107 protein-coding genes (2 of these 107 only partly in view) are annotated in these 113,368 nt (G+C 65.9%); 49 read left to right on the plus strand and 58 right to left on the minus strand.

Annotated features, from left to right (window positions below; all coding sequences use genetic code 11):
• The 5 genes from SLG_RS16595 to SLG_RS16615 form a co-directional block, all read right to left on the minus strand.
• Positions 1-383: the 5' portion of a molybdopterin-dependent oxidoreductase gene (locus SLG_RS16595; RefSeq protein ID WP_014077662.1), read on the minus strand. Its footprint begins 382 nt before the window's first position; only the first 383 of its 765 coding nucleotides appear in the window; its start codon is at positions 381-383; its stop codon lies off the left edge, out of view.
• Positions 380-1,162, minus strand: a complete 783-nt coding sequence (locus SLG_RS16600; protein ID WP_014077663.1) for a cytochrome b/b6 domain-containing protein — start codon at positions 1,160-1,162, stop codon at positions 380-382. Before SLG_RS16600 ends, SLG_RS16595 begins: the two co-directional genes overlap by 4 nt.
• Positions 1,163-1,375: 213 nt before the next feature.
• The gene (locus SLG_RS16605; RefSeq protein WP_014077664.1) at positions 1,376-2,053 is read right to left on the minus strand and encodes a fumarylacetoacetate hydrolase family protein; all 678 of its coding nucleotides are present in this window, start codon (positions 2,051-2,053) and stop codon (positions 1,376-1,378) included.
• 111 nt (positions 2,054-2,164) lie between these two features.
• On the minus strand, positions 2,165-3,940 hold the full coding sequence (locus tag SLG_RS16610; protein WP_014077665.1) for a DUF885 domain-containing protein: 1,776 nt from the start codon (positions 3,938-3,940) through the stop codon (positions 2,165-2,167).
• 81 nt (positions 3,941-4,021) lie between these two features.
• Positions 4,022-4,516: a nuclear transport factor 2 family protein gene (locus SLG_RS16615; protein WP_014077666.1), complete on the minus strand. Its 495-nt coding sequence runs from the start codon at positions 4,514-4,516 to the stop codon at positions 4,022-4,024.
• Between the two features lie 132 nt (positions 4,517-4,648).
• On the opposite strand from SLG_RS16615, the gene SLG_RS21960 reads away from it, so the two are divergent.
• Positions 4,649-4,789, plus strand: a complete 141-nt coding sequence (locus SLG_RS21960) for a hypothetical protein (RefSeq protein WP_173385006.1) — start codon at positions 4,649-4,651, stop codon at positions 4,787-4,789.
• A gap of 49 nt (positions 4,790-4,838) precedes the next feature.
• Here SLG_RS21960 and SLG_RS21525 read toward each other — a convergent pair whose 3' ends face one another.
• The gene (locus SLG_RS21525) at positions 4,839-4,982 is read right to left on the minus strand and encodes a Flp family type IVb pilin (RefSeq protein WP_014077667.1); all 144 of its coding nucleotides are present in this window, start codon (positions 4,980-4,982) and stop codon (positions 4,839-4,841) included.
• A 212-nt stretch (positions 4,983-5,194) separates the two neighbouring features.
• On the opposite strand from SLG_RS21525, the gene SLG_RS16620 reads away from it, so the two are divergent.
• Positions 5,195-5,803 carry a superoxide dismutase family protein gene (locus SLG_RS16620; protein ID WP_014077668.1) on the plus strand — a complete coding sequence of 203 codons (609 nt, stop codon included), beginning with the start codon at positions 5,195-5,197 and terminating at the stop codon, positions 5,801-5,803.
• 53 nt (positions 5,804-5,856) lie between these two features.
• Here SLG_RS16620 and rlmN read toward each other — a convergent pair whose 3' ends face one another.
• Together rlmN and SLG_RS16630 are read right to left on the minus strand one after the other, a co-directional pair.
• Positions 5,857-7,128, minus strand: a complete 1,272-nt coding sequence (rlmN, locus tag SLG_RS16625) for a 23S rRNA (adenine(2503)-C(2))-methyltransferase RlmN (protein ID WP_014077669.1) — start codon at positions 7,126-7,128, stop codon at positions 5,857-5,859.
• 80 nt (positions 7,129-7,208) lie between these two features.
• Positions 7,209-7,724, minus strand: coding sequence for a hypothetical protein (locus SLG_RS16630; RefSeq protein ID WP_014077670.1), 516 nt, complete (start codon positions 7,722-7,724; stop codon positions 7,209-7,211).
• 174 nt (positions 7,725-7,898) lie between these two features.
• On the opposite strand from SLG_RS16630, the gene dnaN reads away from it, so the two are divergent.
• The 6 genes from dnaN to SLG_RS16660 all read left to right on the plus strand — a co-directional run bounded on the left by dnaN (position 7,899) and on the right by SLG_RS16660 (position 18,505).
• Positions 7,899-9,011 carry a DNA polymerase III subunit beta gene (gene dnaN / locus SLG_RS16635; protein ID WP_014077671.1) on the plus strand — a complete coding sequence of 371 codons (1,113 nt, stop codon included), beginning with the start codon at positions 7,899-7,901 and terminating at the stop codon, positions 9,009-9,011.
• A 531-nt stretch (positions 9,012-9,542) separates the two neighbouring features.
• Entirely contained in the window at positions 9,543-12,209 is a 2,667-nt protein-coding gene (locus SLG_RS16640; protein WP_014077672.1) for an EAL domain-containing protein, read from the plus strand.
• Between the two features lie 333 nt (positions 12,210-12,542).
• Complete coding sequence (gene pnuC / locus SLG_RS16645; RefSeq protein ID WP_014077673.1) at positions 12,543-13,103, plus strand: nicotinamide riboside transporter PnuC; 561 nt, start codon at positions 12,543-12,545, stop codon at positions 13,101-13,103.
• Positions 13,100-13,627, plus strand: coding sequence for an AAA family ATPase (locus SLG_RS16650; protein ID WP_014077674.1), 528 nt, complete (start codon positions 13,100-13,102; stop codon positions 13,625-13,627). The genes pnuC and SLG_RS16650 overlap by 4 nt, the downstream gene beginning before the upstream one ends.
• Before the next feature lie 96 nt (positions 13,628-13,723).
• Positions 13,724-15,658, plus strand: a complete 1,935-nt coding sequence (locus tag SLG_RS16655) for an NAD(P)-binding protein (protein ID WP_014077675.1) — start codon at positions 13,724-13,726, stop codon at positions 15,656-15,658.
• Between the two features lie 276 nt (positions 15,659-15,934).
• On the plus strand, positions 15,935-18,505 hold the full coding sequence (locus SLG_RS16660) for a toll/interleukin-1 receptor domain-containing protein (protein WP_014077676.1): 2,571 nt from the start codon (positions 15,935-15,937) through the stop codon (positions 18,503-18,505).
• Between the two features lie 154 nt (positions 18,506-18,659).
• On the opposite strand, the gene SLG_RS16665 is transcribed toward SLG_RS16660, so the two are convergent.
• Complete coding sequence (locus tag SLG_RS16665; protein ID WP_014077677.1) at positions 18,660-19,436, minus strand: CsgG/HfaB family protein; 777 nt, start codon at positions 19,434-19,436, stop codon at positions 18,660-18,662.
• Between the two features lie 216 nt (positions 19,437-19,652).
• On the opposite strand from SLG_RS16665, the gene lepA reads away from it, so the two are divergent.
• Positions 19,653-21,458: a translation elongation factor 4 gene (gene lepA / locus SLG_RS16670; protein ID WP_014077678.1), complete on the plus strand. Its 1,806-nt coding sequence runs from the start codon at positions 19,653-19,655 to the stop codon at positions 21,456-21,458.
• Between the two features lie 93 nt (positions 21,459-21,551).
• Here the strand turns inward: lepA and SLG_RS16675 are convergent, their stop codons facing one another.
• The 4 genes from SLG_RS16675 to SLG_RS16690 form a co-directional block, all read right to left on the minus strand.
• Complete coding sequence (locus SLG_RS16675; protein ID WP_014077679.1) at positions 21,552-22,775, minus strand: threonine synthase; 1,224 nt, start codon at positions 22,773-22,775, stop codon at positions 21,552-21,554.
• A 57-nt stretch (positions 22,776-22,832) separates the two neighbouring features.
• Positions 22,833-23,702, minus strand: coding sequence for an SDR family NAD(P)-dependent oxidoreductase (locus SLG_RS16680; RefSeq protein WP_014077680.1), 870 nt, complete (start codon positions 23,700-23,702; stop codon positions 22,833-22,835).
• Between the two features lie 112 nt (positions 23,703-23,814).
• The gene (locus tag SLG_RS16685; protein WP_014077681.1) at positions 23,815-24,360 is read right to left on the minus strand and encodes a thermonuclease family protein; all 546 of its coding nucleotides are present in this window, start codon (positions 24,358-24,360) and stop codon (positions 23,815-23,817) included.
• 66 nt (positions 24,361-24,426) lie between these two features.
• On the minus strand, positions 24,427-24,981 hold the full coding sequence (locus SLG_RS16690) for a peroxiredoxin (RefSeq protein ID WP_014077682.1): 555 nt from the start codon (positions 24,979-24,981) through the stop codon (positions 24,427-24,429).
• An 82-nt stretch (positions 24,982-25,063) separates the two neighbouring features.
• Between SLG_RS16690 and recF the strand changes: the two genes are divergently transcribed.
• A complete protein-coding gene (gene recF, locus SLG_RS16695) occupies positions 25,064-26,164 on the plus strand; it encodes a DNA replication/repair protein RecF (RefSeq protein WP_014077683.1) in 1,101 nt (366 codons plus the stop codon).
• 30 nt (positions 26,165-26,194) lie between these two features.
• Here recF and SLG_RS16700 read toward each other — a convergent pair whose 3' ends face one another.
• Positions 26,195-26,485, minus strand: a complete 291-nt coding sequence (locus tag SLG_RS16700; protein ID WP_014077684.1) for a DUF3297 family protein — start codon at positions 26,483-26,485, stop codon at positions 26,195-26,197.
• A 60-nt stretch (positions 26,486-26,545) separates the two neighbouring features.
• Complete coding sequence (locus tag SLG_RS16705; protein ID WP_014077685.1) at positions 26,546-26,869, minus strand: hypothetical protein; 324 nt, start codon at positions 26,867-26,869, stop codon at positions 26,546-26,548.
• A gap of 199 nt (positions 26,870-27,068) precedes the next feature.
• Between SLG_RS16705 and SLG_RS16710 the strand changes: the two genes are divergently transcribed.
• Positions 27,069-27,638, plus strand: a complete 570-nt coding sequence (locus SLG_RS16710; RefSeq protein ID WP_014077686.1) for an eCIS core domain-containing protein — start codon at positions 27,069-27,071, stop codon at positions 27,636-27,638.
• Between the two features lie 38 nt (positions 27,639-27,676).
• Here SLG_RS16710 and SLG_RS16715 read toward each other — a convergent pair whose 3' ends face one another.
• Positions 27,677-29,194 carry a M20/M25/M40 family metallo-hydrolase gene (locus SLG_RS16715; protein ID WP_014077687.1) on the minus strand — a complete coding sequence of 506 codons (1,518 nt, stop codon included), beginning with the start codon at positions 29,192-29,194 and terminating at the stop codon, positions 27,677-27,679.
• A 173-nt stretch (positions 29,195-29,367) separates the two neighbouring features.
• Positions 29,368-31,200 carry a translational GTPase TypA gene (typA, locus tag SLG_RS16720; protein WP_014077688.1) on the minus strand — a complete coding sequence of 611 codons (1,833 nt, stop codon included), beginning with the start codon at positions 31,198-31,200 and terminating at the stop codon, positions 29,368-29,370.
• A gap of 256 nt (positions 31,201-31,456) precedes the next feature.
• On the opposite strand from typA, the gene SLG_RS16725 reads away from it, so the two are divergent.
• From SLG_RS16725 to SLG_RS21540, 7 genes are all read left to right on the plus strand, one after another.
• Positions 31,457-31,852: a hypothetical protein gene (locus SLG_RS16725; protein ID WP_041392150.1), complete on the plus strand. Its 396-nt coding sequence runs from the start codon at positions 31,457-31,459 to the stop codon at positions 31,850-31,852.
• A 212-nt stretch (positions 31,853-32,064) separates the two neighbouring features.
• Positions 32,065-33,744 (plus strand): YbaL family putative K(+) efflux transporter, encoded by a 1,680-nt coding sequence (gene ybaL, locus SLG_RS16730; protein ID WP_014077690.1) that lies wholly within the window; start codon positions 32,065-32,067, stop codon positions 33,742-33,744.
• 475 nt (positions 33,745-34,219) lie between these two features.
• Positions 34,220-35,080: a class I SAM-dependent methyltransferase gene (locus SLG_RS16735; protein WP_014077691.1), complete on the plus strand. Its 861-nt coding sequence runs from the start codon at positions 34,220-34,222 to the stop codon at positions 35,078-35,080.
• Positions 35,081-35,240: 160 nt separating this feature from the next.
• Entirely contained in the window at positions 35,241-35,942 is a 702-nt protein-coding gene (locus SLG_RS20580; RefSeq protein WP_014077692.1) for a DUF4893 domain-containing protein, read from the plus strand.
• A 573-nt stretch (positions 35,943-36,515) separates the two neighbouring features.
• On the plus strand, positions 36,516-36,767 hold the full coding sequence (locus SLG_RS21530) for a hypothetical protein (RefSeq protein WP_148276628.1): 252 nt from the start codon (positions 36,516-36,518) through the stop codon (positions 36,765-36,767).
• Complete coding sequence (locus tag SLG_RS21535; protein WP_148276629.1) at positions 36,760-36,975, plus strand: hypothetical protein; 216 nt, start codon at positions 36,760-36,762, stop codon at positions 36,973-36,975. The genes SLG_RS21530 and SLG_RS21535 overlap by 8 nt, the downstream gene beginning before the upstream one ends.
• The gene (locus SLG_RS21540; RefSeq protein WP_148276630.1) at positions 36,975-37,250 is read left to right on the plus strand and encodes a hypothetical protein; all 276 of its coding nucleotides are present in this window, start codon (positions 36,975-36,977) and stop codon (positions 37,248-37,250) included. The genes SLG_RS21535 and SLG_RS21540 overlap by 1 nt, the downstream gene beginning before the upstream one ends.
• A gap of 343 nt (positions 37,251-37,593) precedes the next feature.
• Here SLG_RS21540 and sthA read toward each other — a convergent pair whose 3' ends face one another.
• Positions 37,594-39,003, minus strand: coding sequence for a Si-specific NAD(P)(+) transhydrogenase (gene sthA / locus SLG_RS16745; protein WP_014077693.1), 1,410 nt, complete (start codon positions 39,001-39,003; stop codon positions 37,594-37,596).
• Between the two features lie 371 nt (positions 39,004-39,374).
• Here sthA and SLG_RS16750 point away from each other — a divergent pair, with 371 nt between their 5' ends.
• The 4 genes from SLG_RS16750 to SLG_RS21090 all read left to right on the plus strand — a co-directional run bounded on the left by SLG_RS16750 (position 39,375) and on the right by SLG_RS21090 (position 43,468).
• Positions 39,375-40,928, plus strand: coding sequence for a S10 family peptidase (locus SLG_RS16750; protein ID WP_014077695.1), 1,554 nt, complete (start codon positions 39,375-39,377; stop codon positions 40,926-40,928).
• 146 nt (positions 40,929-41,074) lie between these two features.
• A complete protein-coding gene (locus SLG_RS16755) occupies positions 41,075-42,283 on the plus strand; it encodes a toxic anion resistance protein (protein WP_041392153.1) in 1,209 nt (402 codons plus the stop codon).
• A gap of 10 nt (positions 42,284-42,293) precedes the next feature.
• Entirely contained in the window at positions 42,294-43,007 is a 714-nt protein-coding gene (locus SLG_RS16760) for a hypothetical protein (protein WP_014077697.1), read from the plus strand.
• 284 nt (positions 43,008-43,291) lie between these two features.
• Positions 43,292-43,468 (plus strand): DUF465 domain-containing protein, encoded by a 177-nt coding sequence (locus SLG_RS21090; RefSeq protein ID WP_014077698.1) that lies wholly within the window; start codon positions 43,292-43,294, stop codon positions 43,466-43,468.
• Between the two features lie 49 nt (positions 43,469-43,517).
• Here SLG_RS21090 and SLG_RS16765 read toward each other — a convergent pair whose 3' ends face one another.
• Positions 43,518-44,486 carry an ArsR/SmtB family transcription factor gene (locus SLG_RS16765; protein ID WP_014077699.1) on the minus strand — a complete coding sequence of 323 codons (969 nt, stop codon included), beginning with the start codon at positions 44,484-44,486 and terminating at the stop codon, positions 43,518-43,520.
• Between the two features lie 184 nt (positions 44,487-44,670).
• Between SLG_RS16765 and SLG_RS16770 the strand changes: the two genes are divergently transcribed.
• Positions 44,671-44,877, plus strand: coding sequence for a hypothetical protein (locus SLG_RS16770; RefSeq protein ID WP_014077700.1), 207 nt, complete (start codon positions 44,671-44,673; stop codon positions 44,875-44,877).
• 88 nt (positions 44,878-44,965) lie between these two features.
• Here SLG_RS16770 and SLG_RS16775 read toward each other — a convergent pair whose 3' ends face one another.
• On the minus strand, positions 44,966-45,373 hold the full coding sequence (locus SLG_RS16775) for a GtrA family protein (RefSeq protein WP_014077701.1): 408 nt from the start codon (positions 45,371-45,373) through the stop codon (positions 44,966-44,968).
• A 65-nt stretch (positions 45,374-45,438) separates the two neighbouring features.
• Here SLG_RS16775 and SLG_RS16780 point away from each other — a divergent pair, with 65 nt between their 5' ends.
• Positions 45,439-47,487 (plus strand): hypothetical protein, encoded by a 2,049-nt coding sequence (locus tag SLG_RS16780; RefSeq protein WP_014077702.1) that lies wholly within the window; start codon positions 45,439-45,441, stop codon positions 47,485-47,487.
• On the opposite strand, the gene SLG_RS16785 is transcribed toward SLG_RS16780, so the two are convergent.
• Positions 47,446-47,904 carry a nucleoside deaminase gene (locus tag SLG_RS16785; RefSeq protein ID WP_014077703.1) on the minus strand — a complete coding sequence of 153 codons (459 nt, stop codon included), beginning with the start codon at positions 47,902-47,904 and terminating at the stop codon, positions 47,446-47,448. The two genes, SLG_RS16780 and SLG_RS16785, sit on opposite strands and share 42 nt — an antisense overlap.
• A gap of 108 nt (positions 47,905-48,012) precedes the next feature.
• Between SLG_RS16785 and rpmB the strand changes: the two genes are divergently transcribed.
• Positions 48,013-48,306 (plus strand): 50S ribosomal protein L28, encoded by a 294-nt coding sequence (gene rpmB, locus SLG_RS16790; RefSeq protein ID WP_014077704.1) that lies wholly within the window; start codon positions 48,013-48,015, stop codon positions 48,304-48,306.
• Between the two features lie 97 nt (positions 48,307-48,403).
• On the opposite strand, the gene SLG_RS16795 is transcribed toward rpmB, so the two are convergent.
• Entirely contained in the window at positions 48,404-49,405 is a 1,002-nt protein-coding gene (locus tag SLG_RS16795; protein ID WP_014077705.1) for an esterase-like activity of phytase family protein, read from the minus strand.
• A 200-nt stretch (positions 49,406-49,605) separates the two neighbouring features.
• On the opposite strand from SLG_RS16795, the gene SLG_RS16800 reads away from it, so the two are divergent.
• Positions 49,606-49,998: a glycine zipper 2TM domain-containing protein gene (locus SLG_RS16800; protein WP_014077706.1), complete on the plus strand. Its 393-nt coding sequence runs from the start codon at positions 49,606-49,608 to the stop codon at positions 49,996-49,998.
• A gap of 197 nt (positions 49,999-50,195) precedes the next feature.
• Complete coding sequence (locus SLG_RS16805; RefSeq protein WP_014077707.1) at positions 50,196-51,227, plus strand: SDR family oxidoreductase; 1,032 nt, start codon at positions 50,196-50,198, stop codon at positions 51,225-51,227.
• 273 nt (positions 51,228-51,500) lie between these two features.
• On the opposite strand, the gene SLG_RS16810 is transcribed toward SLG_RS16805, so the two are convergent.
• From SLG_RS16810 to SLG_RS16820, 3 genes are read right to left on the minus strand one after another with little or no spacing between them, the layout of a single operon-like run.
• Complete coding sequence (locus SLG_RS16810) at positions 51,501-52,301, minus strand: LytR/AlgR family response regulator transcription factor (RefSeq protein ID WP_014077708.1); 801 nt, start codon at positions 52,299-52,301, stop codon at positions 51,501-51,503.
• Positions 52,298-53,416: a sensor histidine kinase gene (locus SLG_RS16815; RefSeq protein WP_041392154.1), complete on the minus strand. Its 1,119-nt coding sequence runs from the start codon at positions 53,414-53,416 to the stop codon at positions 52,298-52,300. The genes SLG_RS16810 and SLG_RS16815 overlap by 4 nt, the downstream gene beginning before the upstream one ends.
• Complete coding sequence (locus SLG_RS16820; RefSeq protein WP_014077710.1) at positions 53,403-53,903, minus strand: winged helix-turn-helix transcriptional regulator; 501 nt, start codon at positions 53,901-53,903, stop codon at positions 53,403-53,405. Before SLG_RS16820 ends, SLG_RS16815 begins: the two co-directional genes overlap by 14 nt.
• A gap of 218 nt (positions 53,904-54,121) precedes the next feature.
• Here SLG_RS16820 and SLG_RS16825 point away from each other — a divergent pair, with 218 nt between their 5' ends.
• The gene (locus SLG_RS16825; protein WP_014077711.1) at positions 54,122-56,215 is read left to right on the plus strand and encodes a RelA/SpoT family protein; all 2,094 of its coding nucleotides are present in this window, start codon (positions 54,122-54,124) and stop codon (positions 56,213-56,215) included.
• Positions 56,216-56,527: 312 nt separating this feature from the next.
• The gene (locus SLG_RS22060) at positions 56,528-57,118 is read left to right on the plus strand and encodes a PEPxxWA-CTERM sorting domain-containing protein (RefSeq protein ID WP_014077712.1); all 591 of its coding nucleotides are present in this window, start codon (positions 56,528-56,530) and stop codon (positions 57,116-57,118) included.
• A 77-nt stretch (positions 57,119-57,195) separates the two neighbouring features.
• On the opposite strand, the gene SLG_RS16835 is transcribed toward SLG_RS22060, so the two are convergent.
• The 6 genes from SLG_RS16835 to SLG_RS16860 form a co-directional block, all read right to left on the minus strand.
• Positions 57,196-57,963, minus strand: coding sequence for a head GIN domain-containing protein (locus tag SLG_RS16835; protein WP_014077713.1), 768 nt, complete (start codon positions 57,961-57,963; stop codon positions 57,196-57,198).
• Positions 57,960-58,736, minus strand: coding sequence for a head GIN domain-containing protein (locus SLG_RS16840; RefSeq protein WP_014077714.1), 777 nt, complete (start codon positions 58,734-58,736; stop codon positions 57,960-57,962). The genes SLG_RS16835 and SLG_RS16840 overlap by 4 nt, the downstream gene beginning before the upstream one ends.
• Before the next feature lie 170 nt (positions 58,737-58,906).
• Positions 58,907-59,437 (minus strand): CarD family transcriptional regulator, encoded by a 531-nt coding sequence (locus tag SLG_RS16845; RefSeq protein ID WP_014077715.1) that lies wholly within the window; start codon positions 59,435-59,437, stop codon positions 58,907-58,909.
• 394 nt (positions 59,438-59,831) lie between these two features.
• On the minus strand, positions 59,832-60,170 hold the full coding sequence (gene fdxA, locus SLG_RS16850; RefSeq protein ID WP_014077716.1) for a ferredoxin FdxA: 339 nt from the start codon (positions 60,168-60,170) through the stop codon (positions 59,832-59,834).
• A gap of 88 nt (positions 60,171-60,258) precedes the next feature.
• The gene (locus tag SLG_RS16855) at positions 60,259-60,567 is read right to left on the minus strand and encodes an RNA-binding S4 domain-containing protein (RefSeq protein ID WP_014077717.1); all 309 of its coding nucleotides are present in this window, start codon (positions 60,565-60,567) and stop codon (positions 60,259-60,261) included.
• A 22-nt stretch (positions 60,568-60,589) separates the two neighbouring features.
• Positions 60,590-63,340: a helicase-related protein gene (locus tag SLG_RS16860; RefSeq protein WP_014077718.1), complete on the minus strand. Its 2,751-nt coding sequence runs from the start codon at positions 63,338-63,340 to the stop codon at positions 60,590-60,592.
• 235 nt (positions 63,341-63,575) lie between these two features.
• Here SLG_RS16860 and SLG_RS16865 point away from each other — a divergent pair, with 235 nt between their 5' ends.
• From SLG_RS16865 to SLG_RS16875, 3 genes are all read left to right on the plus strand, one after another.
• On the plus strand, positions 63,576-65,132 hold the full coding sequence (locus tag SLG_RS16865; protein ID WP_014077719.1) for a M23 family metallopeptidase: 1,557 nt from the start codon (positions 63,576-63,578) through the stop codon (positions 65,130-65,132).
• 246 nt (positions 65,133-65,378) lie between these two features.
• Complete coding sequence (locus SLG_RS16870) at positions 65,379-67,103, plus strand: ATP-dependent nuclease (protein ID WP_158512735.1); 1,725 nt, start codon at positions 65,379-65,381, stop codon at positions 67,101-67,103.
• A gap of 241 nt (positions 67,104-67,344) precedes the next feature.
• Positions 67,345-69,564, plus strand: coding sequence for a TonB-dependent receptor (locus tag SLG_RS16875; protein WP_014077721.1), 2,220 nt, complete (start codon positions 67,345-67,347; stop codon positions 69,562-69,564).
• A gap of 151 nt (positions 69,565-69,715) precedes the next feature.
• Here SLG_RS16875 and SLG_RS16880 read toward each other — a convergent pair whose 3' ends face one another.
• From SLG_RS16880 to SLG_RS16895, 4 genes are all read right to left on the minus strand, one after another.
• Positions 69,716-71,266: a hypothetical protein gene (locus SLG_RS16880; protein WP_051003797.1), complete on the minus strand. Its 1,551-nt coding sequence runs from the start codon at positions 71,264-71,266 to the stop codon at positions 69,716-69,718.
• A 584-nt stretch (positions 71,267-71,850) separates the two neighbouring features.
• Positions 71,851-73,257, minus strand: coding sequence for an O-antigen ligase family protein (locus tag SLG_RS16885; protein ID WP_051003798.1), 1,407 nt, complete (start codon positions 73,255-73,257; stop codon positions 71,851-71,853).
• A 141-nt stretch (positions 73,258-73,398) separates the two neighbouring features.
• Positions 73,399-74,847, minus strand: a complete 1,449-nt coding sequence (locus tag SLG_RS16890; RefSeq protein ID WP_014077724.1) for an undecaprenyl-phosphate glucose phosphotransferase — start codon at positions 74,845-74,847, stop codon at positions 73,399-73,401.
• A 27-nt stretch (positions 74,848-74,874) separates the two neighbouring features.
• Positions 74,875-76,503 carry a tetratricopeptide repeat protein gene (locus SLG_RS16895; protein WP_041392156.1) on the minus strand — a complete coding sequence of 543 codons (1,629 nt, stop codon included), beginning with the start codon at positions 76,501-76,503 and terminating at the stop codon, positions 74,875-74,877.
• Between the two features lie 171 nt (positions 76,504-76,674).
• Between SLG_RS16895 and SLG_RS16900 the strand changes: the two genes are divergently transcribed.
• The 4 genes from SLG_RS16900 to SLG_RS16915 are packed head-to-tail and all read left to right on the plus strand — an operon-like array spanning position 76,675 to position 80,820.
• Complete coding sequence (locus SLG_RS16900; protein WP_231848695.1) at positions 76,675-77,301, plus strand: polysaccharide biosynthesis/export family protein; 627 nt, start codon at positions 76,675-76,677, stop codon at positions 77,299-77,301.
• On the plus strand, positions 77,298-78,497 hold the full coding sequence (locus SLG_RS16905) for a hypothetical protein (RefSeq protein ID WP_014077727.1): 1,200 nt from the start codon (positions 77,298-77,300) through the stop codon (positions 78,495-78,497). The genes SLG_RS16900 and SLG_RS16905 overlap by 4 nt, the downstream gene beginning before the upstream one ends.
• Positions 78,494-79,990, plus strand: coding sequence for a GumC family protein (locus tag SLG_RS16910; RefSeq protein ID WP_014077728.1), 1,497 nt, complete (start codon positions 78,494-78,496; stop codon positions 79,988-79,990). Before SLG_RS16905 ends, SLG_RS16910 begins: the two co-directional genes overlap by 4 nt.
• Before the next feature lie 26 nt (positions 79,991-80,016).
• Positions 80,017-80,820: a CpsD/CapB family tyrosine-protein kinase gene (locus SLG_RS16915; protein WP_014077729.1), complete on the plus strand. Its 804-nt coding sequence runs from the start codon at positions 80,017-80,019 to the stop codon at positions 80,818-80,820.
• A 115-nt stretch (positions 80,821-80,935) separates the two neighbouring features.
• Here SLG_RS16915 and rfbB read toward each other — a convergent pair whose 3' ends face one another.
• Genes rfbB through rfbA form a run of 4 tightly spaced genes read right to left on the minus strand, consistent with a single transcriptional unit; the run spans position 80,936 to position 84,282 of the window.
• Positions 80,936-82,006: a dTDP-glucose 4,6-dehydratase gene (gene rfbB / locus SLG_RS16920; protein ID WP_014077730.1), complete on the minus strand. Its 1,071-nt coding sequence runs from the start codon at positions 82,004-82,006 to the stop codon at positions 80,936-80,938.
• Entirely contained in the window at positions 81,999-82,865 is an 867-nt protein-coding gene (rfbD, locus tag SLG_RS16925) for a dTDP-4-dehydrorhamnose reductase (RefSeq protein ID WP_014077731.1), read from the minus strand. Before rfbD ends, rfbB begins: the two co-directional genes overlap by 8 nt.
• Entirely contained in the window at positions 82,862-83,407 is a 546-nt protein-coding gene (gene rfbC / locus SLG_RS16930) for a dTDP-4-dehydrorhamnose 3,5-epimerase (protein ID WP_014077732.1), read from the minus strand. Before rfbC ends, rfbD begins: the two co-directional genes overlap by 4 nt.
• Entirely contained in the window at positions 83,404-84,282 is an 879-nt protein-coding gene (gene rfbA, locus SLG_RS16935; protein ID WP_014077733.1) for a glucose-1-phosphate thymidylyltransferase RfbA, read from the minus strand. The genes rfbC and rfbA overlap by 4 nt, the downstream gene beginning before the upstream one ends.
• 233 nt (positions 84,283-84,515) lie before the next feature.
• On the opposite strand from rfbA, the gene SLG_RS16940 reads away from it, so the two are divergent.
• The 6 genes from SLG_RS16940 (at position 84,516) to SLG_RS22375 (ending at position 89,829) form a co-directional block, all read left to right on the plus strand.
• On the plus strand, positions 84,516-84,776 hold the full coding sequence (locus SLG_RS16940; protein ID WP_014077734.1) for an XrtV sorting system accessory protein: 261 nt from the start codon (positions 84,516-84,518) through the stop codon (positions 84,774-84,776).
• 115 nt (positions 84,777-84,891) lie between these two features.
• On the plus strand, positions 84,892-86,193 hold the full coding sequence (locus tag SLG_RS16945; RefSeq protein ID WP_014077735.1) for a UDP-glucose dehydrogenase family protein: 1,302 nt from the start codon (positions 84,892-84,894) through the stop codon (positions 86,191-86,193).
• Positions 86,190-87,179 carry an NAD-dependent epimerase/dehydratase family protein gene (locus SLG_RS16950; protein ID WP_014077736.1) on the plus strand — a complete coding sequence of 330 codons (990 nt, stop codon included), beginning with the start codon at positions 86,190-86,192 and terminating at the stop codon, positions 87,177-87,179. The genes SLG_RS16945 and SLG_RS16950 overlap by 4 nt, the downstream gene beginning before the upstream one ends.
• A gap of 18 nt (positions 87,180-87,197) precedes the next feature.
• Positions 87,198-88,091, plus strand: coding sequence for a UTP--glucose-1-phosphate uridylyltransferase (locus tag SLG_RS16955; RefSeq protein ID WP_041392159.1), 894 nt, complete (start codon positions 87,198-87,200; stop codon positions 88,089-88,091).
• Positions 88,092-88,186: 95 nt separating this feature from the next.
• Positions 88,187-89,218 (plus strand): glycosyltransferase family 2 protein, encoded by a 1,032-nt coding sequence (locus SLG_RS16960; protein ID WP_014077738.1) that lies wholly within the window; start codon positions 88,187-88,189, stop codon positions 89,216-89,218.
• Positions 89,215-89,829: a serine O-acetyltransferase gene (locus tag SLG_RS22375; protein WP_014077739.1), complete on the plus strand. Its 615-nt coding sequence runs from the start codon at positions 89,215-89,217 to the stop codon at positions 89,827-89,829. The genes SLG_RS16960 and SLG_RS22375 overlap by 4 nt, the downstream gene beginning before the upstream one ends.
• Before the next feature lie 256 nt (positions 89,830-90,085).
• Here the strand turns inward: SLG_RS22375 and SLG_RS16970 are convergent, their stop codons facing one another.
• From SLG_RS16970 to petA, 3 genes are read right to left on the minus strand one after another with little or no spacing between them, the layout of a single operon-like run.
• Positions 90,086-90,925 carry a cytochrome c1 gene (locus tag SLG_RS16970; RefSeq protein WP_014077740.1) on the minus strand — a complete coding sequence of 280 codons (840 nt, stop codon included), beginning with the start codon at positions 90,923-90,925 and terminating at the stop codon, positions 90,086-90,088.
• 17 nt (positions 90,926-90,942) lie between these two features.
• Positions 90,943-92,283: a cytochrome b gene (locus SLG_RS16975; protein WP_014077741.1), complete on the minus strand. Its 1,341-nt coding sequence runs from the start codon at positions 92,281-92,283 to the stop codon at positions 90,943-90,945.
• A gap of 11 nt (positions 92,284-92,294) precedes the next feature.
• Complete coding sequence (gene petA / locus SLG_RS16980; RefSeq protein WP_014077742.1) at positions 92,295-92,861, minus strand: ubiquinol-cytochrome c reductase iron-sulfur subunit; 567 nt, start codon at positions 92,859-92,861, stop codon at positions 92,295-92,297.
• A 312-nt stretch (positions 92,862-93,173) separates the two neighbouring features.
• On the opposite strand from petA, the gene SLG_RS16985 reads away from it, so the two are divergent.
• Complete coding sequence (locus SLG_RS16985; protein ID WP_014077743.1) at positions 93,174-93,632, plus strand: tRNA (cytidine(34)-2'-O)-methyltransferase; 459 nt, start codon at positions 93,174-93,176, stop codon at positions 93,630-93,632.
• Positions 93,633-93,676: 44 nt separating this feature from the next.
• Complete coding sequence (gene hemF, locus SLG_RS16990; protein WP_014077744.1) at positions 93,677-94,537, plus strand: oxygen-dependent coproporphyrinogen oxidase; 861 nt, start codon at positions 93,677-93,679, stop codon at positions 94,535-94,537.
• Between the two features lie 36 nt (positions 94,538-94,573).
• Here the strand turns inward: hemF and SLG_RS16995 are convergent, their stop codons facing one another.
• Positions 94,574-95,326: a hypothetical protein gene (locus SLG_RS16995; protein ID WP_041392161.1), complete on the minus strand. Its 753-nt coding sequence runs from the start codon at positions 95,324-95,326 to the stop codon at positions 94,574-94,576.
• Positions 95,327-95,430: 104 nt separating this feature from the next.
• Between SLG_RS16995 and lipB the strand changes: the two genes are divergently transcribed.
• Entirely contained in the window at positions 95,431-96,147 is a 717-nt protein-coding gene (gene lipB, locus SLG_RS17000; protein ID WP_014077746.1) for a lipoyl(octanoyl) transferase LipB, read from the plus strand.
• A 97-nt stretch (positions 96,148-96,244) separates the two neighbouring features.
• Entirely contained in the window at positions 96,245-96,523 is a 279-nt protein-coding gene (locus SLG_RS17005) for a hypothetical protein (protein ID WP_051003801.1), read from the plus strand.
• Positions 96,524-96,581: 58 nt separating this feature from the next.
• Here SLG_RS17005 and queE read toward each other — a convergent pair whose 3' ends face one another.
• From queE to SLG_RS17070, 13 genes are all read right to left on the minus strand, one after another.
• Entirely contained in the window at positions 96,582-97,223 is a 642-nt protein-coding gene (queE, locus tag SLG_RS17010) for a 7-carboxy-7-deazaguanine synthase (RefSeq protein ID WP_014077748.1), read from the minus strand.
• A gap of 8 nt (positions 97,224-97,231) precedes the next feature.
• Complete coding sequence (gene queC, locus SLG_RS17015) at positions 97,232-97,921, minus strand: 7-cyano-7-deazaguanine synthase QueC (protein ID WP_014077749.1); 690 nt, start codon at positions 97,919-97,921, stop codon at positions 97,232-97,234.
• A gap of 73 nt (positions 97,922-97,994) precedes the next feature.
• Positions 97,995-98,333, minus strand: coding sequence for a DUF3617 domain-containing protein (locus tag SLG_RS17020; RefSeq protein WP_158512736.1), 339 nt, complete (start codon positions 98,331-98,333; stop codon positions 97,995-97,997).
• A 238-nt stretch (positions 98,334-98,571) separates the two neighbouring features.
• On the minus strand, positions 98,572-99,501 hold the full coding sequence (gene hslO / locus SLG_RS17025) for an Hsp33 family molecular chaperone HslO (RefSeq protein WP_014077751.1): 930 nt from the start codon (positions 99,499-99,501) through the stop codon (positions 98,572-98,574).
• A 91-nt stretch (positions 99,502-99,592) separates the two neighbouring features.
• Positions 99,593-100,528, minus strand: coding sequence for an ornithine carbamoyltransferase (gene argF / locus SLG_RS17030; protein WP_014077752.1), 936 nt, complete (start codon positions 100,526-100,528; stop codon positions 99,593-99,595).
• Positions 100,525-101,727 carry an aspartate aminotransferase family protein gene (locus SLG_RS17035; protein ID WP_014077753.1) on the minus strand — a complete coding sequence of 401 codons (1,203 nt, stop codon included), beginning with the start codon at positions 101,725-101,727 and terminating at the stop codon, positions 100,525-100,527. The genes argF and SLG_RS17035 overlap by 4 nt, the downstream gene beginning before the upstream one ends.
• Before the next feature lie 125 nt (positions 101,728-101,852).
• Entirely contained in the window at positions 101,853-102,866 is a 1,014-nt protein-coding gene (locus SLG_RS17040) for a glycosyltransferase family 2 protein (RefSeq protein ID WP_014077754.1), read from the minus strand.
• Between the two features lie 87 nt (positions 102,867-102,953).
• Positions 102,954-104,075 (minus strand): class A beta-lactamase, encoded by a 1,122-nt coding sequence (gene bla / locus SLG_RS17045; RefSeq protein WP_014077755.1) that lies wholly within the window; start codon positions 104,073-104,075, stop codon positions 102,954-102,956.
• 421 nt (positions 104,076-104,496) lie between these two features.
• Complete coding sequence (gene nadB, locus SLG_RS17050; RefSeq protein ID WP_014077756.1) at positions 104,497-106,101, minus strand: L-aspartate oxidase; 1,605 nt, start codon at positions 106,099-106,101, stop codon at positions 104,497-104,499.
• Positions 106,102-106,163: 62 nt separating this feature from the next.
• On the minus strand, positions 106,164-107,087 hold the full coding sequence (locus tag SLG_RS17055) for an ABC transporter ATP-binding protein (RefSeq protein ID WP_014077757.1): 924 nt from the start codon (positions 107,085-107,087) through the stop codon (positions 106,164-106,166).
• Between the two features lie 63 nt (positions 107,088-107,150).
• The gene (locus tag SLG_RS17060; RefSeq protein ID WP_014077758.1) at positions 107,151-107,849 is read right to left on the minus strand and encodes an ATP12 family chaperone protein; all 699 of its coding nucleotides are present in this window, start codon (positions 107,847-107,849) and stop codon (positions 107,151-107,153) included.
• Positions 107,846-108,148 (minus strand): hypothetical protein, encoded by a 303-nt coding sequence (locus tag SLG_RS17065; protein WP_014077759.1) that lies wholly within the window; start codon positions 108,146-108,148, stop codon positions 107,846-107,848. The genes SLG_RS17060 and SLG_RS17065 overlap by 4 nt, the downstream gene beginning before the upstream one ends.
• Positions 108,145-108,819 carry an HAD-IA family hydrolase gene (locus SLG_RS17070; RefSeq protein ID WP_014077760.1) on the minus strand — a complete coding sequence of 225 codons (675 nt, stop codon included), beginning with the start codon at positions 108,817-108,819 and terminating at the stop codon, positions 108,145-108,147. Before SLG_RS17070 ends, SLG_RS17065 begins: the two co-directional genes overlap by 4 nt.
• Positions 108,820-108,966: 147 nt before the next feature.
• Between SLG_RS17070 and SLG_RS17075 the strand changes: the two genes are divergently transcribed.
• The 3 genes from SLG_RS17075 (at position 108,967) to SLG_RS17085 (ending at position 112,204) form a co-directional block, all read left to right on the plus strand.
• Positions 108,967-110,805, plus strand: coding sequence for a DUF885 domain-containing protein (locus tag SLG_RS17075; RefSeq protein ID WP_014077761.1), 1,839 nt, complete (start codon positions 108,967-108,969; stop codon positions 110,803-110,805).
• Positions 110,806-110,987: 182 nt separating this feature from the next.
• Complete coding sequence (locus tag SLG_RS17080) at positions 110,988-111,977, plus strand: glutathione S-transferase family protein (RefSeq protein ID WP_014077762.1); 990 nt, start codon at positions 110,988-110,990, stop codon at positions 111,975-111,977.
• A 17-nt stretch (positions 111,978-111,994) separates the two neighbouring features.
• On the plus strand, positions 111,995-112,204 hold the full coding sequence (locus tag SLG_RS17085) for a hypothetical protein (protein WP_014077763.1): 210 nt from the start codon (positions 111,995-111,997) through the stop codon (positions 112,202-112,204).
• 29 nt (positions 112,205-112,233) lie between these two features.
• Here the strand turns inward: SLG_RS17085 and SLG_RS17090 are convergent, their stop codons facing one another.
• Entirely contained in the window at positions 112,234-113,118 is an 885-nt protein-coding gene (locus tag SLG_RS17090; RefSeq protein ID WP_014077764.1) for an FAD:protein FMN transferase, read from the minus strand.
• Positions 113,119-113,225: 107 nt separating this feature from the next.
• Positions 113,226-113,368 carry the 3' end of a DUF4198 domain-containing protein gene (locus SLG_RS17095; RefSeq protein WP_014077765.1) on the minus strand. 751 nt of this gene lie beyond the right edge of the window, so only the last 143 of its 894 coding nucleotides appear in the window; its start codon lies beyond the right edge, outside the window; its stop codon occupies positions 113,226-113,228.

A 113,368-nucleotide genomic window follows, 5' to 3' on the forward strand; every position in this document is an offset into this window, starting at 1 on the left:
CAGTCGTGCCGGGTGGTCTGCACCCGCTGCGGCATCGCCTGGAGCTGCGCGAGGCTGAGCGTGAGCGGACGGCCGACCAGCCCGTCCACCCGCAGCCGCCAGTCCGCAAAGTCGTTGCGCCACAGCGCCGCATAAGCGGGCGTCCCGGGATTGAGCGTGCCATTGCCCCGGAAGAAGGGCGAGCGCTGGTCGGGCCGGAATTCCCGCGCCAGCGCGTCCCGGTCCTGCAGCGATCGCTGGAGCCATTTGTGCATGTTCTCGGCGGAGAACAGCGCCTTGCGGAAATCCTCGTCGCGGCCGAGCCGGTCGCAGCCGGCGAGCATCCCCGCGGCGCCGGCGGTCAGGCCGGAGAGCAGGGCGCGGCGTGAGAGGCGCGACGTCATGGCCTGCCCTCCCCTGCGCTCTCCCGCGCGCCTTCACCTTCGCGATCGCCCGCGCGCGCACCCGGCACGCGATACCATCCCGTGATCATCCCGCGCAGACCATTGCCCGCGCCGGCCAGCAGCACCATCACGATGTGGACGAGGAAGAAGGCGAAGAGCAGCCATGCCGCGATGAAATGGATCGACCGGGCGGATTGCCGCCCGCCGGAAAGCTGGGTGAGCCACGGCCAGGCCGCGTCCATCCCGGGGGACATCGCAAGGCCCGTGAAGATAAGGACAGGCAGCAGGATGAAGATCACCGCGATATAGCTCGCTTTCTGCAGCACATTGTAGCGCAGCGCCGCCGCGCCCCGGGGAAAGCGCAGTCGGGCATGATCGGCGATCTCGCGCCGGATGGTCGCCCAGCGCAGGTCCGCCTTCCGCAAGGCAAGGTCGCGCGTCACATGCCGGTTGGCGAGGCTCCAGAGCATGTAGGCGAGCAGCGCGAAGGCGAGCACGAGGGCGAACGCCAGATGCCAGCGGCGCGACAAGGCGAGGTCATAGGTCGAGGGCAGCGTCCACGCGCTGCCGAAGCGCGCCAGCTCCAGCCATGCCCTGTCGAAATTCGCGCCATAGTCGCCCCAGTAGAGCCGGGGATGCGCATTGAAGATGCCGAGCCCGCTGGTGAAGAGGACATAGACGCAGAGCGCCGTCGTCCAGTGCCACAGCCGCGTCGAGAGGCGATGGCGCTTCACCGGGGCGGAAGGCGCCGTGGCGGCCGGATCATCCTCTTCCCTCATGGCCCGCTGCTGATCTCCATGGCCGGACGGGCCGCACCCGCACCGGAGAGGCCCGCCCCCATGCTAGCGCGCCAGACACGAGCCGGCCAGCCCGTTGATCCCCCGGCGAGCCCGGTGGCGCTGCCCCCCCGGGGCAGGGCGCGCGCACCCAAGGCTATCCCGCCTCCGCCATTCCGGCAAACCCGGGCATCTAGTAGGTCTCAAGGCTCCGCCTCAGGGCAGGAAGCTCACAATCAACGGCGCCAGGCCCTCGATCTCTGCCTGGAGGCTCTGCCCGGGCAGGATGGGCCCGACGCCGGAGGGCGTGCCCGTGAAGATGAGGTCGCCCGGCGCCAGCGCTACATAGGTCGAGAGATTGGCGATGATTTCCGGCACGCTCCAGATCATCGCGGCGAGGTCCCCGCGCTGGCGGATCTCGCCGTCTACGCTGAGGCTGATGGCCCCGGCGCTCGGCGGTGCGCCGCGTCGCAGGGCGCCGAGTGGCGCGGACTGGTCGAAGCCCTTGGCCATGTCCCAGGGGCGGCCGGCCTTCTTGGCCTCGGCCTGCAGGTCGCGGCGAGTGAGGTCGATACCGACCGTCCAGCCGTAGATGGCGTCGGTGGCCGCTTGCGGCGCGAGGTCGGCGCCCCCGCTTCCCAGCGCGATCACCAGTTCCACTTCATGGTGCAGGCTGGCGGTACGGGAAGGGAACGGAAGCGTCGCGCCATGTTCCACCACGGCATCGGCGGGCTTGGTGAAGAAGAAGGGCGGCGCGCGATCCGGGTCCGCCCCCATTTCCCGGGCATGATCGGCATAATTCTGGCCCACGCAGAAGATGCGGCGGACGGGAAAGCGGGCTTGCGTGCCTTCGATGGCGATGGTGGGCGTGGCGATGTCGAAGATGGTCGTCATGGTTGCTTTCGCGGCAAGGATGAGTGGCGCCGTCGGGGTTGAGCGGCAGGAGCATGCATGCCGCCCGCTTCCCTTCGACACGGAGGATGCGCGCCGGGAGGCGCTCCCGCTTCAGTTCGCGGCCTTGGCTTTTTCCGCGGCGATCCAGTCATCCACTTGCCGCTCCAGCACGTCGAGCGGCACCGAGCCCTGACCGATCACCGTGTCGTGGAATCCCCGCAGGTCGAAGCGGTCGCCAAGCGCCTTTTCCGCCCGGGCCCGCAGTTCGCGGATGCGAATCTCGCCGATCTTGTAGCCTAGCGCCTGCCCCGGCCAGCTGATGTAGCGATTGACCTCGGCATCGATGTTCGCGGCGCTGAGGGCCGTGTGTTCCAGCATGAAATCGACGGCCTGCTGCTTGGTCCATCCCTTGGCATGGATGCCGGTATCCACGACCAGCCGGCAGGCGCGCCACATCTCGTAGGAGAGGCGGCCATAATGCTTCTCGGGCGTGTCATAGAGGCCCATGTCGAACCCCAGCACTTCGGTATAGAGCGCCCAGCCCTCCACGAAGGCGGTGAAATGAGAGAGATACTTGCGCAACGGCGGCAGGTCGAGTTCCTGCTGCAAAGCGATCTGGTTGTGATGGCCCGGCACGGCCTCGTGCAGCGTCAGCGCGGGCAGCTCGTAGAGCGGGCGCTGGTCGAGCTTGGACGTGTTCACATAATAGAAGCCGGCGATGCCGGTGTCCGGGCTGCCCGGATTATAATAAGCCGTGGTGGTCCCCTCCGCGATCTCGGCAGGGATTTCGCGGATGCCATAAGGCAGGCGCGGCAGCTTGTGGAAGTAGCCGGGCATCTTGCCGTCGATGGTCTTGGCGATCCGCGCGGCGGCGGACATCAGTTCCTCGGGCGTCTTGGCATAATAAGCCGGGTCGGTGCGCAGCTTCCGCACGAAGGCGGCCTTGTCCGCAAAGCCCGCGCTCTTGGCGACCTCCACCATCTCCGCATCGATGCGCGCGACCTCGTCGAGGCCGATCTTGTGGATCTGCTCGGGCGTGAGATCCGTCGTCGTCTCGGCGCGCACCCGGTAGGCATAGTATTTCGCCCCGTCCGGCTGGCTCGACACGCTCACCGATTGCGCGCACCGCGGCATATAGTCCTTCGCCACATAGTCCGCCGCTCGGGCGAAGGCCGGGGCGAGCGTCTGGCTGAGCAGGGTCTTCGCTTCGGCCTGCAGCGCGCTCCAGTCCGCTTCGCTCACGGTGCCGGGGCGCGGGCCGGCAAAGGGCACGTAGAGCCGTGACCGGGTGGGGTCGGCGGGAACGACGCCCCGGATCGAGCCTTCCAGGCCGCCCAGCGTCACGCAGGCCTGCACATAGCCGCCAGCCACCGCCTTGCGGGTGATGGCGATCAGCGTCTCGTTGATGGCGGGGAAGCTGGCGAGGCGCTTGAGATAGTTGCGATAATCCTGCGCGTTGCGAAAGCTGGTCATCTCGCCCAGCCCGGCAAGGCTCTGCCAGGGCGAATAGAAGCTGCTGAACAGCATCATGCGCTGGCCGAAGCCATTGCCCTCGATCGCTTCGACGAGGTTGCGCCGCAGGATGAGCCGATTGACCTTGTCCGCCTCGCTCAGGCCCGCATCGGGGATGGCGTCGAGCCGGGCGAGGAAGCGCTTGTTGTCCGCCGTCTGCCGATCCGCCGCTTCGAGCGAATAATCCCCCAGCCTGTCATCATAGCGGCGATCGCCCACCATCGTCGCGAGCGTCGGGTTCTGCGTCAGCGACCATTGCCAATGCTCATCGAGCAGCGCGGCCAGGTCGCCTGAAGGCGAGGCGAACGTCGGCGCGGCGAGCGCCAGAGAGATGGCGAATGCGATCGATTTGATGCCGCGCGGCAGAACAGGCACGGATGATCTCCCCCTTTGGCGCCACCCCGGCGCGCTCGTTCGCGGACTATTGCCGTTCCTTTGCCGCTTGTCGACTGTTGCTCAGACCATTTGGGCCTGCCCTGCGCCCCAGGCCCGGCTTTCGCCTTTCCACGGCACCTGGCCGTTGATCCACAGATCGACGAAGACGCTCCGGAAGCGCCATTCGCCATCGTCGCACAGCACGGCCAGCGTGTCCCATGTGCCCATGCCGAACACGCGATTCTCGAAAGTGACGACATCATGCTGCAGGATCGACCAGAAGCATTTGATGCGGATGCCCCGCTCCTCCTCGGTGTCCTCCGGGCTCATCAGAACCTGGCTCATCCGGTGCTGCCGGCCGAGATAATGATTGGGCGTATCGTACCAGAGGGAATCGGTCGCGCGCCTGAGGCCTTCGCGCCCGTGGCAGCGGCCCTGCGGCCAGTGTTCCAGCCACCCGTCCTCGCAGAAGCAGGCGGCATAGCCCTCGAAATCCCCAGTATCGAGCGCCCATGCATAGCGCGCCATGAGGTCCTCGATTTCGGCCCGGTGTTCGAGCGATACGCGCAGCGCCATCTATTTCCCCTCCGCAACCTCTCCTGCGGGCCATTGTCGATGCAGTCGGGGGGCGGGTCAAGGCATCGCAGATGAAGGCAGGACAACGGGCGATTAAGGTCCCGCTAAGGTGGTGCATGCTATGGAGGCGGCATGTTCTGGAAGGAGCCTGCCTTGATGTCCCGGATGCTGGGTGACGATCGTCGAGCGAAAGCCGTCGAGTTCGGGCTAACAGCCGCACTTGTCGCGGTGGCCGGCGGGGTCGCGACCCTGTCGATGATCTTCGCGGGCTGACGCTTCCCCCATTCCCCCGAAATATCCGGCGCGAATAGCGGCTGACAGGTCAGCCGAGCGCGTTGGATATCGTCATGAAGATGTCGCTCAGATTGAGCCCCAGCGTCGTGAACGCGATGATGCAGGCCAGCGAGATCAAGGCCGCGATGAGCCCATATTCGATGCTGGTCGCTGCGCGTTGATCCGCCCCCATGCCCGCTCGCATCCCGTTCCTCCCAGATGTGGCCAGCGAGCCTGGCATCGATTTCCTCACCGAACCGGCACCGAGCAGGATGAATGCGCCATGCACGCTTTCCCGGGCGCCGCCCATGCGCAAAGCCGGGAAAATGGCATAACCTCGGAACGATCCGGCCGGGGCCGGGGTTAAGCCAGAACAGCGCAAGCAATGGATGAGGGAGCGCAGACATGCACCGAGCGAAATTGATATGCCTCGCCACGACCATCGGCCTCGCGGCCTGCGGTGGCCCCGCGACCACGGAGCAGGCCCGGAACGACGGGACCCCGCCGGGAGAGCTGCCGGCCGGGACAGCATCGAACATGGTGCCGGAAGTCTCGCCGCCCGGCGCGACGGCCCAACTGCGAACGGCTGAGGGTGCCATGGCGGGCACGGCCCGGGTCTCCCAGATGGGCGACGGGCTCGAAATCAGGCTTGCGGTGGAAAATCTGCCCTCCGGCGAGCATGGCGTCCATGTCCATATGGTCGGCAAATGCGATGCGCCCACTTTCGAAACCGCGGGCGGCCACTGGAATCCGGCCGATACCCGTCACGGACTGGAAAATCCGCAGGGACAGCATGCGGGCGATATGCCCAATCTCGCAGTGGGCGAGGATGGGCGTGGCTCGCTCACCTACAGCCTGAAGGGCGGAACGCTCGCGCAACTGATGGATTCGGACGGCGCGGCATTTGTGGTCCATGCCGGCCGCGACGATCAGAAGACCGATCCCGCGGGAGACAGCGGCGCGCGGATCGCGTGCGGCGTCTTCGAAACAGGCCCGCAGGACATGGCGCGCTAAACGCGGCATGGCTCGTCGGAGGCAGGCCTCGCGCCGCCTCCTGACGAAGCGGATCAGCCCAGAGCGGCCTGCTTGGCTTCCACCATCCGGTCGAGCTCGGCGCGGCTCTTCTTCTCGCTGGCCGACTTGAGCTGGCCGCAGGCCGCCATGATGTCGCGCCCGCGCGGCGTGCGGACGGGCGCGGAAATGCCGGCTTCGAAGACGATGTCGGAAAAGCGCCTGATCCGCTCGGGCGTGGAGCATTCATAAGGCGCGCCCGGCCAGGGATTGAACGGAATGAGGTTCACCTTCGCGGGCAGCTTGTACTGGCGCAGCAGCCGCACCAGTTCGCGCGCGTCCTCGTCACTGTCGTTCATGTCCCTGAGCATCACATATTCGAACGTGATCCGCCGGGCATTGTTGGCGCCGGGATAATCGGCGCAGGCCTGCAGCAGCGCCTCCAGCCCATATTTGCGATTGAGCGGCACGATCTCGTCCCGCACGTCCTTGGTGACGGCATGGAGCGACACGGCCAGGTTGACGCCGATCTCGTCGCCGGCGCGCGCCATCATCGGCACGACGCCGCTGGTGGACAATGTGATCCGGCGCTTGGAGAGCGCGAGGCCGTCCCCATCCATCACCACCTTGAGCGCGTCCCGGACATTGTCGAAATTGTAGAGCGGCTCGCCCATGCCCATCAGCACGATGTTGGTGAGCAGGCGGCCGTCCGTCGTGTAGCGCGGCGCGTCGTCCTCATCCTCATCCTCGTCCACCTCGCCGAAGCCGGCCATGGTGCCGCGCGGCCACTCGCCCAGTGCATCGCGCGCCAGCATGACCTGGCCGACGATCTCGCCCGGCGTGAGATTGCGCACGAGCCGCATGGTCCCGGTGTGGCAGAAGCGGCAATTGAGCGTGCAGCCGACCTGGGAGGAGACGCACAGGGTGCCCCGGTCCGCATCCGGGATGAACACCATCTCATAGTCCTGCCCGTCATCCGAACGCAGCAGCCATTTGCGCGTGCCATCCGACGAGACCTGTGCCTCGACGACATCCGGCCGGCCGACGATGAACCGCTCGGCCAGCCAGCCGCGCATCGGCTTGGCGAGATCGGTCATCTTCTCGAAATCGGTCTCGCCCCGGTGATAGAGCCAGTGGAACAGCTGCTTGGCCCGCAGCTTGGCCTGCTTCTCGTCCAGGCCCGCCGTCCCCAGCTCCGCCTTGATCTGCGCGCGCGACAGGCCGACGAGATCGACCCGCCCGTCTTCGCGAGGGGTGATCGCGCGGGGAACCGGCACAGGATCGATATGGCCGGGAATCAGCATCAGGGACGTGGCAGCTTCAGGCATGGGGCCGGATATAAGGGCAAAGCGCTTTTTGCGCCAGTCCCCGCCTGTTCGAGGCTTCGCAGGCGCGATGATGTGTTGCGTCAGCGCAGGCGCGCGCAGCCCAGCGCGGCCGCGTCGATGGCCGTGGCAGCGCCGCGCAGATCGTACCGGTCCGTGAAGGTGCCGCCGGCGCGGGCGCGGCCGGCAATGCTCATCGTCCGCCCCGAGCGCATGGCGGCGATGATGGCGGCATCGGCTTTCCGGTCGCGCGCCCACACATCGGCGCCGCCGCCCGCGAGAGCGAAGCGCTGGTCCCCGATCGCCAGCGTCGCGCCGGAGCCGGCGGCGAGCTGGTGGCTGAGCCTGATGTTGATCTGGCCGCGCAGTCCGCGCTGCGGCCAGTAGCCCACGGCCGCGAACGGTCGCCAGGGCGAGCCTTGCCAGCCGCCCGCCAGGGGCTGCGCGATGGCGAAGCAGCGCTTCTGTTCCGCATCGCGAAAGGCGCCCCAGCGCTGGAACACGCCAAGCACGTCCCGCCCGGCGGCCACAGCCGGCGCGACCAGCAGCGCGCTCGCCGCCAGGAGCCGAAACGCACGCGCCGGAACTCTGTGCCTCATGCCAACAGGCCAAAGCGCAAAGCGCCGGCCATGACAAGGGCCGCCGGCGCGGCGCCCCCTTTTTCGGCCTGATGTCTTGCCCCAAGGCGCAATTTCGATAAGGAAAGGACCTCCACGAGCGGACGCTTCCTGTCCGACTCCAGCAACCGCGCAAAGAAACGGATACCAAGAGGGATGAAGGCCACCATCGAACGTGCGACGCTGCTCCGCAGCCTCGGCCATGTCCAGTCGGTCGTGGAACGGCGCAACACGATCCCGATCCTGTCCAACGTCCTCATTGACGCGACGGGCGACGGTGCGATCAAGCTGATGGCGACCGACCTCGATCTCCAGATCGTCGAGAATGTGCAGGCGCAGGTGGATGTGCCCGGCGCGACCACGGTCTCCGCGCACACCCTGTTCGACATCGTGCGCAAGCTGCCCGAAGGCAGCCAGGTGCGCCTCGAGGCCGCCGAGGGCAAGATGCTGGTGCAGGCCGGCCGCGCCCGGTTCAACCTGCAGACGCTTCCCCGCGACGACTTCCCGGTCATTGCCGAGGGCCCGCTGCCGACCAGTTTCGAGCTGCCGGCGACGGCGCTGGTGCAGATCATCGACAAGACGCGCTTCGCCATCTCGACCGAGGAAACGCGCTACTATCTGAACGGGATTTTCCTCCATGTGGCGGAAGACCCGGCGCCCGTGCTCAAGGCCGCCGCCACGGACGGCCATCGCCTCGCGCGCGTGACGGTGGCCCGCCCCGATGGCGCGGAAGGCATGCCCGACATCATCGTGCCGCGCAAATGCATCGCCGAGCTGCGCAAGCTGCTGGACGAAGTGGAAGGCAGCATTCATGTCGACCTCTCGCCCAGCAAGATCCGCTTCGATCTCGGCAATGCCGTGCTCACCAGCAAGCTGATCGACGGGACTTTCCCGGACTACAGCCGTGTCATCCCGACCGGTAACGACAAGCTGCTGAAGATCGATCCGCGCAGCTTCGAGGAAGGCGTGGACCGCGTGGCAACCATCGCCACCGAGAAGACCCGCGCGGTGAAGATGGCGCTGGAGAAGGACAAGGTGACGCTCTCCGTCACCAGCCCGGAAAACGGCACGGCCGCCGAGGAAGTCTCGGGCGACTATGACGCGCAGCCCATCGAGATCGGTTTCAATGCCCGCTATTTGCTGGACATATTAGGACAGATCGAAGGGGACTCGGTGGAAGTGCATCTGGCCGATGCGGCGGCACCGACGCTGATCCGCGAGAACGAGAAGGCGCAGGCCCTGTACGTGCTGATGCCGATGCGGGTGTAAGGGCCAGGCCGGCCTCGATAAATCCTTTTATAACAATTCATTAACTCCATATCGTCGTGTCGCCTGACGGGCGTCCGGCGTGTGGGGAGGCGCATGTGATGTCCCGCCATGATCCCGCATGAACGCGCGGGCGGGGCCCCGTCACGGCGGGCCTTGCGGATGATCGGGCGTGTATTTACCGGACAGTCTGGCCCGGTGCCTTTTCGCGCGCTGGCCGGCTGCGGATATGCCCGGCGCTGCGAGGCACTCCCCTCCCTCCGATCCGATTGATCCGCCCCGGGCGACGCGCCGTCACGAGGACAAAGCCGGGCCGGCAGCGCGTCGCTCGGGCGGCTCTTCCGCGTCCGGTCGGGCTGTCCCTCGCGGGCATGCGAAGCGCGATGCAGGGAGGGGCGCCTGTGCCGCCGGGCCTTCCCGATACCCCTCCCGGCTCGAAAATATATCCTTACCGATCAATTAATTAACACAATATAAGGCCTGTTGAACGTCGCCTTAACCCTTCTGCAACGGCTCTGATGGCATGGCGGGCCCATGAGCTTCGTCCGTCCCAAGGTGCCCTCGACGCAGGACAGTCGCCCGGACTGGTACGCCATGATCGGCGCTGCCGACGAGCATAACGGCGATTCGCTCGAGCAGCTCGCCAGGGCGCTGCGGCTGATCGCCACGAGCTGGCCCCTGCTGATGATCGCACGGGCGGTGCTGCTCGGCCAGGCGGTGGGCTGGTGGAACATCCAGGCCGCGCTCGTCCGGCCGGGCTTCCTGATCTTCCTCGGGGCGATTCTCGTCATCGATCTCGGCATCATGCTTGCACCGCGCCTTCCGGTGTTCGCGCGCCTGTCGCCCAACCAGCAACTGCTTGTCACCGCGCCCTTCGTCGCCCTCTCCAGCGCCGTGTTCGCGACATCGGCCGCCGCCGCGCTGGGCAGCGACTTCTTCCGCCTCATGGTGGTGACGCTCACGCCCGCCCTGCTCGCCGTCGCCATCTTCGGCCGGCAGCGGCTGCTCAGCATCGCTTACGGGCTGGGCGGGGTCATCGCCTTCATCGGCAATATCCCGGTCATGGACCTGCTGACGCCCATGCTGGTCTTCGCGGCCGGCGTGACGATCGTCATGGCGGTCGAGTTCCGGATCAGCCGCCGCGCGACGGCGCAACAGCGCGAGAACATGCTGACGGGCGACCAGGCCAAGGCCTTCCTCGTCGACCTGGAACAATCCGGGCGCGGCTGGTTCTGGGAAACCGACCGGGCCGGCAACATCACCTACATCTCCGAGACGCTCGCCGCACGGCTGGGCCGCGGCCAGCGGCAGCTCCTCGGCCGCCCCTTCGCGAGCCTGATCGCGCCGCCCGAGCCGGGAACACCCAATGAGGGCCAGCGCTCGCTCAGCTTCCATCTCTCCACCCGGACGAGCTTCTGCGATCTCGCGGTGCGTGTTGCGGGGACGCAGGACGAGCTGTGGTGGTCGGTCTCGGGGCAGCCGGCGGTGACGCCATTCGGCCAGTTCCTGGGCTTTCGCGGCAGCGGCACGGACCTGACGGAGATGCGCCGCTCGCAAGCCGAGATCACGCGCCTCGCCAAGTTCGATTCGCTCACCGGCCTCGCGAACCGCAGCCACATGCTCGCCACGCTGGAGCAGGCGCTGACCGAGCAGCGCGGCATCATGAGCGAATGCGCGCTTCTGCTGCTGGACCTCGACCGCTTCAAGGAAGTGAACGACACGATGGGCCACCCGGCCGGCGATGCCCTGCTGCGGCAGGTGGCGCAGCGGCTGCTCCGCCTTGTCGGCACGGACGGGAAGGTCGGGCGGCTGGGCGGCGACGAGTTCGAGATCCTGCTGCCGGGCCTGAGTGACCGGACCAGGCTGACCCGGCTGGCCAAAGCCATCATCGAGACGCTGTCCCAGCCTTATTCGATCGAGGGTAGCCAGGTGGTGATCGGCGCCTCCATCGGCATCGCCATCGCGCCGACCGACGGGAAGAATGCCGAGACGCTGACCCGCAATGCCGACCTGGCGCTTTATGCCGCCAAGGACGACGGGCGCGGCGCGTTCCGCTACTTCGCGCCCGCCATGCATGCCGATGCCGAGGACCGGCGCCAGCTGGAGCAGGACCTGCGGCTCGCCATCGCGGCGCGCACCCTGCGCATCGACTATCAGCCGGTGGTCTGCGCCAGCAGCGAGAAAATCACCGGCTTTGAAGCGCTGATCCGCTGGGACCATCCCGAGCGCGGCACCATTTCACCTGCCGCCTTCATCCCCATCGCGGAAGAGGCCGGCCTCATCGGCGCGATTGGCGAATGGGTGATCCGCACCGCGTGCACCGATGCCGCCGGATGGCCGGAAGGCACGCGCGTCGCCGTCAACGTCTCCCCCATCCAGTTCGCGAACCCGGGCTTCCCCTCGCTCATCATGAGCGCGCTCGCCATGGCCGGGCTCTCCGCCAACCGGCTCGAACTCGAGATCACCGAGAGCGTCTTCCTTGCCGACGGTGCGGACACGGACGGCATGTTCACCGCGATCAAGAATCTCGGCGTCCGCCTTGCCCTCGACGATTTCGGCACGGGCTATTCGGCGCTCGGCTATCTCAAGCACGCGCCGTTCGACAAGATCAAGATCGACCAGAGCTTCGTGCGCGGCGCCGCCATCAAGGGCAGCCGCAATGCCGCGATCGTCAAGTCGATCGTGAGCCTGGCCGAAGCGCTGGGCATGGAAACCACGGCGGAAGGCGCCGAGACGATGGACGAGCTGGCGCTCATCCGCTCGCTGGGCTGCAGCCATGTGCAGGGCTTCGTCTACGGCGCGCCGGTGGATGCCGCCGGGGTGCGCGCCATGCTCGCCGCGGGCAAGGGCCATGCCGAAGCCTCGGGCCACAAGGCGAGCCGGGAACCGCGCATGGCGATGCTGCGCTCCGTCACGCTCATGCACGATGGCCATAGCTACCCCGCCCGCATCCGGAACATCTCCTCGCGCGGGGCGATGGTCGAGGGACTGGTCGACGTGCCCACCGGCACGGTATTCGAGATCGAGCTCATCAAGGGCTACACCGCGCAAGGCACATGCCGCTGGTCCGAAGGGGAGCGCATGGGCATCGAGTTCGCCGCCGCCATCGACGTCGAGCGCCTGCGCGCGCCGGCCGAGAAGGAAAAGGTGGTGACCGACATCCCGGACTTCTATCGCGAAGGCTGGCGGCAGGCGGGCTAGGTCTAATCGACATTGTCCTGCGGACGCCTTCAGCTCCAGCGCTAGCGGCCTGCAAATAGCGGTTTGCCGGGCTCGCGGCGCTCACATGGCTCGCATGGGGTTGCGCTCCGGGTCCTGAACATCATCATAATGCCACGCCATCGTCTGGATGACTCTCGTCACCCCGGGCTTGCCCCGGGGTCCCGCTTTCTGTCGGGCTGGCCGATAAAGAAGGCAGCTGGACCCCGGATCAGGTCCGGGGTGACGGCGTGAGTAGTTGGGGGACTGGCGCCGCGCCCTTTGTCGCCGCCTCCCATGTCGACACATCCCTGAGCGCTCGATAAGGGTCGGGCGGTGAGCTTTCTGGAGATCCTTGCTGTCGGTCTGGGACTGACGAACATCATCCTCATCGTCCGTCGCAGCCTGTGGAATTATCCGGCGGGCATCGCGATGGTGACGCTGTATTTCTTCATCTTCGCGCAGGCCCGGCTGTATAGCGACGCGCTGTTGCAGATCTTCTTCCTCGTGCTGAATGCCTATGGCTGGGTGAACTGGCGGCGGGCGCAATCCGGCGGGGACGTGCCGGTCCGCTGGCTGGGCGGGCGGGGGCTGGCCGTCTGGGGCGCCATTGCCCTGGCCGCGAGCCTGCTCTGGGGCCTGCTCATGCATCGCCAGACGGACGCGGCGTTCCCTTACTGGGACGCTGCCGTGGCGATGCTGAGCGTGACCGCGCAATTGCTGATGGCCCGGCGCTATATCGACAACTGGGCCTTCTGGATCCTCGTCGATTGCCTTGCCATCCCGCTTTACTGGATGCGCGGGCTGCATCTGACGGCCGGGCTTTACGTGGTCTTCCTCGCGCTCTCGATCGCGGGGCTGATCGCCTGGACGCGGGCGCGGAGAGCGGCGGCATGAGCGTGCCGAGCGTGGTCCTGCACGGGCCGGAAAGCACGGGCAAGTCGACGCTGGCGCAGCGGCTCGCGGCGCATTGGGGCACGGTGGACGTCCCCGAATATGGCCGCACTTATTGCGAGGCGCATGGCACCGACCTGACGCCGGAGGACCTGATCGCGATCATGGACGGGCATGTCGCGGCGCGCCGGGCGATCGAGCCGCGCGCGCGGGGGCTGCTGATCCAGGATACCGACCCGGTGATGACGGCGGCCTGGAGCATGATGCTGTTCGGCCACCGCATCGCGGCGCTGGACGCCTTTACGGAGGTGGGCGCGCTCTATCTGCTCATGGACATCGACTTGCCGTGGATAGGCGATGAGGTGCGCATGTTCCCGGATGCGGCGGACCAGCGGCGCTTCTACGCGCTCTGCGAGGCGGAACTGGTGCGGCGGGCGCTGCCTTATGTGCGGATCTCCGGCGATGGCGAGCAACGCTTCGCGCGGGCGGTGGCGGCGGTGGACGCGGCGGGGCTGGTGGCGCGCTGAGCGGCCGGGCGCCGGACGATCATGAAATCGTATACAATCGCTTGACCTGCGCCGCGCGCGGTGGAAGGCTGCGCGCTTCAACCGGGCAGGGAACGCATGGCCAGCATCACGCAGAGTGAAGACGATCGTCTCGGCATGACCAGCGCCGTCACGCGGCGCGACCTCATCAATGGCGCGCTGGCGGGGGCCGGCGCCATGCTGATGGCGGGTGCGGGCGGCAGCGCCGCGCACGCGGGCGAGGCAGGCGCCGACGCGATCAGCGGCTATGGCGGCGTGGGCGACTATGCCTCGTCCAACGGCAACACGCTGCCGGTGATGAACGCCGCGCACGGCATCCGCGACGCGCTTTACGAAGGCTGGGAGGACGCACCGGCCAGCGAGCATTACGATCTGGTGATCGTGGGCGGCGGGCCGAGCGGGCTGATGGCCGCGCATGAATTCGCGAAGCTCACGGGCGGGGGCAAGCGCTGCCTGATCCTGGAAAATCACGACGTCTTCGGCGGCGCCTCCCGCCAGAATGACTTTCTGGTCGAGGGCGTGCATCTCACCGGCCCGCAGGCGGCGAACGGCTTCCTCATTCCCGAGGCCGGATCGGGCACGCAGATGGACGGGCTGTTCGACGAGCTGGGGCTGCCGCGTCATTATGAATTCGGCGCGCTCGCCCCCGGCATCACCCCGGTGCGCTGCGCGACGGACAATTATGCGCCGATGGACGGGCTGGCCGAGAGCGAAGTCGACGTCGCTTATTATTTCGACCGGGGCGACGGCGCGGCGGGGCCGACATGGCGGCGCAACATCTGGGCGAACGCGCTTGCCGAGACGCCATTCCCGCTCGCGCTGCGGCGCGACCTGCTCGCCTGGCGCGCCGGATCGCAGGAAGGCGACCCGCCGCCCGAGCTGCTCGACCGGATGAGCTATCGCCAGTATCTCGAGGAGCTCAAGGGCTTCGACCCGGGCGTGACGCGCGTGGCGCGGCCGCACACCAGCCTGCTGACCGGCGTGAGCCCCGATGCCGTGTCCGCCCGCGCCGCGCGCATCTATGTGCGGCCGACCCCGCGCATGGACCCCTCCTTCCCCGGCGGCAACAGCGTGCTGGCGCGCGCGCTGGTGAAGAAGCTCGTGCCCGAGGGCATCGAAGGCGAGGACCGGTTCGCGGACGTGGCGCGCCGGCCGATCCGCTTCGCGGCGCTGGACCGGCCGGGGCAAGCCACCCGCATCCGCCTTGGCGCGACGGTCTTCTCCGTGCGGCATCGCCCCGGGGGCACGGGCACCGGGGGGACGGGCACCGGGGGAACGGGCGCCGGGGGCACGGGCGTGGACGTCGCTTATGTGAAGGGCGGCAAGCCCGCGCGGATCACCGCCGGCGCGGTCGTCATGGCAAGCGGGGGCTGGGTGACGCGCCGCGTGGTCGCGGACCTGCCGCCCGAGATTGCCGAGGCTTATGCGCAGTTCGTCCATGCGCCCGCGCTGGTCGTCAATGTCGCGCTCACCAACTGGCGGTTCCTCCACCGGCTCGGCGCCTCGGCGGCGCGCTGGTTCGACGATGAGGGCATGTTCGGATTCGTCGGCAATATCAGGCGGCCGATGCTGATCGACGGCAGCGCGCCGGCGCTGGACCCGGACAAGCCCGCGCTCTTCACGCTCTACACCGGCCTCTATTCACCGGGCGAGGCGGACGCGCGGATGCAGGCGACCGCGCACCGCATGCGCCTCATGGCGACGCCCTATGCCGACTATGAACGCACCATCCGCGCGCAGATGACGCATCTGTTCGGCCCGACCGGCTTCGACGCGAAGCGGGACATCGCCGGCATCGTGCTCAACCGCTGGGGACACGCGCGCGTGGTGCAATATCCCGGCTTCTTCTACGGCGCGGACGGCCGGCCCGGCCCGCGCGAGATCGTCGCCCGGGGCTTCGGCCAGATCATCATCGCCCACTCCGAACTGGAAGGCGCGCAGAACTACACCGGCGCCTTCAAGCACGGCGCCCGCGCCGCAAGGGAGGCCGCAGCGCGGCTGGGGCTGGGGTGAGGGGGTTGGGGGGGCTGGGGGGATAGGGCGAGGCATGATCGCCGTTGGTGGACTGGGCCGCGTGGATAGATGTGATCGGCGGAAATTCACGCTCTCGGGACTGGAGCTATTCCGCAAATGGGACAAACCCCCTCGTTCTCGACACACAAAGTGCTGTGCGGGAAAGCCCCAGACCGGGGCGCCGATATCTACCATGAAAAGCCCTCTGTAAGGAATGCAGGGCTTCCGCTACACTTGGCCGCCAACTTGATAACGATGAAATGATTCCGAGGGACTATGCTGCCGACTGTGTTTCTGTCGCTTTCTGGCGTCGATGTAAATTTTGTCGGCAACGTCGAGCGCAACATACCGCCCGGAATGGCATATTTTTATCCGAAGAGCTTTGAAAACGGCGAGAACCTCATCTCGGCGATGGAGGAGCGGGTGGCGGAGAGCCGCATATTCGTACTTTTCGCATCTCGCGCGTCAGTCGACTCCGTTTGGGTTCAATTTGAGATCGAGCGCGCGCGTCTCAACAAAATTCAGAATCCAGGCTTCAGATATTTTGTCTTCCCGGTGGAGCCCGGCGTGGAACGTGCCAGGCTCCCGGCTTGGATGCGCGAGGCGTGGGTTCCTTCGGCTGGCCACACCGCCAAAGATATCGCCCGTTATCTACGTGGTGTGCTGGCGAGCATGGCGGAACTTAGCGGGACGATCCTGCCTCCCCTCGGACGCGGCGGCCTCATCGACAAGGCACGCCGTGAGTATCAGAATGCCACGTTCATCAACAAGGTCGCCCCAGGCTTGTTCCTATTCACCGGCCACGCCGGGATTGGCCGCCGAACGGTCAAACGCCTCCTCATTCCGACGCTCTTCCCGACACAGCCTGAGATGAACTACGGGCCGGAGTTTGAACTTCCGCCCCATGCAGACCTGGGCGACATCTACCGCGCCGTTCGACAGGAGTTGGAAGACCACTTCTCGATCAAGAAATTCGAAAGTGCCTTGGCCGCCTTCAATGATGCGTCGATCGACGAGCAGGTCGAAGAAATTCTCCAGTCGATGTGCCACTTCGCTGACCTTGGTCAGACGGTGACAATCGTCATTGGCCTCGGTTTATACGAGGATCGCGGTGAACTTAAGCCCTGGGCCGCTGCGCTGTTGAGCGCTGCCGCGAGGTATGACCAGCTAAAGCTATGCCTGATTTCGGCGCGTAAGTTGAAATTCAAGGACCTGCGGCCGCTGCAGAATGTCCAGCAGGTTGACGTGGAGCAACTCGAGGCCCCCGACATTCGGACTCTAATCTTGGAGACGATTCCAATCTTCGGGGGAACGCCCGCGTTGCCGAACGATACGGTGATCCAGTCAATCGGCGGGCATCCTACCATAGCGCGTACGGTCGCCCGCCTCATTGCCCATGGTGGCCCGGTCGTCGTTGACAGCGACCCGAAGCAACTCCATGATATTCAAGAAGAGATTCTATCAGAAAGCCTCAGCTTTGATCGTCTGAAACCGATCGAGCGTGATATCCTCTCGATTTTGAGCTGGGTTCCCCAGCTTAATGGACGGATGATGGCCAACATCATCCAAGGCCATCACGGCATCGAGCAAGAGGGAATGGTCGAGACGATCGAATTTCTGATTGCCGGGTGCCTCATGCAAATCAGCGGTGCCAACTACCTTATCTCCGCGCCTGTTCGCGGGATGTTTCGTCGGAAGCATGGCTACGGGAGCACCGAACTTCGCACGATCTTCGCGCGCTTTCTGAAGGCAGAATGGGAGGCCGCCGTCAAAAATGACGAACTGAGAGCAGAATTGTTCGACGCCTTTGTCTACATGACTGCGCTGGAGGGGGGGACGCTTCCAAAGGAGTTCAAGGGTCTTCTCCTGCCCTCTACCCTGCAAGACCTCGTGCGTGACGCTTATGATCGACGCCATGTCGACGACCACGCTCTGGATCGCGTCGTGGCGTGGGGAATGCCCGCGATCGACATGAAAATGGATGAGAACACCCGAGAGGAGATTCTGTCGTACCTGTTGCGTGCTCTAGTCCGCCTTGGCTCTCCCGATGCCAGGCGTGTGCTCGGTCTCATCAAGGACAGCGGATTCCGATCAGCCGCGTATCTTGAGGCGTTTATGCTTCGATTGTCAGATGGCGATTTGAATGGCGCTGTTTTGATGCTTCGCGAAGCACGCAAGATCGGCAAATATATGAACAGCGTGATCGCCGATCTCGCCATTTGCCTCAAATTGCTTGGACGGTGGACCGATTTGGATACGCTTCTGCAAGAGGAAGCCCACAGGGTTGATCGCAACGCCGTCCTCCTGGACATCAAAATCGGGATCCTCGTCGCCGCAGGTGAATTTCCAGCGGCAGAGCGTGAAATTGGACGCCTTCGTGCGATGCCGTTTGATGATGGGCGGGCCGACTCACGCGCGGCGACGATCTTGATGAATCGCGACCATGATTTCGAGGCCGCCTATCAACTGCTGACCGCTGTGCTGAACCGCCAAACGCGCGGAGCGCTTGGGGTTCGCCGTCTTCGTGCTTTGGCTGCGGCCCGCGGCAAACGTTATGAGGAGGCGCGACGGGACGCGGCCCATTTACGCCCTAGGCAGGGCGGCGAAGACACCTACCAGCGGATCGAAGCCGAAATTAAGCTCATGCAGAAGGACTATGAAGGCGCAGAGGCCGCGCGGCGAAAGGTCCGTACTGAGACGGTGCAGGATCGCTTGCTCGGCGCTCGCATTCTCGAAGCAAAGGGGCTCGACATCCAGACACCCTTCGACCAACGTCAATCGCTTCTCAATGAAGCAGCTGCGATTCGGCAGGCAAATCGATCGGTCGACGAATACGATTTCGACTAACGCTCCTCGCTCTGGATGGCGGGTTCGAGTGATAGCAGCCATTCTCCAGCTGTTCAAAGGCTCGCCGCGCTAGAGTTGGTCGTCACCCCCACCCCAAACAAAAAAGGCGGGCCCTGCGACCCGCCTTTTCCCCAGAGCCTGATATCCCGGTGACTTACTTGGCGACGGGCGCCGCGGCGGAGGCGTCGGCGGGGAGGCCGCCGAGCTGGCCGACGAGCTTGGTGTAGGCATCCAGATACGCGAGCACGATCACCTGGCCGATGTCCGTGTTCTGGTAGCCGCCGCCGGCCGCGCCGGCGAAGCCGCCCCACCATCCGGCACCGCCGCCGGCGCCGAAGCTGAGGTCCGACTTGCGGGCATAGCCCTCGGTCAGCGCTTCCTCGACGGTGGTGCGGGCATTGACGATGGAGAGCGTGACATTCGCCTCGCTCTTCTTGATGTTGATGCCGCCGGCGATCGCGCCGAAGGTGCTGCGGCCCAGCAGGCCGCCGAGCGCGCCGCCCAGCGCGTTGCCGCCGCTATTCTTGTTGGTCGTGACGATGTCCGGCTGGAGGAAATAGTCCGCCGCCTTCACCTGCCCGCGCCCGAGATTGCTGCCATCCTGCAGCTCGCCCTGATCGGCCAGCGCACGCTCCATGGCGCGGTTCTGCATCGAGCGGCCGCGATTGACGAGCGTGAAGCAGCCGGACTGCTGGATGAAGATGCGCAGGATCGCCTCGGGGCTGCCCAGGCTCAGCTCGCGCCACCACTGCGTGTCCGGCTCCACGATCGCCACGGTGCCGAGGCTGCGATAGCATTTCGGGATTTCCCGCGTGCCCTTGGTCTGGTCCTGACGACCGGACGACCCCTTCTTGTTGTCCACCGCGAACGCCGGCTGGCTCGCCACCGCGAGCGCCGCCGCGGCAAGCATGAACTTGACGGAACCTTTCATCTTCCTACCTCACCCACAGGCCGGATGCAGGACGCAGCCGGCAGAAAACCACCCTCGCCCCCGTTTATCACAGCGGCCATGGCGCACAAGGCCGCCCCTCCGGCCTTAACGGCAATTGTCATGGATCGCCATGCTGGTCTTGGACGGAATCGTCATGGCCTGGCCTTGCCGAAGGGAGGACTTTGCCGCGCCCGTCCATGCTGCTATCGGCGCGGCATGACTGACCTCGCCCATATCCGGAATTTCTCGATCATCGCGCATATCGACCATGGCAAGTCGACGCTGGCCGATCGCCTCATCCAGCGCACGGGCGGGCTCACCGACCGCGAGATGACCGCGCAGGTGCTCGACAACATGGACATCGAGAAAGAGCGCGGCATCACCATCAAGGCGCAGACCGTGCGGCTCGACTACAAGGCGCAGAACGGCGAGACCTATGAGCTCAACCTCATGGACACGCCGGGGCATGTCGATTTCGCCTATGAGGTCTCGCGCAGCCTCGCCGCCTGCGAAGGCGCGCTGCTGGTGGTGGACGCCGCGCAGGGCGTGGAAGCGCAGACGCTGGCCAATGTCTACCAGTCGATCGAGCATGACCACGAGATCGTGCCGGTGCTCAACAAGATCGACCTGCCCGCCGCCGAACCCGAGAAGGTGCGCGCGGAAATCGAGGAAGTGATCGGCCTCGACGCGAGCGACGCCGTGCTCGCCAGCGCCAAGAGCGGCATCGGCATCGACGACATCCTCGAAGCCATCGTGAAGCGCATCCCCCCGCCCAAGGGCGACCGCGACGCGCCGCTCGAGGCGATGCTGGTCGACAGCTGGTACGACCCCTATCTGGGCGTCGTCATCCTCGTGCGCGTGATGAACGGCGTGCTGAAGAAAGGCCAGCAGATCAAGTTCATGATCGGCGGCACCGAGCATCTGGTCGATCGCGTGGGCTGCATGCGGCCCAAGATCGAGCAGCTCGCGGAACTGGGCCCGGGCGAGATCGGCTTCATCACCGCGCAGATCAAGGACATCACCGAAACGCGCGTGGGCGACACCATCACCACCGTGAAGAACGGCGCGGCCAAGCCGCTGCCCGGCTTCAAGGAAGTGCAGCCGGTGGTGTTCTGCGGGCTCTTCCCGGTCGATGCCAACGACTTCGAGAAGCTGCGCGAGAGCATCTCCAAGCTGCGCCTCAACGATGCCTCGTTCAGCTTCGAGATGGAGACGAGCGCGGCGCTGGGCTTCGGCTTCCGCTGCGGCTTCCTGGGGCTGCTGCATCTGGAGATCATCCAGGAGCGGCTGACCCGCGAATATGATCTCGACCTCATCACCACGGCCCCATCCGTGGTCTACGAGATGCACATGAAGGACGGGACGGTGCGCCACCTGCACAACCCGGCCGACATGCCCGACCCCAATCATATCGAGATGATCGAGGAGCCGTGGATCGAGGCCGTGATCTACGTGCCCGACGAGCATCTGGGCGCGATCCTCAAGCTCTGCCAGGACCGGCGCGGCATCCAGAAGAACCTCACCTATGTCGGCGGCCGCGCGCAGGTGACCTACGAACTGCCGCTCAACGAAGTGGTGTTCGACTTCTACGATCGGTTGAAGTCCATCTCGCGCGGCTATGCGAGCTTCGATTATCACCAGATCGGCACGCGCGAGGGCGACCTCGTGAAGATGAGCATCCTCGTCAACAACGAGCCGGTCGACGCGCTCAGCATGATCGTCCACCGCAGCGCCGCCGAAGCGCGCGGGCGGCACATGTGCGAGCGGCTGAAGGACCTCATCCCCCGCCACCTCTTCAAGATCCCCATCCAGGCGGCGATCGGCGGGAAGGTGATCGCGCGCGAGACCATCGCCGCGATGCGCAAGGACGTGACCGCCAAATGCTATGGCGGCGACATCACCCGCAAGAAGAAGCTGCTGGAGAAGCAGAAAGAGGGCAAGAAGCGCATGCGCGAATATGGCAGCGTGCAGATCCCGCAGGAAGCCTTCATCGCCGCGCTGCGCATGGGGGATGAGAGCTAGGGGCGAAGCGAGCTTTCAGCGCCGGCGCCGGGCGCTCCCGCCTCGGGGGAGCCGGCGAACGCCACGCCGTGGGGCGCCCTATCCCGCCGGCGCTCAGAGGGCGTCGAAATCGATCTCGCCGTGGCGGTCCAGCCAGTTGTCCGCGGGCGGCATGGGATATTTGAGGCCGGTCGCGCAATTGAACAGGACGACGCGCTCGTCCGCACCCACGAGGCCGTCCGCCTTCGCCTGCCGGTAAGCCGCGAGCGTCGCGCCGCCTTCCGGGCAGAGGAGGAGCCCATCCTGACGGGCGGCATCGTCCACCGCGCGCAGGATCTCGCCATCGTCCACGGCCAGGGCGCGCCCGCCCGATTCGCGGACGGCGCGCAGGATGAGGAAATCGCCCACGGCGCGCGGCACGCGGATGCCGGCCGCGACGGTTGACGCATCCTCCCAGCGCTCGGCATGCTCGACGCCGTCCTCGAAGGCCTTGACGATCGGCGCGCAGCCGGCCGCCTGCACCGCATACATGCGCGGCCGCTTCGATCCGATCCAGCCGAGCCTTTCCAGCTCGTCGAACGCCTTCCACATGCCGATGAGCCCCGTGCCGCCACCGGTCGGGTAGAAGATCGCATCCGGGAGCTCCCAGCCGAACTGCGCGGCAAGCTCCAGCCCCATCGTCTTCTTGCCCTCGATCCGGTAGGGCTCCTTGAGAGTCGAGAAATCGAACCAGCGCCCTTCCGCGGCGCCCTTGCCGACGATGGCGCCGCAATCGTCGATCAGGCCGTTGACGCGCCAGACGCGCGCACCCTGGAGTGCGATCTCGCGCACATTCACTTCCGGCGTATCCTCCGGGCACAGCACGATCGTCTCGATGCCGCAGCGCGTGGCATAAGCCGCCAGAGCGGCGCCGGCATTGCCATTGGTCGGCATGGCGATGCGGGTGACGCCGAGCTCGCGGGCCATGGCGACGGCCATCACCAGCCCGCGCGCCTTGAAGGAACCGGTGGGGAGCCGCCCCTCGTCCTTCACCAGCACGCCGGGGCCACCGGACCGGGCGATGGGCACCAGCGGCGTCTCGACCTCCCCTAAGGAAACGATATTCTCCGTGCGCCGCACCGGCAGCAATTCGCGCCAGCGCCACAGGTCCGTTTCCCGGGCTGCGAGCGCGTCCCGCGAGACGGCGGCGGCGACGGCATCCAGATCATAGCGCACCAGCAACGGCCGCCCGGCGCGGGACAGGCCGTGAAGCTGGTCCGCCGCATAGCGCTCACCGGTGAGCGAGCATTCCAGATGCGTGACGAAGGTCGGGCGGTCGGCTGTCAGATTGGCGTTCATGGAAGCGCCCTAAAGCATTTCCCGGCCGGGTGGAAAGCGCCGACCTGCCGAAAATGCTCAGGCCTCTTCCTTCGGCACCGCCAGCGACGCGCCGAAATCGAACGGCCTGGCCTCCGGCATGGAGTCGAGCAGGGCCTGGAACCGCGCTTCGCAAGTCTCCCGCCAGTTGCCGTGGGTCGAGACATACAGCTTGTTGTGAACGATGGCGTCGACAATCATGTCCCCCACCTCGGTGGGTTCCATCCAGTTGTCCGCCACCACGCGCTTCGCGAGCTGCTGCTCGGTTTCCGCCAGCCCGCTGCCCGCGCGGAAGCGTTCGGGCCGGTTCTGCCCGGATTCGTGGATGCGGCTCTTGATCGGACCGGGCATGAGCACGGTGACGCCGATATTATCCTCCGCCATGCTGTCCCGGATGGTCTCGGTCAAGGTGATGACGGCGGCCTTGGCAGTCGCATAGATGGCCATGAAGCTCGGCATCGGCGTAAGGCCCGCCAGCGAGGCCGTGTTGACGATGTGCCCGCCACGCCCGCGTGCCCGCATGCCGGGCGTGAACGCCATGATGCCATTGATCGGCCCCATGAGATTGATGGCGAGCCCATAATCCCAATCCTGATACGTCGCGTCCTTGAAGGGGCCTGACGGATCGATGCCGGCATTGTTGATGAGGATGTCCGGCCCGCCCATCACCGCCTCGCATTCCCTGGCGGCCTCCGCCATCTGCGCCCGATCGGAGACGTCCAGGCGGATGGTATGGACATTGCGCCCCTGCTGGCGCTCCTCGAAGAACTGCCTGGCTTCGTCGAGATGATCCTGCCGGATATCTGCAAGCACCAGCCGCGCGCCATTGGCCAGCAGGCGCTGCGCGATGCCGAAGCCGATGCCGCTCGCGCCGCCCGTGATGAACGCCGTGGTCCCTGCGATGTCCATGATGCTTCCTCTCCTGTTCGAACCGATCGCTTGCTGCCGGGCGGTGAAGCCCATGATCGTTGCACGGCTTATGCGCCGTTCCGGACAAAATCAACGTATGCCTGATCCGCAGTCAGTCCCGCGGGTGCCGGTTTGCCGCGCGCCAGTCACCCGGCCGATCGAAACGCCCTTGCCAGATGCCCCGGCCAGCCGCCCGCGCGGTCGCTTGCTCGGTCCGATAAGGTCCGTTGTCCCGGCCATCGCCGCTCACGGCCCAGCCCTGGCGGACAAGAGCGGCCGCTACGTCGGCTACATCCCGCACGGCGCACTGCGACAGCGCGCGCCCGTATCGGTCCTCTTGCCGCGATCGACAGGCGAGATCTCCCCTCGCCACCATCTCATGCAAGGCCTCGCGCGCATCCCGGCCGCAGGGCCAGACGGCACCGTCCGGCATCTTGCATTGCTGATGAAGCTCCACGGCGTCGATGCCGCCGATCCGGACGATGCGCGTCCCGATGCGGAGACTGTCGCCGTCCATCACCCGCACGGCCAGTCCTTCCGCATCCGTCAATTGCTCAGGCGCGCGCAACCACGCCAGCAGCAGCAACAGCCCGGCCAGCAGGGCCAGATTTGCCAGCCGGCCCCGGATACGCGCATGCCGAAAGGAAAATCTCGCCATGGCGCGGCCATAGCGTGCTCGTCGGTCGTCGCAATCGTCCTGCGGGGCGCTTTCGGTCAGTAGCGCTTACTTGCCCGATTCCAGCGACTTCACGACCGCCAGCGTATTCCTGACATGATCGCGATAGTCCATCGCGCTATGGGCATAGACGATGCGGCCCGCGGTGCTGATCACATAGGATGTGCGGTTGGTCTTGCCCTGAAAATCGGCATTCTGGGAAGCCAGCGCGACATCATAGCCGGTGATGACGCCCGGCCCGGCCGATGCCACCGCGAACTTGTCCCGGCACGCCTCGGTGGAGAATTTCGCGAGCTTGTCCACCGGATCGGCCGACATGCCGATGACCGTCGCGCCATGCCTGGAGAACTCGTCCGACATGTCGGCGAATTCCTTTGCTTCGGCCGTGCAGCCCGGCGTGAAGGCGGCGGGGAAGAAATAGAGGACGACCGGCCCTTTCGCGAGCGCGTCCGAGAGCTTGAGCGTGAAGACCTTGCCCGCCTTGGCGCCCCGGGTCGTGAAGTCCGGCGCCTTTGCGCCGACCGGAAGGGCAGCCTGCGCACTGCCCGCAACGAGCCCCGCGACGACCAGCGTCGCCAAACTCTTCAGCCTGTTTCCTGTCATTGCCTGCTTCTCCGTCCTTTGCCATCCACGGTTCTGCCACAGAAGCCCTTGGCCTGTCATCCGTTGATGGTTAGGAGCGGCCATGGCGATCACCCGCCTTGCCCTGACCGATTTCCGCAACCATGCCGACGCGCTCATCGTGCCGCATGAGCAGATCATCGTGCTCACCGGCGAAAACGGGGCGGGCAAGACGAACATCCTGGAAGCCGTGTCGCTGATGGCGCCCGGCCGAGGACTGCGAGGCGCGGCGCTGCGCGACATGGCGCGGCAGGGCGGCCCAGGGGGCTTTGCCGTCGCGGCGCGCATTACCGATGGCAGGCTGGAGACACAGGCCGGCACGGGCACCGAGGCCGCGACTCCCGACAGGCGGCAAGTCCGCATCGATGGCAGGACCGCATCCGCCAGCGCGCTTTCGGCGCTTCTCGCGATCAGCTGGCTCACGCCCGCCATGGACAGGCTGTTCCTCGAGAGCCCCGGCGGCCGGCGACGATTCCTCGACCGGCTGACGCTGGCCCGCGACCCGCTCCATGCCGGCCACAGCCTGCGCTACGAAGCCGCGATGCGCGCGCGCAATGCCCTGCTGAGCGAAGAGACGCCGCCCGACCCGGCGTGGCTGCGCGCGCTGGAGGACCAGATGGCCGAGCATGGCGCGGCTCTTCACGCCGCGCGCCGCGCGCTCATCGCTGAACTGGACGCGCAGATCACCCGGACCGTGCAACCGCTCTTCGCACAGCCCGGACTCAGCCTTGCCGGCTGGGACGGCGATGAAGAGGCCCTGCGCGAAGCCCTGGCGACGGGCCGCTCGCGGGACAAGGCGGCGGGTCGCACGCTGAGCGGTCCTCACCGCGCGGACCTGCTGGTGCGCCATCTCGGCAAGGATCAGGACGCGGCGCTCTGCTCCACCGGCGAGCAGAAGGCCCTGCTGCTCAGCATCATCCTTGCCCATGCCGAGCTGTGCGGCCCCACGCGTGGCCGGCCGCTCGTGATCCTGCTGGATGAAGTGGCGGCGCATCTCGACCCGCTGCGGCGCGGCGCGCTTTTCGAGCGGCTGCGCGCGACCGGGGGACAGGTCTGGATGACCGGCACGGAGAGCAGCCTGTTCGAAGGGCTCGGCGCGGCGACGCGCCTGCGCGTCGATCAGGGGCACGTCACGCCTTCAGAGACGCCGGCATCAGCGAGCTGACCGGCGCCGCTTTCCGGCGGACACAGACGATCAGGCGTCCTTGGTCTCGGGCTCGTTCCCGGTGTCGTCGGCCGGTGCCTGCTTGACGTCCTCGAACCAGGCCTCGACCTCGCCATTCAGCCGGATGGTGAGCGGCTGCCCGTGGCGATCGCGCGTCTTGCCCGCGGCGACCCGGATCCAGCCCTCCGAGATGCTATATTCCTCGACATCGTTGCGCTCACGGCCACGGAAGCGGATGCCGATGCCGCGCTGGAGCGTCTCCATGTCGAAATGGGCGCTGCGCGGATTGGTGGAGAGGCGGTCGGGCGGTGTGTCGGACATGGCGATGCCCTTGCCGCAGGGACGTGGCGCCGTCAACGCCTCTCCGATATTCGATCCGCCTCAGCGACAGACCCGTACGCGGACGCGATCATGGCGCCAGCGGTCGTAACGCCACTCCGTCCAGCAGCGGCGGGCATCGCGGCGGTCATAGCCGCCATTCCAGCCCCACTGGCGACGATCGTCATGGCGGCGATACCGCTCGCGATGGCTGTAATGGTCGCGCCGTGCGTAGCGGCGGTCATAGCGGTAGCGATGGTCGCGCCAGTCACGATCACCATAAGCGATCACCGTGCCGGTCCGCGCCTGGACGGGCGTGGCGACCAGCCCGGCGGTGAGGGTGGCGGTGGCCAGAGCGGCCGTCATGAAACAACTGGTGAGATTCATCATCCTTCTCCCTTCATCAACGGGAGAGCGCGGCCTTCGCTTCCCGAGGGCTCCACGGTGACAGACGGGGCTGAACGCCTGACGAACAGGCCGTTCAGAATAGCGGCGGGGCGCGGGAACAACGGCGAAGCGCGCCACGGGCACGGCCGGAGGAAGGCGGTTAAACGGCTGTTCAGAGCCCGGCGGCTAGGGCGGCGGCATGGTCCTTGTCCGTATCGCTGCCCTGTCCTCCCTCCCTGCCGCAGCCTTGCTGCTGGCCTCGCCCGTCGCGCTGGCACAGGCGCGCCAGCCTGAAGCCGGTGCGGTCGCCCGCGCACTTCTGGGGGACCTGCAACGCGCCGGCGAAGACATGGCCAGCGAGGCCATGACCCAATGGATCCTCGCATCACGGCGCGATGCACTCCGGACCGGCGTGAGCCCTATTCCCCGGGCTGTTCGGACCCGGCTGGAAGGACATTTCCCCGCTCCCCTGCTGGACCGTGTGCGCTACCGCGTGGGCAATGGCGATGAGCTGGGCTTCCCGACCAATAGCGTCAAGACGAACGCCGTCGCCATCACGCTCGACGATGTGATCCTGTTCCGGCACGGCCCCGATGCGGCCGGGGACATCCGGCTCTGGGCGCACGAACTCGTCCATGTGCAGCAATATGAACGATGGGGCGTGCGCGGCTTCGCCCGGCGCTACACGCGCGATCATCGCGCCGTCGAGGCAGAGGCCATCGCCGGCGCCACGCGCTTCGCATCCGCGCGGGCCGGGCAAGCCCGCTGAGGCTCGCCCGGCGCGGCATCCGGGCCGTTCGGCCGGCCTCAGCCGATCGCGGCGATCTGGTAAAGGAAATCGACGAAGCCGAGGGCCGCCTCGTCCATGCCGGCGACTTTCGGGTTGCTGCTCTCAATGAGGAAATATTCGTCCGGCGCATGAGCGCCACTGCCATGACCCAGGCCGAACTGACCGGCGGGCAGGCTGACCGGCGCGCCAGTGAAGACGACGCCCGGCCATGAGCCGGCAAGGCGGGGATAGAGCGTGGTCGGCACATCGAAGCGGGTGTAGGTCGCCCGCTGCGCCCGGATGAGCGCGCTGTTCTCGTCCGTCTCGGTGGGGCCATAGCCGCCACCCACGACGATCTCGACATCGTCGAACCCGCGCCGGTCCAGATGCGCGCGCAGCTTGGCGAGGCTGTCCTCCTTGGTCATGTCCGGCACGAGACGCAGGTCGAGCTTGGCCACGGCGCGGCCGGGCAGGATGGTCTTTCCGCCCGGGCCGGTATAGCCGCTCACCAGCCCCTCGATATTGACCGTGGGCACGGCGGCGAGGCGGACGAGCGACTCTTCCCACGTCATGCCGTCGATCCATTGCGAGACGCCGAGCAGGCGCTTGGTTTCCTCTTCGCTGCTCGCCCGGGCATTCTCGGCGATGAGGGCGAGCTGACGGGGCGTGAGGGGGCGGACCTTGTCCATGTAACCGTCGATGGCGGGCATGTTCCCGTCCGGCGTCACGAGCGTCTGCAGCGCCGCGACCAGGCGCCATGCCGGGCTGTCCACCCGCGCCTTCTGGCTGGAATGGATGTCGCCCTTCGGTCCCTTGCCCCATTTCTCGCCGGTGACCACCAGTTCCAGCTCCAGCGCGCCCTTGGCGCCCAGGTTGATCGCCACGCCGCCATCCGACGGGCTTTGCCAGCCGGTGGGGATGATGACGCCCACGCATTTCCTGAGGGCGGCGAGCACGTCCGGCTGCGCGACCGCTTCCGGGAAATGGGGCGAGGCGATCTCCTCCTCGCCTTCCGCGACGAGCACGAGATTGACCGGCAGCTTGCGCCCGGCCGCCTTCATGGCATGCAGCGCGGCGAGGAACGTCGCCTGCGGCCCCTTCTGGTTGACGGCCCCGCGCCCCATCATGACCTTGCCGAGACCGGCCCGGTCCACGATCTTTCCCTCCAGCGGCGGCGAGGACCATTCGGCCGGATCATATTGCTTCACATCATACATGAAGTAGATGCCCATGGTCTTCTTGGCGCCCGCATCGAGCGTGCCGAAGACGACCGGATAGCCACTGGTGGGCACCTGCTTCACGGTCTGGAAACCGGCCTCGCGCAGCAGGCCTTCCATGTGCGCCGCGCCTTCCGGCATGTTGCGGCCTTCGGCGGCGATGGACGGCAGGGCGATCCAGTCCTTCAGGCGCTGGACGGCGGCATCGTGATTCTTCGCGATGGCATCCCTGACCGCCTTGTCGTCCCTGCCCGCGGCGATCGCGGGTGCCGTGGCGGTGGCGAGCCCTGCCATGGCCGCGGACCCGGCCAGAATTGTGCGGCGATCATAATCGGCCATCTCGAAACCCCCTTGCTGTTCGAGAGCCCAATAGGCCGCGCTGCGCTGCAAAATGCAAGACGGGCAAGTGAGCGGCAGCGGCGGCGGATCACGGAGCCACCGCACCCGCCTGAAAAGGAAAGGGCGGGGAAATCACTTTCCCCGCCCCCGCTATCTGATTTCAGGCGATTGGATCAGGCCGCCTCGACCGACCGCTTGGCGCGCTTGCGCTCGTGCGGATCGAGATGGCGCTTGCGCAGCCGGATCGTCTTGGGCGTCACTTCCACCATCTCGTCATCGTCGATGTAAGCGATGGCCTGCTCCAGCGTCATCTTCCAGGGCGGCGTCAGGCGGATGGCGTCATCCTTGCCGCTGGCGCGGAAGTTGGTGAGCTGCTTGGACTTCATCGGATTGACCTCAAGGTCTTCCGGCTTGGCGTTCTCGCCGATGATCATGCCTTCGTAGAGCGCTTCGCCCACGCCGACCATCAGCACGCCGCGCTCCTCGAGCGGGCCGAGTGCATAGGCATTCGCCTCGCCGGACCCGTTGGAGATCAGCACGCCGTTCTTCCGGCCTTCGATCGGGCCCTTGTAGGGGCCGTATTTCTCGAACAGCCGGTTCATGATGCCGGTGCCGCGCGTGTCGGACAGGAACTCGCCATGATAGCCGATGAGGCCGCGCGAGGGCGCCGAGAAGGTGATGCGGGTCTTGCCGCCGCCCGAGGGCCGCATGTCCGTCATCTCGGCCTTGCGGATCGCCATCTTGTCGATCACCGTGCCGGAGAACTCGTCGTCCACGTCGATGACGACCGTCTCATAAGGCTCCTCGCGGCCATGCTCGCCATCGCGGAACAGCACGCGGGGGCGCGAGATGCCGAGCTCGAAGCCTTCGCGCCGCATCGTCTCGATGAGCACGCCCAGCTGAAGCTCGCCGCGACCGGCAACCTCGAAGCTGTCCTTGTCGGCGCTCTCGGTCACCTTGATCGCGACATTGCTCTCGGCTTCGCGGAACAGGCGGTCGCGGATCATGCGGCTCGTCACCTTGTCGCCTTCGCGGCCGGCCATGGGCGAATCGTTGACGGCGAAGCGCATGGAGAGCGTCGGCGGATCGATCGGCTGGGCCTGGATGGGCGTGGTGACCGAGGTGTCGGCAATGGTGTTGGCCACGGTGGCGACCGTCAGGCCCGCAAGGCTGATGATGTCGCCCGCCTTGGCCTCGTCGACCGGGACGCGGTCGAGACCACGGAACGTCATGATCTTGGACGCGCGGCCCGCCTCGATGACCTTGCCGTCCATGTCCAGCGCGTGGATCGGCTGGTTGATCTTCACGGTGCCGGACGTCACGCGCCCGGTGAGGATGCGGCCGAGGAAATTGTCACGGTCGAGCAGCGTCACCAGGAAGGTGAACGGCGCATCGAGGTCCAGCGCCGGCGGCGGCACATGATTGACGATCGTCTCGAAGAGCGGCGTCAGCGTGCCTTCGCGCAGGGAGGGGTCGGTGCTGGCATAGCCATTGCGGCCCGAGGCGTAGAGCACGGGGAAATCGAGCTGCTCGTCGGTCGCATCGAGGCTCACGAACAGGTCGAACACTTCGTCCAGCACTTCCTGGATGCGCTGGTCCGGCCGGTCCACCTTGTTGACGACGACGATCGGGCGCAGGCCCAGCGCCAGCGCCTTGCCGGTCACGAACTTGGTCTGCGGCATCGCGCCTTCCGAGCTGTCCACCAGCAGCACCACGCCATCGACCATGGAGAGGATGCGCTCCACCTCGCCGCCGAAGTCGGCGTGGCCGGGCGTGTCGACGATGTTGATGCGCGTGCCTTCCCACTCGATCGACGTGGGCTTGGCGAGAATAGTGATGCCCCGCTCCTTCTCCAGATCGTTGGAGTCCATGGCCCGCTCCTCGACCCGCTGGTTATCGCGGAAGGTGCCGGACTGGCGGAAAAGCTGGTCAACAAGGGTGGTCTTGCCATGATCGACGTGCGCGATGATGGCAACGTTCCGCAGAGCGTTGGGACGGGGGCTCATTCTATCTCTCTGTGACTTGTGGGCTGGAGCGGGGCTTCGGGGCCGCGCGAAATCCCGGCGCCCTTAGCGCAAAGCGGGGCAAGACGCAATCAATGCGAGACGAAGAATGGGACGCGCGGCTTCTTCCCATCGCGGGAAGCGCGATTGCCTGATGATTGCCTCGCCGGAAACGGAGCGGGACCGAAACATTTTCGACCAAGGCACTTAACTTTGCGGGGCCGTGCTCCTACACTCTTCCAGCGAACATGGAGGACTGATGACGAGGGCTTGGCCGAGCCATGGCAGCAGAGGGCAATGGTTTGCCATCGCGATGCTGCTTGCGCTGGCCAGTGCGCTCATTCCCGCTCTGGTCCATTCCGGACTGCCCGCGACCACGCCGCTGGGCTCGGCTTTCGATCCATCCACCAACGTGGTCGCCCTGCACAGCCGGAAACAGGCGCCGCTCGCGACCCTGACAGCGACGCTGAAGGACGGGAACGCCTCGGGCTGCGACACCGGCATGGCGGCCATGCCTGCCCGCTCCCCATGCGAGGTGCCGGCGCGCACCGCCGCTTCCGGCCCGGCCGGGATGGAAAGCCGCACGACGGCACAGCCGCGCGAAGCCAGATGGCGCGCAAGAAGCGCGCGCGAACCGCCTCTCCGCATGATATGATCCCGAACGGCCGGTTGGCGGCGAAGCGCGCCAGCACGCCGCACGCGCTGCGTTATAGCTGAAGGCACACGCTGCCCTCGCTTAGCGCGCGAGAGGCCTTCCGGCCGGGACAGCGTCCGTGTGGCACGCCGTCCCCGCCGGCCGTCAATGTCATCGGACTCACGTCACAAGACACCTTCACAGCACAAGGACAGAGGAAGCAAACCCGCCTGATGCCCCATTACACGCCCCTGATCGCTACCATCGTCGCCGGCTTCGTCGTCTCCTTCATCATGGGCGCGATCGCGATGCGCCTGCGCGTCTCGCCCATCGCGGGCTATCTCCTGGCCGGTGTGCTGGTCGGGCCCTTCACGCCGGGGTTCGTCGCGGACACCAACCTTGCGAACGAGCTCGCGGAGATCGGCGTCATCCTGCTGATGTTCGGGGTGGGCCTGCACTTTTCCCTCAAGGACCTGCTCTCGGTCCGCCGGATCGCCGTGCCCGGCGCGATCGCGCAGATCGCGACCGCGACATTGCTGGGCATGGGGCTGGCATGGGCACTCGGCTGGGATCCGCTGGCCGGCTTCGGCTTCGGCCTCGCGCTGTCGGTGGCGAGCACCGTGGTGCTGCTGCGGGCGCTGCAGTCGCGCGATCTCGTCGAGACCGAGCGGGGCCGCATCGCGGTGGGCTGGCTGATCGTCGAGGATCTGGTGATGGTACTCGCGCTCGTGCTGCTGCCGGTGCTGGCGGGCATGGTGCGCAATCCCGCGGGCACGGGCATCCTCACGCTGGCCCTGCCGCTTGGCCTCACCTTCCTCAAGGTCGGCGCCTTCGTCGCGCTCATGCTCATCGTCGGGCGCCGCGTCATTCCCTGGGCACTGCACTGGGTCGTCCATACCGGCTCACGGGAACTGTTCCGCCTGGCCGTGCTGGCAATCGCGCTGGGCGTGGCGGCGGGATCGGCCTTCATCTTCGATGTGTCGTTTGCCCTCGGCGCCTTCTTCGCCGGCATGATCCTGGGCGAGACACCGCTCAGCCGCCGCGCGACCGAGGAAACGCTGCCGCTGCGCGATGCCTTCGCGGTGCTCTTCTTCGTGTCCGTGGGGATGCTGTTCGATCCGAGGGTGGTGATCGAGCAGCCTTTGCCGGTGCTCGCCACCGTCTTCATCATCGTGCTCGGCAAGTCCGTCGCGGCTTTCTATCTCGTCCGGGCCTTCGGCTACAACAAGCTCACTGCCACCACGGTCGCGGCCAGCCTTGCGCAGATCGGCGAATTCTCGTTCATCCTCGCGACGCTGGGCATTGGCCTTGGCATCATGCCGGAAAGCGCGCGCGACCTGATCCTGGCCGGCGCGATCTTCTCGATCGTCCTCAATCCGGTCATCTTCTCCTATATCCTGCGCAAGCCGAAGGACGAACCGACCGAGGAACCCATAGCGGCCGAGGAACCCCTGGCCGCGACGCTGGCCCCGGCGGCGGAACCGAGCCGGGCGCATATCCTGCTCATCGGCTATGGCCGCGTGGGCCAGCTCCTCGCGGCCCAGCTGAAGGCACGGGACGAGCCCCTGACGGTGATCGAAAGCGACGAGGAAAAGGCCCGGGCCGCGGAGCAGGAAGGGCACGCCACGATCTACGGCAATGGCATCGATTCGCGCATTCTGCTGGCCGGCGGCGTCGACAGGGCCAGCGCCCTGCTCATCGCCATTCCGGAAGGCTTCGATGCGGGCGTCATTGCCGAGAAGGCCCGCAACCTCAAGCCCGGCATCCGGATCATCGCGCGGGCGCATTCGGATGCCGAGGTCGAGCATCTGACCAGGCTGGGCGTGGGCGACGTCGTGATGGGCGAGCACACGCTCGCGATGAAGATGCTCGACCTGGCCTGCTCGCAGCGCACGCTCAGGGCCATGACCTGAACGACCTGCCGGCTCTTTTCCGGACATATTAGGACAGATAGAAGGGGCCGATCGAAAGCGCATCCAGCTGATGCGGCGGCCCCGACCCTGATCCGCGCGAACGGGACGGCGCGGGCACTGCATGGCCCGATGCCGATGGGGTGCAGAGGATCGGAATTTCGAAGATAAATTATTTTATAACAATATTTTATCCATTTATCGACCGAGCTTTGATCGGGGAGCCGGGCGGCTGCGGGGTCCCGCCGCGCACCTCGGGCAAGGACGCCCATGCGGGCGGGACAGGCACGGCCCGGGGGCTCGATGATACTGGACACTTTGCCCCGGCGCCCCTCTCCGCTTTTTGGCCATGGAACCTTCCTTGCCGGATGGATAGAGTTGCATCCGGGAATTCGGGACTGCCGCACCCAGGGAATCGGAAGACCGCACTCCCGGGCACGGATGGAACGCGGCGGCAAAAAAAAGAGGAGAGACCCAGATGAGCGACGGCGTCGAAACAGAGATCCGGGCCGAGGAGTGGAGCGGCGAGATGGGCCGCAACTGGCTCGCCAATCTCCAGCGCTTCGAGAGCATGATCGCGCCACTGGGTGCCGCCTTCATCACCCAGGCCGAATTCCGCCCCGGCGAGCGCGTGATCGATGTGGGATGCGGCGGCGGCGGCACCAGCATCGCGATCGGCCGGGCCGTCTCGCCCGGCGGGCACGTCACCGGGCTCGACATCTCGCAGGACCTCATCTGGGCATGCGGCGCGCGGGCCAGCCAGGGCACTCAGTCCGACGTGCGGTTCGTGTGCGCCGACGCCGCGACGGTGACGGTGACCGGCGGCCCTTTCGACCGACTCTTCTCGCGGTTCGGCAGCATGTTCTTTGCCGACGCGAAGGCAGGCTTCCGCAACCTGCGCCGCATGGTACGCGACGGAGGCCGCATCGACCTTGCGGTGTGGGCCGGGCCGCAGGACAATCCCTGGATGCAGGTCATGATGGGGGCGCTTCAGCCCTATGTCGCGCCGCCGGAAACGCCGGCCGACCCGCGCGCGCCCGGCCCCTTCGTCTTCGCCGACACGGATTATCTCAAGGAGGTGCTGCATGATGCGGGCTTCACGGACGTCCATGTCGATGCCTGCATGCGCGACATGCCCATCGGCGGCGCGGGCGCCGGGCCGGAGGATGCCGCCGATTTCGTGCTGTCGGCCATGCATCTGGGCGGGCAGATCCCGGAAGACCAGCGCGCGGCCGCACATGAGGCCCTGACGGCCGCCTTCGCCCCTCACCATGTCCCGGGCAAGGGTGTCCTCCTGCCGGGGCAGGCGCTGTTCGTCCGCGCGACGGCGGACGCCTGAACGGCGTCGGCCACGCGCCGCCCGACACTCCGCCGGGGCCGCGCCTCCATTCGTCGCAAACATGAGGATGGAGGCGGCGAATGGCGGGCCCGTTTACCCTTTCTTAACCAACTTGCCGCATTTCCGGGCTTAACTCTTTATTCATACAAGGGTTGCCCCAATGAAATATCTGACGGCCCTGGCAGCGCTTGCTGCCCTCTCGGCGTGCGCCTCCCGTCCCGCGATGGTGAGCGCGCCGCCGCTGCCTGCGCTCGAGCCGCCACGGCAGGGCTGGCGAGCCATCGCCTCCGAGGAAGACGCGGCCCGGCTGGACGGGCTTCCCCGGACCTGGCAAGCCGCGCTTGATGCCGCCGCGAAGTTCCGCAGAGCGCTGGCGCGCGAAGGCGACCTCCTCGCCCCGGAAGCAGCCCGCAACCATCCCGCGCCGCCCCCGGGCTCCTATCATTGCCGGCTCGTGAAGCTGGGACAGGCGGAGCGCCGGGAAGCGCCCTATCGGGGCTATCCGGCCTTCTTCTGCAATGTGCGCGGGGACACCAACGAGTCCCTGTTCTTCACCAAGCAGACCGGATCGGAATTGCCGAGCGGATGGCTCCATCGCGACGGCGAGGCGCGCCGGCTTGTCCTGACCGGCGCGAAACAACCCAGCGGAAACGGCACGAGCCTCGTCTATGGCGAGGATGCGGCCAGCGATCTGGTCGGCGTGGTCGAGCGGATCGGCCCCTTCCGCTGGCGCATCGTGATGCCATGGCGGGGCGAGACGCCCGGCCTCGATATCTACGAACTGACCCCCGTGGCGCCCGAGCAGCAAGCCGCTGAGCCCCTGCCCGCCCTGGAACGAACCGTGGCGCTCGACCGGCGGTGAACACATCCGATGGCTTTGCGGAACGGCGGTTATCCGGGATTTTTCTTCGGAAGCGGCGGGTCGGGATACGACCCAATCCCGGTCGTTCTGTCCGGATCGATGAACGTCCGCTTCCGCCGATCCACGCCGCCGCTAGAATGTCCGCTGTAACCGGAACCGGTCTTTCGCAACTTGGACAGCGGACGCTCGGCTAAGCGCCCAACTGTTGTCATTCGACTGCGATTTCCTTATGTTTAGAAGCGACTTTGCTGTTTCAGGCGAGCCTGAGCGCTGGCACTTTGCAAATGCTACAGCACGACGACAGTCGCCTTTCAATGTTCTGCCCCAATTGCTAAAAGAGGATGTGTTTTCTGCGACTTGCCGAGACCGCAAAAAGGTGTAAGCGGGGCTTGAATAGTGGCACTCTGGTTGTAGGTGGGAGGGTCAATGTCACCAAGAGTGCTGCGTTGGCTAATATTCAGTATTCTCTTCTCCTTGCTACCGCTCGGGTTAGACTATCTCATGGTTCTAGCGCGTACGGGAACGGGACCGTCCCCGGGTTTTGCAGAAATCATCGGAAGGGGAGAGCTCTGCTTGTTAGCCGTGGCTCTGTCCGCAGTAGGAGCTGGCGAAATACAAGGGGCGAAATTAAAAGGCGAACAGACGGGAATCTTTTTAGGGGGCGCTTCACTCGCCAATATCGTGGTCGGTATAGCTCTTTACGTGATGATGAAATCATCTGAAATGCCCCTCACCCTCCACATGACTATTTCAGGCGTAGTATTTGTCAGCACATTGATTGTGGCGACAAGCTGTATAGCCGCCTCGGAGGTCGCCAATGACTGAAATTATAGCAATCGCGGGGGTCATCGTGTCCACCATTGCAGCTGCTATTTCGATCTTCTCCGTGGCGCGAGTGAGGCGGGAAGTACGAGCGCTCGAAAGTACGCTTGCCTCGAAAGCGGGAGAGTTACCTCCCTCCCCAGATGAGGAAGATCCGCACGGCCGAGACATCGCGGCTCAGATTTCCGATGATGATCAAGGCGACCGCTGATGGCTGAAGCACGTTTTATGCTTGTGCAACTTCCAAGACGCACGAAGGTGGACGCCGCGAAAATCCAGCCGGTGCTCGACATGGCTCTCGATTGGATTGAAGTGAGTCCAAACACTTGGCTAGTTTGGACGAGCTCTTCTCCGGAACGATGGTTCAAGCGCCTTCAAAAGGCTTTCGGAAGCGAAACGCGCAGTTTAATTTGTGCGATCGATCCGGAGCAAAGGCACGGGCGCATGCCAAAAGCCTTCTGGCAGTTTCTTAATAAGGAACGCTGAGAGTCATTTATGGAATGAGGTAGTGGCCTTCCCACCATGGCGATGATGACAATCACTTAACAAGTACCGATGCGGTTTAAGAACGGCAGCTATCTCAGTACCCCATTCCAAAGCAGACATTCGGCTTTCGACCAAAGTCGCTCATATTCGGATATGGATCCGATCCGGTCGTGATGTCTGGTTCTGACGAAAGCCGACCTTGGCGGGCGCGGTGTGGAATGACCGGAAAGTCCCATTTTTCCGCCGGAAACCGCCTGACGGCTACCCACAATGATTCACCCATCGCGCTGGTATCGAGGCGATCCGGGCCGGCTCGCTCTCAAGCCGGCATGTGCCCACCCGCCTAGGCCGCCCCTTCCGTGCGCGGCAGGCGATTCCAGGCGTCGAGCGCGGCGATCTTGTAGGCTTCTGCGAGCGTGGGATAATTGAAGGTGTTCTCGATGAAATAGTCGATCGTGCCCTTGAGGTTCAGCACGGCCTGGCCGATGTGGATCAGTTCGGTCGCGCCCTCGCCGATGATGTGCACGCCCAGCAGCCGGCGCGAGCGGATGGAGAAGATCATCTTCATGAGGCCGGAATCGAGCCCCATGATATGGCCGCGCGAGGTCTCCCGGAACCGGGCGATGCCGCACTCATAGGGGATCTTCTTCTCGCGCACTTCCTGCTCGCTCATCCCCACGGTCGAGATCTCCGGCACCGCGTAGATGCCATAGGGGAAATAAGCGGGCGCGGGCGGCAGCGGCAGGCCGAAGGCATGGCAGGCGGCAATGCGACCCTGCTCCATCGAGGTGGAGGCGAGGCTGGGAAAGCCGATCACGTCGCCCGCGGCATAGATGTGCGGCACGTCCGTCTGGAACGTCTTGGGATCGACTTGCAGGCGGCCGCGCCCGTCCACGGCGAGACCACAGGTCTCCAGCCCAAGCCGGGCCGTGGCGCCGACCCGACCCGCGGCATAAAGCAGCATTTCCGAGCGGATCGCGCGGCCATCCTCCAGGGTGGTGACGACCCGGCCGTCCTCGTCCTTGACGATGCTGGCGACCTTGACGCCGAGGCGAATGGTCATGCCGCGATCGCGCAGCTGATGCACGAATTCCTCGATGATCTCGCGGTCGATGAAATCGAGAAAGGTCTCGCGCGGCTCGATCAGCGTCACCTGCACGTCGAGCGCGGAGAAGATGGTCGCATATTCGATGCCGATGACGCCCGCGCCGATCACCACCAGACTGCGCGGCACACGGGGAGATTCGATGAGGACGTCGCTATCGAGGACGATGTCATCGTCGAAAGGGATGTCGTCCGGCCGGAACGGCGCCGTGCCGACCGCGATCAGGAAGCGCTCGCCCCGCACCAGCAATTCGCTTTCGTCCGGCGAGGTGACGATGATGCCGTGCGGGTCCACGAACCGCGCGAAGCCTTCCATGGTGCGCACGCCGTTGCGCTGGAACTGATGCTCCAGCACGTCGACCTCATGCCCCAGCGTCTTGCCCAGCCGCTGGTCCAGATCGCTGCCGCCGATATCCTTCTTCACGCGATAGGAGCGGCCGTAAAAGCCCCGCTCGCGCCAGCCGGTGAGATTGAGCACCGTCTCGCGCAGGGTCTTGGAGGGAATGGTGCCGGTGTGCACGGAAACCCCGCCCACGCGCTTGCGCCCTTCCACCACCAGCACGGACTTGCCGAGCTTGGCGGCCTGCACCGCGGCGCGGCGGCCAGCCGGCCCGCTCCCGATGACGACGAGATCAAATGTATCCACCATGGCGCCCCCCGATCCGTGGCCAGCGCCTTGCTCGGCCACGCGCCTTGTCAGGGACATCCTCCCGAAGTTGTGAGACTGGTGCATATCGCGCGCCTTTGCAATGACCTCTCCGGGATGCCGGACCATGGGACGGCCCGAAGGCCGGCCATGCGATGTGCGTCTGGCGGCGATGCGGGCTGGGTATCCGCACGGACCCTAGACACAAAGCCCTGCCAAAGCGTTTACCATCCCGGGCCGGCGGGCCCTGCGGGCCGACCCGGCGCACCCCTCGCGCTGCACATGCGAAAGATTATTCGTTCCGGCCCTTGCCTGCCCGCAAATGCGGCATAAGGTCTGGCGCCTCCCCATCTCCCAGCCTGTGAGGACCATCGATGCGTTTTCGTTTCCTGCTCGCGGCCGCCGCTCTGGCCGTGTTCCAGCCCGCATTTGCCCAATCCGGCGATGAGACCAACCCGGCCAAGCTGCAGGCCAAGGAAGAAGCCAAGCAGATCGCGGAGCATTGGGCGAGCGCGCCCATCGAGGAAGTGGAGAAATCCTACGACGGCAAGGTCACCGTCGACGGACGCGTGGTGAGCTACAAGGCGACGGCGGGGACGCTGACCCTGCGCGATGCCAAGGGCAAGCCGCAGCACAGCATCTTCTACACCGCCTATACCGCGCCCGGCGCCAATCGCCCGATCACGTTCCTGTTCAATGGCGGGCCCGGCTCGTCCTCGCTCTGGCTGCGCATGGGCTCCTTTGCGCCCGAGCGGGTCTACACGACCGATCCGGTCGCGGTGCCGCCGCCGCCCTATCAGGCCGGGCCGAACAGCGACACGCTTATCGGCACCACCGACCTCGTCTTCATCGACGCGCCGGGCGCGGGCTATTCGCGCATGCTGGGCGATGCCAAGGGCAGCGATTTCTACGGCGTGGACCAGGATGTCGCGGCCTTCACCAAGGCGATCAAGCGCTACATCACCCGCAACAAGCGCTGGGCCTCCCCGCGCTACGTGCTTGGCGAAAGCTATGGCACCACGCGCGCCGGCGCGCTTGCCTACAGCATGGAAGACGAAGGCATGAGCCTCAACGGGGTGATGCTGCTCTCCACCATCCTCAATTACGGCGTGCGCCAGTCCGGCTTCGACAATATCCATGTGGGCTATCTGCCGAGCTATGCGGCGACGGCCTGGTACCACAACCGGATCCCCAACCGGCCCGCAGACCTCGCCACCTTCGTCCAGCAGGCGCGTGACTTCGCCACCGGGCCCTATGCGGCGGCGCTGGCCAAGGGATCGGACATCGCGCCGCAGGAATTCGACAGCATCGCGCAGCAGCTCGCCGGGTTCACGGGCCTTTCCGTCGAGTACATCAAGAGCGCCAATCTGCGTGTCGACCTCAGCCGCTTCCGCAAGGAGCTGCTGCGCGACCGGCGCGAGACGGTGGGGCGTTTCGACAGCCGCTATATCGGCATCGATGCCGATGCGGCGGGCGAGGGACCGGAGTTCGATGCCTCCAGCACCGGCATTACCGGCATCTACATCAGCAGCTTCATGGACCAGCTCACGCGCAAGTTCGGCTATGAGACGAACCTCGAATATCGGCGCAGCGCGCGCGAGGGCGGCGACTTCAACTGGGACTTCAGCCATCGCGAACCCGAAGGCCGGCGGCAGGGCCTCGCCGATACCTCGGTCGATCTCTCGGCGGCAATGCGGATCAATCCGCACCTGCGGGTGCTGTCCCTGAACGGCTATTACGACATGGCGACGCCGTTCCACACCACCGAACTCGCGATCAAGCATCTCATGCTGCCGCCCGCGCTCATGAAGAACGTGACCTTCACATATTATGACGGCGGCCACATGATGTATCTCAACCCGCAGGCGCTGCACCAGCTCCGGCTGGACGTGCAGCGCTTCATCGAGTCGGGCGGCAAGGCCGGCTGAGGCCGGTCACGCGCTGCGTGCGGGGAAGGGAGGCGCGGCATGGGCCACGCCCCCTCCCCTTTCGCGCGCGAGAGCGCTATTGTGGCCCCAGTGAACGCACTTGATCGATGGGTGTTGTAATCTAATATAACACTCTCGAGGAGACCATGATGGCGACGACCGCGACGAAGACCGAGGACAAGCTGGACCTGACACCGCCCGAGCCGGTGCCCGTGGTGGCGCCTGCGAAAGCCGCGGGGCTCGTGCCGATCGAGGACGAGAAGCGCAGCAAGCTGGACGAGAAGGTCGACAGTTTCGTCGAGGAACTGGCCGCGCTCGATGCCAATTCGCCCGAGTTCGGCGCGAAGGTGGACCAGATCACCAATATGGGCCGCAAGGAAATCTCCGAAGCGGCCGGGCACTCCAACCGCTTCCTCGACCGGCCGGTGCGCGCGATGGACAGCGACGCCAGCGTCGGCGCCGACCTGGCCGAACTGCGCCGCGTGATCGAGGATCTCGACCCCGGCAAGCGCGGCAACCTGATGGCGCCCAAGAAGCTCTTCGGCATCATCCCCTTCGGCAACAAGATGCGCAATTATTTCGACAGCTACAAGTCGAGCCAGACGCACATCAACTCGATCCTCGGCAGCCTCGCCAGCGGCAAGGACACGCTCATCAAGGACAATGCCGCGATCGACGTCGAGCGGCAGAACATGTGGGCCACGATGGGCCGGCTCGAGCAGATGATCCACATCGCCAAGAGCATGGACGCGCGGCTGGAGGAGAAAGCGCTGGAGCTTGATTCCACCGACCCGGCCAAGGCGAAGGCGATCCGGGAAAGCGCGCTCTTCTATGTCCGCCAGCGTACGCAGGACCTGCTCACGCAGATGGCGGTGACGGTGCAGGGCTATCTGGCGCTCGACCTCGTCAAGAAGAACAATGTGGAACTGGTCAAGGGCGTCGACCGCGCCTCCACCACCACGGTCTCCGCGTTGCGCACCGCCGTGACCGTCGCGCAGGCGCTGGCCGGGCAGCGGCTGGTGCTCGACCAGATCACCGCGCTCAACACCACCACCGCCAACATCATCGACAGCACGGGTGAACTGCTCAAGACGCAGACCGCGCGGATCCACGAGCAGGCGGCGAGCAGCACGATCCCGCTGGAGACGCTGCAGCGCGCCTTCCAGAACATCTATGACACGATGGACAATATCGACACGTTCAAGCTCAAGGCGCTGGAGACCATGAAGACCACGGTCAACACGCTCTCCGGCGAGGTGGAAAAGTCCAAGGGCTATATCGCGCGTGCCGAAGGGCAGGCCCGGGCGGCAGCAGCGGTGACCAGCGGCGCATCGCCCCTCGCCGCCATCGAGTGAAGGCACGTCCATGGCGAGCGAAGTCGACGAGATCGTCCAGAAGGCGAACGAACTGATCGCGCGCACGGCGGCGCGCTACGAGCGATCGAGCCGGCGGCTGGCGCGCACCCGCAAGGACCTGATGACGCGCCTCAAGCGCATGATCCTCGCCGTCGCGACCGTGCTCATCGGCGCGGCGATTGCCGGCTTCGTGCTGGGCGGCATCGGGACGACCGGCGTGCTGCTGGTGCTGGGCCTGCTGGTCGCCTGCCTCGCCTTCGCGTTCATCCCCACGCTCGAGACGGTGGTGGAGCCCGGGCGGCTCGCGCAGGCCGATCTCAAGACCCTGCCGCTCAAGACCGAGATCTGGCTGGACAGCCAGCGCAAGGCGCTGCCCGCGCCCGCCATCCCGATCCTCAATGCCATCGGCAACCGGCTGGAGACGCTGGCGCCGCAACTGGCCAGGCTCGACCCCGCGGAGCCGGCCGCAGTGGAAGTGCGCCGGCTGCTCTCCGACCATCTGCCCGAACTGGTGACGGGCTATCAGTCCATCCCGGCGCCGCTGCGCAACCAGCCGCGCAACGGACGCGTGCCGGACGCGCAGCTCGTCGAGGGACTCTCCGTCATCGAGCAGGAAATCGCGACGATGACGCAGCAGCTCGCCAGCGGCGACCTCGACAAGCTGGCGGTGCACAATCGCTATCTGGAACTCAAATATCAGGAAGCCCGCGATCTGGGGCATTGAACGGGGCGGCGCTGAAAGGGGTCTGCCGCCGGGATTTCCGCCCAAGCGCTTCGCGGCCGCGATGAAAATCCGGCGGGACGGTTGCGCAGCGCCTGTCCGTGACTAAATTGGATCTTGCGGGCCGGGCCCCTCTGGCGAGCAAGACGCATCCCCCCTCGTCTGCTCGTGATGTCGGACCGCATCGGGTGACACCGGTGCGCAGTCTGGCACCCCCAAGCCGGAAATCACAGCCACCAGTGTCACCCGACATGGAAGCGAACGCGTTCCGATGGAGTGGCTGATCAATGACCTATGAAATATTCCGACTCCTCAACCGCCATCGTCAGCTCGACGATGCGCTGCGGACAGAGCAGCAACGCCGCCTGCCGCACATCTGGAGGCTTCAACGCCTGAGGCGCCTGAAGCATGCGGTTAAGGAGCGGCTGAACCGGCTGATGGCCCCGCCGCTGGCGAGTATCTGAGAGGCGCGAGGGCGGCCGGAAAGGGCCGCCCGCTCAACTGCCCGCCCGTTCAACTACCTGCGACGCGCAATTGCCGCACGGGCGCCGCGCGGCGCTGGCCAAGCCACAGCTTGACCGTGAGCGCGCCGCCCGCCAGCGTCTCGATCCGCTCCATCGCAAGCCCCGCCGCGGCAAACCATGTCGTGATCTGCTGATCGGAAAAGCCAAGCCGCGCATGGGCATCGCGCACACGCAGCTCCTCGCGCTCATGCGGCGCGAAATCGACGATCAGCAGCCGGCCCTCGTCCCGCAACGTCCGCGCGATCTCCGCAATGGCGCGCTCGGGCGCCTGCGCATAATGCAGCACCTGATGGAGAATGGCGGTGTCCGCCGAGGCCGAAGGGAGCGGCAACGCATTGAAGTCCCCGGCCAGGAAGCGCACCTTGTCCGCCACCAGCTCGGGCAGCTTGCCGCGCGCCAGCCGCAGCATCTCGGCGCTGCGGTCGATCGCGACGACGCTGGCGGCCTGACCGGCGAACAGGCGGGCCATCCGCCCGGTGCCGGTGCCGATGTCCAGAAGGAGGCCCAGCGGCGCGTCGCCCAGCATGGCGGCCATGGCAGATTCGACCTGCGCCTCCGGGACGTAGAGCGAGCGCAGCGCGTCCCACTGCTCGGCATGGCTGGCAAAATAATCTTCCGCGACGCGCGCGCGCTCCGCTCTCACCGCGGCGAGCCGCGCCTGATCGGCATCGATCCAGAGCCGCTCGCTATCGGCCAGCGGCGCGGCGTCGAGCAGGGCGAGCAGCGCCTCGGATGCTGCTTCCCGGCACAGGCTGAGGAACACCCAGCTCCCCTCCTTGCGGCGGTCCACCAGCCCGGATTCGACGAGAATGCGCACATGGCGGGAGACGCGGGGCTGGCTCTGGCCGACCACCAGCGCGATCTCCCCGACCGCCAGTTCCATCTCGCGCAGCAGGTGGACGATGCGCAGCCGGGTCGGATCGGCCAGCGCGCGGAAAAGGTCTATCTGCCCCTGCATGCCGCCATCATCGGCCAAGTCGCCGGAGGGATCAAGGGACAGCCGCTACAGGCCCCGTTCATGTCGTCCCGATGCAAGGGATTGCACTGATCGTCACAAATCGATACGAGTCGCGCTCGCAGGCATCAAGGGGGGGACCCCTTCCAAACGTTCTGCGTGGCATGATTTAACAAGGGGTTTGCCCATGACCAAGACCATTGCTTTCTCGCTCGTCGTGGCCGCTTCGCTCGGCCTGGCTGCTTGCTCCAAGGAAGAAACCACCAACGTCGTCAACGACACGGATATGATGGCCAACGACGTCGTCAACACGGCTGACGAAGCCATGAACGACGCTGGCAACGCGCTGGACAATGCGGCCAACTCCGTGACCAACGCGGCGAACGCAATGTAATCTTCGCGGCAACGCGACAGACTCTTGGTTAGGGCTGCCGAGGCTTCGGCAGCCCTTTTCATTTGTCCTCGGCTCCTGCGCGGTGCGCCTACCGGAAGACCCAATGCCGGTTGAGCAGGAAGACGAAGGCCGGTGTCACCACCGCCATGAGCGGCACGGGTGACCAGAGCGGCAGTGCCAGCCGCTCGACGAAGAGCCACACCCAGAAGGCGTTGAGCGCGAGGCTCAGCAGCGAGACGGTGACGAAGCGGACGGCGCGCGCCACGGGCTGGTCCCGCTTGCCATGGCCGCGAAAGGTCACCCGGCCGTGGAGCACGAAACCGCTTGCCACGGCGACCAGATAGCCCAGGACATTGGCGAGCTGGGGATGCACGCCGCCCCACCGCGCCATGGCCCAGTAGACCGCGACCTGCAGTCCGGTCACGAACCCGCCGACGATCACATATCGAAGCAACTGCCCCGAGAGGGCACCCGTGCGACGCTCTCCGCCCGTCATCGGCTCTGGCCCTTCATCGATTTGCCCCGTTGCGCTTTTGAACCACTGGGCTAAGCCCCTAGCCGATGCGGCGAAGCCACGACAATGCTGCCCGGCCCCTGGGCGTGCGCCTGCGCCCCTGGCTCGCGGCGCTGGACCGCTTTGCGCAGCGGGAATGGCGCTGGATCGTCGTCATTGCCTGGCTCATCATCAGCGCGGTCTATCTGGATCGCTACGCCTCCGCCATCGGCTATCTCTCCCTCGGGGATACCGACGACAACATGCGCTATCTGCAGGTGCGCGACTGGCTGAACGGCCAGAGCTGGTGGGACCTGCGCCAGCACCGCATGAACCCGCCCGAAGGCGCGAACATCCACTGGAGCCGGCTGGTCGACCTTCCGATCGCCGCGCTCATGCTGTTCTTCCGGCTGTTCATGGCCCCCGACCGCGCCGACCAGATGGCGCTGGGCGTGGCGCCGCTCATCCCGCTTCTCGTGCTGATGTTCTCGCTTGCCTTCATCACGCGGCGCCTCTCCGCCAACGGGCGCGCGCACGGCTGGTTCGCGGCCATGCTGCTGCCGCTCGCCGCCAATATGGGCCTTGGCATGTACATGCCGCTGCGCGTCGACCACCATGGCTGGCAACTCGCGCTGACGGCCGCCACGCTGGCCGGGATGGTGGACCGGAAATGGACGCGCGGCGGCCTCGTGGCGGGCATATCCAGTGCCGCCTCGCTGGTGATCGGCATGGAGATGATGGTCTATCTCGCCGGGGCCGGCGCGATCATGGCGCTGCGCTGGATCTTCAAGGACGGCGCGGCGCGGCGGCTGCGTCCCTATGCGCTTGGCCTGGGCGGCACCACGGCGATCGGCTATGCGCTGTTCGCCAGCAATGCCAACCGGCTGCCGGTCTGCGACGCTTTGTCTCCGGTGTGGGCCAGCACGCTCATCCTCGCGTCCGGCATCCTGCTGGCCCTCACCATGCTACCGCTGCGCCGCTGGCCGGCCCGGCTCGTGGCGGCGTCGATCGGCGGGGCCATCGTCGCCGGCTTCGCGCTGACGATGTGGCCGCAATGCCTGACCGGGGCCTATCAGATCTCGCCCGAGCTGCAGAGCAAATGGCTGGTCTATATCCGCGAGGCCAAGCCGATCTATGCGCAGGCGCGCGCGAGCTGGGTGCCGATGATCGCCCTGCCAATCTCCGGCCTGCTCTGCGTGCTGGCCGGATGCTGGAGCGCGCGGCGCGACACCGAGCGCCTGTGGGCCTGGGGCATTGTGGGCCTGATGACCGCCTTCGCCATCGGCCTCACCTTCTGGCAGATTCGCGCGGGCCCCGCCGCGCAGCTCCTCGCCATTCCGCCGGTCGGCTGGGCGATATGGTCGCTCGTTGCCCGGCTCGGCCGGCGTGGCTGGCCGGGGCGTGTGGCGGCCGGCATCACCCTCGGCCTGCTGGCCTGCCTGGTTTCCGCCTACGGCCTATACCCCATCATCAACGGCGCGCTGGCCAACAGCGGCAATGCGTCGCCAGCGCCAGCGCCCCCGCCCGCACCGGCGACGAATGCAGGCGGGAAAGCGCCGCGCGCTGGTAATGCGACACCACCCCCCGCCTCCGCTGCCCCGGCCCGGAATGGCAGCACAGCGGCAAACGCGGGCCAGACAAGGCGGCAGACGACGCGCCGGTCCGAAGCGCGCTGCCGCACGCTGCCGGCCCTGCAGGTGCTGAACCAGCTGCCGCCCGCGACGATCTTCACGCTGGTCGATCTTGGCCCGCGCCTGATCGCCACGACGCATCACAGCGCCATTGCCGGGCCCTATCATCGCAACGAGAAGGCCATTCTGGATATCCACCATGCCTTCGACGGTTCGCCGGAGAATTTCCGCGCGATCGCGGCGGCGCATGGGGCCAGCTATCTGCTGTTCTGCCCGAACTTCCCCGAAGGCACGATCTACCAGCGCCGCAGCCCGCGCGGCTTCTATGCGCGCCTCTCACGCGGGGAAGGCTTCACCTTCCTTGACCCGGTCACGCTCGATTTCCCGGGCGAGCTGCCCTACACTCTCTACCGCATCGAGCCGATGCAGCCCGACGAGGACAGCTCAGCGCCGCTCCGCAAAAAAGGCGCGAAGAAGGCGCGCTGACGCCGCCTCGCCCAGCCCGGGGAACAGCTCGGGCCGGTGATGACATTGCGGATGGGCGAACACCCGCGCGCCATGATCCACCCCGCCCCCCTTGGGATCACCGGCGCCATAATAGAGCCGCGCGATGCGGGCATGGGCAATGGCACCGGCGCACATGGCGCAGGGCTCCAGCGTCACCCAGAGATCGCAGCCCGTCAGCCGGTCTTGCCCCAGCGCGATGCAGGCGGCGCGGATCGCGATGATTTCCGCATGGGCGGTGGGATCATTGTCGCGCCGGTTGCGATTCTCGCCGGTCGCGATCACCCGGCCCGCCTGCGTCACCACGGCGCCGATCGGCACTTCCCCGGCTTGCGCGGATGCCTGTGCGCAGGCAAGCGCAAGGCGCATCGGCTCGGGCAGCGGGAAGGGATCGGCCATGCGCCGTCCCTAACGAAGCGGGTTTGTCAGGGAAAGCGCCTTGACGATTCGCAGCTGAGCCGCTATCGGCGCCGCTTTCCGTAAGAACCCAGATCAGGATCGATTGACATGTCGCGCATCTGCGAACTGACCGGCCGGAGCCGCCAAGTGGGCCACAACGTGTCTCACGCCAATAACAAGACCAAGCGAGTCTTTCTGCCCAACCTGCAGAATGTGACACTGATCTCCGATACGCTGGAGCGCGGCGTCAAGCTGCGCGTCTCCACGCACGGCCTGCGCTCCGTGGAGCATGTCGGCGGGCTGGACAACTGGCTGATGAAGACGTCCGACGAGAAGCTGTCGCTTCGCGTGCGTCGGCTGAAGCGCGAGATCGCCAAGAAGACGGCCGCCAAGGCCGCCTGACCGGCAATCCCGTCACGAGACGATCCGAAAGGGCGGTCCGCAAGGGCCGCCCTTTCCGTTTGTGCCCGGCACGGCGGACGCGGGGAGAGGCGGGACGTCAGGGCGCGGGGGCGTCGCTGACCCAGCCCGCCGGCAGTGCGAAGCGCATCAGCAGGCTGCGCTGCAGGAACAGGTGGTTGTCATCGGACGCCACCCAGAGGACCGGCTGGCCATTCTGCCGGGAGAGCGCCAGCGCCTCGAAATTGTCGGCAAGTCCCGGTGGGGCGAACGTGGCGATCGGCTTGCCGGTCAGGATCGCCCCTTCCGCCAGCGGGGGCAGCGTGACGAGCGAGAGGCGCGCCGTGAAGCCATCGGCCAGCGTCAGGCGGCGATTGAGGACCAGCAGCCGGTCCCCGCCGAGCCAGAGCGCATCGGTGGGCCGATAACCCGTGGGCGGACGATAGCCCAGATGCACGGGCGGCGGCGTCGCCGGATCGACCGGGTCGCCTTGCCAGAGCAGGACGTCATGCGCGCCGGCAGGACCGATCGCCATCTCCGCAATCGCCAGAAAACGCCCGTCCCCAAAGCGGACCAGCGATTCGATGCTGCCCGTCACTGGCCAGTCGGCCATCTCGGGCGGCTCGACGCAGCCCTCCAGGGCGCGGAAATCCGGTGCATAGCGACAGATGCGCTGCAGGCCCTCGAATCCCACCCAGATCCGCCCGCTCACCGGATCGCGCTGCATGCTTTCCGAATCCCAGCGCCAGCCGGGCCAGTGCTGCTCGGCGGCAATGCGCGGCAGCGGCTCGATGAAGCCCTTCCCCTCCGCGCCGCTGACGCGAAAACCGAAGAGTTCGCCGGTATCGCTGAGCCCGATCATGGCGCCGTCATCATCGACCAGCAGGGAGGAAATGCCGCCAAAGGCCTTGTGCGGACTGGTGAGCTGCCAGGCGCCGGTGAGCGTCAGGGGCCCGAAGGCGGCCGCGTCTCCGGCTTTCTCGAGCGGGATCGCGCGGGCCTGTACGACGAGGCTGTCGAACGTGGCGGGAGGCATATCGCTGCCGTGGCGCCCGTTCATGAGCAGGATGAACAGCATCAGGATGAGCGCGACCCGCTGCATGGGGCGGGGCAATAGCGGGAGATGGCGGGACTGGCCACCATCTTGTTGGCCGATCGGCCTCCCGCTGCCCCGTTCCTGAACCGCAGCTAAAACGGCCGTTCAGCATCCACTCAAGCAAATCGGTCTAGAAGGATGTTCATGGCAGACGAGTTGTGGCCCAGATCCCACGAAGCGTTTGCCGGGACAGAAGGAGCAAGACCATGAAAGCCATCAAGTTCATCAGCCTCACGGCCGCCGCTACCATGGTCGTGACTTCCCTGGGCGTTGCCGCACCGGCCGCAGCGCGGGACCGTGGCTACAATAATTATCGCGGCGACTATGCCCGCGACTATCGCTACGACCGTCGCGACTATCGCCAGAACTACCGCGATACGCGCTATGCCCGCGACAACCGTTATTATGGTCACAACGACCGCTATCGCTGCAAGAATGACGGCTCGACCGGCACCATCATCGGCGCGATCGCCGGTGGCCTGCTGGGCCACGAAGTCGCGGGCCGCAATGGCGACAAGACCGCCGGCACGATCATCGGCGGTGCCGTGGGCGCCGTTGCCGGCCGGGCCATCGACAAGAGCGACAGCCGCTGCCGCTAACAATGACAGAATAATCGCTTCACGCTCCCCTAGCACGCCGGTCCTCCGCCTGGAGGGCCGGCTTTTTTTTGGCGAGCGAGGAAGGCGGGCGCGCGTGCCGCGAACCGGCCGCCCGGTGGTGCGACGGGCCGTCGGAACCCTCCGCGCGCTGTGCCGTTCGGTTCATATCCACACAGCGACAATGAGAGGAGGCAGTTATGCCAGCGCGCCTGAAGCCGCTTGACCAGCAAGTCATCGTGATCACCGGGGCCTCGTCCGGCCATGGCCTCGCCACGGCCCGCATGGCCGCCGCGGCGGGCGCCCGCGTCATGCTGGCCGCGCGCGACGAGGAAGCGCTCCGCGAAATATGCGACGACATCCGCGCCGAGGGCGGCAAGGCGGATTATGTCGTGACCGACGTGGGCGACGAAGAACAGGTCCAGCGCCTCGCCGACCAGACCATCGCCCGCTTCGGCGGCTTCGACTGCTGGGTGAACAATGCCGGCATCGGCATCTACAGCGAACTGCTCGACACGCCGATCGAGGATCATGGCAAGATATTCGAGACGAATTACTGGGGCATTGTCCACGGGTCGCTCGCGGCCGTGCGTCACCTCAAGGGCAAGAGCGGGGGCGGCGCCATCATCAATGTGGGCTCCATCAACAGCGACATGTCCGGCCCGCTGCTGGGCGCCTATAATGCGTCCAAACATGCCGTGAAGGGCTTCACCGACGCCCTGCGCATCGAGATGAAGGCCGACGATGCGCCCATCTCCATCACGCTCATCAAGCCGAGCGCGATCGGCACGCCGTTCACGGAACATGGCCGCAACATGACGGGTTATGAGGCCCGCCTGCCCCAGCCGATCTATTCCCCCGAGATCGTGGCCCATGCCATCCTGGATGCGGCGCAGCATCCCCGCCGCGCGATCACGGTCGGCGCGGGAGGCAAGCTCCAGGTGCTGGGCGCCGTGCTGTTCCCCTCCCTGTTCGACCGGATCGCCACGGGCATGCGCGACTCGCTGCTCTACAAGGATCGCCCCCAGCCGCCGGTGGAAGGCAATCTCTACGAGCCGCAGGGCAATGACGGCCGGGCGGAAGGCCGGCAGCACGGACGAAAGTTCAGCCTGTTCACGACGGGGCGGACGCATCCGGCCGCGACCCTGGCGATGGTGGCTGCCACGGGTGTCGGCGGGGCATTGCTCTATGCGCTGCAGAAAGGCCGGCCGGCGATCGCCGGTTCCCGATGAGCGCGTACACGGGAACACCGGCGCCTTGCGGCGTCGGGTGTTGCTGTGGGTTAGGCGGCGTGGACAAGTTCCCGGACTTCGAGGGAGCCAGAAGCGCGCTTTCCAGCATTTTCATTCGTCATCCCGGACTCGATCCGGGATGACGCTTCTTCCTGTTTCTCAAACCGGCTGGGCCCGGCGGGATTCAGGCAGCGGAGTCCCGGATCAGGTCCGGGACGCCGTGGTGAGTGACGGGAGGATGCGCGCTGCTTTGCAAGAAACGCGATGAAACCCTCAGTGAACGAAGCGCGCGACGACATCGCGGTAGGAGCGGCTCACTTTCACCTGGCTGCCGGATTCGAGCACGAGGAAGCATTCGCCATTGGTGTGCGGCTTCACTTGCCGGACCTGGCTGAGATTGACGATGGTGGAGCGGTGGATGCGCTGGAAATTGCGCGGATCGAGCCGCTTTTCGAGATCCTTCATCGTCTCGCGCAGGATGAGCGAATTGTCGGCGGTGTAGATGCACATATAGTCGCCGGCCGCGTCGATCCGCTCGATCGTGTCCACGTCGATGCGGAAGATCTGGCCGCGATCCTTGATGTTGATGAGCTTCTCGTAACGGCTGGAGGCGGGCGTCTCATGATCCGGGCCCATGTCCGTGACGGCATCGGGCGCGACTTCGGCCAGCACTTCGCGCAGGCGCTCCACCTCCACGACATTGCGCTTCTCCTGAAGCCGCTGGCGCGCCCGGTCGAGCGCATCGGCGAGGCGCTGCTCGTCGACGGGCTTCATGAGATAATCGATGGCCTGCGCCTCGAAAGCGCGCAGGGCATGATCCGAATAAGCGGTGACGAAGATGAACAGCGGGGGCTCCACTTCCATCACGCCCTGCACCACGGAAAATCCGTCGAAGCCCGGCATCTGGATATCGAGGAACACGAGGTCGGGCTTGTGAGTCTTGATGGCGCGGATGGCTTCCCGGCCATTGGTACAGGTTTCCACGATCTCCACATCGGGATGTGCCTCCAGACGGAGCGTGAGCCCCTGTATGGCAAGGCTTTCATCGTCGACGAGAATGGTGCGAATGGTCATGCGGCTACCCTTGATGGTTCGGCGATAGAGAGCGGCATCTCGATGATGACGCTGTAGCCCCCCTCGGGCGGAGAACGTGTTTCCATGCTCTGGCGTTCCCCAAAAGCCTGAGCCAGCCGATCCCTGATATTGGCCAGGCCCACGCCCGTTCCCTTCGTCACGCGCTGGTCATGTCCGTTCAAGCCGGGTCCGGTGTCCGACACGACGATCCGAACATTTTCACCGATGGGCTGAGCCGTGACCACGATATCGGCGCCTTCCTCCTGCGGGGTTACGGCATATTTAATCGCGTTCTCGACCAAAGGTTGCAGCAGCAGCGAAGGAAGTCGCGTGCCGGCCACCGCGGGATGGATGTCGAAGATGGGGCGAAGCCGGTCCTCGAAGCGCATTTTCTCGATCTCGAGATAGAGTTTCAGCGTCTCGATCTCCTGCTCCAGCGTCACTTGCGCGGTCGGCTCGTTGATGAGCGTGTAGCGCAGGAAAGCCGACAGGCGGGAGAGCATCGCATTGGCCCGATCGGTCTGCTTGAGCAGCACGAGCGTCGAGATGCTGTTGAGCGTGTTGAACAGGAAATGCGGGTTGAGCTGGTAACGCAGCATGGCAAGCTGGGCGGAACTGGCCTGGTTTTCCAGCCGCTGGAGCTGGTCTGCCTGCTGCTCCACGGTGAGATAATAATTGATGGCGTAATAGAGCGCCGACCAGGCGCCCAGCAGCGTGAAATTGAGGTAGAAGGCGCCCAGGAACAGCTTGAGACCACCCCCTTCGCTCAGGGGATTGAGCGTGGTGAACACCCAGGCATCGATGAAGGCCGAGGTGCCGGCAGCGAAGATCGCCACCGCGATCGATGTCGTCCAGGTGACGATCGGCCGCTGGCGCAGCAGGAAGCGGAAGCCCACCGCCATCAGCAGCGTCAGCGAATAGCCGGTCACCGTGGAAATCAGCACCGGCACGAGGAAGGAAATGGGTTGCCCATTGGCAATGCCCGACAGGCCGCGCAGCAGGAAGGCGCCGGACCAGCCCAGCCCCTGCAGGATCCAGAACGCGCGGTTCTTGTCCTCGAAAAAGGGTTGCGCGCGCATGACTGTCAGGGCGGCGTTCTGTTCAGTGTTCTGCATGCCCGGCGGCCTCGCATTCAGGCTTCGTTGTCGTCCCGGTGTCCGCCGGCTCGATCCAGCACAGGTCGCGATGGTCGAGCGGCCGCCCGTCCCACGCCTGGATGGTGACCGGCCGGATCGGCTTGCCGTCACGCCGGTCCGCCAGGACCGGGCCGGCGAAGGGATGCCCGCTCCAGCGCTCGCCCCACTGGCGCAGCGCGATCATGACCGGCACCAGCCCCCTGCCCTTCTCCGTGAGACGATAGGCGACGCGGCGCCGGTCGCTTTCGACAGGCTCGCGGGTGAGGATGCCCTTGGCCACCAGCTTGGACAAGCGGCTGGAAAGGATGTTGCGGGCAATGCCCAGGGCGCCCTGAAAATCCTCGAAATAGACGATGCCGCTGAACGCCGCGCGCAAGATCATGAACGACCAGCGCTCCCCCATCGCTTCCAGCGCGGCAGGCAGCGCGCAGCCCTCAAAGACGTCGAGACCCTTGCGAGCACCCATAATCAGGCGACGCTAGCCGATATTGCGCGCATAGCCAATGGCGCGTGCGCGAAGTTCGTGCGCAGGCCGCGCCGGGGATGCATGGCGGCGGCATCCCTTCCCGCGGGCCCTCCGAGGCGCGGGAAGCGCGGCCTGCCGGGGGCGTCGGCATGATTGTCTTTCAATTAATTTGACTTTTCTGTTGCGCAAAAGCGGGGTGCCGCACCATCTTGGACGGGATGTTGCGCCAATATGAACTTGTCGAACGGGTCAAGACCTACGACCCCGATGCCGACGAGGCGATGATCAATCGCGCCTATGTGTTTTCCGTCGCCAAGCATGGCAGCCAGAAACGGGCCAGCGGCGACCCCTATTTCAGCCATCCGATCGAGGTCGCGGGCATTCTGACCGACCTGTTCCTCGACGATCGCACCATCGTGACGGCGCTGCTGCACGATACGATCGAGGATACGCTCACCACCACCGAGGAGATCGAGAAGCTGTTCGGGCCGGACGTGGCCCGGCTGGTCGACGGCGTGACCAAGCTCTCCAAGATCGAGGCGCAGAGCGAGAACCAGCGCGCGGCGGAAAATCTGCGCAAGTTCCTGCTCGCCATGTCGGACGACATTCGCGTGCTGCTGGTGAAGCTCGCCGACCGGCTGCACAACATGCGCACGCTCCACTACATCCAGAAGCCGGAAAAGCGCCGCCGGATCGCGCGCGAGACGATGGATATCTATGCGCCGCTCGCCGAGCGCATCGGCATGTACGAGTTCATGCGCGAGATGCAGCTGCTGGCGTTCCAGCAGCTCGAGCCGGAAGCCTATGAAAGCATCAGCCGCCGCCTCGCCCAGCTCAAGGAAGGCGGCGAGGACAAGGTCCAGCGCATCGCCGACCAGTTGCGCGAGATGCTCACCACGGCCGGCATGCATGTGCTCGTCTCCGGGCGGGAGAAGCATCCTTATTCGATCTGGCGGAAGATGCAGGAGCGGCACATCAGCTTCGAGCAGCTGAGCGACATCATGGCCTTCCGCGTCCTCACGGACAGCACCGACGACTGCTATCGCGCGCTCGGGCTCATCCACCAGCGCCACAAGATGGTCCCGGGGCGCTTCAAGGACTATGTCTCTACGCCCAAGCGCAATGGCTACCAATCCCTGCACACCACGGTGATGCACGAGGAAAATGCGCGGATCGAGATCCAGATCCGCTCCCAGCGCATGCATCGCGACAGCGAGTTCGGCCTCGCGGCGCACTGGGCCTACAAGCAGGACGGCAGCCAGCCGGACGGCCAGGCGGGCTGGCTGCGCGATCTGGTGGAAATCCTGGAGCAGAGCCAGGATGCCGACGAACTGCTCGAGCACACCCGCATGGCGATGTATCAGGACCGGATCTTCGCCTTCACGCCCAAGGGCGAACTGCAGCAGCTCCCGAAGGGATCGACCCCGGTCGACTTCGCTTATGCCGTGCACACCAAGCTGGGCAACCAGACCGTCGGCGCGAAAGTGAATGGCCGGGTGGTGCCGCTGCGCACCCAGCTCGAAAATGGCGATCAGGTCGAGATCCTGAAATCCGACGCGCAGGAGCCGCAGCCGGGCTGGCTGAGCTTTGCCGTCACGGGCAAGGCCCGCGCCGCCATCCGCCGCTTCATCCGCCAGAAGCAGCGGGCCGAGACGATCGCGCTGGGCGAGAAGCTCTACGAGGAAATCGTGGCGCGCCTGCCGGTGGAGATCGGCGACAAGGCGGAGAAGGCGGCCGTCAAGCGGCTGAAGCTGGAAGACAAGGCCGCGCTGATGATCGCCATCGCCACCAACCGCGTGTCGGACGATCAGGTGCTCAATGCGCTCGTGCCCGGCAGCGTCGAGGAAACCCCGGCCGGCCGCAAGAGCAAGCAGCAGGCCCATGCCGTCTCGATCATCGGCCTGACGCCGGGAATCGCCTTCACGCTCTCGGAATGCTGCCACCCGGTGCCGGGCGACCGCATCGTCGGCCTGCGCCGGCCGGGCGAGCCGATCGAAGTGCACACGATCGACTGCCTCGCGCTGGAGACCGGGCAGGACGCCGACTGGGTGGACCTGAGCTGGGACAGCCAGGCCAAGGGCGGCACGGCGCGCCTCTCCGTGATCGTGAAGAACCAGCCCGGCGCGCTCGCTGCTGTCGCCAACATCTTCGGCGCCAACCGGGCGAACATCCTCAACCTGCAGCTCATCAACCGGGAAGGCCCCTTCCATACCGATCTCATCGATCTGGAAGTGGAAGACGCCAGCCATGTCGCGCGGATCATCTCGGCGCTCCACGCCATCGAGCCGGTGGTGCAGGCGGAGCGGGTCTGACCGGACGCGGCGGCCGACGCCGCGTGGAATCCGGGAGCGGGCATGTTCAGGCCTGAGTGGGCTTGGCGAGCCGGACGGTCGATCCCATAGCGCGTGGCTTCACGGAACACGCCACCGGCAATACTTGCAATCAAGTCTCATTATTATTGATCTGTTTCATATTGGGGCATGCCTGGAAAGCATGGATCAGATCATGATTAATGAACTTTAAGAGACTCGTAAGAGGTTTATTGTGAAGCCTTGGCTGCATTGCTTGGAGTCGATTGGGATTTACTTCGCAGGTGCAGCAAATCGCGTAAGAAAGGTGGGACAATGAACAAGCTGATCGCTCTGGCCCTCGCCTCGGGGGCCGTGGTCGCCGCTGCGCCTGCACTGGCGGCCGCTCCGGATCCCGTCGTGGATTGCAGCGTTTCCGGACTCGATGACATCACCCCGGCCGCCCTCGCATGTGCGGGCTATTATTCCGGCAATTATCTCCGCAATCCGCAATGGGACGATCAGGTCCTCATTCTGGAGGACCTCGGCCTCGATATCTCCGGGCAGAGCTGGAGCTATTTCGACGACAACTGGAAGTTCGATGTCAGCGGGAACAGCATCACATTCGGCAGCGGCGGCATCCCGACCATCAGCGGAATGACCTGGATCGGCCTCCATGTCGGCGGCGGACAGAATTTCCCGACCGGCGGCCAGGGCAGCGTCTTCTATCGCTTCGACGCAGGCGATGGCCTGGGCACCCTGACGTTCAACGATTATGGGGCGCTTTCCAGCCTCGTCATCTATGCGACCGGCGGCGACACGCCCGCCGTGCCCGAGCCGGCGAGCTGGGCGATGATGATCGGCGGCCTCGGCCTGGCCGGCGCCATGCTGCGCGGCAGATCGCGATCGGCGGTCAGCTTTTCCTGACGTTTGGGAATGTCACAAGGGGAGCGCGCGAGCTTTCGCGCGCTCCCTTTTTTGCGGGTAAGTCCGGGAACGCGTGGTCAGTAGCTCTTGCCGCCGCAGTGGACCGCGCCGTTGCCGCTGCGGCTCACGGTGCAGGCGGCCTGGCCCTCGATCCGCGCGCTGCCCGAGCCGATGACGATGAGCCGGGCGGAGCGCTCCGCCGTGGCGGTGACATCGGCAGAACCATCCAGCGTGAGATCGAAATCGGCGCTGCGCAGCGCTTCGGCAGCGATGACGCCGCTGCCCGAGGCCCGCAGCGCGACGCGCTTGGCCTTGCCCGACAGCGTGACCGAGCCCGCGCCGAGCTGCGCGACGGAGAGGTCGTCGGCATCGATGCCGCTGATCTCCAGCGTGCCGCTTCCCGCCGTCACGATCTCCGAGCGCGCCCGCGCGAGGCCATCGGCGCGCAAGGTGCCCGCGCCGGACAGCTGGACGCGGCGCAGCGAAGGGGCACTGAGGAACAGGCGGATCGGCCCGCTCGACGTGCCGCCCCGCCGCGCTTCATAGGGCGAGGGGCGCAAGCGGATGGTGAGAACCCGCGCGGAAACGGAGAGCTGCACCCGATCGAGCAGGTCCGCATCGCCCTCGCCGCGCGCCGAGACACCGCGCCCGGTGCGCACCGTCACGTCGATCGGCCCTTCCAGCCGCACGCTGTCGAAATCCGTCACGATGTAGCCGCGCGTGGCCGCCGACGCGCCCGACGCCGCGAAGGCGGCCGCCAGACCGCACAGCAGGGACAGGAGAAACCGTCCGGCACCGTGGACGCGGAACGGCGCCGCGACCGGACAGTCTCCGGCCGCGCTCATGGGGTGCAGCGCGCCGTACCCGAGCCCATGCTCGACACCGAGCAGTTGCTCGTGCCGGACAGGACGGCATCGCCCGAGCCCATGACCGAGACCTTCGCCCGCTCGACGACGCGCGCCGTCACATCGCCCGAACCGAGAATGTCGACCGTCGCGACGCCGATCTCCAGCCCCTCGGCCTTGATATCGCCCGAGCCGGTGAGGGACATGCTGGCATTGCGCACCTTCCCGCCGGCGGTGAGGGTGCCCGATCCGGTGGTCGTCAGCTCGACATCGTCCGCCTCGATCCGGCCGATCGCCAGATCGCCGGGGCCGGTCAGCTCGGCGCGCGCGCTCTTGCCGAGGAGCCGGTCGGCCCGGACATCGCCGGGGCCGGTGAGCGAGATGTGCGTGAGCGCCGGCAGGGTCACGCGGACCGTCGCGGTGTCGCGGGTCCTGCTGTTGTCCTCGCGCTCCACATGGAGAGTGCTGTTCTTCACATAGAGACGCAGGCGCCCGAGCGCGCGGCGATCCCCCTCGGCCTGCACGGAGAAGCTCTTGCCCTGCGTGATGACGACATCATCGGGGCCCGCCACGTTCACGCCGTCGAAATCCCGCAGATTGGCGAACGACTGGACGGCATCATCGCCGCGGACGGCATCCTCGGGCGCCGCCTCGGACGTCTCGTCATCACTGCTCCCGCCGAAACTGATGCCAAGGCCATGGCCACCCACTGTCGCGACCAGAGCCACGAGCGCCACTGCTCCGGTGATCGCAAGACGCGCCCTGTCGTTCATGCCATTCTCCAAACTGTATTGTCGACATAATACAGATTGCCGCCGGGCACGCCAAGCCCGCTCGTCGGCAAAGGGAAACTTCCGGTCTCCATGAATCGGCCAGTCCCCATGAATCGGAAGGGCGGCACCATAACGGCACCGCCCTTCCCGTCACACCCCTGTCAGGCCGATTACTCGACCCGCTCGCGGGCATATTTCGGCGCAGCCTCGTTGAGGATGCGCAGGATCTTCTTGAGCGCCGTCGCCTCGTCGACTTCTTCCATCGCGGCAAGCTCACGCGCCAGCCGGCTGGAGGCCGCCTCGAAGATCTGCCGCTCGGAATAGCTCTGCTCGGGCTGATCGTCCGCGCGGAACAGGTCACGCGTCACCTCGGCGATCGAAACCAGATCGCCCGAGTTGATCTTCGCTTCATATTCCTGCGCCCGGCGCGACCACATGGTGCGCTTCACCTTGGGCTTGCCCTTGAGCGTCTCCAGTGCCTCGCCAAGAGTCTTGTCCGACGACAGCTTGCGCATGCCGACGCTTTCCGCCTTGTTGGTGGGAACGCGCAGAGTCATCCGCTCCTTCTCGAAGCGCAGGACATACAGCTCCAGATCGATGCCGGCGATCTTCTGGCTCTGGAGTTCGATAACCCGACCAACACCATGTTTGGGATAGACAACATAATCGCCGACGTCGAAAGACAGCGCTTTAGCAGCCATTCTTGCGAACCTTTCTCTTTCTATTTGGAATGTCTGGCTGAATTGCGGCGCACTGTCAGTGAGGTATCGCTCCAGTGCCAGCCACAGGCCATGCGCAATTACTCCCGAGCGGCGCGGAATGCCGCCTCAACCGTCAATTAACAGATTCGTAACAAAATTACCAGCCTGCTAACCATCCACGTGCAGTTATTCCGCGACCTGCCGATGCTTTACACGACCGCAATCGCCAGGTCGGCCTGACAGGGCCGTCCTCTCGCGCAACTTCATGACTCCATCCGGAATCGAAAGGGCGCCTCTCATTGGATTGGAGGCACCGCATTCCCGAACATATCGAATGGCGGGTGAACAGGGCATGAACCGGCCGCGATCGGCCGGTGCAGCGGCAGGCTTCGGCTCAGCTTCCCTCGCCGGGCTCGGGGGAGAAATATTTCTCGAACTTGCCGGTCTCGCCCTTCATGGCGTCCGCGTCGGCGGGCGGCTCGCCCTTGGCCGTGATGTTCGGCCACTCGGCCGAATAGCGCGTGTTGAGCTCCAGCCACTGCTCAAGGCCGCTTTCCGTATCCGGCAGAATCGCTTCGGCCGGGCATTCCGGTTCGCAGACGCCGCAGTCGATGCACTCGTTGGGATTGATGACGAGCATGTTCTCGCCTTCATAGAAACAGTCGACCGGGCAGACCTCGACGCAGTCCATATATTTGCAGCGAATGCATGCGTCGGTCACGACGTAGGTCATGGCAGAGGGTTCCCTGGGTTTGATGTGGCGCCGCGATATGCGCGCGCCCCGCGAGCGTCAACAGGCAAGGACTATGGGGCGGAACAGCTCAGCTTGGGGCGCCCGCCCCTTCCTCTCCGCCCGGCGTGACCGCGCTGTAGCATGTCTGCGCCTCGCTGGCCGGGCCGCGCCGCAGCGGCAATTGCTCGACACGGATGACCCGGACGGCATTGCCGTGGGGAAAGGTGATGAGATCGCCGATGCGCACCGGCGCGTGCGCACGGTCGATCCGCCGGCCGTTCAAGCGGACGATGCCACGCTCGGCCAATGCCTGCGCGCTCGAGCGGTTGGGTGCCAGCCGCACGAACCAGAGGAACTTGTCCAGCCGCAAGCTGGGACCATGACCGAACGGCACCACGCCGCCGCGCCCAGCCAGCGCCTCAGTCCTCGCGGCCCAGCAGCGCGCCGAGCCCGGCAAGCGCCTTGCCCGTGGCGACGATCTGCCTTGGTTGCGGTGCGCGATCCCGCCCGCCATCGCCCCGATCATGGGGGCGCGGCTTGCGATCGCCGCCCTTGCCCTGCCGCTCGTCCGGCCGGCCGGACTTGCGCCCCTCGCCGCGCGCATCCTTGCGATCGCCCCGGTTCTGCGGCTTGTCGCCGCGCGGGTGACCGGCACGCTGGCCAGGCTGGCGGCGCCGCTCGCCTTCCGGCCGGGGACGCGCTTTCGGCCGTCCCTTGAACTGCCAGTTCGGTGCGCCTTCCGCCGCATCGGGCACCGGCCGGAAGCCGGCCTGCCGCATGAGATCCAGGAAGCTCGCTTCGTTGAGGCCGATCGACACGATGGTCGGATCATCCGCGCCATAGGCCTTGCCCGCCGCGATCGCGTCATGCGCGCCGCGCGCCAGCCGCTCGGCCATGTCGATGCGCAGCCAGGCCTCGCCCAGCTTGCGGAAGCCCGCCACGCGCGCGCCCACTTCATCAAGCTCCTCGGACGCCGGCAGCAGGACCGCGCCCGCGGGCGGCAGCGCCACCAGCGGCTCGCCGCGCCGCAGCGCCAGCAGAGCCATGCGCCACTGCGCCGCCGAGGGCTTCATGAGGCCGGGATGATAAAGATCGAGCACGCCGATCACCACGCCCGCCTTGCGCAGATGCGTGCGATCCTCCTTGGCAACCTGGGCGAGCGATTCGTCGAGCGCCGTCCGCGACATGATGCCGCCATCGTCGGCAAGCTGGGCCAGCACCGCGCGCACCGGGGGCGGCAGCGCCGGATCGATCGCGCCGGCTTCCATCTTGAGCAGGGCCGGCACATGCCGCTCGAGCTGGCCCCTGATCCATACGGAGAGGCGATCCCGCACGCCCTGCTGGATCTCCGGCGCCAGCGCGCCGAGCCCCGCATCCAGAGCGATGTCGGGCGCGAGCAGCCGCTGCCCCGACCTGAGAGTCGCGACGGGGTGCCCGTTCCAGATGATCTGTGCGTCACCTCCGGGAGGGCTGGCGAGGCTGAACGCCTTGTCGTCCACTGCCAGCAATGCCTGAGCCATCTCGTTCAAATGTGCACCCAGTCTCCGTTCGGCAGCGGCCAACAGCAACCGCTTTTCGCCTGCCCTTGCAGTCGGATCGACGGCGAAGCGGAATCCGCGCATCGTCCCGATCTTGTACCCGTCGACTGTTACATTGCCTGCATCGTCCACGTCCACTGCCAAAAACGCATTCGCATCGCCGCCGCGACGCAGCAGCGCGGACGTGCGCCGATCCACGAAACGCTGGCGCAGCGCGCCATGCAGCGCGTCGGACAGCCGATCCTCCAGGGCACGGGCGCGCGCCGCCATCTCGACCGGCTGGGCAAGCCAGTCGTCCCGCTGCGCGACATAGGCCCAGGTGCGCACCGCCGCGATTCGCCCGGCCAGCGCATCGACATCGCCCTGCACATTGTCGAGCCGCGCGAGCTGCCCGGCGAACCAGTCCTGCGGGATGTGGCCATTGCCCTGGCTCAGCCAGTCCCACAGGCGATGCACCGTGCGGGCATGATGCTCGATGCCGAGCTTCTGGAAATCCGGCAGGGAACAGGCTGCCCAGAGCCGCCCCACCTGCGCCGGTCCGCGCGCGCGCGCGCCCACGTCCGGCATGTCGGCAAGCGCCCGCAGCACCGCAAGATCGACCGCTTCCGGCGCGGCGCGCAGCCCCTCGCGCCGGGGCCGCTCGGTCAGCGCCTCGATCAGCGTGCCGACATGATCCATCGGCAGATCGGCTTCCCGCCAGAAGATCTGCTCTATGGGATCGAAGCGGTGCTCCTCGATCCGCTCGACTTCCTCGGGCGAGAAGGCCGGCGGCCCATCGAGCGCGCCGACATCGCCGAACGTCCCGTCGCGCTGGTGGCGCCCCGCCCGCCCGGCGATCTGCGCCATCTCCGCCACCGTCAGGCGGCGCGTGCGCTGCCCGTCGAACTTGCGCAGCGACGCGAAGGCGACATGATCGACATTGAGATTGAGACCCATGCCGATGGCGTCCGTCGCCACCAGATAATCGACCTCGCCCGCCTCGAACATCGCGACCTGGGCATTGCGGGTCGCGGGGCTGAGCGCGCCCATCACCACCGCCGCGCCGCCGCGATGACGCCGCAGCAATTCCGCGACGCGATAGACTTCCTCTACCGAGAAGGCGACGATGGCGGAGCGCCGGGGCAGGCGCGAGAGCTTTGCCGCGCCGGCATAACGCAGGGTGGAGAAACGCGGGCGCGAGACGATCTCGGCGCGCGGCAGCAGCGAACGGACAAGCGGCGCCATGCTCGCCGAGCCGAGCAGCATCGTCTCCTCGCGCCCGCGCGCGTGCAACATCCGGTCCGTGAAGACATGGCCGCGCTCGGGATCGGCCGCGAGCTGGATCTCATCGACGGCGACGAAGGCGAAATCCCGCATGGCGCCCAGCCCGCCGCGCACCGGCATCGCCTCGGCCGTCGCCAGCACATAGCGTGCGGCCGGGGGAATGACGCGCTCCTCGCCAGTGAGCAGCGCCACCTGATCCGCGCCCTTGATCCGCACCACGCGCTCATAGACCTCGCGCGCGAGCAGCCGGAGAGGAAAGCCCATGAGGCCGCTCGAATGACCGCACATCCGCTCGATGGCGAGATGCGTCTTGCCGGTGTTGGTCGGTCCGAGAACAGCCTTGAGGGCAGCAGAAGCAAGGCGCGACATGGTCGGCACAGACATGGCGCCGCGACGGGGGCAGAACAAGCCGTAAAGGCGGCACCGCGCAAAAATAAGCGCCGCCGCGCCGGCCGATCGATGCTGGCGCACGGCCTGCCGCAGGGCGGACTCGGCCCGTCCCCTGTTTATTTGACTTTAACCACTTCATTTCACAAAGCTTCTGCCAAAGCCGGCAGAATCACGATCGGCTGTTTCAGGACAGCGTTCGGGGGCGACGAACCCAGTGTTTCAGAAAATCGAATTCAACCCGCACCAGGGTGCAAGCATCGGGACCTTGTGGCTCAACAGCCCGGCCCGGGCGCCCGCCCCGGCGGTGTCCGTCGGCTGGCAGGGCCGGATCGGCGACTGGGCCAACCGCGTCGAGCTGGTCCCCGATCTCGGCCGCAACATCGGATCGCGCATCTGGTGGCGGGGACTGTTCACCTGCGTCTCACTGTGCGGCACGACCCTCATGCTTTCCCCCGGCATGCCGGTGATCCCGGGATCGGTGCCCGCCACTTTGGCCCCCAGCCATCTCGACCATTTCCGCTCGCAGATGATCAGCGCATCGGCACTGGGCGGCGACAGCGGCCTGCGCATGGGGCCGACCGATGCCGTCGCGCCGCTCGCCGAGACGCCCGAGCGCCCGCAGATCGAACTCAATGCCGCGCTCGGCACGGGCGACAGCTTCGCGCATACGCTGGCGCGCTCGGGCGTGAGCGACAAGGATGCCAGCGCCGTGCTGGCGCTCGTCGCGCAGGCGGTGGACCCCGAGTCGATCGCCGCGGGCACCCGCCTCCAGATGATCCTCGGCCGCCGCCCCAATCGCAATGTCGCGCGCCCGCTCGAACGGCTGAGCGTGCGCGCACGGCTGGAGCTGGCGCTGGAGATCCACCGCCAGGACGGCGCGCTGACGCTGCGGCGCATCCCCATCGCGGTCGACAACACGCCGCTGCGCATCCGCGGGCGCGTGGGCGGCAGCCTCTATCGCGCGGCGCGGGCCGCCGGCGCGGCGCCCTCCACCATCCAGGCCTATCTCAAGGTGCTGGCGAGCCAGGTCTCCGTGGGCAGCCTGCGCGCGGAGGACCGGTTCGACATCATCGTGGCCCATCGCCGCGCGGAAACCGGCGAGGCGGAAGTGGGCCAGCTGCTCTTCGCCGGGCTGGAGCGCGCGCGCGGCAAGGACATCAACATGCTGAAGTGGACGCAGGACGGCCGCCAGCAATGGTTCGAGGCATCGGGCGTGGGCGAGCGGCGCGGCGTGCTCGCGGCGCCCGTCTCGGGCCGGATGAGCTCCAATTACGGCCAGCGCTTCCACCCCATCCTCGGCTACAAGCGCATGCATGCCGGCGTGGATTTCTCCGCCGCGCACGGTTCGCCCATCTATGCCGTGACCGACGGCCGTGTGAACTATGCCGGCTGGCATGGCGGCCATGGCAAATATGTGCGCCTGCAGCATGCCGGCGGCATCGGCTCGGGCTATGCGCATATGAGCCGCATCGCGGTCAAATCCGGCCAGAGCGTGCGGCGCGGGCAAGTGATCGGCTATGTCGGATCGACCGGCCTCTCGACCGGGCCGCATCTCCACTACGAACTCTATCGCAACGGCGCGACGGTGAACCCCGGCTCGATCAAGTTCACGCAGGTCGCCCAGCTTTCCGGATCGGCACTCGCGGCCTTCAAGGCGAAGATCGCCGAACTCAAGCGCCTCCCCGCCGGCCCCGTCGCTGAACGCACCGCGCAGGCCACCCCCGCCCCGACCGACAACCCGGCCGGCGGCGGCGTCTCGCGCACGCGCTGAGGGGGTGGAGAACGGGGCTGAGGGGCGGGCGGATTGGTTTGGGTTGTGGGGTGAGGCCTGTCAGGCGACGATCAACACACAATGATAGGTTGGCCGGTCGGGAAATATTCCCAGCGCCCTAATACCGACCTTTCCTTGATCCGGATTTATGGCAACAAGTCGAGGTGCGTGCCTCGTCGGGATGTCGCAGACTGTGGACGTAAGAGCCGGACTGTCTCTTACAGATCGGCAAAAAAGGGGGGACCAATGCTATCTCATCCTCTCCATGACGTGGAGCTACGCATAGCTGACTTCAAGGGCTTCGGATCTAGGCCCACCGGCTTCGAAAGCTTCCAGCCGATTAACGTCATCATCGGAAGAAATAATGCTGGAAAATCAGCTTTAATCGACGCCGTCGAACTTTGCATCAGAAACGGGAAATCCTACGTTCCGTTAAAGCATGCAAGGAACGGGAAACCCTTTCAGCTACATCTAACCCAGACTATGGATACACAAACGCTTAGACAAATCTTCCCCGAGAACACAAGCGGTGGGGATATTCCGGGTAATCATTGGAAGTTTGCTGCGCCCTATACCGGTAAAAGGGTGACTCGTGTGTTCGGCCCAGATTGGCAGCCGACCGCAGGCGATGACGAGTTCTCCGGAATGCATCGGGTTGCTCCAAACATCACCAAGGCGCTGATGCGAGCGTTACGTTCGCCGTTCGAGGGGCTTCAGATGATCCGTATCGCCGCTGAGCGAGATGTGACCCCTGAACCAAGGGGGATGGGTCGTGAGGTCGGTCCGAACGGCAAAGGCACTACAAATCTCGTCCGAGCCTTTCTCCTTAGCGACGACCTGCCGCGCGCCGACGTTGAGGTTCGGTTGTTGGCTGATCTCAATGAGGTCTACCAAGGAGACAGTCATTTTACTCAGATTCTTGTCCGAGAAGACAGTTCCTCACAGGACTGGGAGATATTCCTTCGCGAGGATGAAAAGGGCGACATTCGGCTCTCTGAATCGGGGAGTAGTCTGAAGTCGATCTTCATATTGCTTGCGACGCTTCGTCTCGCGCCTGCCATAACCCAGACAGATTGGGCAAAAGTCATTTTTGCTATCGAGGAGCCCGAGAACAATCTTCACCCAGCCCTGCTGAGGAGACTACTGAACTTTCTGGCCACACAGCGAGATTCCCATGGCTTCACCTTGCTGATCACCACCCACTCACCCGTTTGTATCGATTGGTCTACAAAGCGAGATAATAGCCAAATTCTTCATGTCCAGCACCGGCAGGGGGAAACTTCAGTTAGAACCGCGATTGAATATAACCATAGCAGAGATATTCTGAATGATCTTGACGTAAGAGCATCAGACATTCTTCAAGCAAATGGGATCATATGGGTGGAGGGCCCTTCAGATCGCATATACATCAAGAAATGGATTGAACTGATCTCTCAACAAAAGTTGATCGAAGGGGTTCATTTCACAGTAATGTTCTATGGTGGAAAACTACTTTCCCATTTTGACGCGCTACCGCCCAACCAGAGCCACGACTTGGTATCTTTCATGTCTTTGAACCGTAACGCCGCTCTTTTGATGGACAGCGACCGCCATCTTGGTGGCAGAAAAACTGGGAGCGGGCGGATTAGAAAACCACGGATCAAGATCAACGGAACCAAACTTCGAATCAAAGAGGAACTGGAACGGATAGGAGGCTTCGTTTGGATCACTGAGGGACGAGAGGTTGAAAACTACATTTCCGAGCGCGTAATCGCCGAGCTCGGTGGAGTTCCAGCATTCGGCATCGGGATCTATGAGGATGTCCCCGCGATTCCAGCCCTTTCAAGATACAAAGAGAACAAGGTCGCGCTAGCTCATGCAGCAGTAGAAAAAATGACCCTCGCGGACCTGAGAGACCGTCTTGACTTGCACGAACGGCTTGTCGCTCTCGCGGCGCAAGTGCGCGCTTGGAATGCCATTCCAGATGCTTGATGTTCATTGACACATTAGAAGAATTAGGGCCGGCATCGACAGATTGGCCACCCTCAAAGTGCCTTCCAGATCGCTTCCACCCACGACCACCCCCGGCCCGGCAGCGCCCACCTCCTCCTTATCACCCATCGCCACGCAAGCCCTGACGCAGCCCCGTGCCCCACACGCCTCAGTCACCATCCAAACCCGCCACCGCCGTTTTTTTCGCTTGTGCAGCACGAACAGTTCGTTACGTTATATCATGATGAAAAAGACATCTCTCCCCGCGCGCGCCATGCGCTCCGTCGCCCTTTCCGCTCTCCTCATTGGCGTGTCCGCCCTGCCCGCGCAGGCGCAGGATCGCGCCACGCAGCCGCCGGACACCGGCGCCGGCCATGGGCATGACGCGGATCATCCCGAGGACATCGTCATCACGGCGATCATCCCCCGCGCCCATATCGATGTTCTGGGCGGCACCTCGGTGCTGCGCGGCGAGGAGCTGGTGCGTGACCTGCGGCCCAGCCTCGGCGAGACGCTGGCCCGCCAGCCGGGCGTGAGCGCGACATCCTTCGGCCCCGGCGCCTCCCGCCCCATCCTGCGCGGCTTCTCGGGCGACCGCATCCGCCTGCTGACCGATGGTATCGGCAGCTTCGATGCCTCCGCGACGTCCGTGGACCATGCGGTGGCCATCAATCCGCTGCTCGCCGAGCGAATCGAGGTGATGCACGGCCCGGCCGCGCTGCTCTACGGCGCATCGGCCGTGGGCGGCGTGGTGAACGTGATCGACGGGCGCCTGCCCAGCCGGCTGCCGACCGACGGCTTCGACCTGGCGCTGCAGGGCAATTACGGCTCGGCCGCCGAGGAACGCTCGGTAGCGGGCAAGGCCGACATCGTGCTGACGGGCGGCCTCGTCTTCCATGCGGACGGCAGCTGGATGAAAACCGGCGACCTGCGCACCGGCGGCCATATCCTGGGGCCCGTGCAGCGCGCCGAAGCGCGGGAAAGCGACGAGGCGGAGATCAACGAACTCGCGGGCCTTTCGGGCCGCCTGCCCAATTCCGCCATCGAGGCCTGGAGCTACACCGGCGGGCTCAATTATATCGGCAGCGACGGCGGATCGATCGGCTTCTCGCTCGGGCGCTCGCATGCCACTTACGGCATCCCCATCCGCTACATCACGCATGAAGACGAGCATGATCATGACCATGATCATGACGATGACGATCACGACCATGAGGACGAGCATGGCCACGAGCATGGCGCGGAAGCCGTGCGCATCGCCATGTACCAGACCCGGGCGGACCTGCGCGCGGTCGTGCCGGTCGGCGGCGGCTTCCTCGACCAGATCCGGCTGCGTGCCGGCTGGGCGGACTATGAGCATGCCGAAGTCGAGGAAGAAGGCGACGTGCATGCGCGCTTCTTCGTCGAAGGGCTCGAATCGCGCCTCGAGCTCGTCCAGAGCCGGCGCGGCGGATGGGACGGTGCCATCGGTGCCCAATTGCTGCTGCGCAAGAGCCGGATCGAAGGCGAGGACAAGTTCCTCCCGGCAATCGACAGCAGCACGTTCGGCCTCTTCACGCTGCAATCGCTCGACATGGGCCCGCTGCGGCTGGAAGCAGGCGGACGGTTCGAGCATGTCGAGATCGACGGCGCGGAGGACCTCGACATCGGCTCGGCGGCCCTCACCCGCAAGTTCGACACCTTCTCCGGCTCGCTCGGCGCGAGCTACGCGATCGTGCCGGACTGGCGCGTGGGCGTGAACCTCTCACGCGTGGAGCGCGCACCGAGCGCCGAGGAACTGTTCGCCCGCGGCATCCACCACGGGAGCCAGTCCTTCGAGCTGGGCGACCCAGATTTCAGCTCGGAGCGCGGCTGGGGCATCGAGGGAACGCTGCATGGCCGCGGGACCAATTTCCACGTGACCGCCTCGGCCTATTACAATCATTTCGACCGCTTCATCTATGACGACCTCGTCGATGACGAGGTCTGCCTCGCCGCGGTGGGGGGCGACGAGCTGGAATTCCCCTGCCTCGCCTACCAGCAGGACAAGGCCAAATATTATGGCGCGGAAATCTCCGCCGACTGGACCGTCGCGCAGCTCGGCAGCACGGCGGTCAAGCTCGATGGCCTGATGGACGTGACGCGGGCCTCGCTCGAAGGCGGTCGGCCCGTGCCGCGCATCCCGCCCCTGCGCCTGCTGGGCGGCGTCGAACTCACCAATCCGGCATGGACGGCCCGCGTGGAAGCGGAGCATTCCTTCAAGCAGGACCGGGTGAGCGAGCGCGAGACGCCCACCGCCGCCTTCACGCTCGTCAACGCCTCCCTGGGATGGCGACCGGCGCCCTTTGCCGACCGCGTCTCCCTGACCCTGAGCGCGAACAACATCTTCGACGTGAATGCCCGCCGGCACGCCAGCCTGCTCAAGGACTATGCGCCGCTCGCCGGCCGCGACGTGCGCATCAGCCTCGCCATCAAGCTCTGAGAGCGAAAGGCCCCGCTCCCTCCTGCACGGAGAGAACGGGGCCTTTCGTCATTCGCGGTTCGGGGAGCAGGATAGCCGCGGCCGGATATGCGCCGGCGCGAACCTCGCCTTTCGGTGAGGCCCGCGCCGGCAGATAATCGAGGCCTTGCCCTTACTTCACATAGGACTGGCGGAAGAGCTCGACCGCGTTTGCCTTGGGCGCCTGGTTGAGCGGCTGACCCATATATTCCTGCATGCCCCAGGCACCATATTGGCCGATGCTGCCATAGTTGGAGAACAGCATGATCAGGTCACCGATCTCGTTGTTCCACTTGGTCAGATAGCGGGTGTAGAGCTTGCCCATGCGGGGATCGCGCTGCACCTTGATGAGTTGGGGAATATCGTCCGCGCTCAGGATGTGCTGGCCCGCTTCATAAGCGATGTAACGCAGGCCATATTGCTTGGCGATGTCCCGGTTCTGCTTGGCCAGTTCCAGTCGATCGTCGACAGTCTCCGCGAGCTTGACGTCCATGAAGTTGTTGAACGCGGCAGCCGTGCTGAGTGCGCCCGCTTTGGGCGTTGCGGCGAAATAAGGTGCGGTGGCAAGCGCATCGACCTTCTTGGCGGTATCCTTGAACGCCAGAACCTGGCTGGTCGACCAGGGGATGGCATTCTGGGTAGCCACCACCCGGACGAGGCGCGACATCTTGCCGGCATAGACCGAACTCCAGATATCCATCACTTCGCCGGTCTTCTCGGCATAGCGCCGCAGCATCGCCTGGTTCTCGTTGGTCGCGAGACCGCGAGCGACACCCTCGTCGCGCGCCTGATGTGTGACTGCGTAGAGCCAGTTCCAGACCTCGTTGGCATTCTCGACATAGACCACCAGGCCGGGATCGAGATTGTCGCGGACATAGGTCGCCAACCGGCGGACATAATCCTCATCGGCATTCCACGGGATGGTCAGCCACGGGTTGGTCCGGGTCTCGTTCGAGAGGGCGACGATATGCTCGATGGCAACGCCATCGCTGTCGTAGATCAGGCCATCGCCTGGCTTGGTCCGGCTGTCCCAGGTGACCTTGACGTTGCTTTCGACGCCGCGGGTCCACTTGAGATAGCGCACAGTGCTGTAGCGCTTGAGATCAGCCACGAAAGTCGGGTCGAACAGCGCCTTGGGATCGGCATCCTTCTCCCGGCAGTCGATGGCCCGCAGCGGATCGCTCGGATCGACCTTGGTGATGATGAGCGTCGCCCAGTCCGTGCCCTTCGGCACGAAGGTATAGGTCAGCGACTTGCCGGAGAACTTCACGTTCTTGACCACGCCGCCGAACATCTTGAGACTGCCGCTACCCTGCCAGGTGCACTTGATATCCACCGAAAGGCCACGATAGGCTGCCGTGGGCAGGTTGAGCTGGCGCGCTGCCTGCTCGGTGCCTTCCAGACGCACGACATTCTTGTTCGCGTCGAGCCGGTCCTTGGGCATGCCGACCCACTTGCCCTGCGCGTTGATGAGCGTCCAGGGGCTGCCGGCCATCAGGTTCATGAAGGTGCGGCCATTCTCGTAATAGCCAAGCGCCGCGAGGTTGATCCCGAGCTTCGTGCCAGGGCTGCTGCGCGGTGCCGCCGTCTTGTCGGTCGACTTCCCGTTCAGCGCGCCGATCGTCGTCGAGGTGGTCGGCCGGATGATGGTCGGCCCAGCGACCAGATTCGAGGACGACGTCATCGACGCAAGGCCAAGGACGGACACGACAGGTTCAATCCACTTCACGCGCTGGTCACCCGATGTTGCATTTACCGCTGTAAACAACAGGACCGTAGCAGAAGTTGCAGCCGCAATGCCAGCCGTGCTGAACAACGCCGCTGAACCGACACCAAGTGCGCCAAGGGCGCGCCTCTTGAATGAGCGATCAACGCTCTTAACAGTTTTCATTGTAATTGCGCTCCCGCGAGACCTTCATTTCAGGTCGTTTATTGATCCTGGAGCCGGGATAGCGGGTTGCTGCACAAATAAGATTTGCAGATGCTGGTTAACACCGTTTTAATCATTTGAGACCAACCGACCCAGGTTCACGTTGGGAACCTCCTGGGCTGGCTGGGAAGCCGGGCTCTGGATGAAGGCCGGGCGCGCGCGGTCCGCCGCTTGCCCGACTGGAGCCCAGCCCGGTCGGGCCCCAGGAAATTCCTTGGCCGCTGGTGGCCTCGGCGGCGCGCCATCCCAATGCGCTTGCTGCGGGACGAGCCCTTTTCGCGGCGGATGCGGAAGCGCAGGAAATGCCAGCACGGGCGCCGCGTGGGCACCCGCACACATCAGTTCTGCAGGGCCGGCTCTCCGGCGGCCATGCCGCCTCGCGATGCTTTCGTCCGCGATCCTGCCGCAACCGGTGCGCGCGCACGCGCCACCGTCATCGTCGCCAACGCACCGGCGATCATCCAGGTGATCGGTCGGAGGGAGGAATTGGGAATGAGGTCCAACAGATTGACCAGATGCATTGCGAGCAAGGTGAGGCTCGACACCGGCAAGGCGAATCGGCGCAGCGTGAAGACGTGCCAGAACGGATAAGTGAGAAGGCCGAACAGCGCGAAATAGCCGACCAACCCATAAATGCCGATCGCGAGGACCCAGGTGCCATCGGTCACGGTGAGATCGGCCGTAGTCCCCCACGGCGTCTCCACGATGACTCGATTGCGGCCGTAGCCGCCCCAGCCGAAGAACGGTTTCTCCCAGGCACGTTCAAGCAGCATGTCCTCGTTCGCGAGCCGGAATTCCATGGATCGGGAACGCTCGGCACTGATGACGCTGAGCTGCTGCACGGCGCTACGCAGGGGCAGCACGTCTGCCGTGCGGACCATCGGGTAGAGGAAGATGACCACCGCGATCGCCAGTGCCGCGCTCAGGAAAGCGCGCCTGCGCAGACCAAGGAACAACCCCGCCACGACCGCCACGAAAAGGATCGCCGCCAGCGACTTATTGAGCAGCAGGACAAGAGCAAGATAACCCGCGAACAGGCCGGCCGGGATGGAGAATATCTGCATCCGCATCCGCGCCAGCCCGATCGTCGCGATCAGCGCCATCGCGCAGAAGGTCGAGACCAGCAGGCCATGCCCGAGGAAGACCATCGAGCGGAAGCCGCCCGACCGCATCTGCTGGGCGAAATAGCCTTGCTGAATGACCCCGTACAGCTTGGTCTGCAGGAACGGGCTCAGCCTGATCTCAAGCAGTATCGGCAACGAATAGGCGATACCGGCAAGCGCGAAGGCCATGACCAGCTGCCGGTGACTTTTCTCGTCGCGCAGCACGCCCGCGCCGAGCACGAAGGGAATGGCGAGGATGGCCCTGTCCAGCATGGTCGCAAGGCCATCCTTGAGACCGTAGCTCGGCAGGGTGGTTGGGCCGATGACGATGGGATTGGTGTTATTGAAGCTCGTGACCAGAGGCACGAGGACATACAGCAGCAACAGCGCGTTGATCGTCCGGCTGCGCGGCCACTGGAATTCACCGCGCCGGGACATCATGAGGACCAGCGCCAGCGCGCTCAGGCTCGGGATCGACGACTTGTCGAAGGCCGGCAGCACCGGATAATCGATATTCACGATCACCGGCAGCAGCAGATAGCCGGCCAGGATCGTCCAGATCGTGGCACGCCCCACCGGCATCGTCAGGAACAGGCAGAGGGCGACCAGCGGCCAGCCCAGCAGCATCCCGTAGGCGATCATGGACTGCAAGGTCGATCCCTTCTCGCGATGCCGGAAGCGCAGGACCGCCCCGCCGCCCGCCGGCCCGGGCGTCGCGCGGACCTTGCCAACAGGACCAAGGCCCGGTCAAGGCCCCCTGCCCGGGCGTCGGGAAGGCGTCCTTCAATAAGCATGACGATCCCAGACCAGCCGCAGGATCGTTTCCATGATGATCCGCAGGTCCAGCAGCGGCGACCAGTGCTCTATATAATAGATGTCATATTCCACGCGCTGCTTGGCGCGCTCGATCGTGTCGATCTCGCCGCGCAGGCCACGCACCTGGGCAAGCCCGGTGATGCCCGGCTTCACGCGGTGACGGGCAGCATAGCCGCGCACCGCGTCATGATAATAAGCATCGCCCACGCGCATGGCGAGCGCGTGCGGACGCGGGCCCACGATGGACATCTCCCCCCGCAACACGTTCCAGAGCTGCGGCAATTCATCGATGCTCGTGCGCCGGATGATTCGCCCCACCCGCGTGATGCGCGGATCGCCCTTGCGGGTGCGCTGGCCGCCGCTCTCGTCCTGCCGGTCGACATACATCGAGCGGAACTTGAGCACCTCGATCTCGAGATTGTTGAAGCCGAACCGCTTCTGGCGGAACAGGATGGGGCCCTTGCTTTCCAGCCGGATGGCGATGGCGGTCAGCAGCAGCAAGGGCGCGAGCGCGATGAGGCCGATCAGGGCCAGAAGCCGGTCCTGCACTTCCTTGAGCAGGCCGTCGAGATCGCGCACCGGCGTCTGCCAGATGCTGAGCACCGGCAGCGACCCGATATAATTCACCTGATAGCGATCCCGCAGCACGAGGAATTCGCGCGGCATGATGCAGATGTCGATCGCGCCTGCGCTCAGCTCCTCGATGATACGATTGAGCCGGTCCTGCTGGACCAGCGGCAGCGCGACGATGATCTGGTCGAGCATGCCCTGCCGCGCCAGCTCCAGCAATTCCTCGAAACCGCCCAGGAACGGGAAGCGACCGATCATGCCGGTTTCCACCCGCGTGCGCCGGTCATCCGCGAAGCCGATGATGTTGATGTGCGGCAGGCGCTCGATCTCCAGCAGCTCGAGCAGCCGGCTGGTGACATCCCGATCGGCGCCGTAGATCGCGACGCGCTGCCCGATCATGCCTTGCCGCATTCCGATCCAGACGATCCGGCGGAACAGCAGGCGGCTCATGATGAGCAGGGAAAAGCAGAGGACGATGAACAGCACGGCGAACCGCAAAGTCAGGTCCGGCGCCTGACCGAACTGAAGGATCGTGAAGCCGGTCAGCATCAGCGCCACGATGAAATCGAGGAACATCCCGCTTCCCAGATCATCGCCCTGGCCGCGGAACGCCGAATAGGCATCGCGCGAGATGCGGATGAGGAAGAAGTTGATCGCCATCACGATGACGCCGCTCGAATGCAGGCGCACGTCGTAATAATAGCCGTACCAGCCGTTGTAGATGAGAACCGTCAGGGCATAAGCGAGCAGGAAGCACAGCGCGTCATTGATGATGCCCCCAGAACGCAGAACGTTCGAGGTGAAGCGTACATATTTGTTTCTGCTCTGACGCTTGCCGCTGCTCATGTCATTCCACGCTGTTCGAACGGTTCGTCAGATACGGCCGAAAAGACCACGATCGGGAGGCGTTCCCGGCGGATCATCGACCAGAATGGCGGTCCTTGCCTTCTCCAGCCCGGCCTGGGCGGCCTGCATGCAGCCCGCACTCCCGGAAGCCTGGCATTCCGCCGCAAAGAACCGCCACGCGTGCTCGGATGAAGGCATGGCGCGTGCGAGGGTACGAGCGACTGACATGGCCCTGCCTCTATCGCCCAACTGGTGAAGATATTGCGTATATTTCTCCGCCAGATAGAAGTTTTGCGGCAGCGCGCGAAACCCGTCCTCGAAGACCTGCTTCGCTCGCCAGTCCAGGTCCTGGGCGCGATAGACATTGGCCAGGACGACATAGGTCTCCGGATTGAGCGGGTCGTTCGTCTGGGCGAGCTGCGCGGCCTCGACCGCCGCATCCATGTCCTTCGCGGCCTGGGCGAACTGCGCCTTGAGCATCAGCGCATCGACATCCTGCCCGTCCTTCGCGAGCAGCGCGTCGACCTGCCGCTGCGCTTCCTCCCTCCGGCCGGCAGCGGCGAACATGCGCGCCTTGAGCGATGCGAGGAGCGGCTGGGCCTTCCGCGGCGCGGTGCGAACGAGCCCATCGGCTGCCGCCAGATCGCCCTTGAGGAACAGGTAGCGCGCCGTCTGGACGACCGCGCCCGGCTCCTTCCAGCGCGATGCGTCGCGCGCGGCGGCATCCGGCAGGGGCGTATCGTCATACTGCCACCAGATGCGCTGCAAGGTGCGATAATCATCGAGATCCCGCGACCCCGCCGCCAGCAGAGCCAGCGACGCGCGGCGCGCCTCGTCCTTGCGCCCCAGCTTGTAAAGCAGATTGATCTGGTCCAGCCGGAAACGTGGAGCGCCCTTGCTCATGTCCACCAGCCGCTCGGCCAGCGGCACCATCGGCTCGGGCTGGCCGAGATAACGATACATGTTGAGCTTGTTGACGAGCAACGGCATCGATTCCGCACCGCTGGCGAGCGCACTGTCGATCAATGCGAGGCCTTCCTCGGCCTTGCCTTCCTTCGCGAGCGAGCGCGCCTTGATAACCGAGCCGGCGGGATCCGTCGGGTTGACCGCGAGAATCCGGTCGGCATAGCCGCGCGCGTCCTCGAACTTGTTCCTCGAGAGCGCGATCATCCCCTTGACCTGAAGCGCGGGCAAGGCATCCGGTTCGAGCGTCAGCAGTCTGTCCGCGGCATCCTCGGCCTCGGCGACCTGGCCGACCTGGACACCGAGATTGGCGACATAAGCAAGAGCGATGCGGTTGGTCGCGTCGAATTCCAGCGCGCGCTGGAAAGCGCGATAGGCCCGCACCGGCTCCCCCAGTCCCATCGAGATCGAGCCGGCCAGCTGATGATAGCTCGCCTCATCCTCGCGCAGCGCGATCGCTTGCGAGATCGCATCGCGAGCGGCGACGAGATTGCCGGACTGGGCATAGGCATCGGCCTGCTGCGCCAGCTCCGCCGCCTTCTGCGAGGGGCTCTTGCAGGCCGTGAGGCCGAGCGTGGCCGGCAATGCCGCGGCCGCGAAGAGCAGGAGCAGCGGGACCCGTCGACGACGGGGCGCCTGCGACCGGACCAGGGAATCGTCCCGAAAGGAAACAGGCTGAGCCAAGTCGTTCATGACGCGCATCTCGAAATCGAAAAACAGGCGACGCGCTTACAAGGCTTCAGGACGGGGGGCAATCTAAGTAACCAACGCTCGGTCCATCGTTAACCCAGCTTTTACGTAGTGACGACATGTTGTTTTGGTATATGAAGCGCCGGTCCAAGGCCAGCAAGAGGGATTTCACGCGTGCAATTTACCGCGAAGATGTGGCCGGTAGCGGCTCTGTTCATGGCGATTTCGGCCCCGGCGGCGGCACAGGACACGCCGGCGCCCGCCCAGACCGCGCCTTCCGCTCTCACCGCACTTCCCGACCGCCCCTACACGATCAATCCGGGCGACCAGATCGAAATCTACGTCTGGGGCGAAGAGCGACTGCAGCGCAGCATCCGCGTCCTGCCCGACGGCACATTCTCATTTCCGCTGGTCGGCCGCGTGATGGCGGAAGGCATGCTCCCCGAGCAGGTGGAGACGGCGATTTCCAACGGTCTGGCCAGCCAGTATCGCGGCGATCCGCCGCAGGTGACCGTGACCATCCAGGCGCCCAGCGGCTTCACTTTCTCGGTCATCGGCCGGGTGCGGGGGCCCAGCACCTTCACGCCGGGCCGCTACGTCAACCTGATCGAGGCCATCACCATGGCCGGCGGGCCCGACGAGTTCGCCAATCTCGACAACATCACCATCATCCGCAAGAAGGGCAAGGAACTGACCTCGATCAAGTTCCGCCTCGGCGGCGCGATGAAGGGCAATCTTTCCGAGACAGCGGCGCAGGCCATTCCGCAGATCCAGGTCGGCGATACGGTGATCGTACCATGACAGCATTGCGGCTGGCCGGACATTGCGCTCCGGCCATCCTCCTCCTCGCCGGCACGGCGGCGACGGCGGAGACCACGTTGTCGAGCGACATCCTGGTCGACGGCGGCGTGTCGACCAATCCTTATGGCTCGCGCCAGGGCAGTGCCGCTTCCGGCACGGCGAGCGCGACTCTCGCACCCACCCTGGTGATGACCTCCCCCACCGGCTCGACGCGGATCAACGGACGGATCACACACACGCAGTTCACGCGGCGTTACAACAGCACCACGGACTACACCCTGTCGGGCAGCACCGCTCAGCAGATCAGCCCGCTGGCCTCCTTCACTCTTGGCGCCAGCTATTCCAGCCGGGTGCGCAATGCCCTTTACCCGGTCAACGACCCGATTACGGGGCTGCCGGACGAGGAGGACGATCCCATCATCGTCGATCCCGATGCCGCGGCCAGCTACGAACTGCGCACGGAAACGGCGAATGCGAGCGCCGGGCTCTCCTACACGCTGTCGCCGCGCGACACGCTCAACTTCTCGGCCCGCGCGACGCGCGTGACCATGCCGCCCACGCAGTCGGTTGCCCGCGGCTACGATTCCTATGGCGGCGGTGTCTCCTACATGCGAGCCGTCAGCGGCAGTACGTCGATCGGCGCGGGCGTGGACATCAACAAGAACGAGTTCCGCTCGGGTTCCGCTGGCGGCGGCACGGTGATCTCGCCGAACCTGATCGTGACCACGCAGCTCGCGCCGCGCCTGTCCTTCAATGCCAGCGGCGGCATCACCTTCTCCGAGACGGACGTGGGCGGAGTGAGTCAGACCCACACCTCGTTCGCGGGCTCCGCCGGCCTGTGCTATCGCGGCGAGCGCGGCCGCTTCTGCCTGAACGGCTCCCGCCGCGTCTCGCCAACGTCCGTTTCCGGCACATCGACCGCGACCCTGTTCGGCGCCTCCTACAGCTACAAGCTGACGCCGCGCAGCAACATCAATCTCAACGCCTCCTATTCGCAGTCCAGTTCCCTGCGCAACGAAGCCAACAGGCGCGGCAAGTACGGCAGGGCGAGCGTGACCTACAGCCGGCAGATCCTCGAACGCCTGTCGGGTATCGTTTCTTTCAATTATAGTGATACCTACGATTCGATCGTGCCGCGCGACCCGAATTTCTCAGGTACGGTGGGGCTGCGGTACAGCTTGGGCAGAATCCTATGAACAATCTTCAGGTTCACTACGACATGGCGGACGAGACGAGCCGCAGTTCGTTCATTCCGTATCTGCCCTCGATCATCATGCAGCGCAAATGGCTGGTGATCATCCCGACGCTTCTGGCGCTCATCGCCGCCATCGCAGCGGCATTCCTGCTGCCCACGCGCTATCAGTCCCGCGCCGTGCTGCTGGTGGAAGCGCCGCTCCTGGCCGGAGAAGTCGCGCTGGACATGACCGGCGCGCAAGTCGTCGACCAGCGCATCGCCCGCATCCGCCAGCAGGTGCTCAGCCGCCCGCAGCTCATCGAACTCATCCAGCGCAATGGCCTCTATCAGACCGAACTGAGCACGAGTTCGCTGTCCGAAGTGATCAGCAAGATGCGCTCCGACATCGAGATCGCGCCCGTGCGCGCGGACATCCAGTCCGGCGCGCGCGGCCAGCGCAGCACCATCGCCTTCGGGATGAGCTTCTCCTATTCCGATCCGGTCAAGGCGCAGGCCGTGGCCCAGGCGCTCACCGAGCGCGTGCTCCAGATCGATTCCAGCAAGACCGCGCAGCAGGTCGTCAGCACCGTCCAGTTCCTTTCCGACCAGGAAGCCGAACTCGCCGCGCAAATCCAGCAGCTCTCCAGCCAGATCACTGACGTGAAGGCCCGCAACGGCCTCTCGTTCGTGAACAATGTCGGCGGCAGCGGGCTCGGCAGTCTCGACGGGCAGATCGCCGCGCTCCAGGCCTCGAACATGCAGCTCAACGCGCAGCGGGACATGACCCAGACTGCCGCAGAGCGTGATCCGATCGTGGCGCAGGCCGAGCAGAATCTGGCGCTGGCCCGCTCCAAATATTCGGAGCGGCATCCCGACGTGGTGCTGGCCAAGCAGCGGCTCGAGGAAGCGCGCGAGCTGGGCAAGGTCAATCAGCAGCGCATCCCGATGGACAGGGTGGAGGCGCAGATCGCCTTCAACAATCGCCAGCTCGCGGCCCTCCAGGCAGCGCGGGCCGCCGAGATGGAGCGCCAGATGGCCATCGCCGGGGCGCAGGCCCGGGCCCCGATGGTGCAGCAGGAAATCTCCCAGCTCCAGGAACGGCTGAACATCCTCAATACCAATTACCAGCGCGTCTCGAACCAGCTCATGGCGGCAAAGGCCGGCCAGAAGGCAGAGGACGAGCAGCAGGGCGAACGTCTCTCGGTGATCGACCCGGCCGCCATTCCCGACGAGCCGGTATCGCCGAACCGCCCGATGATCATCGCGATGGTCACCGGCGCAGGCCTTGCCCTCGGTCTTGGCCTCATCCTCCTCATCGAACTCGTCATGAAGCCCATTCGCGACGCGGGCGCCGTCGCGCTTGCCACCGGCGAGGCGCCGCTGGTCGTCATCCCCACGATCCTCAGCAAAGGCGAGCGTCAGCGGAAAGGCTGGAAGGCCCTGTGGCCCTTCGGCGGCAGTGACGATGATGACGACGAGGACGAGGACGACGAGCCGAAAAAGAAGAAGAAATAGCGCAGCGCGCCGAAGGAGTTTGACCATTGTCTGATCAGATCGTGTCGACGAGGACCGAGGCCGCCGCTTTCCGGATTCCGAGCCAGAGCGAAGTGGCGCTGTTCACCCCGGAATGGCAGGTCCTTGAGGACAACCATGTCGTGGGCTTCAACAGCCGCCACGTCTCGTCGCGGCCGTTCAGCCTGCTGCGCTCGCAGCTCGTCAAGCGGATGAAGGGGCGCGGCCACAAGCTGCTGGGCGTCACCTCGCCGGCGCCGGGCGCGGGCAAGTCGTTCCTGACGGCGAACCTCGCCGCCACGCTGAGCCGGCTACCGAACCATGTCGTTCATGTGTTCGACCTCGACATCCGGCGCGCGTCGCTGGCCGCGAATTTCGGCCTGACGGGCGAGATCGGCCTCGAGCGCTTTCTCAATAGCGAGACGGACGACCTGCGGGCGATCGGCCGCCACGTGGACGGCACCAACCTCATCCTCTACCCCTGCTTCCCCAATAATATGGAGACGATGCCGCTCCTCGCCGGCGAACGGTTCGCGGCCTTCATCCAGTCGCTGCGCACACTGCCGGACGATCATCTCGTCCTGTTCGACATGCCGCCCGTCTTCGCGAATGACGACGCCATGGTCGTCGCCTCGCAGATCGATGCCTATCTCATGGTGATCGAGCAGGGGCGCAACAGCCAGCGCCAGGTGAGCGATGCCATTCGCCTCCTGGATCCCGTCGAGTGCATCGGATCGGTGCTGAACCGCTACGATGGCGGCGTCGGCGATCCTTATGGCTATTCCTACGGCTCGTACGGCAAATATACGGACTATTTCAGCAAGGGCGACTGAGCGGTCGCCACCGCACCGCAGGACAGGGAAGCACGGCCGGCCGCATCACCGGCCGTTTCTTCATGGAGACGAGGCGATCCGGCCGACGGCGGCCGGCGCCAGAGACAGGCCCCGCTCAGCGCGCCTGCGCGGCGCGCTCGATCAGCGGCCGCCACCAGCCCTCATTGGCAAGATACCAGGCCAGCGTCTGCGCAAACCCCTCGCGGAACGTGCGACGCGGCGCATAGCCGAGCTCGCTCCGGGCCTTGGTCTCGTCGATCGCGTATCGACGATCATGTCCCGCCCGATCGGTCACGAAGGTCTTGAGGCTCGCGGAAGGCTTCCCGCTGGCCGCTGGCGCGTCCGGGAAGCGCCGGGCAAGGCTGGCATCCACATCGAACGCCTGGTCGACGGTTGCGCAGATTTCCTCGATCACGGTCAGGTTCGGCAGCTCCTGCCCGCCGCCGATATTGTAGGTCTCGCCCGCCCGGCCGGCCTGCAGCACTTTCTCGATGCCGTGGCAATGATCCTCGACGTGGAGCCAGTCCCGAACGTTCATGCCGTCGCCGTAGATCGGCAGATTGCGGCCGTACAGGCAATTGAGCAGGAAGAGCGGAATGAGCTTCTCGGGAAACTGGAACGGCCCGTAATTGTTCGAGCAATTGCTCGTTGTCACATCCAGCCCATAAGTGTGGTGATAGGCCCGCACGAGATGATCCGAGCCCGCCTTGCTCGCCGAATAAGGTGAATTGGGCGCATAAGGCGTCGTCTCGCTGAACGCGGGATCATCGGGACCGAGCGAGCCATAGACCTCGTCGGTCGAGACGTGATGGAAGCGGTGCGGCCGACCCGAGCCGGTGTCCAGCCAGAGCTTGCGTGCGGCCTTGAGCAGGCTGTGCGTGCCGATGACATTGGTGGTGACGAACGCGTCCGGCCCGGTGATCGAGCGATCCACATGGCTCTCGGCAGCGAAATGGACGATGGTGTCGATCTCGTGCCGGATGAGCAGATTTTCGACCAGCGCCGTGTCGCAGATGTCGCCCACGATGAGATCGACCTGGTCCAGCCCATGGAGATTGGCCGGGTTGCCCGCATAAGTGAGCGCATCGAGCACGGTCACCTTGTCATCGGGATGATGCGCCGACCAGTAATGAACGAAATTGGCTCCAATGAAGCCGGCGCCGCCAGTGACGAGCAGATTAGCCATTCGCCTTGATCTCTCCGAGCATGTTGCGAAGATTGACACGCCAGTGCGGCGCGGGTGCCCCGACGAGCGCCACCGCCGCGCTCTTCTCCAGCACCGAATAGGCCGGGCGCCGCGCCGGCGTGGGATAATCGCTGGTGGCGATCGGCAGCACCGGCACGACGCGCGTCAGCAGGCCGAGCGCCACCGCTTCCTCCTGTATGGCCACCGCGAAATCATACCAGCTCGCCGCGCCGCTGTCCGTCCAGTGATGGATGCCGCGTGCGTCCGCCGCATCGAGCGCCCAGATCGCTCCGGCGAGGCTGCCGGCGAATGTCGGCGTGCCGATCTGGTCCGCCACCACGCGGACCTCCTCACGCTCTGCCATGAGCCGCACCATCGTTCGGACGAAATTCCCGCCCGTGACGCCATAGACCCAGGCTGTCCGGACGATCAGCGCATGCGGGCAGGCAGCGAGCACAGCCTGCTCGCCCGCGCGCTTGCTGGCTCCGTAGACGCCGAGCGGCGCGGTCGGGTGATCCGGCGCATAAGGCGATCCGGAAGTGCCATCGAACACGAAGTCCGTCGAAACATGGACGAAGCGCGCCTGACGCGCCGCAGCGGCGGCCGCCAGGTTGCCGGGCCCCACGCCATTGACGCGATAAGCCGCGTCCGCGTCGCTCTCCGCCCGGTCCACCGCAGTATAGGCTGCCGCGTTGATGATGAGATCCGGCGCCAGTTCGCCGACGAGCGCGGCGACCGCATCTTCGTCACCAATGTCGAGGTCCGCATGGCCGAGCGCCACTATGTCCGCAAGTGTCGGAGCGCTGGCCTGCAAGGCGCGACCCAGCTGGCCGCCCGCGCCGGTGATGACGACCTTCATGGGAACGTGACTGCCTCGGCAAGCGGCGCGCCTGCCTGATCCTTAGCGGAAAGCTGTGGCGCGATGCCGTCCAGCGGCCACGCGATGCCGATCGCCGGATCGTTCCATAACAGGCTGTGCTCATTGGCCGGATCGTAGAAGCCCCGGCACTTGTAGAGGAAATCCGTGCCGTCCTCGAGGCAGAGGAAGCCATGGGCCATGCCCTCCGGCACCCACAGCATGCGCTTGTTGCGTGCGCTCAACTCCACACCGACCCATTTGCCGAACGTCGGCGAGCTGCGCCGCATGTCCACCACCACGTCGAACACCGCCCCGGCCGTGACCCGCACCAGCTTCCCCTGCGGGCCCGGCTGCTGATAATGCAGGCCCCGCAGCACACCGCGCGAGGAGCGGCTGTGATTATCCTGCACGAAATCGATGTCGAGCCCCGCCTCGCGAAAGGTCCGCGCGTTCCAGCTTTCCATGAAGAAGCCCCGCTCGTCACCGAACAGCTTGGGCTCGATGATGAGCACATCCGCGATCGCAGTCTCGACCACCTTCATGCGATGCCGCGCTCCAGCAGCTTGAGCAGATATTCTCCATAGCCGGACTTGCGCAGCGGTTCGGCCAGGCGCTGGAGCTGGCTATCATCGATGAAACCCGCGCGCCACGCCAGCTCTTCCGGGCAGCAAATCTTGAGACCCTGCCGCTCCTCGGTGATGCGCACATAATTGGCGGCATCGAGCAGAGACCCGTGCGTGCCGGTGTCCAGCCAGGCGTAGCCGCGCCCCATGATCTCGACGGACAGCTCGCCCGCCTCGAGATAGAGGCGGTTGAGGTCGGTGATCTCCAGTTCGCCGCGCGATGAAGGGGCCAGACCCTGCGCGCGCTCCACGGCCTTGCCATCGTAGAAATAGAGGCCAGTTACGGCATAATTGGACCTGGGGCGCTGCGGCTTCTCCTCGATCGTCTCGGCCCTGCCCTCGCCATCGAAGGAGACGACGCCATAAGCGGTCGGATCACTGACATAATAGCCGAAGACGGTGGCGCCATCCTGCCTGCCCGCGGCCGAGCGAAGCAGTTCGGTGAGCCCGTGCCCATAAAAGATATTGTCTCCCAGGATCAGCGCGGAAGGCGAAGTCCCCACGAAGTCGGCGCCGATATGATAGGCCTGTGCAAGCCCGGCGGGCTGCGGCTGCACCGCATAATGCAGCGAAAGGCCAAGATCGGAGCCATCCCCGAGCAGGGCCTGAAACGCCGCCTGGTCCTGCGGCGTCGTGATGATCATGATCTCGCGGATCCCTGACAGGATCAGCACCGACAGCGGGTAGTGGATCATCGGCTTGTCGTACACCGGCATGAGCTGCTTGGAGACGGCCTTGGTCAGCGGGTAGAGCCGCGTGCCCGACCCGCCGGCCAGAATGATCCCTTTACGCAATTGTCGCTCCCACTTCAGCCTCTGCGGCACCGATGAAGTCCTAGCCGCTCGCCTCGCCATTGCAAGCCGGGGACTGATGGCATGTCCCGTTATGGAGGCGGCTGGCCTAATTGTCAGCCATGGCTTCCAAAAACATCGTGAATCGCTTTGCCTTTTTCAGTCAGAAAATTTAGCGCATGCGCCGTATCACGACAAAATTGCGATTAACTGTTTCTTGCGCGCGGAGATGATTGATGGAAACAGCCTATGACTGGCTTTCGCTTGCGATCTTCGCCGGCATTATCGTGCTTTTCCTCCAGCGGTCCTCCATGGAAAATCCCCCGGACCGCATGATCGATTATCTGCCGCCCGCGCTCGGCTGCGCCATTGCCAACCAGGCGGGCAACTACGCGATCGAGAACGACAATCTGCTGCTGCACGCAGTGGGCGTGTTGCTGCTGGTCGGCGTTGTCGCTTATGTCTGGTTCGTCTTGAAGCCGAACCTGAAATCCTGAAAGAAGTTCGGGACAAGAAAGGCCGCTTGCCGCTAGAAGCCGGCCAACGCCCCGGAGGCCTGCGCCTCGGGGGCAAAATCATGCTCATCAATCAAAGCGAAGAGGAACTGCTCGGGTGAAAATCACGATGATCGGTTCGGGCTATGTCGGCCTGGTTTCCGGAGCCTGCTTTGCCGATTTCGGCCACGACGTGATCTGCGTGGACAAGGACGCAGGGAAGATCGAAGCCCTGCTCGCCGGGCGCATCCCGATCTTCGAGCCGGGCCTCGAACAGCTCGTCGCCAATAATGTCGCGGCCGGGCGCCTCTCCTTCACCACCGACCTCGCGAGCGCCGTGCCGGAGGCAGATGCCGTGTTCATCGCGGTCGGCACCCCGTCACGCCGCGGCGATGGCCATGCGGACCTGCGCTACGTCTATGCCGCGGCAGCGGAAGTCGCGGCCTCGCTCAAGGGCTTCACCGTGATCGTCGACAAGTCCACCGTCCCCGTCGGAACGGGCGATGAAGTCGAGCGGATCATCCGCCAGACCAATCCCGACGCCGATTTCGCGGTGGTCTCCAATCCGGAATTCCTGCGCGAGGGCGCCGCGATCGACGATTTCAAGCGGCCCGACCGCGTCGTCATCGGCAGCGACGATCCGCGCGCGCTCGAGGTGATGCGCCAGATCTACCGCCCGCTGGCGCTGGGCCGCTCGCCCATCATCGAGATGAGCCGCCGCGGCGCGGAACTCACCAAATATGCCGGCAACGCCTTCCTTGCGACCAAGATCACTTTCATCAACGAAATCGCCGACCTGTGCGAGAAGGTGGGCGCGGACGTGCAGGACGTGGCGCGCGGCATCGGGCTCGACAACCGGATCGGCTCCAAGTTCCTCCATGCCGGGCCGGGCTATGGTGGCTCCTGCTTCCCCAAGGACACGCTTGCTCTCCTGAAGACCGCGCAGGATCATGAAGCGCCGCAGCGCATCGTCGAGGCAGTCGTGGCCGTGAACGACCAGCGCAAGCGGGCCATGGGCCGCAAGGTCATCCATGCCTGCGGCGGCGACGTGCGCGGCAAGACGATCGCGGTGCTGGGCCTCACCTTCAAGCCCAACACCGACGACATGCGCGATTCGCCCGCCATCGCCATCGTGCAGACGCTGCAGGATGCCGGCGCCACCATCCGTGCCTTTGATCCCGAAGGGATGGAGCAGGCGAGGAAAGACCTGCCGGACATCACTTATTGCGGCAATGCCTATGAAACGATGGAAGATGCCGACGCGCTGGTGATCGTCACGGAATGGGATGCCTTCCGTGCGCTCGACCTGCCGCGCGCGAAGTCGCTGCTCCGCGCGCCGGTCCTGGTTGACCTGCGCAACATCTATCCGCGCGACATGGTGGAAGCTGCCGGCCTGACCTATTCGGCGGTCGGTCGGTGAACGGCGCCGCGCCAATCCTGGTGACTGGCGCGGCCGGCTTCATCGGCCATGCGACCGCCCATCGCCTGCTCGCCCAAGGCGAGCGGGTGATCGGCCTCGACAATTTCAACGATTATTACGACCCGGCGCTCAAACGGGCGCGCGCCGCCACATTCCAGTCCTGCCCGGGGTTCCGGATGATCGAGGCGGACATTGCCGATCCCGGCGCGGTCGCCGCGATCATGCGCGAACATGGGATCGTGCGGGTCGTGCATCTCGCGGCGCAGGCAGGCGTGCGCTACAGCCTGGACCATCCCTTCTCCTACGAGCGCTCCAACCTGGCCGGACATCTGGCGGTGCTGGAAGCCTGCCGCCACGCGCCCGGCTTCGCGCATCTCGTCTATGCCTCGTCCAGCTCGGTTTATGGCAGCCGCACCTTCTCGGGTGCCGGCTTCCGCGAGGACGATGCGGTCGACAAGCCCGCCTCGCTCTATGCGGCGACCAAGCGCGCCTGCGAGCTGATGAGCGAAAGCTATGCCGGCCTCTACGGCTTCCCGCAGACCGGCCTGCGCTTCTTCACCGTCTATGGGCCATGGGGCCGGCCGGACATGGCCTATTTCAACTTCACGCGCCGGATCCTCGCGGGGGAGCCAATCGAGGTCTATGGCGAGGGCGCCATGGCGCGCGACTTCACTTATGTCGACGACATCGTCGACGGCCTGGTCGGCGCGCTCGATCATCCGCCCCCGGCGAACGAGAACCGCATTCTGAACATTGGCGACAACAAGCCCGTGGGCCTCATGGACATGATCGAGATCCTCGAGACCGTCCTTGGCCGCCGCGCCGAAAAGCTGATGCGCCCCATGCAGCCGGGCGACGTGCCCGCCACCTGGGCGGACATCAGCAAGCTGCGGGATCTGACCGGTTATCAGCCCAAAGTGATGCTCGCCGAAGGTTTGCACCGCTTTGCCGCCTGGTATCGAGATTTCTACATGGTTGTCGGATAGCGCACGCTCATCGTTCGAATGATTCCACAATTGGGGGGTAACAGGTTGAAAATCCGCAAAGCCGTTTTTCCTGTCGCCGGTCTCGGCACCCGTTTTCTTCCTGCAACCAAGGCTGTCCCCAAGGAAATGCTGCCGGTCGTCGACCGGCCGCTGATCCAGTATGCGGTGGACGAAGCGCTGGAAGCGGGCATCGAGACGATGATCTTCGTCACCGGGCGCAACAAGGGCGCGATCGAGGACCATTTCGACATCGCCTATGAGCTGGAGCGCACGCAGGCGGACCGGGGCAAGAGCGTGGACGCGCTCGCCGGCACACGGCTGACGCCGGGCAACGCCATCTTCGTGCGCCAGCAGGAGCCGCGCGGCCTCGGCCATGCGATCTGGTGCGCGCGCGACATCGTGGGAGACGAGCCCTTCGCGATCATCCTGCCCGACGAGCTGCTGATCGGCCGCGAAAAGGGCTGCCTTGCCCAGATGGTCGCGCAATATGAGAAGGTCGGCGGCAACCTCGTGTGCGCGCTCGAAGTGCCGATGGAGGATACGCCGAGCTACGGCGTCATCGACCCGGGTGCGCGCGACGGCGTGCTGACCGAAGTGAAGGGCCTCGTCGAGAAGCCCAGCCTCGGCACCGCGCCTTCCAACCTCATGCTGCCAGGGCGCTACATCCTCCAGCCCGAAGTGATGGCCCTGCTCGCCACGCAGGAAGCCGGCGCGGGCGGCGAAGTGCAGCTCACCGATTCGATGGCGAAGCTGATCGGCCAGCAGCCCTTCCACGGGGTGACGTTCGACGGTGAGCGCTTCGACTGCGGCTCCAAGCTCGGCTTCGCGCAGGCGAACTTCGCGCTCGCCTGCCGTGACGGGGCCATGGGCAAGGACCTGCAATCCTGGGCGAAGGCGCTGCTGGCGTCATGAGATGAGCCGGGGGCGGCCCGCCCGGGGTCGCCCTTCGCCCTTTGTCTCGGCGCCGGGCCCATGATAGAGCCGCACGGTCGATCCGTGGTGGGGCAATGAACGGACATGTACGCTTGAAGCCGGATATCTCCGTCATCATCGTCAATTACCGCACAGCCGATCTCGCGATCGCCGCCGTCGAGAGCGTGTTGGCGCGCACCCATGGCGGACGATCCGTGGACGTGCACCTGATCGACAATGGCTCGGCAGGCGACGATGGCGAGACACTGCGGGCGGCGCATGAGGCGAAGCAGTGGGGCGGCCGGGTGACGCTCCATCTGGAAAGCGAGAATCACGGCTTCGGGCGCGGCAACAACGTGGTGCTGGAAGCCCTCGCGCGGCGGCCGGACCCGCCATCCTATGTCTTCCTGCTCAACCCCGATGCGCGGCTCGACAATGAAGCGATCGACATTCTCGCGACATTTCTAGACGATACCCCCTCGGCAGCGGCGGCGGGCGCGTCCGTCGTGCGGCCGGACGGCGAACGGGTGACGGCGGCGTTTCGGTTTCCCGGTGCCGCCAGCGAGTTCGCCACGGCCTGCGGGCTGGGCTTCGTCTCCCGCCTGCTGCGCGATTCGCACGTGGCCATGCCGGCCGACCTGGGCCGACAGCCGGTCGACTGGGTGACCGGCGCCGGTTTCATGATGCGGTTCGATGCGCTGCGGCAGGTCGGCTTCTTCGATCCCGACTTCTTCCTTTATTTCGAGGAAACCGAGCTGCTCTGGCGGCTGCGGAAGACCGGGCACGCGATCTGGTATGTGCCGGAAGCGCGCGTGGTGCATGTCGCCGGGGCCGCGACCGGGATGAAGGGCGGGCGCGTGCAGGATCGGCCGCAGCCCGGCTACTGGTACGACAGCTGGCGGCTTTATCATGTAAAAACCCGTGGCCGGACCGGCGCGCGCCTCGTGGCGCTGGCACGGCTCGGCGGTGCGCTGGTGAACGTCCTGCAGAATGGCCTGCGCGGGCGGGGCGCCACGCTGCCGGCCCGTTTCTTCCCCGATTTCGGACGCTTCGTCCTTACCCCGCTTTTCCTTGGGGACCCGTTGCTGGCGCGGCCGGACGGGAAGACCGTGCGAGGCCGGCGATGAGCGGCCCGGCCGAACTTCATCCCGCGCCCAAAGGCAATGCAAAGCCCAAGGCGCCCCCGCTGCCCGACGGTGCGGTGAATGCCAATCCCCCGGGCGTCGGCTTCTGGAAGCTGGTCGCCGAGGATTTCGCCACGCATGATCGCGACTGGTTCAGCCAGGGCTTCTGGACGCTGTTCTGGCACCGGTTCGGCAACTGGCGCATGAGCGTTCGCCCGAAGATTCTGCGCGCGCCCTTCACCATCGTCTATCGCGTCATGTTCAAGATGAGCGAGTGGGTCTGCGGCATCAAGCTCTCCTACAACGTACCCGTGGGCCGGCGGCTGCGCATCGACCATTTCGGCGGCATCATCATCGGCGCGCGTTCGATCGGCTCGGACGTCTATATCCGGCAGAACACGACGATCGGCATCGCGGACCCCTCGGACCAGAACGCCAAGCCGATCATTTGCGACGGCGTCCAGATCGGTGCCGGGGCCGTGATCCTGGGGAACATCACCATCGGCGCCAATGCCGTGGTCGGCGCAAACGCCGTGGTGACGAAGGACGTGCCGCCCTGCGCCGTGGTGGGCGGCGTTCCGGCGCGGATCATCCGGATGCGCGAGCCCGGCTGATCCTCAGCGGGTGCTTCGGCGGCCTCTGAATCATAATGATGCCGAGGGCCAATGGCCCGATTTCTAGGCACCGGCCCCGCTGCCAATTCCTCCCTTTGCGCCATCGCACTGCCCGATCGCCATCATCATCCTTGTGCCCGACGGGCCTTGACCGGCCCTTCTTCAAACGGCCGGCCTCCCGCATGTCTCCCAACGAAAAAGGGCGGCCTCATGGAGACCGCCCCTCTTCAATTCACTGGTAGCAAGGCCGCGGGCCTCAATGCTCCTTGTTCGCCCAGATGTTCTGGTAGGACATATAGGCCAAGACGGTCGCGAAGATCAGGAAGACCAGCACCGCGATGCCCGTGCTCTTGCGTGCTTCCATCTTGGGCTCAGCGGCCCACATCAGGAACGCCGAGACGTCCTTCGCCATCTGGTCAACCGTCGGGCGGGGCTGGCCCTCGCCATAGGTCACCTGCCCCTCGGCCGTCAGCGGCGGCGCCATGGCGAGGTTGAGGTTGGCGAAATAGGGATTGTAGTGCAGCCCCTCGCCGGTCTTGGAATCGGGGAACTTCCGCAGAAGCTCGGCCGGCTGCGCCTGATAGCCCGTCAGCAGCGAATAGACATAATTCGCGCCGTCGTGGCGAGCCTTGGCGATCAGCGAGAGATCCGGCGGGATCGCATTGTTGTTCGCCGCGCGGGCCGCCACTTCATTGGGATAGACCAGCGGGAACTTGTCCGCGGGCATGCCCTCGCGAGTCGCGGCTTCGCCGGTGTTGGGGTCGATCGAGGGCACCTGACGGGCCTTGGCGATCGCCTTGATCTCCGCCTCGTTGTAGCCGAGGTCGCTCAGGCTGCGGAACGCGACCTGATGGAGCGAATGGCAAGCCGAGCACACTTCCGTGTAGACTTGGAAGCCGCGCTGGAGCTGTGCACGGTCATAATGACCGAACGGACCCGTGAAGCTGAACCCGGCCTTGCGCGGATGCTCGTGGAATTCCGTCTCCGCCGTGGGCTCCGGCGGCGCGCTGACATAGGCCACTGCACCCCAGAGAAAGCTGAGGAGCAGCATGCCCGAGAAGAACAGGCCCACAAGGGCGCCAAGAAAACGAACCATGGACGTCTACCCCCTTGTTAGGCCACGCCGGTGGGCTGCGTGTCGCTGCCCATGCCCGGGAGCGCCTCACGCTCGCCCTTGAACTTGCTCTTCGCCAGCACTGCCTCGGTGATCGAGCCCGGAAGCGGCAGAGGCCGCTCGATGGACGCGATGATCGGCAGAATGATGAGGAAATGCGCGAAATAATAAGCCGATGCGATCTGGCTGATCATCACATAGGGCTCCGCGGCCGGCGCACCGCCGCAATAGCCCAGCACCAGCACATCAACGATGAGCAGCCACCAGAACTTCTTGAACAGCGGACGATAGTTGCCCGAGCGGACCGGCGACGTGTCGATCCAGGGCAGGAAGAAGAGCAGCAGGATGGATGCGAACATCGCCAGCACGCCGAGCAGCTTCGCGGGGATCAGCACCAGGCCCGTGAAGGGAATGGTGAGGTCCATCGTGAAGGCGCGCAGGATCGCGTAGAACGGCCAGAAATACCATTCGGGCACGATATGGGCCGGCGTCGACATGGGATTGGCCGGGATATAATTGTCCGGGTGGCCCAGCGCGTTCGGCGCGAAGAACAGCAGCAGCGCGAACAGGATGAGGAACACGCCTGCCCCGAAGCCATCCTTGGCCGTGTAATAAGGATGGAACGGCACCGTATCCTGCGGGCCCTTCACTTCCACGCCCGTCGGATTGGACGAACCGGGAATGTGCAGCGACCAGATGTGCAGGATGATGACGCCCGCGATCACGAAGGGCAGCAGATAGTGCAGCGAGAAGAAGCGGTTGAGCGTGGCATTGCCAGGCGCGAAACCGCCCAGCAGCCAGGTCTGGACCGGCTCGCCGACGACCGGGATCGCCGCGAACAGGCCGGTGATGACCTGGGCACCCCAGAAGCTCATCTGGCCCCAGGGAAGCACATAGCCCATGAAGGCCGTGGCCATCATCAGCAGGAAGATGACGACGCCGAGCAGCCACACCATCTCGCGCGGCGCCTTGTAGGAGCCGTAATAAAGGCCGCGGAAGATGTGGAGATAAACGACGATGAAGAAGAAGCTCGCGCCGTTGGCATGCGCGTAACGCAGCAGCCAGCCCGAGTTCACATCGCGCATGATATGCTCGACCGAGTCGAAGGCAACCCCCGCATTCGACGCATAATGCATGGCGAGGATGATGCCGGTGACGAGCTGGATGGTCAGCGCGAGGCCCGCCAGGACGCCGAAATTCCAGAAATAATTGAGGTTGCGCGGCACGGGATAGCCAGCGCCAACCGCGTTGTAGACGAGGCGCGGAAGGGGCAGACGCTCGTCCACCCACTTCATCACCGGATGCTTCGGCGTGTAATGCTCAGCCCAGGGAAAGCTCATTATCTTTTTCCTCAGCCTACGAGAATGGCGGTGTCGGAGGTGAACTGATAGGTCGGCACCAGCAGGTTCAGGGGCGCAGGGCCCTTCCGGATGCGGGCCGCCGTATCATAATGCGAACCGTGGCAGGGGCAGAAATAACCGCCGAACTCGCCGCGATTCTCGCCTTCGCCAGCCCCGAGCGGCACGCAACCCAGATGGGTGCACACGCCCATGGTGACGAGCCACTGCTTCTTGCCGTCGACAGTGCGCTCTTCCAGCGTCTGCGGATCACGCAGCGAGCTGGGATCCACAGCGTCGGCCTCGGCGATTTCCTTCGCGGTCAGATGCCGCACGAACAGCGGCTGCGAGCGGAACACGGCCTTGATCGCCTGCCCTTCCGCGATGGCCGAGAGATCGACTTCCGTCGTCGCCTGCGCCAGCACGTCCGCGCTGGGGTTCATCTGGTTGATGAGCGGCGCAAGCACGGCGAGACCGCCGACGCCCGCGAAGCTGACCGCTGCGATATTGATGAAGTCGCGACGCCGGACGCCCTCGCCTTCACTCACGACAGCTTCCGTCCCTTGCACTTCAGTGGCCATGTAACGTCATTGCCTCCCTTTGCCCGGCCGCCGGCACGAATGCGACGGCGGGCCTCAATCGCGGATGCGGCCGCCGCTCCGCCATTCTCCCCGACACGGCCGCCTGAGCCTGTGGAGGCCGGAAGGCTGCTGGTCACGGGCATGATGCGACGCGCCGCGCGCCCGGTTTCCCGGCCGCGTCCGGGCGCCTGATAGCGCCGTTGATCGCGATTTGCCAACCTTCATTTTGTGCGGGCGCACAGCTTTTTTGACCGGTTGGTGACAGGCGGGACAGGATTGTGGCCCGCGACCCGCAGCGGCTAGAAGCCCCGCATGCGCATCGCTCTCTACCAGCCGGACATCGCGGGGAATGTCGGCACCATCCTGCGGCTCGCGGCGTGCTGGCAAGTGCCGGTCGACATCGTGCTGCCATGCGGCTTCCCCGCCTCGGACGCACAGCTGCGCCGGGCCGCAATGGATTATGGCGGCCAGGTCGACGTCACGCGCCATGCCGACTTCGCCGCCTTCGCCGCCACCCGGCTGAATGCCGGCGCCCGGCTCGTCGCCCTCACCAGCCTGGGCGCGGTCCGGCTGCCGGAGGCCCGATTCGAAGCGACCGACATCCTGCTCCTTGGCCGCGAGAGCGCGGGCCTGCCGCCGGAACTGCATGCGCGCGCTGACCTGCGCGTGCGCATTCCCATGGCGCCGGGCTTTCGCTCCTTGAATCTCGCCGTCGCAACGGGCATCGCGCTCGGCGAGGCGATGAGGCAAACCGGCCTCTATCCAGATTGACCGCCCCGGGAGCATCCCGAGAGGGCAGCGGACCAAGGAAGACCATGCTCGATACGGAACAACAGGCCGCGCGCGACTGGTTCGAGGCTTTGCGCACGCGCATATGCGCGGAATTCGAGGCCATCGAGCGCGAAGCGGGAAGCGATGCCGCCTTCAACTATCTCTCCTGGTGGCGGGAGGCGGACGGACAGCCGGCCGGCCCCATCGAGGAAGGCGGCGCGGGCGGCGGCGTGCGCGGCGTGATGAAAGGCAAGGTGTTCGAGAAGGTCGGCGTCAACGTCTCGACCGTGGGCGGCGCCTTCTCGCCCGAGTTCGCCCGGACCATCCACGGCGCCGGGGACGAAGCGCCCGGCTTCTTCGCCACCGGGATCAGCCTCGTCGCGCACATGGCCAATCCCCATGTGCCCGCCGTCCACATGAACACGCGCATGCTGGTCACCACCAAGCGCTGGTTCGGCGGCGGCGCGGACCTCAATCCGCCCATCCCTTATGCCGAGGACACTGCCGATTTCCACGCGGCCTTCCGCGCGGCCTGCGAGGCGCACGAGGCGGGCGACTATCCGCGCTTCAGCAAATGGGCGGAGGATTATTTCTACATTCCTCACCGCCAGGTGCATCGCGGCGTGGGCGGCATCTTCTACGATCATCTCGAAGGCGAATTCGACGCGACCTTCGCTTTCACCCGCGCCGTGGGCGAAGCGTTCCTCGACGTGTTCCCCCGGATCGTCCGGCGGCGCATGAACATACCCTGGACCCCGGAAGAGGAAGCGCACCTGCTCGAGTGGCGCGGGCGCTATGTCGAGTTCAACCTCGTCCATGACCGGGGCACGCTGTTCGGCCTGAAGACCGGCGGCAATATCGACGCCATCCTGATGAGCCTGCCGCCCCGCGTCACCTGGGCGTGAACGCAGGAGCCTGATTCAGGAAAGAAGAGGCGCCGATCAGGACCAGGATCGTGCAGCCGGCGCCGCGGCAGCGCGATAGAGCGCCGCCGTCACCAGCACGATGATCAGCGAGAGCACGGTCTCAAGCAGCGAGCCCACCAGCGTCATGGCGAAATCGGCGGCGTCCCGCGGCAGCAACAGCTCCGCAATGACCCCGGTGACGGATGTCGCGACGAGGCTGATGACCAGCATGACGCAGAAGATGAGCGCCAGCAGCGCGAAGATGCGCCAGCCATTGCCCCGCGTGAGCTGCGCGCTGCGCTGCAGGATGAGAAGCGGATTGGTCAGCCGCTCGGCCGCCGCAACGGGCGCGATCAGCGCCAGACGGCCGATCAGGTAGAAACCCGGCAGCATGAACAGAAAGAGGCCCGCCGAGACGCCGAGCCCCTGCATGATCCGTGCGAGGAAGAAGCCGGGCAGCAACAGCAGCGCGGCCTGGAGCGATTCGCGCACCGTCAGCCGCTCGGCGCGCAGCAGCAGCGATTGCAGCGCCAGCATGCCGAAGGACGTGACGGCACTGTAAACCAGCATCACCGGCCAGTTGAGCGTCGCATATTCGGCGAGCCGCAGCATCAGCTCCGGGCCGGTCGGCTCGGCGCCCGCCGGCGCGGCGGGCAGGACCATGAACTGCTCCGCCACGAGGCTGGGCAGCAGCAGGAACATGCCGGCGATGGCCGTCAGCAGGTCCCGATTGGCATTGCCCATGGCCCTGGCATCCGCCCAGACGAGATTGAGATCGATCTTGTTCAACGATGTTCGCTCCTGCTGGGCGCTCGATAGGCAAATTCCCGGGCCAGTGCCAGAGGCGGCGCGGCGCTTGCGAAAATTCGCCGCGCGCCCCATCTGCCAGAGCGATGTCGCTTTCCTCTCCCCTGCCTGCCAGTCTCGCGAGCGCCACAGGCCCGGCAGCCGCGATCGACTGGCGCGTCGAGCCGGGCTTCCTCGATTATGAGGCAGGCCTCGCCGACATGGAGTCGCGCGCTGCCGCCATTGCGCAAGGCGCCGCGCCCGAGCGCATCTGGCTGGTCGAGCATCCCCCGCTCTACACGGCCGGCACCAGCGCGCAGGCAAGCGATCTCCTGGCGCCGCGCTTTCCGGTGCACGTCACCGGGCGGGGCGGCCAATATACCTATCACGGGCCGGGACAGCGGGTCGTCTATCTCAATCTTGACCTGGCCCGGCGCGGCCGCGACGTGCGGCGCTTCGTCCAGGGGCTGGAGCAATGGATGATCGCCGCGCTCGGCGACCTGGGCGTGACGGCGTGGACGGCGGACGGGCGGGTCGGCGTCTGGACGACGGGGCCGGACGGCACCGAAGCGAAGATCGGCGCGATCGGCGTGCGGCTGCGCAAATGGGTGACGCTGCATGGACTCGCCATCAATGTCGCGCCCGATCTCGCGCATTATGACGGCATCGTCCCCTGCGGCATCCGCGCCTTCGGCGTCACCAGCCTGCAGGATCTCGGCCTTGCCGCCGACATGGCCCGGCTGGATGCCGCGCTGGCGGCGCATCTGCCGGCCATGCTGTCCGCCATCGGGACGATACCAACGGACGATTCATCGCACACTTGAGGGTCCGGCCTCGCGAAACTAAGGTCCGCCTTTCGCGGTCGCCGCTCGGGTCTCATCAATAATGGCACATGGCCGCCCCGACAGGAGAAGAACAGAAATGGATCGGACGCACCTTTCCGCCGGACGCCTCGCCTGCATCGCTTCCCTCTGCCTTCTCGCCGCGGCCTGCGGCGGCGGGAGCGACACGACCGGCAACACCGTTGAGATGCGCGACATGGAAGTCGTCGACGGCACGGTCAACGACTCGATGACCGATCTCGACGCGGTGAAGGCGGATGGAGTCGGCGCCGTCGACAATGCCGGCAATGTCAGCCAGACCAACGTGCCCCGCGAACAGGGCGAGGACGACGACACGGAAACCGTCGCTTCGGAATAGATTGCCCGGCCGGGGCCGGACGGTTCGCCCTCCGAAGCGCGGGCGCTGGTGCCCTGCCCTATTTCAGCCCCAGCAGCTTGTGCGTCTGGAGCGAGAGACGCCAGCGGCTGTCGGCCATGACCAGTGCGATGGCGGCGGCGCGGTTGGCGGCATTGATCTCCTCGGCGCCGCTATCCATTGGCTGCACCAGATGCTGCCCGAAATCCCAGTCCAGCAGCGCGGCGGGGTCGATGCCCTCCTGCGGCCACACCAGCTTGAGCTCGTCGCCCGTGCGCTGCACGACCGTGCTGCCGCCCTTGGGGCTGATGCACAACCAGTCGATGCCGGGCGTCGCGGGGAGCGTGCCGTTGCTTTCGACCGCGATCTCGAAGCCGCGCGCATGGAGAGCATCGACCAGCGACGCATCGAGCTGGAGCATCGGCTCCCCCCCGGTCACGACGAGAAAGCGCGCGCCATGCTCCGCGCCCCAGAGCGCGGCGGCGGCATCGGCCAGCGCATCGGCCGAGGCGAACCGGCCGCCATTCTCCCCATCGGTGCCGACGAAATCCGTATCGCAGAAACGGCAGACCGCCTCAGCCCGGTCCGCTTCCCGGCCGGACCAGAGATTGCAGCCGGCAAAGCGCAGGAACACGGCGCGGCGCCCTGCCTGCATGCCTTCGCCCTGCAGGGTCAGGAACATCTCCTTGACCGCATAGCTCATGGCGCGCCTCAGGGCCGCGTCGCGTAACGGGTGGGATCGGGCAGGCCGGCCTCGTCGAAGCCCTTCGCCCGCAGCCGGCAGCTGTCGCACAGGCCGCAATGCAGCCCCTCGGGCGTGGGATCATAGCAGGACCAGCTCATGCCCGCGTCGAGCCCCAGCCGGGCGGCTTCCTTCGCGATGTCCGCCTTGGTGAGATGCTGCAGGGGCGCCTCGATCCGCACGCCGCCCCCTTCCACGCCCTGCTTCGTCGCCAGCGCCGCCATGTGCTCGAACGCCGCGATGAACTCCGGCCGGCAATCGGGATAGCCCGAATAATCGAGTGCGTTGACGCCGATATAGATGTGCTGCGCGCCGACCACTTCCGCGAGGCCCAGCGTGAGCGAGAGGAAGATGGTGTTGCGCGCGGGGACATAAGTAACGGGAATGCCCGGCTCCACGCCGCCCTTGGGAACCGCGATGTCCGCCGTGAGCGCCGAGCCGCCGAACAGCGAGAGATCGAGCGGCAGCACGATGTGCCGCTCCGCGCCGACTGCCTGCGCGACGCGCTTCGCCGCCTCCAGCTCGATGCGGTGCCGCTGGTTATAATCGATGGTCAAGGCCGCCAGCCGGAACCCGGCTTCACGCGCGAGCCCGGCGGCGACCATGGAATCCAGCCCGCCCGAGATCAGGGCAACGGCGATCGGTGTCTGTGAAGCCATGGCCTCGCGCTAGCGCAAATCGGTGGTGGATGAAATGGCCCCGGGCGCGCTCTCTCGCCGTCCGGGAGCGGATCTAGCGTGCCAGCGCGGTCGACCGGCAGGCGCCGACCCGCCGGCCCTCGATCGTGAGCGCGAAGGGCGATCCGCCCGAAACGCCCTGCGAATCGATCTGCACGAGCCGCGAGGTCTCCACGCGCAGCGTCGTGCGCCCCTGCCCGGACCGCCCGCAATCATAGGAAATGGCGATCTGCTGCGCGCTGTTCTCCAGGATGAAGCGCTTGCATTGGAGCCCGGAATGATTCGGCTGGAGCAGCTGGCCGGGATCGCCGAGGCAGACGCGCTTCGTGGCCGTCCCGTCCTGACGCTCGCGCAGTTCCCATTCGCCGCGCTCGAGCGAGGCGAGCGCGTCCATCCTTCCCGGCTGGGCGGAAAGGGCAAGCGGCCAGCCGATCAGCAGGCCTGCCAGAGGCAATGATATTCGCGTCCGCATCCGGTGTTTCGTCCACCTGTTCGGGAGCGGCGGCATCGTCGCGCCGTCACTCACCCCGTTTCCCTCGCTTGCAATGTAATCCGGAATTACGGCGAAAAAAGAGCACGGCCTGTCGTGCCGCGCGAAAGGGGCGCCTGTGACAGCAATTGTCACGTCTCGATCAGCGTCTGTCGGGAAATTCCGCGAGCGTGACTTCGAACACACGGGCGCAGAACGCGCAATCGACACCGATGATACCGCGCTCGTCGGCCATCTCGGCCCGCTCCGGCGCCCCGAATCGCCCGAGGACGGACCGGATGTGATCGAGATCGCACCGGCATCCCTTGCTGATGGCCACGGGATCGAAGGCGCGCACTTCCTCTTCCTCGTGAAACAGGCGCCAGGCGATGTCGGAAAGCGGCAGCGCCGGATCGGTGAGTTCGGCATCGGACAGGCTCCGGCCGAGAATCATCACATGCTCCCAGTCCGGATGATCGTGGCGCACATGCAGCCGCTCGCGGCCCACCTCGCCCGCAGGGAGATGCTGCAGCAGCATGCCCGCGCCGATGCAGCCCTCGCCCGGATCGTGTCGCACGGCGATGTGGACGATGCTCGGGATCTGCTCGGACTGGGCGAAATAATGCTCGGCCGCCGCGCCAAGGCCCGTGCCTTCCAGCGGCACGATGCCCTGATAGCGCTCGCCGGTCACCGCCTGATCGAAGGTGATGGCCAGATAGCCCTTGCCGAACAGGCCGAAAAGCGTTGGGCTCTCCCCCAGCTCGGCCAGCCGGTCCTCATCGAACTGGGCATAGCCGCGCACGGCCCCGCCCTGATAATCGGCGACGAGCAGCGACACGACGCCATGCTCGGTCTGCGCCTGCAGGGTGAGCTGGCCCACCTCGTCCTTCAGCAGCGCGCCAAGCAGGCTGGCGAGCACCAGCGCCTCGGCCACGAGCTTCTCGATGACCGGCGGATAACGGTGAGCGGAGAGCACGTCGTCCAGCGCCGCGCCAAGCCGCACCAGCCGCCCGCGCGCATTGCGCGAAGGAATGGTGAAGCCGAGCGCCTCATCGCAGAAGGACCGGACGGAAGGGGAAGAAGAGTCGGACACGGGGCCTAGATAGGAGCGGCAGAGCGGAATGTCTAAGGGTGCGCGCGCCGTGACCGCCGGAAGCGGGAGACGGCGCGCGCGACAGGCCGGTTCAGCCGAGCTGCCCGAAGCACCAGCGCAGGACGGACTTCTGCGCATGCAGGCGATTTTCCGCTTCGTCCCAGATCAGCGACTGCGGGCCATCGATCACCTCGGCCGTCACTTCCTCGCCGCGATGCGCGGGCAGGCAGTGGAGGAACCGCGCGTCCGGGCGGGCGCGGGCCATGAGCGCGGGCGTCACCTGATAAGGCATCATGGCCTTCAGCTTCACGTCGCCGCCGGCCTGACCCATGGAGATCCAAGTATCCGTGACCACGACGTCCGCGCCGGTCACTGCCTCGGCCGCATCGCGAGTCAGCGTGATGTTCGCGCCTAGCGCCTGCGCGGCCTGCGCGAAGCGGGGATCGGGATCATAGCCCTGCGGTACGCCCACGCGCACGTCGAAGCGGAAGAGGCCCGCCGCCTCGATGATCGAATGCAGCACATTGTTGCCGTCGCCCAGCCAGGCCCACTGGCTGCCGGGCAGCGCGAGGCCATGCTCGGCGACCGTCAGCAGGTCCGCGACGATCTGGCAGGGATGCGACAGATCAGTGAGGCCATTGATGACCGGCACGTCGGCATGATGCGCCATTTCATCGATCTTGGCATGATCGTCGGTGCGGATCATGATCGCATCGACCATGCGCGAGAGCACGCGCGCCGTATCGGCGATCGTCTCGCCGCGCCCGAGCTGGGTCGTGCCGCTGTCCAGGATGAGCGACGTGCCGCCGAGCTGGCGGATCGCCATGTCGAAGCTGACGCGGGTGCGCGTCGAGTTCTTCTCGAAGATCATCGCCAGCGTGCGCCCGGCGAGGGGCGCGTCCGCATCCGCCGCGCCCCGGGGCAGCCCGGCCGCCGTCCGCGCGGCCTTGCGATCCATGGCGTCGCTCAGCATCGCCGCGATCGCATCGCCCCCGGCGTCCGAGAGATTGAGGAAATGCCGGGTCATGATGCGGCAGGCTCGGGCAGCCGGTAGCTCGCCGCGCCGGCGGAGAGCTTCTCGATCGCTTCGCTGATGTGGCTATCCTCGATGACCAGCGGGGGCAGCACGCGGAACACATTCTCGCCCGCCGCGACGGTCAGCAGCCCGTGATTGTCCCGCAGATGCGCGACGAAATCCCGCGCCACCGCCGGCTCCTTCATCTTGATGCCGAGCATCAGCCCCTTGCCCCGGATCTCCTCGAAGAGATCGTCGTGATTGGGGATGAGCTGCTCGAAGGCCTGGCGAAGCCGCTCGCCCATCTGCGCGACGCGATCGAAGAAGCCGGGCTCCAGCATCACGTCCAGCACCGCCATGCCCGCGGCCATGGCGAGCGGATTGCCGCCATAAGTGGAGCCATGCGTGCCGAACACCATGCCCTTCGCGGCCTCTTCGGTCGCGAGGCAGGCGCCGAGCGGGAAGCCGCCGCCAATGCCCTTGGCGACTGCCATGATGTCCGGGATGATGCCGTAATGCTCATGGGCGAAGAACTTGCCCGTGCGCCCATAGCCGCACTGCACTTCGTCCAGGATCAGCAGGAGCCCGTGCTCGTCGGCCGCCCGGCGCAGGCCGGTGATGAAGTCCGGCGTGCCCGCCGTCATGCCGCCTTCGCCCTGCACCGTCTCCACGAGGAAACCGGCCGTCTCGTCGTCGATCTTCGCCAGCGCGCCTTCGAGATCATTGAAGGCCACATAATCGAAGCCGGGCAGCAGCGGCTCGAAGCCGTCGCGCATCTTGGGCTGGTCAGTCGCGCTGATCGCGCCGAGCGTGCGGCCATGGAACGCGTTCTTGAACGTGATGAGCTTGTGCCGCTGCGGATTGCCATTCGCGTAATGGTAACGCCGCGCCGTCTTGATCGCGCACTCCACCGCTTCCGCGCCGCTGTTCGTGAAGAACACGGTATCGGCAAAGCTGTTGTCGACGATGCGCTTCGCCAGCGCCTCGCCCTGCGGCGAACCGTAGAGATTGGAGACGTGCATCAGCGTCGCCGCCTGCTCCGCGATCGCCTTCACCAGATGGGGATGGCCATGGCCGAGCGCGTTCACCGCGATGCCCGCCGCGAAGTCCAGATAGCGCTCGCCGCGCTCGCCGATGAGATAGCAGCCTTCGCCGCGCACCGGACGCACCTCACACCGGGGATAAACGGGCATGAGCGGGGTGATCGACATAGGACTGCTCCTTTCTCGCACGCTTGTTCTCAAACGGAAAAAGGCGGCCCGTGCGAGGCCGCCATCAACTGGACGCTCCTGATAGCCGCGCGGGGGCGGTTAATCAATGCATCGCGCCGCCTCGCTCAGGACGCACCCTTATATTCGATGAGGCTCGATGCACGGCCACTGCGCCGCTTGCGGTGGAAGCGCACAAGCCCGCCGAATTGCGCCATTTTCCCGGCCATGATCCAGAAGGCATAAGCCAGCGCAAAACGCGGCGAGGCCCCGCCGCGCCACCGGGCAAAGGCAATGCGCGCCACTTGCAGGGGATAAAGCAGCGCGAGGAGAATCGCCCCCAGCCCCGCCGCGCGCGAGGGAAACAACAGGCCGACCAGCGCCAGCAGGATCACGAGCGCCGGCACCGTGCCGCCCCAGATGACGATGCTCTCGCGCTGCCGGCTCCAGAGCGGATCGGCCTTGTCGCCATGTCGCGCGACATGCTCGGCAAAGGCATGGCCCGAGCGGCGCGCGCGCAGCCACCACTGGCGCGCCTTGTGAATGTCCGCATCGTGCAGCGTCATCTCCGCGTCGATCCGCCGGATCGTCCATCCCTTCTGGCGCAGGCGCAGGCAAAGGTCGGGCTCTTCCCCGGCAATGAGATCGTCACTGTAGCCATTCGCTTCGCGCAACGCCGTGACGCGGAAGAGCACGTCGCCGCCACAGGCATTCACGAGCCCTATAGGGACATCCCATTCATCGTCGCACAAGGCATTGTAGATGCTGGCCTTGGGAAAGCGCTCGCGCCGCCGCCCGAACACCGCGCACAGGCCCGGCTCGGCATCGAGCGTCGCTTCCGCCCGGGCAAGCCAGCCTGGCGCGAGCTCGCAATCGCCATCCACGAACTGCACATATTCGAGCGCGGGATGCGTCTCGACCAGGCGGCGCCAGCCCGCATTGCGCGCCCGCGCGGCCGTGAAGCCCCCATCGGTGGGGAGAAGCTCGACCGCCATGCCGAGCCCCCGCGCGAAATCGACGCTGCCGTCCGTCGACCCCGAATCGACATAGACGACCGGGCAGCCGGCCGGCACCGAGCGCAGGCACCGCTTGAGCCGCTCGCCTTCATTGCGGCCGATGGCGACGAGGCCGATCCTCGACATGATAGTTCCTATCCCCGCTTCCCGAGACGGCGCCGCTGAAGATGGCCGGGCCATGGCGCCCGGCGACCGCGATCTTGAAGCAGGGGATCAGGGCTGTTGCAAGTGTGCAACCGCACGCGTGGTCGGCTGATGCAAGTGACCGACGGCGCGCGAGACCGACTGCATGAGTTCCCAGCGCTTGGGAATGGGCGCGCTGGTCTCGCCGATCATCACCGCGATCGCATAAGCCGTGCCGTCCGGCGCGGTCATGATGCCGACATCATTGTAGCCGGTCGAGCGCGGGGAAAGGTCCTGCCCTGTGCCGGTCTTGTGCGCATAGCTCCAGCCGGCGGGAACGCCGGCCTTGACGCGCTGGGGGCCGGTCTTGGCGTCAGTCATGATCGCCAGCAATTCCCGCGTGGAATGTGGCGAGAGCATCTCGCCCTTGCGCAGCTTGCCAAGCGCGCGGGCAATGCCGACCGGGCTCGCGCCATCGGGCGGATTGGAGAGATAGGCATCCAGGGCCTTTTCCCGCGCGGAGCGGGGGAGATTCGCTCGCGCCGTGTAGAAGCGGCGGCCCTGCGACATGTCCTGCGTCCAGGTGAGGCCGGCGGTCTGGCTCTGCAGCAGCCGCTCGCCCGGGCCGAAGCGAATGCTGTCCGGACCGAAGAAGCGCCGCGCAAGATAGCCCCGGACCGCTTCCGGCCCGCCGACCGTGCGCAGGATCGAATCATTGGCGGTATTGTCGCTCTGCTGCATCGCGCGATCGAGCAGGTTGCGCAGCGTCGTGGTATAGCCCTGCTCGCCCTTCACCATCGCGGCAATGGGTTGGTGAAAGAGCGTGAGGTCGCTTTGCTTGATCGTCACGGCGCGATCGAGCGAGAGCTTGCCGCGGTCCACCGCGTCCATCAGCGTCATCGCGACCCAGAGCTTGGAGACGCTCTGCTGGGGAAACAGCTGATCGCCATTGTGCTCCACGGTCCAGCCCGCTTCGACATTGTAGACGGCGATGCCGACCTTGCCCGGGAATTGCCGGCCCAGTTCGCGGATCGTGGCGACCAGGGCCGGCGAAGGCGCGGCGCGGGCGGTGGCGACAGGGCTGGGCAAGGGCTGGGGCGGCGGCAGCGGAACGCTGAGGCTCGCAGAGGCGGGCGCACGGGCGGCTGCGGGCGGCACGGCGGCAATGCGCTGGGATTGCGGAATGGCCGTGCATGCCCCCGCCAGTCCCATCAACAGCAACCCTGTTACGAGCGGTGCTCGCCTGCGCCCCAAACTCACCCGACTTTCCTTCACAATCATGCACCTAGTCTCGCATGACAGACTTAACAGGGTGCCAATGCACACAAGACACTTGCGGTGCAACGACTCCAAAACACGACGACCCGACTCCCCGGCCGGAACCAGTCCGCCCTCAGCGTGTTGGCCGGTGCCGCTCGCAAAATTATGGCGCCATTTGATCGGAATCAAAGCATTTTTGTCTCGTCCGCCTATTCAGAGGGGGACGCGATGATCCGCAGTCGTCGTGTCGGAGACGGTTCCACCGTTTTCCCTCCTAGTCACACCTCAAGGGGCGCGGGGTTCATCCCGGCGCCCCCTTTTTTTGGTGATCGCGGGCCGGGCGGCATGGCGCGCTCCGGCCGTGCGGCGCCCGTCAGGGCACCAGCACGGTATCGGCGGCGACCGGCGCCGCCTCGGGATAATCCAGCGTGTAATGGAGGCCGCGGCTTTCCTTGCGACGTAAAGCGCAGCGGATGATGAGCCGCGCGACCTCAAGCAGGTTGCGCAGCTCGATGAGATCGGCCGTCACGCGGAAATTGCCGTAATATTCGCCCACTTCCTGCGCGAGCAGATCGGCGCGATGCTGCGCGCGCTCCAGCCGCTTGGTGGTGCGCACAATGCCGACATAATCCCACATGAACCGGCGGATTTCCTTCCAGTTGTGCGTGACCACGACTTCCTCGTCGCTGTCCGTCACCCGGCTTTCGTCCCAGGCGCGGATAGCGGGCGGCGGCGCGAGATCGGCCCAGTTGGCGCGAATGTGATTCGCCGCCGCCTCGCCGAACACGAAGCATTCGAGCAGCGAATTGGACGCGAGGCGATTGGCGCCGTGGAGCCCGCTCTGGGTGACTTCGCCCGCGGCATAGAGGCCAGGCAGATCGGTGCGGCCGTGCAGATCGATCATCACGCCGCCGCAGGTATAATGCTGGGCGGGCACCACCGGGATGGGCTCCTTGGTGATGTCGATGTCGAGATCCAGCAGGCGCGCGTAAATGGTCGGGAAATGCTCCCGGATGAACTCGGGCGGCTTGTGGCTGATGTCGAGATGGACATAATCGAGCCCGAGCCGCTTGATCTCATGGTCGATCGCGCGGGCCACGACATCGCGGGGCGCCAGTTCGCCGCGCTTGTCGAACCGGTCCATGAAGCGCTTGCCGCCGCCGGGCACGCCGGGCGGGAGCTTGAGCTTGCCGCCCTCCCCGCGCATCGCCTCGGTGATGAGGAAGTTCTTGACCTCCAGATTGTAGAGGCAGGTCGGGTGGAACTGCATCATCTCCATGTTGGAGACGCGGCAGCCCGCGCGCCACGCCATGGCGATGCCGTCCCCCGTCGCGCCGCGCGGCGCCGTGGAGAAGAGATAGGTCCGCCCCGCTCCGCCGCTCGCCAGCACAGTGGCCCGCGCGACGAAGGCATCGACGCGCCGGGTCTTCTGGTTCAGCGCATAGACGCCCCAGACATGGCCATCGCCCGAATATTTCTCGCCATGGCGGGACGTGATGAGGTCGATGGCGACCATGTCCTCCATCAGCGTGATGTTGGGATTGGCGCGTGCCGCGGCGAGCAGCGCGATCTGGACGGCGGCGCCCGTCGCATCGTCCACATGCACGATGCGCCGATGCGAATGGCCGCCCTCGCGGGTCAGGTGCCAGCGCTCGCCAAAGCTTTCCCCCGCGTTGAACGGCACGCCCAGCGCCGCCAGCCGCTCGATCGCCGCCGGCGCCTCCGACACCACGAATTCCACCGTCTCGCGATTGTTGAGGCCGGCCCCCGCGACCATCGTGTCCTCGACATGGTTGGCGAAGCTGTCGCCCGCATCCAGCACCGCCGCGATGCCGCCCTGCGCCCAGTTGGTCGATCCGCTGTCCAGCGATCCCTTGGCGAGCACCAGCACCTTGCGGTCCTGCGCGAGATTGATCGCGGCTGTCAGACCGGCAGCGCCGGACCCTATGATGACGACGTCATGTGTGGTGATGGTCATGCGCTCTTCTTCTCTCCTCGCCCATGCCCGGGGGCGTCAGCAACCGATGCGCGTGACGCCCCTCAGGCCGCGGCCCGCGTCAGGCTGAGGAACACGTCCTCCAGATCGGGATCATGCGTGCTGACGTCCACGATGGCGAAGCCCTGCCCCTGCACCAGCCCGAGCACTTCGCCCGCCGTGGCGCGGTTCTTGAGATAGGTGATCGTCAGGCTGCGGGGCCCGCTGCGCTCGATCTTCTCGAAATGATCGTGATTGGGCAGATCCGCGTCCAGATCCCGGTCGACCGTCACCTCGACGACCTTTTCCTGCGCCATGTTGACCAGCTCGCGCGTCGGCTTGTCGGCAATGAGCCGGCCGTTATTGATGATGGCGATGCGGTCACACAGCTCCTCGGCCTCTTCCAGATAATGGGTGGTGAGGACGATGGTGACGCCGCGCTCGTTGAGCGAGCGGACATAGGACCAGAGCTGCTGGCGCAGCTCGATGTCAACGCCGGCCGTCGGCTCGTCCAGCACGAGGATGGGCGGGGAGTGCACCATGGCCTTGGCGACCATCAGCCGCCGCTTCATGCCGCCCGACAGCGTGCGCGAATAAGCGCGGGCCTTGTCTTCCAGATGCACGGCGCGCAGCAACTCCATCGAGCGCCGCTCCGCCTTGGGCACGCCATAATAGCCAGCCTGGATGTCCAGCGTCTCGATCGGCGTGAAGAAGGGATCGAACATGATCTCCTGATTGACGATGCCGATCGAGTTCTTCGCGTTGCGCGGCTGCTCGTCGATGTCGAAGCCCCAGATGCGGGCCGTGCCGCCGGTCTTGTTCACCAGCCCCGCGAGGATGTTGATGAGCGTCGACTTGCCGGCGCCATTGGGGCCGAGCAGGCCGAAGATGCTGCCGCGCTGTACGGAGAGCGTCACGCCATCGAGGGCGCGCTTGCCGCCCTTGTAGGTCTTGCTGAGGTCGATGATCTCGATGGCTGCCTGCGTCATGCCGCGATCCCTAGAACAATAGGTGGCGAAAGAAAACGGGCAGCGACACGGGCGCCACCGCGATCAGCGCGCGCTGGCCAGTGCGCACCAGCGCGCCGCATCCAGGAAAGCGGTGCGGCGCTCCGCCAGCCGCGCCGCCGCCTCGGCATCCTCGCCCCATTGCTCGGCCTGCCAATGCTCGTCCAGGCTCGCGGCATCGAACAGCGCCTCGGCCTCCGTCGCGCCGTGCAACAGGGCAAGCGTGCCGACGAGCGTGCCACCGAGCTGCGTCATCGTCGCGGCGCCCGCGAGCAGCCAGGGATCGAGCGCCTCGACCGCGCCGCGCAGGGCAGCGAGCGTCCGCGCCGGCTGGTCGACCGGGACGATGCCGGCCGTGACCGCGAATGCGATGCCGAAGCGGCCCCGCGCCCAATCCAGCAAGGGCTCCCAGACATCATTCTGGCGAGCGACCAGCGCTTCGGGCTCGTCCGCGCGATAGCAGAGCAGATCGCTCTCCGCATAAGCCGCCACCTGGCCCCGGAAGGCGCCCGGCCCGGTCAGCACGCGGTCTATGGTCGCATTGGCAAAGCCGGTCATCGGCATGGTGCGCGGATCGATCTCCTCGCCCTGCGCATCCCATTCCGCCGCGATCGCCTGCGCCATGGCGGCATGCGGCACCACGAGCAGCGCGCGCGCGGGCGTGCGCACCGGACGGCCATCGAGGCGGATCGCCCAGCCCTCGCCGTCCGCAACGGCTTGCGCTTCCTTCCAGAAACGCTTCACGGCCGGCCGGGGCCCCGCTCGCGTGGCGTGGCGAACGCGCGCGCCAGCATGCGCGGCACGATCATGAACTGGACGAAGCCGACGATGGAAATGATGAGCCCCATCCATTTCGCCTTGTCGCCCTGCACCCAGCCGAAGCGCTGCAGCGAGATCGCCATGCCGAAGATGAGAATGATCGCGCCGGAGAGGCGGAACAGGCTGATGATGAAGAAGCGCTGCTTCGCCGCCGCCGCGCGCCGGGCCGCAGCCTCGGCCGTCTCGCCGCCGATGCCGGGGCCGTCTGTCCTGCTCTCGCTCATGGCAGGCCGATATGGCGGCCAAGCTCCGCGCTGTCCATGGCAACGCTGGCCGCGCCCGCCGCAATCAGCTCCTCCGGCGCATGATAGCCCCAGCCCACGCCCAGCGCGCGCACGCCGGCCGCGCCGGCCATCAGCATGTCGAAACTGGTATCGCCGATCATCACGGCCTGCTCCGGGCCCACGCCCGCATCGGCCAGCGCCGTCTCGATCATGGAAGGGTGCGGCTTGGACGGGTGCCGGTCCGCCGTCTGGAGCGAGACGAAGCGCGCATGGAGGCCATGATGCTCGAGCGCGAGGCGCAGACCCCGGTCGGACTTGCCGGTCGCGACCGCGAGCAGCCAGCCGTCCGCCTCCAACGCATCGAGCAGCGCGGCGATACCCTCATAGAGCGGCTCGTGAAGCTGCCCGCCGGCCCGCAGGGCATGGAAGGCGCGCTTGTAATGCTCGCTGATCTCATGGTGAAAAGGCGTGTCCGCTTCCGGCAGCAGCTGCGCCATCGCCTGCGGCAACGACAGCCCCACGACCGAGAGGCACTGCGCCCGGTCCGGACAGGCCAGCCCCATCGCATCGAAGGCCGTGCCCATCGCCGCCACGATACTGTGCTGGCTGTCTATGAGGGTGCCGTCGCAATCGAAGATGGCGAGGCGGAGAGAAGATGAAGCGGCCGTCATGCCCGGCTGGTCGCAGACCCGGCCCGCGAAGGCAAGGCGGATCGCTGGGGCGCAGAGTGGGGAGCGGCCAATCGTATACAGGGTTGGTGACGGCGACGCCCGAAGGCCCTACACAGGCCGCCATTCAGCCATTCCGTGGAGACATTCATGCATCGTCGCACTTTCGTCCTCGGCGCCGCCACGGCCGCCATCGCCGCAACCATGCCTGCCAGGCTCGCCGCGCAAACGGAAGCGAGCGGTGGCGCACAGGCAGGCGGAAACGCGGCCGACCAGAAGCTGCGCGCCATGCTCGACCGGTTCTTCCAGGCGCGGATCGACGAATCGCCCGAGGCGGCGACACGGCTGGGCCTCGACACCGGCGCGCGCGCAGGCCTGCGCCGCAAGCTCGACGACGAATCGGCGGCGGCCCGCACCCGCGCGCTGGCACGCGCCAAGGCCGAGCTGGCCGAACTGCAGCAGGTGGATGCCACCGCGCTCTCCCCGAACGCGCAGATCGATCTCGAAGTGGTCTCCTATCAGCTCGAGCGATCAATCGCGGGGGCGGAGAGCTTTTCCTACGGCAGCAGCATGGGCCGCTATGCGCCTTATGTGCTGAGCCAGCTCACCGGGCCCTATCGCGACATTCCCGACTTCCTCGATTCGCAAGTGCGCGTACGCAATGCCGCCGAGGCCGACGATTATCTCGCCAGGCTCGAAGCCTTCCCCAAGGCGCTGGACGACAGCACCGAGCAACAGCGGATGGATGCGGCGAAAGGCGTGTTCGCGCCCGACTATATTCTCGACACCACGCTCAAGCTGCTCGGCAATGCGCGCGACCTGCCCGCCGGCGAGACGGTGATGGTCACCAGCCTCGCCCGCAAGCTCAAGGAAGCCGGGCTGCCGCCCGAGCGCGCGGCGCAGGCGGAAGCCATCGTGGCGCAGAAGGTGTTTCCCGCGCTCGACCGCCAGCGCGCGCTGGTGACGGACCTGCGCAGCAAGGCCGTGCATGACGCGGGCTGCTGGCGCCTGCCGGACGGCGAGGCTTATTATGCGGGCGCAGCCGAGGCCGCCACGACGGTGAAGATGACCGGCGACGAAATCCACAAGCTCGGCCTCGAGCAGGTGGCGGAACTCAATGCGCGGATCGACACGATCCTCAAGGGCCAGGGCATGAGCAAGGGCACCGTCGGCGAGCGGCTGGTGGAACTGAACAAGCGGCCCGACCAGCTCTTCGCCAATACCGACGATGGTCGCAAGGCCCTGCTCTCGCTGCTCAACGAGCAGGTGAAGGCCATGTATGCCCGGCTGCCCGAGGCCTTCCTGACCCTGCCCAAGGCGCCGGTCGAGGTGCGCCGGGTGCCCGAGACGATCCAGGCCGGTGCACCGGGCGGCTATTATCAGAGCGCCTCGCTCGACGGCTCGCGCCCGGGCATCTATTTCATCAACCTGCGCGACACGTTCGACCGGCCGAAATTCGGCCTTGCCACTCTTTCGCATCACGAGGCCGTGCCGGGCCACCACATGCAGGTGATGCTGGCGATGGAAAGCCCGGACATTCCGCTCATCCGCCGGCGCGGCGGCTTCAGCGGCTATTCGGAAGGCTGGGCGCTCTACACCGAGCAACTGGCCGACGAGATGGGCATGTTCGAGGGCGATCCGCTCGGACAGGTGGGCTATCTCCAGTCGCTGCTGTTCCGCGCGACCCGTCTGGTGGTGGACAGCGGCATGCATGCCAAGCGCTGGAGCCGCGAGCAGGCGACCGATTATTTCCTCGCCACCACCGGCATCGCGCGTGGGCGCGGCCAGGGCGAGATCGACCGCTATACCGTCTGGCCGGGGCAGGCATGCAGCTACAAGATCGGCCACACCGTCTGGTTGCGGCTGCGCGAAGCCGCGAAGAAGAACCCGGATTTCGACCTGCGGGAATTCCACGAGGTGCTGCGCCTCGGCGCCATGCCGCTCGCGATTCTCGAGCGGGTCGTGAAAGCGCGGTGGGACATCGCCTGATCCTTGCCGGGTATCAGGTACGGGGGCGTGGGGCGCGATTTGCCTCCTCCCCCGCCCGTCCTGCCGGACCTGAGCCGGCGTCCTGCTTCTTTCGGCATCCGGCCTTTAGCGGCGGCGCACCCCGACCCTGGGCCTGCAACGAAATCGCTGCCCATTGATTGGAAAGAAGCAAGGAGGCCGGCATGGGCATGATGATCGACGGGACATGGCATCCCGGCGAAGTGACGGAAAAGAACCGGAACGGCAGCTTCGAGCGGCAGGACAGCGGCTTTCGCGACTGGATCACGCCCGACGGCGAAGCGGGGCCGGACGGCCGGCGCACAGTGCGCGCCGAGGCGGGGCGCTTCCATCTCTATGTCAGCTATGCCTGCCCCTGGGCGCACCGCGCCCTCATCGTGCGCGCCCTCAAGGGACTGGACGATATGATCGGCGTCTCGGTCGTCGATCCGCTCATGCGCGAGCATGGCTGGACATTCGAGACCGCGCGGGGCGGCACGGGCGATGCGCTGCATGGCGCAGACTATCTCTGGCAGATCTATGCGCGCAGCCGCAGGGCTTCAGAAGATGGGGGCTATACCGGCAAGGTAACCGTGCCGGTGCTGTGGGACCGCCAGGACGAGCGGATCGTCAACAACGAATCCTCGGAAATCATCCGCATCTTCAACCACGCCTTCGACGATCTGGGCGCGCGGCCGGGCGACTATTATCCCGCCGGGCTCACCGATGCGATCGACGCGGTGAACGCGCGCGTCTACGAGACCGTGAACAACGGCGTCTATCGCTGCGGCTTCGCCACCACCCAGCAGGCCTATGATGCGGCGATCGGCCCGCTGTTCGACACGCTCGACTGGCTGGAAGAGCGCCTCGGCGCCGCCGACTGGCTGGTGGGTGACCGCCTCACCGAAGCGGACATCCGCCTGTTCACCAGCCTCATCCGGTTCGACCCGGTCTATCACGGCCATTTCAAGTGCAACATCCGGCGCATCGCCGACTATCCCGCGCTGGTGCGCTTCCTGCACCGGATGATGGACGATAAGCGGATCGCGGGCACGGTGCATTTCGACCACATCAAGACCCACTATTACGCCAGCCATCGCGATCTCAACCCAAGCGGAATCGTGCCGGCGGGACCTGTCCCGCTGGTGCCGCCGCTGCCGAAAGACCCGCAATAGCAAGGAGAGCCCCAGCCATGACCCGGACCGAGCAGGACCAGAAGAAACTGGCCGAGAAAGCTCTGGCGCAGAAGGAAGAGAATGCCGCGGCGCCTCACCATCCGGCGCCCGAACCGCATGCGGACGAAGGCATGGCTTCCACGCCGCGCCCCGACCAGCCGCCCTCCGGCGCGTTCGACGCGGAAGGCCATCGCCCGGTTCTGGAGCGCAGCCGCAAAGTCCGCTGAGGCAGACGCTGGGCGCGGAGGCGCAGCGCTCAGTCGGCGAGCATGCGCTCCAGTGCCGGGCTCAGCCATTCACGCGTGAGCTGTCCCTCCTGCGCGAGAATGCGCGCGGCGAGCCCTTCACGCACGGCCAGTTCGGCCCCCTCCACAATGCCCAGCACGGTGATCGCGGTGGCCCATGCATCGGCATCCATCGCGCGCGCATGCAGGACACTGACACTCGCGACACCATGGGTGACCGGGTGGCCCGTGCGCGGATCGAGCGTATGATCGCCGCGCACATAATTGCCCGAGGTGGCGACCGCGAGCTGGTGCAGCGCCACGCGCAGCGGCCGGGCGCGCAGGCCGGGCGGCGTCTCCAGATCCACCCACCAGGGGTCGCCATCGGGCCGCATGCCGCGCCCCACGCATTCGCCGCCGATCTCGACGAGGCAGTGCCGCACCCCGCGCGCGGCCATCATGTCCGCGACCATGTCCACGGAATGGCCCTTGGCGATGCCGGAAAGATCGAGCCGGAGCCCGCCGGGCTGGCGCAGGCGGCGCGCCGCACGATCGAATGTGAGGCGTTGCCAGCCCGAGAGCAGCAGCGCCTCGCTCCGCTCGGCATCGCTGACCGGCGTCACGCGCGGGTGCGGCCCGAGCCCGTGAAGATCGGTAAGGCAGCCAGCGGCGGGATCGAACGCGCCGTCGCTGCGCCGCGCGATCTCGAGCCCGGCCTCCATGACCGCCGCGAAATCATCCGGCAGGCTCGTCCAGCTTCCGTCCGCCGCGCGCCCATAACGGGAGAGCAGGGACGCCTCGTCCCAATGGCTCATCTGCGCGGTGAGGTCGTCGAGCCGCGTCTGAACGCTGTCCCCCAGCGCCGAGAAATCGGCGCCGGGAGCCGCCGCGAGGCGCACGCGCCAATAGGTGCCCATCGTTTCGCCGGAGAGCTCGGCGAGGCGCGCGGCAGGATCGAGCCCCGTCAGCGCGCCCGCATCGATCTCCGGCGGAACGGCGATGCGGATGGTCGCGAACGCGCCGTTCAGGGCGCCATCACTTCCACGGTGGTGGTGTAGCTCATCCGCCGCGCGGTGGCGCGGGGCACGGAGGGCTTGTCGTCGCTCAGCGTCGCGTTCAGCCAGAACATGCCGGGCATCGTCCAGTCAATCGCCGCCACGCCATCCG

Origin of the sequence: Sphingobium sp. SYK-6, assembly GCF_000283515.1 — a bacterium.
GTDB classification, from domain to species: Bacteria; Pseudomonadota; Alphaproteobacteria; order Sphingomonadales; family Sphingomonadaceae; genus Sphingobium; species Sphingobium lignivorans.

Excerpts from the sequence above, each read along its gene's own strand:
- SLG_RS16890 (WP_014077724.1), bottom strand. The coding sequence starts at position 74,847 with ATGAGCAGCGGCAAGCGTCAGAGCAGAAACAAATATGTACGCTTCACC.
- SLG_RS16805 (WP_014077707.1), top strand. The coding sequence starts at position 50,196 with ATGCCAGCGCGCCTGAAGCCGCTTGACCAGCAAGTCATCGTGATCACC.
- SLG_RS17085 (WP_014077763.1), top strand. The coding sequence starts at position 111,995 with ATGACCCGGACCGAGCAGGACCAGAAGAAACTGGCCGAGAAAGCTCTG.
- SLG_RS16765 (WP_014077699.1), bottom strand. The coding sequence starts at position 44,486 with ATGCAGGGGCAGATAGACCTTTTCCGCGCGCTGGCCGATCCGACCCGG.
- rfbD (WP_014077731.1), bottom strand. The coding sequence starts at position 82,865 with ATGAAGGTCGTCATCACCGGCGCGGGCGGCCAGCTGGGTCGCGCCTTG.
- lipB (WP_014077746.1), top strand. The coding sequence starts at position 95,431 with ATGTCGCTTTCCTCTCCCCTGCCTGCCAGTCTCGCGAGCGCCACAGGC.
- SLG_RS16660 (WP_014077676.1), top strand. The coding sequence starts at position 15,935 with ATGCTGCCGACTGTGTTTCTGTCGCTTTCTGGCGTCGATGTAAATTTT.
- SLG_RS16820 (WP_014077710.1), bottom strand. The coding sequence starts at position 53,903 with ATGGGTGCTCGCAAGGGTCTCGACGTCTTTGAGGGCTGCGCGCTGCCT.
- SLG_RS16780 (WP_014077702.1), top strand. The coding sequence starts at position 45,439 with ATGCGGCGAAGCCACGACAATGCTGCCCGGCCCCTGGGCGTGCGCCTG.
- SLG_RS16985 (WP_014077743.1), top strand. The coding sequence starts at position 93,174 with ATGCGCATCGCTCTCTACCAGCCGGACATCGCGGGGAATGTCGGCACC.
- SLG_RS16870 (WP_158512735.1), top strand. The coding sequence starts at position 65,379 with ATGCTATCTCATCCTCTCCATGACGTGGAGCTACGCATAGCTGACTTC.
- SLG_RS16970 (WP_014077740.1), bottom strand. The coding sequence starts at position 90,925 with ATGGTTCGTTTTCTTGGCGCCCTTGTGGGCCTGTTCTTCTCGGGCATG.
- bla (WP_014077755.1), bottom strand. The coding sequence starts at position 104,075 with ATGGGACTGGCGGGGGCATGCACGGCCATTCCGCAATCCCAGCGCATT.
- argF (WP_014077752.1), bottom strand. The coding sequence starts at position 100,528 with ATGACCCGGCATTTCCTCAATCTCTCGGACGCCGGGGGCGATGCGATC.
- SLG_RS16710 (WP_014077686.1), top strand. The coding sequence starts at position 27,069 with ATGGTCCTTGTCCGTATCGCTGCCCTGTCCTCCCTCCCTGCCGCAGCC.
- SLG_RS16775 (WP_014077701.1), bottom strand. The coding sequence starts at position 45,373 with ATGACGGGCGGAGAGCGTCGCACGGGTGCCCTCTCGGGGCAGTTGCTT.
- queE (WP_014077748.1), bottom strand. The coding sequence starts at position 97,223 with ATGAGCTATGCGGTCAAGGAGATGTTCCTGACCCTGCAGGGCGAAGGC.
- SLG_RS16910 (WP_014077728.1), top strand. The coding sequence starts at position 78,494 with ATGAACAATCTTCAGGTTCACTACGACATGGCGGACGAGACGAGCCGC.
- SLG_RS17065 (WP_014077759.1), bottom strand. The coding sequence starts at position 108,148 with ATGAGCGAGAGCAGGACAGACGGCCCCGGCATCGGCGGCGAGACGGCC.
- SLG_RS21525 (WP_014077667.1), bottom strand. The coding sequence starts at position 4,982 with ATGGGGGCGGATCAACGCGCAGCGACCAGCATCGAATATGGGCTCATC.
- SLG_RS21540 (WP_148276630.1), top strand. The coding sequence starts at position 36,975 with ATGGCTGAAGCACGTTTTATGCTTGTGCAACTTCCAAGACGCACGAAG.
- fdxA (WP_014077716.1), bottom strand. The coding sequence starts at position 60,170 with ATGACCTACGTCGTGACCGACGCATGCATTCGCTGCAAATATATGGAC.
- SLG_RS16685 (WP_014077681.1), bottom strand. The coding sequence starts at position 24,360 with ATGGCGAGATTTTCCTTTCGGCATGCGCGTATCCGGGGCCGGCTGGCA.
- SLG_RS17005 (WP_051003801.1), top strand. The coding sequence starts at position 96,245 with ATGGATCGGACGCACCTTTCCGCCGGACGCCTCGCCTGCATCGCTTCC.
- SLG_RS16955 (WP_041392159.1), top strand. The coding sequence starts at position 87,198 with ATGATTCCACAATTGGGGGGTAACAGGTTGAAAATCCGCAAAGCCGTT.
- dnaN (WP_014077671.1), top strand. The coding sequence starts at position 7,899 with ATGAAGGCCACCATCGAACGTGCGACGCTGCTCCGCAGCCTCGGCCAT.
- SLG_RS16735 (WP_014077691.1), top strand. The coding sequence starts at position 34,220 with ATGAGCGACGGCGTCGAAACAGAGATCCGGGCCGAGGAGTGGAGCGGC.
- SLG_RS16785 (WP_014077703.1), bottom strand. The coding sequence starts at position 47,904 with ATGGCCGATCCCTTCCCGCTGCCCGAGCCGATGCGCCTTGCGCTTGCC.
- SLG_RS16655 (WP_014077675.1), top strand. The coding sequence starts at position 13,724 with ATGGCCAGCATCACGCAGAGTGAAGACGATCGTCTCGGCATGACCAGC.
- nadB (WP_014077756.1), bottom strand. The coding sequence starts at position 106,101 with ATGACCATCACCACACATGACGTCGTCATCATAGGGTCCGGCGCTGCC.
- SLG_RS17090 (WP_014077764.1), bottom strand. The coding sequence starts at position 113,118 with ATGGGCACCTATTGGCGCGTGCGCCTCGCGGCGGCTCCCGGCGCCGAT.
- SLG_RS16795 (WP_014077705.1), bottom strand. The coding sequence starts at position 49,405 with ATGCAGCGGGTCGCGCTCATCCTGATGCTGTTCATCCTGCTCATGAAC.
- rlmN (WP_014077669.1), bottom strand. The coding sequence starts at position 7,128 with ATGCCTGAAGCTGCCACGTCCCTGATGCTGATTCCCGGCCATATCGAT.
- rpmB (WP_014077704.1), top strand. The coding sequence starts at position 48,013 with ATGTCGCGCATCTGCGAACTGACCGGCCGGAGCCGCCAAGTGGGCCAC.
- SLG_RS16840 (WP_014077714.1), bottom strand. The coding sequence starts at position 58,736 with ATGAACGACAGGGCGCGTCTTGCGATCACCGGAGCAGTGGCGCTCGTG.
- SLG_RS17035 (WP_014077753.1), bottom strand. The coding sequence starts at position 101,727 with ATGTCGATCACCCCGCTCATGCCCGTTTATCCCCGGTGTGAGGTGCGT.
- SLG_RS16725 (WP_041392150.1), top strand. The coding sequence starts at position 31,457 with ATGACGAGGGCTTGGCCGAGCCATGGCAGCAGAGGGCAATGGTTTGCC.
- SLG_RS16620 (WP_014077668.1), top strand. The coding sequence starts at position 5,195 with ATGCACCGAGCGAAATTGATATGCCTCGCCACGACCATCGGCCTCGCG.
- SLG_RS16875 (WP_014077721.1), top strand. The coding sequence starts at position 67,345 with ATGATGAAAAAGACATCTCTCCCCGCGCGCGCCATGCGCTCCGTCGCC.
- SLG_RS17070 (WP_014077760.1), bottom strand. The coding sequence starts at position 108,819 with ATGACGGCCGCTTCATCTTCTCTCCGCCTCGCCATCTTCGATTGCGAC.
- SLG_RS16700 (WP_014077684.1), bottom strand. The coding sequence starts at position 26,485 with ATGTCCGACACACCGCCCGACCGCCTCTCCACCAATCCGCGCAGCGCC.
- SLG_RS16845 (WP_014077715.1), bottom strand. The coding sequence starts at position 59,437 with ATGGCTGCTAAAGCGCTGTCTTTCGACGTCGGCGATTATGTTGTCTAT.
- SLG_RS16835 (WP_014077713.1), bottom strand. The coding sequence starts at position 57,963 with ATGAGCGCGGCCGGAGACTGTCCGGTCGCGGCGCCGTTCCGCGTCCAC.
- SLG_RS21535 (WP_148276629.1), top strand. The coding sequence starts at position 36,760 with ATGACTGAAATTATAGCAATCGCGGGGGTCATCGTGTCCACCATTGCA.
- SLG_RS16885 (WP_051003798.1), bottom strand. The coding sequence starts at position 73,257 with ATGATCGCCTACGGGATGCTGCTGGGCTGGCCGCTGGTCGCCCTCTGC.
- SLG_RS16825 (WP_014077711.1), top strand. The coding sequence starts at position 54,122 with ATGTTGCGCCAATATGAACTTGTCGAACGGGTCAAGACCTACGACCCC.
- SLG_RS16715 (WP_014077687.1), bottom strand. The coding sequence starts at position 29,194 with ATGGCCGATTATGATCGCCGCACAATTCTGGCCGGGTCCGCGGCCATG.
- SLG_RS16605 (WP_014077664.1), bottom strand. The coding sequence starts at position 2,053 with ATGACGACCATCTTCGACATCGCCACGCCCACCATCGCCATCGAAGGC.
- SLG_RS16705 (WP_014077685.1), bottom strand. The coding sequence starts at position 26,869 with ATGAATCTCACCAGTTGTTTCATGACGGCCGCTCTGGCCACCGCCACC.
- SLG_RS16860 (WP_014077718.1), bottom strand. The coding sequence starts at position 63,340 with ATGTCGCGCCTTGCTTCTGCTGCCCTCAAGGCTGTTCTCGGACCGACC.
- SLG_RS16630 (WP_014077670.1), bottom strand. The coding sequence starts at position 7,724 with ATGAGGCACAGAGTTCCGGCGCGTGCGTTTCGGCTCCTGGCGGCGAGC.
- recF (WP_014077683.1), top strand. The coding sequence starts at position 25,064 with ATGGCGATCACCCGCCTTGCCCTGACCGATTTCCGCAACCATGCCGAC.
- SLG_RS16675 (WP_014077679.1), bottom strand. The coding sequence starts at position 22,775 with ATGAACGCCAATCTGACAGCCGACCGCCCGACCTTCGTCACGCATCTG.
- SLG_RS16800 (WP_014077706.1), top strand. The coding sequence starts at position 49,606 with ATGAAAGCCATCAAGTTCATCAGCCTCACGGCCGCCGCTACCATGGTC.
- SLG_RS16615 (WP_014077666.1), bottom strand. The coding sequence starts at position 4,516 with ATGGCGCTGCGCGTATCGCTCGAACACCGGGCCGAAATCGAGGACCTC.
- SLG_RS21090 (WP_014077698.1), top strand. The coding sequence starts at position 43,292 with ATGACCTATGAAATATTCCGACTCCTCAACCGCCATCGTCAGCTCGAC.
- SLG_RS16810 (WP_014077708.1), bottom strand. The coding sequence starts at position 52,301 with ATGACCATTCGCACCATTCTCGTCGACGATGAAAGCCTTGCCATACAG.
- SLG_RS16680 (WP_014077680.1), bottom strand. The coding sequence starts at position 23,702 with ATGGACATCGCAGGGACCACGGCGTTCATCACGGGCGGCGCGAGCGGC.
- SLG_RS20580 (WP_014077692.1), top strand. The coding sequence starts at position 35,241 with ATGAAATATCTGACGGCCCTGGCAGCGCTTGCTGCCCTCTCGGCGTGC.
- SLG_RS16690 (WP_014077682.1), bottom strand. The coding sequence starts at position 24,981 with ATGACAGGAAACAGGCTGAAGAGTTTGGCGACGCTGGTCGTCGCGGGG.
- SLG_RS16650 (WP_014077674.1), top strand. The coding sequence starts at position 13,100 with ATGAGCGTGCCGAGCGTGGTCCTGCACGGGCCGGAAAGCACGGGCAAG.
- SLG_RS17080 (WP_014077762.1), top strand. The coding sequence starts at position 110,988 with ATGGGCATGATGATCGACGGGACATGGCATCCCGGCGAAGTGACGGAA.
- hemF (WP_014077744.1), top strand. The coding sequence starts at position 93,677 with ATGCTCGATACGGAACAACAGGCCGCGCGCGACTGGTTCGAGGCTTTG.
- SLG_RS16975 (WP_014077741.1), bottom strand. The coding sequence starts at position 92,283 with ATGAGCTTTCCCTGGGCTGAGCATTACACGCCGAAGCATCCGGTGATG.
- SLG_RS16755 (WP_041392153.1), top strand. The coding sequence starts at position 41,075 with ATGATGGCGACGACCGCGACGAAGACCGAGGACAAGCTGGACCTGACA.
- SLG_RS16665 (WP_014077677.1), bottom strand. The coding sequence starts at position 19,436 with ATGAAAGGTTCCGTCAAGTTCATGCTTGCCGCGGCGGCGCTCGCGGTG.
- SLG_RS16770 (WP_014077700.1), top strand. The coding sequence starts at position 44,671 with ATGACCAAGACCATTGCTTTCTCGCTCGTCGTGGCCGCTTCGCTCGGC.
- SLG_RS16940 (WP_014077734.1), top strand. The coding sequence starts at position 84,516 with ATGGAAACAGCCTATGACTGGCTTTCGCTTGCGATCTTCGCCGGCATT.
- SLG_RS16760 (WP_014077697.1), top strand. The coding sequence starts at position 42,294 with ATGGCGAGCGAAGTCGACGAGATCGTCCAGAAGGCGAACGAACTGATC.
- SLG_RS16640 (WP_014077672.1), top strand. The coding sequence starts at position 9,543 with ATGAGCTTCGTCCGTCCCAAGGTGCCCTCGACGCAGGACAGTCGCCCG.
- lepA (WP_014077678.1), top strand. The coding sequence starts at position 19,653 with ATGACTGACCTCGCCCATATCCGGAATTTCTCGATCATCGCGCATATC.
- queC (WP_014077749.1), bottom strand. The coding sequence starts at position 97,921 with ATGGCTTCACAGACACCGATCGCCGTTGCCCTGATCTCGGGCGGGCTG.
- sthA (WP_014077693.1), bottom strand. The coding sequence starts at position 39,003 with ATGGTGGATACATTTGATCTCGTCGTCATCGGGAGCGGGCCGGCTGGC.
- SLG_RS22375 (WP_014077739.1), top strand. The coding sequence starts at position 89,215 with ATGAGCGGCCCGGCCGAACTTCATCCCGCGCCCAAAGGCAATGCAAAG.
- SLG_RS16905 (WP_014077727.1), top strand. The coding sequence starts at position 77,298 with ATGACAGCATTGCGGCTGGCCGGACATTGCGCTCCGGCCATCCTCCTC.
- rfbB (WP_014077730.1), bottom strand. The coding sequence starts at position 82,006 with ATGGCTAATCTGCTCGTCACTGGCGGCGCCGGCTTCATTGGAGCCAAT.
- ybaL (WP_014077690.1), top strand. The coding sequence starts at position 32,065 with ATGCCCCATTACACGCCCCTGATCGCTACCATCGTCGCCGGCTTCGTC.
- SLG_RS17055 (WP_014077757.1), bottom strand. The coding sequence starts at position 107,087 with ATGACGCAGGCAGCCATCGAGATCATCGACCTCAGCAAGACCTACAAG.
- typA (WP_014077688.1), bottom strand. The coding sequence starts at position 31,200 with ATGAGCCCCCGTCCCAACGCTCTGCGGAACGTTGCCATCATCGCGCAC.
- SLG_RS16895 (WP_041392156.1), bottom strand. The coding sequence starts at position 76,503 with ATGAACGACTTGGCTCAGCCTGTTTCCTTTCGGGACGATTCCCTGGTC.
- SLG_RS21960 (WP_173385006.1), top strand. The coding sequence starts at position 4,649 with ATGTTCTGGAAGGAGCCTGCCTTGATGTCCCGGATGCTGGGTGACGAT.
- SLG_RS16880 (WP_051003797.1), bottom strand. The coding sequence starts at position 71,266 with ATGACGTCGTCCTCGAATCTGGTCGCTGGGCCGACCATCATCCGGCCG.
- SLG_RS17020 (WP_158512736.1), bottom strand. The coding sequence starts at position 98,333 with ATGGACGCGCTCGCCTCGCTCGAGCGCGGCGAATGGGAACTGCGCGAG.
- SLG_RS17040 (WP_014077754.1), bottom strand. The coding sequence starts at position 102,866 with ATGTCGAGGATCGGCCTCGTCGCCATCGGCCGCAATGAAGGCGAGCGG.
- SLG_RS16815 (WP_041392154.1), bottom strand. The coding sequence starts at position 53,416 with ATGCAGAACACTGAACAGAACGCCGCCCTGACAGTCATGCGCGCGCAA.
- SLG_RS22060 (WP_014077712.1), top strand. The coding sequence starts at position 56,528 with ATGAACAAGCTGATCGCTCTGGCCCTCGCCTCGGGGGCCGTGGTCGCC.
- SLG_RS16960 (WP_014077738.1), top strand. The coding sequence starts at position 88,187 with ATGAACGGACATGTACGCTTGAAGCCGGATATCTCCGTCATCATCGTC.
- rfbC (WP_014077732.1), bottom strand. The coding sequence starts at position 83,407 with ATGAAGGTGGTCGAGACTGCGATCGCGGATGTGCTCATCATCGAGCCC.
- SLG_RS16600 (WP_014077663.1), bottom strand. The coding sequence starts at position 1,162 with ATGAGGGAAGAGGATGATCCGGCCGCCACGGCGCCTTCCGCCCCGGTG.
- SLG_RS16750 (WP_014077695.1), top strand. The coding sequence starts at position 39,375 with ATGCGTTTTCGTTTCCTGCTCGCGGCCGCCGCTCTGGCCGTGTTCCAG.
- petA (WP_014077742.1), bottom strand. The coding sequence starts at position 92,861 with ATGGCCACTGAAGTGCAAGGGACGGAAGCTGTCGTGAGTGAAGGCGAG.
- SLG_RS17075 (WP_014077761.1), top strand. The coding sequence starts at position 108,967 with ATGCATCGTCGCACTTTCGTCCTCGGCGCCGCCACGGCCGCCATCGCC.